The 114,203-nt window shown below is 68.6% G+C and carries 98 protein-coding genes, 3 tRNA genes and 3 pseudogenes (1 of these 104 running past the window's edge); 49 read left to right on the plus strand and 55 right to left on the minus strand.

The annotated features are described in order from the left end of the window. Positions 1-534: 534 nt before the first annotated feature. Together ASD21_RS06340 and ASD21_RS06345 are read right to left on the minus strand one after the other, a co-directional pair. Entirely contained in the window at positions 535-1,698 is a 1,164-nt protein-coding gene (locus tag ASD21_RS06340) for an acyl-CoA dehydrogenase family protein (protein ID WP_056438349.1), read from the minus strand. Between the two features lie 42 nt (positions 1,699-1,740). Continuing rightward, on the minus strand, positions 1,741-2,730 hold the full coding sequence (locus ASD21_RS06345) for an NAD(P)/FAD-dependent oxidoreductase (protein ID WP_056438352.1): 990 nt from the start codon (positions 2,728-2,730) through the stop codon (positions 1,741-1,743). Between the two features lie 180 nt (positions 2,731-2,910). Between ASD21_RS06345 and ASD21_RS06350 the strand changes: the two genes are divergently transcribed. From ASD21_RS06350 to ASD21_RS23835, 3 genes are all read left to right on the plus strand, one after another. Continuing rightward, positions 2,911-3,333 carry a helix-turn-helix domain-containing protein gene (locus ASD21_RS06350; RefSeq protein ID WP_056438354.1) on the plus strand — a complete coding sequence of 141 codons (423 nt, stop codon included), beginning with the start codon at positions 2,911-2,913 and terminating at the stop codon, positions 3,331-3,333. A 93-nt stretch (positions 3,334-3,426) separates the two neighbouring features. Continuing rightward, a complete protein-coding gene (locus tag ASD21_RS06355) occupies positions 3,427-3,612 on the plus strand; it encodes a hypothetical protein (RefSeq protein ID WP_056438357.1) in 186 nt (61 codons plus the stop codon). A gap of 137 nt (positions 3,613-3,749) precedes the next feature. Beyond that, positions 3,750-3,893 (plus strand): hypothetical protein, encoded by a 144-nt coding sequence (locus ASD21_RS23835; RefSeq protein ID WP_156398304.1) that lies wholly within the window; start codon positions 3,750-3,752, stop codon positions 3,891-3,893. A 73-nt stretch (positions 3,894-3,966) separates the two neighbouring features. Here ASD21_RS23835 and ASD21_RS06360 read toward each other — a convergent pair. The 12 genes from ASD21_RS06360 to hisD all read right to left on the minus strand — a co-directional run bounded on the left by ASD21_RS06360 (position 3,967) and on the right by hisD (position 11,753). Then, positions 3,967-4,043, minus strand: a tRNA-His gene (locus tag ASD21_RS06360). Between the two features lie 130 nt (positions 4,044-4,173). After that, positions 4,174-4,905, minus strand: coding sequence for an energy transducer TonB (locus ASD21_RS25015; RefSeq protein WP_056438360.1), 732 nt, complete (start codon positions 4,903-4,905; stop codon positions 4,174-4,176). Positions 4,906-4,914: 9 nt separating this feature from the next. Beyond that, positions 4,915-5,349, minus strand: coding sequence for a biopolymer transporter ExbD (locus tag ASD21_RS06370; protein WP_029907087.1), 435 nt, complete (start codon positions 5,347-5,349; stop codon positions 4,915-4,917). A 5-nt stretch (positions 5,350-5,354) separates the two neighbouring features. Further along, positions 5,355-6,254, minus strand: coding sequence for a MotA/TolQ/ExbB proton channel family protein (locus ASD21_RS06375; protein ID WP_056438362.1), 900 nt, complete (start codon positions 6,252-6,254; stop codon positions 5,355-5,357). Between the two features lie 939 nt (positions 6,255-7,193). Further along, a tRNA-Phe gene (locus tag ASD21_RS06380) sits at positions 7,194-7,269 on the minus strand. Positions 7,270-7,380: 111 nt separating this feature from the next. Further along, positions 7,381-7,551 (minus strand): DNA gyrase inhibitor YacG, encoded by a 171-nt coding sequence (locus tag ASD21_RS06385; protein WP_056438363.1) that lies wholly within the window; start codon positions 7,549-7,551, stop codon positions 7,381-7,383. Beyond that, positions 7,548-8,588, minus strand: coding sequence for a ribonuclease E/G (locus ASD21_RS06390; protein ID WP_056438367.1), 1,041 nt, complete (start codon positions 8,586-8,588; stop codon positions 7,548-7,550). Before ASD21_RS06390 ends, ASD21_RS06385 begins: the two co-directional genes overlap by 4 nt. Beyond that, positions 8,585-9,169, minus strand: coding sequence for a Maf family protein (locus ASD21_RS06395; protein WP_056438369.1), 585 nt, complete (start codon positions 9,167-9,169; stop codon positions 8,585-8,587). The genes ASD21_RS06390 and ASD21_RS06395 overlap by 4 nt, the downstream gene beginning before the upstream one ends. An 8-nt stretch (positions 9,170-9,177) precedes the next feature. Further along, on the minus strand, positions 9,178-9,396 hold the full coding sequence (gene infA / locus ASD21_RS06400) for a translation initiation factor IF-1 (RefSeq protein WP_004617696.1): 219 nt from the start codon (positions 9,394-9,396) through the stop codon (positions 9,178-9,180). A 96-nt stretch (positions 9,397-9,492) separates the two neighbouring features. Beyond that, positions 9,493-9,951, minus strand: a complete 459-nt coding sequence (locus ASD21_RS06405; protein WP_082554651.1) for an arsenate reductase/protein-tyrosine-phosphatase family protein — start codon at positions 9,949-9,951, stop codon at positions 9,493-9,495. 5 nt (positions 9,952-9,956) lie between these two features. Further along, positions 9,957-10,433 (minus strand): UPF0262 family protein, encoded by a 477-nt coding sequence (locus ASD21_RS06410; RefSeq protein ID WP_056438371.1) that lies wholly within the window; start codon positions 10,431-10,433, stop codon positions 9,957-9,959. Positions 10,434-10,451: 18 nt separating this feature from the next. Further along, positions 10,452-11,753 carry a histidinol dehydrogenase gene (gene hisD / locus ASD21_RS06415; protein WP_056438374.1) on the minus strand — a complete coding sequence of 434 codons (1,302 nt, stop codon included), beginning with the start codon at positions 11,751-11,753 and terminating at the stop codon, positions 10,452-10,454. 985 nt (positions 11,754-12,738) lie between these two features. On the opposite strand from hisD, the gene ASD21_RS06420 reads away from it, so the two are divergent. Further along, positions 12,739-13,245, plus strand: a complete 507-nt coding sequence (locus ASD21_RS06420) for a GNAT family N-acetyltransferase (protein ID WP_056438376.1) — start codon at positions 12,739-12,741, stop codon at positions 13,243-13,245. A 5-nt stretch (positions 13,246-13,250) separates the two neighbouring features. Here ASD21_RS06420 and ASD21_RS06425 read toward each other — a convergent pair whose 3' ends face one another. Beyond that, positions 13,251-13,778 (minus strand): VOC family protein, encoded by a 528-nt coding sequence (locus tag ASD21_RS06425; protein ID WP_056438378.1) that lies wholly within the window; start codon positions 13,776-13,778, stop codon positions 13,251-13,253. A gap of 318 nt (positions 13,779-14,096) precedes the next feature. On the opposite strand from ASD21_RS06425, the gene ASD21_RS06430 reads away from it, so the two are divergent. Next, the gene (locus ASD21_RS06430) at positions 14,097-15,209 is read left to right on the plus strand and encodes a hypothetical protein (RefSeq protein ID WP_156390608.1); all 1,113 of its coding nucleotides are present in this window, start codon (positions 14,097-14,099) and stop codon (positions 15,207-15,209) included. Positions 15,210-15,278: 69 nt separating this feature from the next. Here the strand turns inward: ASD21_RS06430 and ASD21_RS06435 are convergent, their stop codons facing one another. From ASD21_RS06435 to ASD21_RS23840, 10 genes are all read right to left on the minus strand, one after another. After that, a complete protein-coding gene (locus ASD21_RS06435; RefSeq protein ID WP_056438382.1) occupies positions 15,279-16,772 on the minus strand; it encodes an NCS1 family nucleobase:cation symporter-1 in 1,494 nt (497 codons plus the stop codon). A 196-nt stretch (positions 16,773-16,968) separates the two neighbouring features. Next, positions 16,969-17,163, minus strand: a complete 195-nt coding sequence (locus ASD21_RS06440; RefSeq protein WP_056438385.1) for a hypothetical protein — start codon at positions 17,161-17,163, stop codon at positions 16,969-16,971. A 196-nt stretch (positions 17,164-17,359) separates the two neighbouring features. Continuing rightward, the gene (locus tag ASD21_RS06445; protein WP_056438388.1) at positions 17,360-19,279 is read right to left on the minus strand and encodes a M1 family metallopeptidase; all 1,920 of its coding nucleotides are present in this window, start codon (positions 19,277-19,279) and stop codon (positions 17,360-17,362) included. 94 nt (positions 19,280-19,373) lie between these two features. Continuing rightward, a complete protein-coding gene (locus ASD21_RS06450; protein ID WP_056438390.1) occupies positions 19,374-20,498 on the minus strand; it encodes a hypothetical protein in 1,125 nt (374 codons plus the stop codon). A 113-nt stretch (positions 20,499-20,611) separates the two neighbouring features. Beyond that, complete coding sequence (locus ASD21_RS06455) at positions 20,612-20,923, minus strand: EthD family reductase (RefSeq protein ID WP_056438394.1); 312 nt, start codon at positions 20,921-20,923, stop codon at positions 20,612-20,614. A gap of 100 nt (positions 20,924-21,023) precedes the next feature. Next, positions 21,024-21,476: a MaoC family dehydratase gene (locus ASD21_RS06460; protein WP_056438397.1), complete on the minus strand. Its 453-nt coding sequence runs from the start codon at positions 21,474-21,476 to the stop codon at positions 21,024-21,026. 133 nt (positions 21,477-21,609) lie between these two features. After that, entirely contained in the window at positions 21,610-24,300 is a 2,691-nt protein-coding gene (locus ASD21_RS06465; RefSeq protein WP_056438401.1) for a peptidoglycan DD-metalloendopeptidase family protein, read from the minus strand. A gap of 347 nt (positions 24,301-24,647) precedes the next feature. Then, entirely contained in the window at positions 24,648-25,082 is a 435-nt protein-coding gene (locus tag ASD21_RS06470; RefSeq protein WP_056438403.1) for a DUF2948 family protein, read from the minus strand. Next, a complete protein-coding gene (murA, locus tag ASD21_RS06475; protein ID WP_056438406.1) occupies positions 25,075-26,373 on the minus strand; it encodes a UDP-N-acetylglucosamine 1-carboxyvinyltransferase in 1,299 nt (432 codons plus the stop codon). Before murA ends, ASD21_RS06470 begins: the two co-directional genes overlap by 8 nt. 121 nt (positions 26,374-26,494) lie before the next feature. Further along, positions 26,495-26,662, minus strand: coding sequence for a hypothetical protein (locus tag ASD21_RS23840; protein ID WP_156390609.1), 168 nt, complete (start codon positions 26,660-26,662; stop codon positions 26,495-26,497). A gap of 90 nt (positions 26,663-26,752) precedes the next feature. On the opposite strand from ASD21_RS23840, the gene ASD21_RS06480 reads away from it, so the two are divergent. After that, positions 26,753-26,827: transfer RNA gene (locus ASD21_RS06480), tRNA-Thr, on the plus strand. 94 nt (positions 26,828-26,921) lie between these two features. Here ASD21_RS06480 and ASD21_RS25020 read toward each other — a convergent pair. Beyond that, positions 26,922-27,044, minus strand: coding sequence for a hypothetical protein (locus ASD21_RS25020; RefSeq protein ID WP_268761071.1), 123 nt, complete (start codon positions 27,042-27,044; stop codon positions 26,922-26,924). A gap of 217 nt (positions 27,045-27,261) precedes the next feature. Between ASD21_RS25020 and ASD21_RS06485 the strand changes: the two genes are divergently transcribed. Genes ASD21_RS06485 through ASD21_RS06500 form a run of 4 tightly spaced genes read left to right on the plus strand, consistent with a single transcriptional unit; the run spans position 27,262 to position 31,784 of the window. Next, a complete protein-coding gene (locus tag ASD21_RS06485; protein ID WP_056438409.1) occupies positions 27,262-28,554 on the plus strand; it encodes a rhamnogalacturonan acetylesterase in 1,293 nt (430 codons plus the stop codon). Next, positions 28,544-29,521, plus strand: coding sequence for an alpha/beta hydrolase (locus ASD21_RS06490; RefSeq protein ID WP_056438413.1), 978 nt, complete (start codon positions 28,544-28,546; stop codon positions 29,519-29,521). The genes ASD21_RS06485 and ASD21_RS06490 overlap by 11 nt, the downstream gene beginning before the upstream one ends. Then, entirely contained in the window at positions 29,518-31,083 is a 1,566-nt protein-coding gene (locus ASD21_RS06495) for a rhamnogalacturonidase (RefSeq protein ID WP_156390610.1), read from the plus strand. The genes ASD21_RS06490 and ASD21_RS06495 overlap by 4 nt, the downstream gene beginning before the upstream one ends. Next, positions 31,080-31,784 (plus strand): DUF6250 domain-containing protein, encoded by a 705-nt coding sequence (locus tag ASD21_RS06500; protein WP_056438416.1) that lies wholly within the window; start codon positions 31,080-31,082, stop codon positions 31,782-31,784. The genes ASD21_RS06495 and ASD21_RS06500 overlap by 4 nt, the downstream gene beginning before the upstream one ends. Positions 31,785-31,925: 141 nt before the next feature. Here the strand turns inward: ASD21_RS06500 and ASD21_RS06505 are convergent, their stop codons facing one another. Beyond that, positions 31,926-35,063: a TonB-dependent receptor gene (locus ASD21_RS06505; RefSeq protein WP_056438418.1), complete on the minus strand. Its 3,138-nt coding sequence runs from the start codon at positions 35,061-35,063 to the stop codon at positions 31,926-31,928. A 287-nt stretch (positions 35,064-35,350) separates the two neighbouring features. Here ASD21_RS06505 and ASD21_RS06510 point away from each other — a divergent pair, with 287 nt between their 5' ends. Both ASD21_RS06510 and ASD21_RS06515 read left to right on the plus strand, forming a co-directional pair. Next, positions 35,351-37,318: a rhamnogalacturonan lyase gene (locus tag ASD21_RS06510; RefSeq protein WP_327019753.1), complete on the plus strand. Its 1,968-nt coding sequence runs from the start codon at positions 35,351-35,353 to the stop codon at positions 37,316-37,318. A gap of 8 nt (positions 37,319-37,326) precedes the next feature. Further along, positions 37,327-38,682: an oligogalacturonate lyase family protein gene (locus tag ASD21_RS06515; protein ID WP_056438424.1), complete on the plus strand. Its 1,356-nt coding sequence runs from the start codon at positions 37,327-37,329 to the stop codon at positions 38,680-38,682. A gap of 31 nt (positions 38,683-38,713) precedes the next feature. Here ASD21_RS06515 and ASD21_RS06520 read toward each other — a convergent pair whose 3' ends face one another. From ASD21_RS06520 to ASD21_RS06530, 3 genes are all read right to left on the minus strand, one after another. Beyond that, a complete protein-coding gene (locus ASD21_RS06520) occupies positions 38,714-39,640 on the minus strand; it encodes an alpha/beta hydrolase (protein ID WP_056438429.1) in 927 nt (308 codons plus the stop codon). Then, positions 39,637-40,056, minus strand: a complete 420-nt coding sequence (locus ASD21_RS06525; RefSeq protein ID WP_056438431.1) for an EF-hand domain-containing protein — start codon at positions 40,054-40,056, stop codon at positions 39,637-39,639. The genes ASD21_RS06520 and ASD21_RS06525 overlap by 4 nt, the downstream gene beginning before the upstream one ends. A gap of 72 nt (positions 40,057-40,128) precedes the next feature. Next, positions 40,129-40,536, minus strand: coding sequence for a hypothetical protein (locus ASD21_RS06530; RefSeq protein WP_056438435.1), 408 nt, complete (start codon positions 40,534-40,536; stop codon positions 40,129-40,131). Between the two features lie 156 nt (positions 40,537-40,692). Here ASD21_RS06530 and ASD21_RS06535 point away from each other — a divergent pair, with 156 nt between their 5' ends. Both ASD21_RS06535 and ASD21_RS06540 read left to right on the plus strand, forming a co-directional pair. Further along, entirely contained in the window at positions 40,693-41,412 is a 720-nt protein-coding gene (locus tag ASD21_RS06535; RefSeq protein ID WP_056438438.1) for a response regulator, read from the plus strand. 2 nt (positions 41,413-41,414) lie between these two features. Next, positions 41,415-42,761: an ATP-binding protein gene (locus tag ASD21_RS06540; protein WP_056438441.1), complete on the plus strand. Its 1,347-nt coding sequence runs from the start codon at positions 41,415-41,417 to the stop codon at positions 42,759-42,761. A gap of 153 nt (positions 42,762-42,914) precedes the next feature. Here the strand turns inward: ASD21_RS06540 and ASD21_RS06545 are convergent, their stop codons facing one another. Then, positions 42,915-45,962, minus strand: coding sequence for a DUF4982 domain-containing protein (locus tag ASD21_RS06545; protein ID WP_056438444.1), 3,048 nt, complete (start codon positions 45,960-45,962; stop codon positions 42,915-42,917). Positions 45,963-46,294: 332 nt separating this feature from the next. Between ASD21_RS06545 and ASD21_RS06550 the strand changes: the two genes are divergently transcribed. After that, entirely contained in the window at positions 46,295-46,471 is a 177-nt protein-coding gene (locus ASD21_RS06550) for a hypothetical protein (protein ID WP_056438445.1), read from the plus strand. A gap of 48 nt (positions 46,472-46,519) precedes the next feature. Continuing rightward, positions 46,520-46,759 (plus strand): annotated as a pseudogene (locus tag ASD21_RS06555) (type II toxin-antitoxin system RelE/ParE family toxin); the annotation flags it as partial. Positions 46,760-46,774: 15 nt separating this feature from the next. Here ASD21_RS06555 and ASD21_RS06560 read toward each other — a convergent pair. The 4 genes from ASD21_RS06560 to ASD21_RS06575 all read right to left on the minus strand — a co-directional run bounded on the left by ASD21_RS06560 (position 46,775) and on the right by ASD21_RS06575 (position 50,434). Then, on the minus strand, positions 46,775-47,611 hold the full coding sequence (locus ASD21_RS06560) for a rhamnogalacturonan acetylesterase (RefSeq protein WP_056438450.1): 837 nt from the start codon (positions 47,609-47,611) through the stop codon (positions 46,775-46,777). Next, positions 47,608-48,750 (minus strand): FMN-dependent L-lactate dehydrogenase LldD, encoded by a 1,143-nt coding sequence (gene lldD, locus ASD21_RS06565; RefSeq protein WP_056438453.1) that lies wholly within the window; start codon positions 48,748-48,750, stop codon positions 47,608-47,610. Before lldD ends, ASD21_RS06560 begins: the two co-directional genes overlap by 4 nt. A gap of 4 nt (positions 48,751-48,754) precedes the next feature. Beyond that, a complete protein-coding gene (locus ASD21_RS06570; protein ID WP_056438460.1) occupies positions 48,755-49,516 on the minus strand; it encodes an SDR family NAD(P)-dependent oxidoreductase in 762 nt (253 codons plus the stop codon). Positions 49,517-49,603: 87 nt separating this feature from the next. After that, a complete protein-coding gene (locus ASD21_RS06575) occupies positions 49,604-50,434 on the minus strand; it encodes an IclR family transcriptional regulator (protein WP_056438463.1) in 831 nt (276 codons plus the stop codon). A gap of 233 nt (positions 50,435-50,667) precedes the next feature. Here ASD21_RS06575 and rhmD point away from each other — a divergent pair, with 233 nt between their 5' ends. The 9 genes and pseudogenes from rhmD to ASD21_RS06615 all read left to right on the plus strand — a co-directional run bounded on the left by rhmD (position 50,668) and on the right by ASD21_RS06615 (position 61,620). Beyond that, entirely contained in the window at positions 50,668-51,846 is a 1,179-nt protein-coding gene (rhmD, locus tag ASD21_RS06580; RefSeq protein WP_056438467.1) for an L-rhamnonate dehydratase, read from the plus strand. A 21-nt stretch (positions 51,847-51,867) separates the two neighbouring features. After that, on the plus strand, positions 51,868-52,731 hold the full coding sequence (locus ASD21_RS06585; RefSeq protein WP_056438470.1) for a fumarylacetoacetate hydrolase family protein: 864 nt from the start codon (positions 51,868-51,870) through the stop codon (positions 52,729-52,731). Further along, positions 52,728-53,492, plus strand: coding sequence for an SDR family NAD(P)-dependent oxidoreductase (locus ASD21_RS06590; RefSeq protein ID WP_056438472.1), 765 nt, complete (start codon positions 52,728-52,730; stop codon positions 53,490-53,492). The genes ASD21_RS06585 and ASD21_RS06590 overlap by 4 nt, the downstream gene beginning before the upstream one ends. A gap of 29 nt (positions 53,493-53,521) precedes the next feature. Continuing rightward, positions 53,522-54,439 carry an amidohydrolase family protein gene (locus tag ASD21_RS06595; RefSeq protein ID WP_056438476.1) on the plus strand — a complete coding sequence of 306 codons (918 nt, stop codon included), beginning with the start codon at positions 53,522-53,524 and terminating at the stop codon, positions 54,437-54,439. 29 nt (positions 54,440-54,468) lie between these two features. Then, positions 54,469-54,801 (plus strand): L-rhamnose mutarotase, encoded by a 333-nt coding sequence (gene rhaM, locus ASD21_RS06600; protein ID WP_056438479.1) that lies wholly within the window; start codon positions 54,469-54,471, stop codon positions 54,799-54,801. Between the two features lie 31 nt (positions 54,802-54,832). Further along, positions 54,833-54,923, plus strand: a pseudogene (locus ASD21_RS25200) (hypothetical protein); the annotation flags it as partial. A 93-nt stretch (positions 54,924-55,016) separates the two neighbouring features. Next, the gene (locus ASD21_RS06605; protein ID WP_235524849.1) at positions 55,017-58,712 is read left to right on the plus strand and encodes a beta-galactosidase; all 3,696 of its coding nucleotides are present in this window, start codon (positions 55,017-55,019) and stop codon (positions 58,710-58,712) included. 47 nt (positions 58,713-58,759) lie between these two features. Then, positions 58,760-59,869, plus strand: a complete 1,110-nt coding sequence (gene bglB / locus ASD21_RS06610; RefSeq protein ID WP_056438482.1) for a beta-galactosidase BglB — start codon at positions 58,760-58,762, stop codon at positions 59,867-59,869. Positions 59,870-60,042: 173 nt separating this feature from the next. After that, complete coding sequence (locus ASD21_RS06615; RefSeq protein WP_056438485.1) at positions 60,043-61,620, plus strand: MFS transporter; 1,578 nt, start codon at positions 60,043-60,045, stop codon at positions 61,618-61,620. A 77-nt stretch (positions 61,621-61,697) separates the two neighbouring features. Here the strand turns inward: ASD21_RS06615 and ASD21_RS06620 are convergent, their stop codons facing one another. Then, positions 61,698-62,036 carry a hypothetical protein gene (locus ASD21_RS06620; protein ID WP_235524850.1) on the minus strand — a complete coding sequence of 113 codons (339 nt, stop codon included), beginning with the start codon at positions 62,034-62,036 and terminating at the stop codon, positions 61,698-61,700. Between the two features lie 134 nt (positions 62,037-62,170). Here ASD21_RS06620 and ASD21_RS06625 point away from each other — a divergent pair, with 134 nt between their 5' ends. Next, positions 62,171-64,198 carry an MGH1-like glycoside hydrolase domain-containing protein gene (locus ASD21_RS06625; protein WP_056438490.1) on the plus strand — a complete coding sequence of 676 codons (2,028 nt, stop codon included), beginning with the start codon at positions 62,171-62,173 and terminating at the stop codon, positions 64,196-64,198. A 169-nt stretch (positions 64,199-64,367) separates the two neighbouring features. Here the strand turns inward: ASD21_RS06625 and ASD21_RS06630 are convergent, their stop codons facing one another. Together ASD21_RS06630 and ASD21_RS06635 are read right to left on the minus strand one after the other, a co-directional pair. Beyond that, the gene (locus ASD21_RS06630; RefSeq protein ID WP_082554652.1) at positions 64,368-65,948 is read right to left on the minus strand and encodes an alpha-N-arabinofuranosidase; all 1,581 of its coding nucleotides are present in this window, start codon (positions 65,946-65,948) and stop codon (positions 64,368-64,370) included. A gap of 169 nt (positions 65,949-66,117) precedes the next feature. After that, positions 66,118-67,920 (minus strand): IlvD/Edd family dehydratase, encoded by a 1,803-nt coding sequence (locus ASD21_RS06635; protein ID WP_056438624.1) that lies wholly within the window; start codon positions 67,918-67,920, stop codon positions 66,118-66,120. A 383-nt stretch (positions 67,921-68,303) separates the two neighbouring features. Between ASD21_RS06635 and ASD21_RS06640 the strand changes: the two genes are divergently transcribed. Continuing rightward, positions 68,304-69,686 carry a glycoside hydrolase family 27 protein gene (locus ASD21_RS06640; protein WP_056438494.1) on the plus strand — a complete coding sequence of 461 codons (1,383 nt, stop codon included), beginning with the start codon at positions 68,304-68,306 and terminating at the stop codon, positions 69,684-69,686. 129 nt (positions 69,687-69,815) lie between these two features. Here the strand turns inward: ASD21_RS06640 and ASD21_RS06645 are convergent, their stop codons facing one another. Next, the gene (locus ASD21_RS06645) at positions 69,816-70,520 is read right to left on the minus strand and encodes a FadR/GntR family transcriptional regulator (protein ID WP_442856951.1); all 705 of its coding nucleotides are present in this window, start codon (positions 70,518-70,520) and stop codon (positions 69,816-69,818) included. A 379-nt stretch (positions 70,521-70,899) separates the two neighbouring features. On the opposite strand from ASD21_RS06645, the gene araD1 reads away from it, so the two are divergent. The 13 genes from araD1 (at position 70,900) to ASD21_RS06710 (ending at position 87,729) form a co-directional block, all read left to right on the plus strand. Beyond that, a complete protein-coding gene (gene araD1, locus ASD21_RS06650) occupies positions 70,900-71,907 on the plus strand; it encodes an AraD1 family protein (protein ID WP_056438497.1) in 1,008 nt (335 codons plus the stop codon). Further along, positions 71,904-72,845, plus strand: a complete 942-nt coding sequence (locus ASD21_RS06655; RefSeq protein WP_056438500.1) for a Gfo/Idh/MocA family protein — start codon at positions 71,904-71,906, stop codon at positions 72,843-72,845. The genes araD1 and ASD21_RS06655 overlap by 4 nt, the downstream gene beginning before the upstream one ends. 12 nt (positions 72,846-72,857) lie before the next feature. Continuing rightward, positions 72,858-74,384, plus strand: coding sequence for an aldehyde dehydrogenase (NADP(+)) (locus ASD21_RS06660; protein ID WP_056438504.1), 1,527 nt, complete (start codon positions 72,858-72,860; stop codon positions 74,382-74,384). 288 nt (positions 74,385-74,672) lie between these two features. After that, complete coding sequence (locus ASD21_RS06665) at positions 74,673-75,758, plus strand: ABC transporter ATP-binding protein (RefSeq protein WP_235524851.1); 1,086 nt, start codon at positions 74,673-74,675, stop codon at positions 75,756-75,758. Next, positions 75,755-76,636 carry a carbohydrate ABC transporter permease gene (locus tag ASD21_RS06670; RefSeq protein WP_056438511.1) on the plus strand — a complete coding sequence of 294 codons (882 nt, stop codon included), beginning with the start codon at positions 75,755-75,757 and terminating at the stop codon, positions 76,634-76,636. Before ASD21_RS06665 ends, ASD21_RS06670 begins: the two co-directional genes overlap by 4 nt. Next, positions 76,633-77,481 carry a carbohydrate ABC transporter permease gene (locus tag ASD21_RS06675; protein WP_056438514.1) on the plus strand — a complete coding sequence of 283 codons (849 nt, stop codon included), beginning with the start codon at positions 76,633-76,635 and terminating at the stop codon, positions 77,479-77,481. Before ASD21_RS06670 ends, ASD21_RS06675 begins: the two co-directional genes overlap by 4 nt. Next, a complete protein-coding gene (locus tag ASD21_RS06680; protein WP_056438517.1) occupies positions 77,478-78,803 on the plus strand; it encodes an extracellular solute-binding protein in 1,326 nt (441 codons plus the stop codon). Before ASD21_RS06675 ends, ASD21_RS06680 begins: the two co-directional genes overlap by 4 nt. A gap of 15 nt (positions 78,804-78,818) precedes the next feature. After that, on the plus strand, positions 78,819-80,330 hold the full coding sequence (arfA, locus tag ASD21_RS06685) for an arabinosylfuranosidase ArfA (RefSeq protein WP_056438520.1): 1,512 nt from the start codon (positions 78,819-78,821) through the stop codon (positions 80,328-80,330). 402 nt (positions 80,331-80,732) lie between these two features. After that, positions 80,733-83,456, plus strand: coding sequence for a TonB-dependent receptor (locus tag ASD21_RS06690; protein WP_056438523.1), 2,724 nt, complete (start codon positions 80,733-80,735; stop codon positions 83,454-83,456). A 59-nt stretch (positions 83,457-83,515) separates the two neighbouring features. Next, the gene (locus tag ASD21_RS06695; protein WP_056438525.1) at positions 83,516-84,538 is read left to right on the plus strand and encodes an arabinan endo-1,5-alpha-L-arabinosidase; all 1,023 of its coding nucleotides are present in this window, start codon (positions 83,516-83,518) and stop codon (positions 84,536-84,538) included. Positions 84,539-84,702: 164 nt separating this feature from the next. Then, complete coding sequence (locus tag ASD21_RS06700; RefSeq protein WP_056438534.1) at positions 84,703-85,857, plus strand: aldose epimerase family protein; 1,155 nt, start codon at positions 84,703-84,705, stop codon at positions 85,855-85,857. A 74-nt stretch (positions 85,858-85,931) separates the two neighbouring features. Then, positions 85,932-86,432, plus strand: a complete 501-nt coding sequence (locus ASD21_RS06705) for a GNAT family N-acetyltransferase (protein WP_056438537.1) — start codon at positions 85,932-85,934, stop codon at positions 86,430-86,432. Positions 86,433-86,490: 58 nt separating this feature from the next. Continuing rightward, positions 86,491-87,729 carry an acetyl-CoA C-acetyltransferase gene (locus ASD21_RS06710; RefSeq protein ID WP_056438540.1) on the plus strand — a complete coding sequence of 413 codons (1,239 nt, stop codon included), beginning with the start codon at positions 86,491-86,493 and terminating at the stop codon, positions 87,727-87,729. Between the two features lie 156 nt (positions 87,730-87,885). On the opposite strand, the gene ASD21_RS06715 is transcribed toward ASD21_RS06710, so the two are convergent. From ASD21_RS06715 to ASD21_RS06735, 5 genes are read right to left on the minus strand one after another with little or no spacing between them, the layout of a single operon-like run. Then, complete coding sequence (locus ASD21_RS06715) at positions 87,886-88,299, minus strand: DUF1801 domain-containing protein (RefSeq protein WP_056438543.1); 414 nt, start codon at positions 88,297-88,299, stop codon at positions 87,886-87,888. Positions 88,300-88,324: 25 nt separating this feature from the next. Next, positions 88,325-88,732 (minus strand): DUF1801 domain-containing protein, encoded by a 408-nt coding sequence (locus ASD21_RS06720; RefSeq protein WP_056438545.1) that lies wholly within the window; start codon positions 88,730-88,732, stop codon positions 88,325-88,327. Between the two features lie 12 nt (positions 88,733-88,744). After that, complete coding sequence (locus tag ASD21_RS06725) at positions 88,745-88,960, minus strand: hypothetical protein (protein WP_056438546.1); 216 nt, start codon at positions 88,958-88,960, stop codon at positions 88,745-88,747. A 47-nt stretch (positions 88,961-89,007) separates the two neighbouring features. Continuing rightward, positions 89,008-89,439 carry an SRPBCC family protein gene (locus tag ASD21_RS06730; protein ID WP_056438548.1) on the minus strand — a complete coding sequence of 144 codons (432 nt, stop codon included), beginning with the start codon at positions 89,437-89,439 and terminating at the stop codon, positions 89,008-89,010. After that, positions 89,436-89,759: an ArsR/SmtB family transcription factor gene (locus tag ASD21_RS06735; protein WP_056438550.1), complete on the minus strand. Its 324-nt coding sequence runs from the start codon at positions 89,757-89,759 to the stop codon at positions 89,436-89,438. The genes ASD21_RS06730 and ASD21_RS06735 overlap by 4 nt, the downstream gene beginning before the upstream one ends. 965 nt (positions 89,760-90,724) lie before the next feature. On the opposite strand from ASD21_RS06735, the gene ASD21_RS06740 reads away from it, so the two are divergent. Then, complete coding sequence (locus ASD21_RS06740; protein WP_056438553.1) at positions 90,725-92,989, plus strand: beta-glucosidase; 2,265 nt, start codon at positions 90,725-90,727, stop codon at positions 92,987-92,989. Positions 92,990-93,030: 41 nt separating this feature from the next. Here the strand turns inward: ASD21_RS06740 and ASD21_RS06745 are convergent, their stop codons facing one another. After that, positions 93,031-94,083 carry a LacI family DNA-binding transcriptional regulator gene (locus ASD21_RS06745; RefSeq protein WP_056438555.1) on the minus strand — a complete coding sequence of 351 codons (1,053 nt, stop codon included), beginning with the start codon at positions 94,081-94,083 and terminating at the stop codon, positions 93,031-93,033. Positions 94,084-94,232: 149 nt separating this feature from the next. Here ASD21_RS06745 and ASD21_RS06750 point away from each other — a divergent pair, with 149 nt between their 5' ends. Continuing rightward, positions 94,233-95,810 carry an aldehyde dehydrogenase (NADP(+)) gene (locus ASD21_RS06750; RefSeq protein ID WP_056438564.1) on the plus strand — a complete coding sequence of 526 codons (1,578 nt, stop codon included), beginning with the start codon at positions 94,233-94,235 and terminating at the stop codon, positions 95,808-95,810. A 151-nt stretch (positions 95,811-95,961) separates the two neighbouring features. Here the strand turns inward: ASD21_RS06750 and ASD21_RS06755 are convergent, their stop codons facing one another. The 5 genes from ASD21_RS06755 to ASD21_RS06775 form a co-directional block, all read right to left on the minus strand. Further along, positions 95,962-99,546, minus strand: a complete 3,585-nt coding sequence (locus ASD21_RS06755; protein ID WP_056438567.1) for a hydantoinase B/oxoprolinase family protein — start codon at positions 99,544-99,546, stop codon at positions 95,962-95,964. Between the two features lie 160 nt (positions 99,547-99,706). Continuing rightward, on the minus strand, positions 99,707-100,330 hold the full coding sequence (locus ASD21_RS06760; protein ID WP_056438569.1) for a hypothetical protein: 624 nt from the start codon (positions 100,328-100,330) through the stop codon (positions 99,707-99,709). A 58-nt stretch (positions 100,331-100,388) separates the two neighbouring features. Then, positions 100,389-100,958, minus strand: coding sequence for a TMEM165/GDT1 family protein (locus ASD21_RS06765; RefSeq protein WP_056438571.1), 570 nt, complete (start codon positions 100,956-100,958; stop codon positions 100,389-100,391). A gap of 270 nt (positions 100,959-101,228) precedes the next feature. After that, positions 101,229-101,966 carry a DUF2793 domain-containing protein gene (locus ASD21_RS06770; protein ID WP_056438574.1) on the minus strand — a complete coding sequence of 246 codons (738 nt, stop codon included), beginning with the start codon at positions 101,964-101,966 and terminating at the stop codon, positions 101,229-101,231. A gap of 90 nt (positions 101,967-102,056) precedes the next feature. Continuing rightward, a complete protein-coding gene (locus tag ASD21_RS06775) occupies positions 102,057-103,064 on the minus strand; it encodes an NAD(P)H-dependent flavin oxidoreductase (protein WP_056438576.1) in 1,008 nt (335 codons plus the stop codon). Between the two features lie 172 nt (positions 103,065-103,236). On the opposite strand from ASD21_RS06775, the gene ASD21_RS06780 reads away from it, so the two are divergent. The 4 genes from ASD21_RS06780 (at position 103,237) to ASD21_RS06795 (ending at position 108,625) form a co-directional block, all read left to right on the plus strand. Beyond that, positions 103,237-104,694, plus strand: coding sequence for a methylmalonyl-CoA mutase family protein (locus ASD21_RS06780; RefSeq protein ID WP_056438629.1), 1,458 nt, complete (start codon positions 103,237-103,239; stop codon positions 104,692-104,694). Further along, positions 104,691-106,844: a methylmalonyl-CoA mutase gene (scpA, locus tag ASD21_RS06785; protein ID WP_056438579.1), complete on the plus strand. Its 2,154-nt coding sequence runs from the start codon at positions 104,691-104,693 to the stop codon at positions 106,842-106,844. The genes ASD21_RS06780 and scpA overlap by 4 nt, the downstream gene beginning before the upstream one ends. 1,131 nt (positions 106,845-107,975) lie before the next feature. After that, the gene (locus ASD21_RS06790) at positions 107,976-108,431 is read left to right on the plus strand and encodes a hypothetical protein (protein WP_056438582.1); all 456 of its coding nucleotides are present in this window, start codon (positions 107,976-107,978) and stop codon (positions 108,429-108,431) included. Beyond that, complete coding sequence (locus ASD21_RS06795) at positions 108,428-108,625, plus strand: hypothetical protein (RefSeq protein WP_056438585.1); 198 nt, start codon at positions 108,428-108,430, stop codon at positions 108,623-108,625. Before ASD21_RS06790 ends, ASD21_RS06795 begins: the two co-directional genes overlap by 4 nt. 6 nt (positions 108,626-108,631) lie before the next feature. On the opposite strand, the gene ASD21_RS06800 is transcribed toward ASD21_RS06795, so the two are convergent. Further along, complete coding sequence (locus ASD21_RS06800) at positions 108,632-109,096, minus strand: DUF4112 domain-containing protein (protein WP_056438588.1); 465 nt, start codon at positions 109,094-109,096, stop codon at positions 108,632-108,634. Positions 109,097-109,185: 89 nt separating this feature from the next. Beyond that, entirely contained in the window at positions 109,186-109,647 is a 462-nt protein-coding gene (locus ASD21_RS06805; protein WP_056438591.1) for a DUF4112 domain-containing protein, read from the minus strand. A gap of 209 nt (positions 109,648-109,856) precedes the next feature. On the opposite strand from ASD21_RS06805, the gene ASD21_RS06810 reads away from it, so the two are divergent. From ASD21_RS06810 to meaB, 3 genes and pseudogenes are all read left to right on the plus strand, one after another. Beyond that, complete coding sequence (locus ASD21_RS06810; protein WP_056438632.1) at positions 109,857-110,174, plus strand: heavy metal-binding domain-containing protein; 318 nt, start codon at positions 109,857-109,859, stop codon at positions 110,172-110,174. A 32-nt stretch (positions 110,175-110,206) separates the two neighbouring features. Next, positions 110,207-110,286: pseudogene (locus ASD21_RS25205) on the plus strand (hypothetical protein); the annotation flags it as partial. 33 nt (positions 110,287-110,319) lie between these two features. Then, a complete protein-coding gene (meaB, locus tag ASD21_RS06815) occupies positions 110,320-111,303 on the plus strand; it encodes a methylmalonyl Co-A mutase-associated GTPase MeaB (protein WP_056438593.1) in 984 nt (327 codons plus the stop codon). A 132-nt stretch (positions 111,304-111,435) separates the two neighbouring features. Here meaB and phaH read toward each other — a convergent pair whose 3' ends face one another. The 3 genes from phaH to rlmJ all read right to left on the minus strand — a co-directional run. Then, a complete protein-coding gene (phaH, locus tag ASD21_RS06820; RefSeq protein WP_056438596.1) occupies positions 111,436-112,134 on the minus strand; it encodes a phasin PhaH in 699 nt (232 codons plus the stop codon). Between the two features lie 84 nt (positions 112,135-112,218). After that, a complete protein-coding gene (gene chrA, locus ASD21_RS06825) occupies positions 112,219-113,496 on the minus strand; it encodes a chromate efflux transporter (protein ID WP_056438599.1) in 1,278 nt (425 codons plus the stop codon). Next, positions 113,493-114,203 carry the 3' portion of a 23S rRNA (adenine(2030)-N(6))-methyltransferase RlmJ gene (gene rlmJ, locus ASD21_RS06830; RefSeq protein WP_056438603.1) on the minus strand. The gene runs 111 nt beyond the window's last position, so only the last 711 of its 822 coding nucleotides appear in the window; its start codon lies beyond the right edge, outside the window; the stop codon is at positions 113,493-113,495. Before rlmJ ends, chrA begins: the two co-directional genes overlap by 4 nt.

Genomic DNA, 114,203 nt, shown 5'->3' on the forward strand with positions numbered 1-114,203 from the left:
GCTCGCGGTCCGGGACCGGGTKTCGTTGACCTGGCCCGCCCGTCGGAGGCTTCAAGGCGGCGAGGCCCTAACAGGGCTCAGCGTCGCGGGCTTCCGGATAACGRTGGCGCGGAGCGTCTGGCTTCGTCGAAACGGTATTCTTTTTCAAACTCCGGACGGTGTCCGGCGCTCCGCGACCCTTTCCATCTCCTCAGCGAGTGATCGCGTGAGACCGAGAGGCCGTGCCCGCGAACACTTGCCCCCACCTGACCGCTGCGCGGTCTGTCCGCCCCCACAGGGGGCGGAGGGCGCACGCGCGGCGCCGGCGGCGGAACCTCTTCCCCCTCTGGGGGAAGACGACCGCGAAGCGGTCCGTAGGGGGCAAGTGGTCGCCGCACGAAGGTCCTCCCCCCGTGGGGGAGGTGTCGGCGAAGCCGACGGAGGGGGGAGTGATCGGCCGATGGCCAGACCTGCGATCGGCGATCCCAATCCTCCCCCCACCGATCGCTGCGCGATCGCCTCCCCCACGGGGGAGGACCTGGGAAAAGGAGCCCCTCAATAACTCTTCGGCAGACCCAGCACCCGTTCGGCGATGAAGTTCAGGATCATCTCGCGGCTGATCGGCGCGATGCGGGCGATCATCGCCTCGCGGAAATAGCGCTCGACGTCGTATTCCTTGGCGTAGCCCATGCCGCCGTGGGCCAGGACCGAGCTCTCGCAGGCGGTGAAGCCGGCCTCCGCGCCCAGGTACTTGGCGGCGTTGGCCTCGGCCCCGCAGTCCTGGCCGCGGTCGTAGAGGGCGGCGGCCTTGAAGGCCAGCAGGTTGGCGGCCTCCAGCTCGGCCCAGGACCTGGCCAGCGGATGGGCCACGCCCTGGTTCTGGCCGATGGGCCGGCCGAACACCACGCGCTCCTTGGCGTAGGTCGTCGCCTTGGCCAGGGCCGCTCGCCCCAGGCCGATGGCCTCGACCGCGAACAGCACCCGCTCCGGATTGAGGCCGTGCAGCAGGTAGGAGAAGCCCTTGCCCTCCTCGCCGACCAGGTCCTCGGCCGGCACGAACAGGTCCTCGATGAACAGCATGTTACACTCGACCGCCTTGCGCCCCATCTTGGGGATCGGCTTGGCCTCGATCTTCTCGCGGTCGGTGTAGAACAGGGACAGGCCCTGGGTCGGCTTGGCGCACTGGTCCTTGGGCGTGGTGCGGGCGATGATCAGGATCTTGTTGGCGCGCTGGGCGCCGGTCGTCCAGATCTTGCGGCCGTTCAGCACATAGCCGTCGTTGGTGCGCTCGGCCCGGGTTTCCAGGCTGGAGGTGTCCAGGCCCGAATTGGGCTCGGTCACCGCGAAGCACATCTTGTCCTCGCCCGAGATCAGCCGCGGCAGGTGCTTCTGGCGCTGGTCCTCGGTGCCGAACTTCACGATCGGCATGGGGCCGAAGATGTTCAGGTGGATGGCGCTGGCGCCCGAGAAGCCCGCGCCCGACTGGGCCACGGTCTGCATCATGATCGCCGCCTCGGTCAGGCCCAGGCCCGCACCGCCGACGCTCTCGGGCATGGCCACGCCCAGCCAGCCGCCCTCGGCGATGGCGGCCACGAAGGCCTCGGGGAAGATCCCGGTCTCGTCGGTGCGGCGCCAGTACTCGTCGTCGAAGTCGGCGCACAGCTTGGCGACGCCCTCGCGGATGGCTTCCTGCTCGTCGGTCAACCAGAATCCGCTCATTCGCCCCTGCCCTGCTCTCGTTGTGGTTCTTGTCGTCGCGCCTCAGGTCCTCGAGAAGCGCCGCGCGTCGAGCGACGCGGCGTCCGGGCCTGGGTTATCATCCTTCAGATACGACGCGGCCAGATCGGCCACAAGCGGGGCCAGCAGCCAGCCGTTGCGGCGGGCCCCCACGGCCAGCATCACGCCCGGCGTCGCGCTCCAGCCCACCAGCGGCAGGCCGTCGGGCGTGGCGGCCCGCACGCCCACCTCGGTGGTCAGCACGGCCCGCGCCAGTTCCGGGCGCAGGCGGATCGCCGCCGCGCGCAGGGCGTCGGTCGCCGAGGAGTCCACGGTCAGGTCGTCGCGGCCCGCCTCCATGGTCGCGCCGATCGCCGGGCTTTCGCCGGGACAGATATAGACCCCCTCGCCCCGGATCACCGGTCCGGTCGCGGGGCCGCGGTCGGCGCGCAGGATCTGCCCCTTGATCGGGCTGAGCGCCTTCAGTTCCGGGGCCAGGCCGCAAGCGTCGCTCGCGCCCGTGGCCAGCACGACGGCGGAGAAGGCCGGCAGGTCATCGGGGGTGAAGGCGCGCGGCTCGAAACGCCCGCCCAGGCCCTGGAACGCGGCGCGCAGGGCGGCCAGGGCCGGACGGGCCTCGATCCGCCAATCCTCGGCGTCGACCAGGGCCCCGTCCAGGCGCTGGAAGGGGGCGCCGAGGGCTTCGAACCGCGCCGCGATGGTCGCCAGCCAGCCGGCCTCGCCCTCGATCCTCAGGCCGTCCCGCAGAATTTCCAGGCCCAGTCCCTGGGCGAAGGCCGGCCAGAGGTCGCGGGCCCGCCGCAGCAGGGCCAGGTGCGGCGTCGAGACGGGGTCGAACACGGCCTCGGCCACCGGCGCCAGCATGCCGGCCGCGACGCTCGAGGCGTTGTCGCCGGCGGGACTGGGATCGAAAAGCGTGACGTCGAACCGGGCGCGCGCCAGGGTCAGCGCCACGGCCGATCCGATCGCGCCGGCGCCGGCCACCGCCACCCGCGCGCGCAGCTTGGTCTCCATGGGCGGCAAACACCCTTGCTCGCGCCAAACGTCAACCCCGGCGGGTCATTTTGCGGGCTCTACGGATGTGTCAGAGGCGTGACTAAGGCAACCGCATGGGTCTATCCTGTGTTAACCAAGCTGGACCACACGCTCCCCACAGAGGGAGCGCGGGCGGTCGCTGGGAGGAACACGACGCGGATGACCGACAAATCCCCTTCCGACATGGCTCACCCCGTCGATCTCTATGTCGGGGCGCGCCTTCGGATCCGCCGCAAGGTCCTGGGCCTGAGCCAGACCCAGTTGGCCGAAGCCCTGGGCATCACCTTCCAGCAGATCCAGAAATACGAACGCGGCGCCAACCGGATCAGCGCCTCGAAGCTGTACGAGGCCGCGCGCCTGCTGCAGTCGCCGGTGTCCTATTTCTTCGACGGCCTGGACGAGACCGCCCACGGCGAGGTCGACGACGGGTTCGCCCAGCGCATGACCCAGTTCGTGGCCACGCCGGAGGGGCTGGAGCTGGCCGGGCTGTTCCCGCGGCTGAACGACCGCCGGCTGCGTCGCCGGGTCGTCGATCTGGTCAAGGCGATGGTCGACGACGAGCCGGGGGCGGCCGCGCCCTAGGCCCGGCCTCGACGGATCGCCGGCCTCTCCCAGGCGTTTCCTCCAAGGCGCCGCAGGGGGCCGCCCGGCATTCGTCGCCGCCGATAGGCCTTCATGCTTCTGATCGTATCGCTGTTCCTGATCTTCGCCGTCATTGGCCCGCCGGCCGGCGAGGTCGTTCGCCGCCACCAGCGCGCCATCCAGCACCGCAAGCGGATCGACGCCTTTCTCCGCGCCGGCCCGGTGGCCGAATATCGCCTCGACGAGCGGCCCTGGAGCGATCGAGACGTCGGGGCGTGACCGACGCCCAAACCGCTCGCGCTTTCGGCTGCCACGCTCCAGCGGCGCTGTGCCGCACTTCCGCGAAACACCATTCGGGCGCAGCCTTTGGTCAGGTAGCCGACGCATCGTGTCGCGTCACAGCGGGGAGCCTGGGTGTGAAAGCGTCTTCGGGGGCGGCTAACGGCCGCATTCGATATTGGTGGCAGGCCCGGCCGATGGTCGGCCTGCTGGCGGGCTGGGTCGCCATCGCCCTGGTCGGCTGGCGCGTCTGGAGCGCGCTGACCGGACACCACGCCTAGACGCCCTGCCTAAAACGAAATCGCCGAAACGAAAAAGCCCCGGGCGAACCCAGGGCTTTTCGACGTCTTGCGATGGTACCGCCTCTCAGGCTTGAACTGAGGACCTCTGGTTCCACAAACCAGCGCTCTAACCAACTGAGCTAAGGCGGCCTATCGCGAGGGAGTGTCTTTAGTCGGACGCGCGGGCCGGATCAAGCGCCGAAACAGCCCTTTCCACACGAAAACGCCCCGGAGCGATGAAGCTCCGGGGCGCCCGTTTCTTGGCCTGTCGCCTCGGTCCCTAGCGGGGGACCGTGAAGACGATCGGGATCGTGATCTCGCCACCGTCCACCGGAGCGCCGTCAAGCGTCTTCGGCTTCATGCGGAACAGTCGCGACAGCTTCAAGGCCGCTTCGCCGAAGCCGTAGTCCGCCGGGTTTTCCGACTGGACCGAGCAACCTTCGAGCGAACCCTTGGCGGTCACGGTGCACTTCAGGGTCGCGCGACCGCCCACTTCCATCCGCTGAGCGCGGTCGGGGTAGTAACGAGCCATGTCCTCGCCGCTGGGCTTGCGGGCCCAGTCCGGACGCGTGATCACCGAAGCCCGAGCCGGCGGGTTCGCAGCCGGCGGCACGGCGGAGATCACCGGCGGAGCCGTTTGCTCGACCCGCTCCTTGACGGGCGGGATCGGCAGCGGCGGCGGCGGAGTCACGTCCGGCGGCGGCGCGATCGGCGGCCTCGGCTGCACCACCGCGGGAGGCGGGGGCGGAGCGTTGGTCGGCGGCGGCGGCGGCGGCGGAGGCGGCGGCGGCGGCGGGGGCGGCGGAGGCAGCTCCACGTCCACGGCGTCGTCGTGATACTCCTTCATCACGGCTTCGAACTTCTGCTTCGCCAGATACGCGAACAAAGCAGCGTGGAAGCCGACGACGACGACGGTCGCGATACCGAAGGCGCCGAGGCCCTTCTTGCGTCGCGGACCTTCCGAAGTGAGCGGGTCGTAGTGGCGATGCTCAGGCGCTTGTTGTTCAGCCATGCATCACCCCTAGCTGTTCTGATCCTTGCCGATGAGCGCCACGCTATAGAAGCCGTTATCCTGGAGGGTGTTCATAACCTCCATGAAAGCTCCGTAGCGCGTCTTTTCGTCGGCGCGGATATAGATGCGCTCCTTGGTGGGATCGCGACGGCCAATGTTCTTAACGAGGTCCGCACCCATCTCGTCAACCGTAGTGCGGTCATCGCCAATGAAGACCTGTCCCGAAGCCTTGATCGAGATGTAGACGGGCTTTGGCGGGGTCGTCGACGGTTTGGCGACCGCCGGCGGCAGGTTCACTTCGACCGACACGGAGGCGAGCGGAGCCGCCACCATGAAGATGATCAGGAGGACCAGCATGACGTCCACGAAGGGCGTAACGTTGATCTCGCTGTTTTGGTCGATATTAAACCTGTCGCCCCCACCGCCTGAGAGTTTGGCGGCCATCGGTCTTACGCCCCTTTGTCGAGCTGGCGCGAAATGGCGTTCATCAGTTCAGCAACGAAACCTTCAGAGCGCGTGCCGTAGCCGGAAATGCGGGTCTGGAAGTAGTTGTAGAAGATAACGGCCGGGATAGCGGCGAACAGACCGATACCAGTGGCGAGCAGCGCTTCGGCGATGCCGGGGGCGACGACGGCCAGGTTGGTCGTGTTGGTGTTCGCGATGCCGATGAACGAGGTCATGATCCCGTAGACGGTGCCGAACAGACCGATGAACGGACCGGCCGAACCGACCGAGGCCAGGAACACCATGCCGCCCGACAGGCGCTTGGCCAGCGAGGCCTGCACCGCGCTGATGGCGTAGGTGGCGCGCGACAGGGTCGAGTCACGGTGCTCGCCGCCGACGGCCAGGCCAGCTTGGCGCGACAGTTCGACTTCTTGAGCGGCCGCGGCGGCCATGTCGGCCATCGGGTTGCCTTCGAATTCTTCCGACGAACCGATGCGGGCGATGTCGGCGATCGAGCGAGCGCCGCGGAAGGCTTCCAGGAACTTGTCCGATTGCTTGTTCAGGGCGCCGAACTCGAACAGCTTGGTGATCAGCAGGACCCACGAGAAGATCGAGGCGAGGATCAGACCGATCATCACGACCTTAACCACGGCCTGGGCCGACAGGAACATGCCGATCGGGGTCAGGGAGTGGGATTTCATCTTTTCGGTCGCGGCGACGCCAGCGTCCAGAGGCTCTTCGGCAGGCGCGGCGGCGGGGGCCGGAGCGGCGGCGGCCGGAGCGGCGGCCTCGGTGGTGGCCGGCGCAGGCGCCGCAGCGTCCTGAGCGAAGGCCGGGGCGCTCACCATCAGCGCCATGGCGCCGACGAGAGCGATGAGGGGGGTTTTCCGTTTAATGTCGAGCATCTGTCGCCAGTTCCTGATTGGTCTAGCACGTTTGGACCGAGGGTCGTCGCGCGAGAGCGTCTCCACCCTAACTTGAATAGCCTGCACGATGGCCGATCGCTCGGACGCCTTGCAGACCCGCTTCGCTGCGCTCGACCCGTTACGCCCCCCAAGCCGGGCTCATGCCCATCAAGAAGGATCGTTTCGAAGCGCGTGTGACCGCCGCCCCCGAGGAGGCTTCGATCTTACCGCAATGTTAGAATTGCGGCAGGGGTCCTTTGGCAACCCCTTTTCGTACCGTCAAGGGGTGCGAAGAGGCATAAATTCACCGTCCCTTTGACGCACCCACCACCTTTGCCGCACCGCACAAATGGGAAATCAGGATTTGAGGGCGGTTTTTCCCTGCCAAAGGGAATATCGATGTTGCGGCGCAGCATGGCCACAAAACATCGGTTTCGCAGGCGAGATCTGAACGCGTATCGCGCCGTAGTTCAATCTGGCCGGGAAACACGGCCGCCGGAGGTCTGACCTCCACCGTCCTCAACTCAAGCTCCACAACGGAGCCGGCGTCCGGTTTTCGCCGCCGATCGGCTTTCAGGCGCCCAAAAACGGACGCTGGCCCCGCCTCGCCGGCGAAAGCAGGGTCCATCGCCGCTCAGATGGAGGGCGCGGCGCTCGCAAGGGCGGTTCGGTCATCCCAGCGCGCTCAAGTCTCTCCCGGCGCCCTCGCTCGGCGGGAACCGGCGCCGGGAACCGGGCCCGTCCGCGACAGAGCGAAGACCGGCGGTCGATTCCGCCTTCGCCTGGTCGACCGCCTCTAAAATTTTACGTCTGCCCTGAGGCGGACGGCGGTGATCAAGTTCGCGGCGCCGTCAGGACGACGGCCTCGCACCGCGCGAAGGCCTCGACCACACGGTCCCACCGCAAGACGATAGAAACAAGGGCGGGTCTGAAAGGAAGTGGTGCCTGGGGGCGGATTCGAACCACCGACACGCGGATTTTCAATCCGCTGCTCTACCAACTGAGCTACCCAGGCCCTGGGCCTAAGAAGCGGTCGAAACCGCTCTGGCGCCCGCCCGACGGCGGGGAGCCGCGTCTATAGGGGAGGCTAAAAACGAAGTCCAGCCCCTCTTGAGGCGATCTCGAACTAATCCCGGTCGAAGTCTGTGGACGGTGGGTTTTCCTCGTCCTCGTCGGCCCCGGGCACCACGTACCGGTCCGACAGCCAGCGGTTCAGGTCGACGTCGGCGCAGCGCTTGGAGCAGAACGGCTTGAAGGCCGGATCCGTCGGTTTCTTGCAGATGGGGCAGCCGCTCATGACGACGAGACCTCCAGACGATCATTGGGCCAGTCGGCGACGACGGCCAGGGTGAAGCGACGGCCGATTCTGTCCGCCAGGGCGTTTTCCAGAGCGGCGAAGGCCTCGGCCACGGCGGCACCGCAGCGCCCCGCCAGTTTGCCGCCGGGATCCGCCCTGCCCTCGCGCTCGAAAGCCCGGACCAGCCGCAAGGCGCCGGCGCGGGCCGACAGTCCGCCCGTCTCGTCGAGCAACCGGTCGAGAATCGGCTTGGTCCGGCGCGGCACGATCATCTCGAGCGCCCCGAACTTGCTGATCGGACCGAGGCCCACCCCGGGATTGTCGACGGCGAAGGCGTTGCGGGCCGCCGTGGTCAGGGCCGGACCGTCGTGGCCGCGGCCGACCAGGTCGAAGACCACCAGCCCCGCCAGGCCCTTGAGACGCAGGATGCGGGCGGCCGTCGTGAAGGCGGCCAGGTTGGCGGCGCGGGCCGCCTTCTTGGAATCCCCCTCGCGGCCTCCAAGATCGACGTCGACGGCCACCAGGGCCCGGGTCGCCTCGATGCTGACGTCGCCGCCGCCCGGCAGGGCGAAGACGGTGGCCAGGGCTTCCGCCTCGGCGGCCTCAACGGCCTCCAACGCGGCCAGGCCTTGGGTCGGCGAGCCGGACTTCACCCAGAGGCGCAGCAGTTCGTCGATGGTCGGGGCGTGGGCCAGCACGCGAGGCTCGCCCTCGGCTGGTCCGACGTAGCGGGCCACGGCCGACTTGTCGCGGCGCGAGGGGCTGCGGATCTCGACCTCGACGACCTGGCCCTCGACCAGCTTGGGCATGTCGGGCTTCAGGGCCAGCAGCAGGTCGGCGCCGCCCGGCAGGGCGACGAAGGCGGAGTTGAAGGCCCGCTCGATCTTCCTGACCCGCGCCACGCCGCGCACGCCCTCGGCGTCCAGCGGATCGTCCCCGTCCCATTGGGCGACCAGGCGCTCGGGCCGACCGTCCAGGGTGACGACCCCGACGGTCTCGCCGATGCCCTTGTAGAGGTAGGCGCGCCGCTCGCTCATTTTCGATAGCCCAGGCCGGTCAGCAGGTTCAGCGTCTCGTACAGCGGCAGGCCGACGACCGAGGTGTAGGAGCCGTGCAGGTCGATGATGAAGCCGCCGGCCACGCCTTGCACGCCGTAGCCGCCCGCCTTGCCGTTCCATTCGCCGCCGGCCAGGTAGTCGGCCTGCTCCTGGTCGGACAGGTGCTTGAACTGCACGCGGGTCTCGACCAGCCGCGAGGCCTCGCGCCCGTCGGGAGCGATGGCGGCCACGCCGGTCAGGACCTTGTGATTGCGGCCCGACAGCAGCTTGAGGCAGTCGGCCGCCTGCTCGGGCGTCTCGGCCTTGGGCAGGATGCGGCGGCCGACCGCCACGACGGTGTCGGCCGCCAGGACGATGGCGCCGGGCGAACGCGACGCGACCGCCCTCGCCTTCTCGACCGCCAGGCGCAAGGCATGGCGCCGCGGGGTTTCGTCCCGCAGCGGCGTTTCATCGATGTCGGCGGGATCGACCCGATCCGGGGCGACGCCGACCTGCGCCAGCAGGTCCAGGCGCCGGGGGCTCGCACTGGCCAGGACCAGCGGCGTCCGCTGGACGACCATCGCCAGCCCTACTTGAAGCGGTAGGTGATGCGGCCCTTGGTCAGGTCGTAGGGCGTCATTTCCACGAGCACCTTGTCGCCGGCCAGCACGCGAATGCGGTTCTTGCGCATCTTGCCGGCGGTGTGGGCGATGATCTCGTGATCGTTCTCCAGCTTCACGCGGAAGGTCGCGTTGGGCAGCAATTCGCTGACCGTACCGGGAAACTCGAGCAGTTCTTCCTTAGCCATCAGGCCTCTCAAAACGGGTGACGCCATGCCGGTGAAGCCCCGCGACGATTGAGTCGGGGAGCGGATCGCGGCTGCGAGGCGGGGTGTATAGCGCATTCACCCCCCGAACGTCGATGGCGCGCCGAAACGTTGTCGAATCGCCGTGGCCAGAGCGTCACGCACCTCGCGATAGGCCGTAAGCATGGCCTCGCGAGAACCGTCCGCGAGGGTGGGGTCGTGGGTTGGCCAGTATTCGATGTCGGTGGCCCGGTCCCGCGCCAGCTCGACGGCCCTGTGCTGGGCCTCCGGGGTCAGGGAGATGACGACGTCGAAACTGTCGTCCTCGAGCTGGGCGAAGCTCTTGGGTTTGTGGCCGCTGACGTCCAGGCCCATCTCGTCCATGACCACGGCCACGAACGGATCGATCCCCTCCTCGGCCGGGTCGGGCTTGAGGCCGCACGAATCGACGAACGCCCGCGTGCCGTAGAAGTGCTTGAACAGCGCCTCGGCCATCGGCGAGCGCACGCGGTTGTAGTTGCAGGCGAACAGCACCGCGTCCGGAAGATCCGCCGCCACGTTCCCTAGCCCCGCCAGTGCAGCGCGCAGATCAGGGTGAACAGCCGGCGGGCCGTGTCGAGGTCGGTCTTGACCTTGCCCTCCAGCCGCTCGCGCAGCAGGGACGAGCCCTCGTTGTGCAGGCCGCGCCGGCCCATGTCCAAGGCCTCGATCTGCTGGGGCGAGGAATTGCGGATCGCCGAATAGTAGCTGTCGCAGATCATGAAGTAGTCCTTGATCACCCCCTTGAAGGGCGACAGGGACAGCAGGTGCCGGCGCTCATAGCCCGGCCCGGCGATGTCGAAGGCCAGGCGGTTCTCGACCAGCGACAGCTTCAGGTCATAGGGCCCGCCCGCCGCCTCGGCCGGCTCGAAATAGTTGCCGTCCAGCAGGTCGAAGATCGCCACCTGCCGCTCCTGCTCCTGATCCCGCGAGGCCGCCGCGAGGCTGTCCTCGTCGATGACGATGGATTTCAGGAACTGGCTGGCCTTGGCGTCGGACATCGTCGGCAGACTTGCCCCTTACGGCTTGGTTGGCAACCTGCCCAAGGGAAGGCGGATGGACGCCGACAGGGCGTGGGCCGGCAGGCCCTCGGCTTGGGCCAGGGCCACGGTGTGCGGCCCCAGGATCCCGAACGCGGCCGCGTCGCACTTCACGATCGAGGTGCGCTTGAGGAAGTCGTAGATCGACAGGCCCGACTGGAAGCGCGCCGCGCGGCTGGTCGGCAGCACGTGATTGGAGCCGGCCACGTAGTCGCCGATCGCTTCGGGCGTCAGGCGGCCTAGGAAGATCGCCCCGGCGTGGCGCACGCGGTCGGCCAGACGCTCGGGCTCGTCGATCGCGAACTCGACGTGCTCGGGGGCCAGCAGGTCGACCAGGCGCGGGCTGTCGTCCAGCGGGCACAGGATGATCGCGCCGTGGTCGCGCCACGAGGCGGCGGCGTCGACGCCGGTGGCCAGGGTCTTCAGCAACGCGTCGACGGCGTCGGACACCGCCTGGGCGAACGCCTCGTCGTCGGTGATCAGGATCGACTGGGCGGCCGGGTCGTGCTCGGCCTGGCTCAGCAGGTCGGCGGCGATCCAGTCGGGATTGTTGTTCCTGTCGGCGACCACGACGATCTCGGACGGTCCGGCCAGGGCGTCGATGCCGACCACGCCATAGAGGCGGCGCTTGGCGGCGGTGACATAGGCGTTGCCCGGGCCGACGATCTTGTCGACCGGCTGGATCGGACCGGCGCCATAGGCCAGGGCGGCGACGGCCTGGGCCCCGCCGATCCGCCAGATCTCGGTGACACCGGCCTCCTTGGCCGCGGCCAGCACCGCCGGCTCCAGCTTGCCGGGCGGGGTGACCATGGCGATGCGGTCGACGCCGGCCACCTGGGCGGGCACGGCGTTCATCAGCACGGTCGAGGGATAGGCCGCGCGGCCGCCGGGCACATAGACGCCCACGGCCTCCAGCGGCGTCCAGCGCCAGCCCAGCTGCACGCCGGCCTCGTCGGTCCACGACTGGTCGACCGGACGCTGGCGGGTGTGGAAGGCGCGGATGCGGGCGGCGGCGAAGGCGATGGCCTCGCGGACCTCGGCCGAGCACTCGGCCGCGCCGGTGGCGATCTGGTCGGCGGTGACGCGGATGGTGTCCTCGGTCAGCTCCACGCCGTCGAACCGGCTGGTGAAGCTGAGCACGGCCTTTAAGCCGTCGGCCTGGACGGCGTCCAGCACGTTGCGCGCGGCCGCGTCGACGTTCTCGGGCGCGCCCCGGCGCTCGTCGAGGAAGGCCTTGAAGGCGGCGGGGAAAGCGGGATCGGCGGAATTGAAGCGACGCATGGGGCCTAGATGCGGGTTTTTTGACAAGACACAAGAGGTTTGGTGCGGCGAACGCTTGCCCCCTACGGGTCGCTTCGCGACCGTCTTCCCCCGGAGGGGGAAGAGGAAGGCGCGCGTCCTCCGCCCCCTGTGGGGGCGGACAGGCGGCCAAGCCGCCAGGTGGGGGCAAGTGTTCGCGGGCACGACTTCACAGGCACGGCTCTTCGACCTCGGGCTTTCGCGACGAGTGGCTGGGGAGGCGCGGAGCGGTCCGGGCCCAGCCCGGATGACCGTGGGTGTTGTGTGTGCGTTTCGGCTAGACCTGACCGCTCCGCCGAACCGTTTTTACCGAGGGACGGCGATTGAGGGCTTGTTTCATCCCGATCGACGTTCCCCCTCGGGCGGGCAGGATCAGGTCGCCCGGAAGGGGCCGTCGGCGACTCCGACAGATCCTGGAACAGGCCGGTTTGACTCCCGGCCCCGTCGACCCCGGCTGTCCCGCGTTCGCCCGCCCCGGGCCTTGGATCCTTCTGAGACCCGCCGCCCAAGCCGACCCGCCCGCCAGGCCAGCCAGGCCCCGCTCGGTTCGATCCCCATCGCCTGCTTGGGCCGGTACCAAGAGCCCTCCCCCGCGATGGGGACGGGTTTATTGTGCAGGAGGTTTGAGCGCTGGCGCGTTCGTGACGCTGATTATTTTGCAGGGCGTTGGAAGGGTTCAGGTTTCTCGCGGGGCCGGCGGGGATGGACGCCGCTCGATCCCCGCCGGGGACATACTCTCACGCCAAGACCTCGACCAATCGATCCGCCGAACGCGGGGTGAGTGCGTGTCCCCAACGCCATCCACGACGCGTCCAGGCCGTTCCCGTTCCAAGAGCGGCAAGCTCAGCGGACGAAGTTGGGGACACGCACTCACGGCGCCCCCTCTGCAACCCGGCCACCGCCGGGGTGTGAGAGCATGTCCCCGGCGGCCCCTCCCTCTCCCCTATGGAAGAGGGTACGAAACGCCATGACCAACGACCCCATCTCCGTCACCCCGGCCGACCTGGCCGCCTCGCCCGACCTGGCCCAGGCCCTGCTGGCGCTGAACAACGCCCACGCCGTGGAGCTGTCGTGGCTGGAGCCGTCCCGGCTGGCGCATCTGGCGGCGCAGGCGTTCCTGGCCGAGCGGATCGGCCAGGCCGACGCCCTGCTCCTGGCCTTCGACCAGGACGCCGACTACGACAGTCCCAACTTCCTGTGGTTTCGCGAACGCTTCCCGCGCTTCGTCTATGTCGACCGCATCGTGGTCGCCGCCCAGGCGCGCGGTCGCGGCCATGCTCGCCGCCTTTATCAGACGCTGTTCGAGCGGGCCCGCGCGGCGAGGCACGAGCGGATCGTCTGCGAAGTCAATTCCAACCCGCCCAATCCGGCCTCGGACGCCTTCCACGCCGACCTCGGCTTCACCGTGGTCGGAACCGGCGAAATCCACGGCGGGGATAAGACGGTGACCTATCTGGCGCGGGCCCTGGACTAGTCGCCTCAGCCCTTCGCCGCGGCTTCCAGCGGCGCGATGTCCAGCTTGACCATCTTCAGCATCTGCTCGGTCACGCGCTTGACCTTGGCCGGGTCGAGATCGTCCATCAGTTCGCGCAGGCGGGTCGGCGCGATCTGCCAGGACAGGCCCCAGCGGTCCTTGAGCCAGCCGCACTCCTCGGTCCTGCCGCCGTCCTTCAGCGCGTCCCACAGGCGGTCGAGCTCGGCCTGGGTGTCGCATTCGACCATGATCGAGAAGCTGTGGTTGAACGGGTCCAGCGGACCGGCCTCGATGGCCATGTAGTTCTGGCCGCCCAGCACGAAGGCGGCGATCTTGACGCTGCCGGCCGGGCCGGACGGGTTGTCGGCCATCACCGCCGAGACGCTTTCGATCCGGGAGTCGGGAACCAGGCCGGTATAGAAGCCGATCGCCGCCTCCATGTCCTTTTCGAACCAGAGATGTTGGGTGACCTTCGTCGCTTCGTCCTTTCGTGTGACCCAGCCCACCCCAAGGACGGACGAGGCGCGCGCCATCCGACGTCCCGGCGCTCTTTTCCTCACCCGCATCGCGGGGGAGGAGAAGGGAGCCCGCAGCGGCGAGGCCGCGCCTTGAAACCTTGATGGCGAGCCTGCTCTGGCGTCTGACCGAGTCAAGGACGACGCGCCGCGTCGCCGCGATGCGGCCGCCGGAGGCGGTCCCTGACTCGGTCAGACGCCAGAGCTCCGATCCACCAAGGCTTTAAGGCGTGGCCCCATCCGGAGCGGATGGGGGCTTGCGCCAAGCGGACGTTTCAGATGTCCAAGATGGGTGGAACGCGGACATGCTTGTCTTAGGTGATGCCCACGGATTAGGTGATCTCCAAGCTCTACCTTAACTTGAAGGTCGTCATGTTCGCTACGTTCCGCTCGGCTCTTCGTATCTTCGCTGCGATGGGAACGATCTTCGTCACATACGTTATCGACATTGGACGCGCCACGGCCAGACCGGCCGAAGAAGCTTATTGTAGCGCTCCAAAGTTTCAATCACTCGCCGCTGCTCCGGGCACTGGCCGTTTCGGCTGGATCGTCGATTGCCTGCCTACGCAAGGCCCGGTCGAAACGCGGTTGGTGCTGTCCGCGCCTGATAGTGGCGAGCGAATGGTGACGATCGGTCTCCATTTGGACGCGCGAATGCTCGGCTTTGATCCCTCCGGCCAAGTCTATTGGGCCCGCACGCAGGCTAAGGACACGCTTCAAGCGGCAAGCCGTCGGCTAACGATCTGGAGCTATAGGGACGGCGGTCAAATCCGCGAAGCGGCAGCATTGGATCTGCCTTTTGAGGCGGAGATCGGCGAAAGGATCGACGTCCCCGATGGTTGGCTGATCCGTCTTCATTCGGCGTCTGGGAGGATGCCAGAACGGGGTCTTTTCCTGTTCTACCGTCGAGGCGAAATCAAAGTCGCTGATACAGCGTTTATTGGGAAGCTGCTGTGGCGAGCGGGCCCAAACGCATTCCTCTATCGTGATCGAGAGGACACCTTGAGAGCGATCGATCTCGACGGTCACGACGCCCCTGAGGCGGCTACGACCTATGCGCCGGCCCTACAAATGTTGGAGCCTTGGGACCACTATGCTGGCGACTTTAACGGACAAGTTGCGCTCCGCATCCAAGACAACTCCGACACCCACGTCTACACCGCCTCACTGATCACCGCTCCCGCCACACCAGGAGCGACGGCCAATGCTCAATCGTTGGCGACGTGGCGTGATGACTGGCTTAGGACCGTCACCATGTCGGCTGATGGCAGAAAGGCGGCCTTCGCCTTTTCGGACCGAATAGAGGTGCTCACATCCGCAGACGGGTGGAGAAACGCCCGTGTCTTGCCATACGACGACGCGTTCCAATCGGATATCGCCTTCGACGCCAGCGGTACGACGCTGATTGCTATCACTCAGGCCGTTCGCCGCTGGTCGATCGCTCCATAGCCAACAGGTCAGGCCCGGCAAGCGGACGTTGGTTGCGTCCGCTCTGGGGCGAAAGCAGACCTCAGCCTCTCACCCGACAGCCGACGCTTTCGCCCCGCCGCCGGCCCGCATCGCCGCCACATAGACCCCCGCCGCGATCCCCGCCCCGACGAACCACGCATAGTCGTACAGCCTCGTCCACGGCGCCCCGATCCCCGCCGCCGCCTGCAGGCCCGCCGCCTTCAGGAAGCCGGGCAGGTTCGGCGCGACGCCAATCGCGAAGGCCGCCACGGCGGCCAGGTTCCAGCCCTTGAAGTAGGTGTAGCGCCCCGCGCGATCGTACAGCGCCTCGACGTCCAGCCGGGCGCGGCGCAGCAGCCAGTAGTCGGCGATCAGGATCCCGGCCACCGGCCCCAGCAGGGCGCCGTAGCCGGTCAGCCAGACGAAGATGTAGCCCTGGGTGCTCTCCAGCAGCTTCCAAGGCATGATCATCACGCCGATGGCGGCGGTGATGTAGCCGCCCGTCCGATAGCTGATCCGCTTGGGCCACAGGGCCGAGAAGTCGTAGGCCGGCCCGACCAGGTTGGCGGCGATGTTGCAGGACACGGTGTCGAGGCTGATGATCAGCAGGCCCACTAGCACGCCGATCCCGCCGATGTTTCCCGCCAGCGCCACCGGGTCCCAGACCGGCTTGCCGTAGATCAGCACCGTGGCCGAGGTGACGATCACGCTCATCGTCGCCAGCAGGGCCATCGGCCCGGGCAGGCCCACGACCTGGCCAACGATCTGGTCCTTCTGGCTGCGGGCGAAGCGGGTGAAGTCGGGGATGTTCAAGGCCAGGGTCGCCCAGTAGCCGGTCATGGCGGTGACGGCCGGGCCGAAGTCCTTCCAGAACCGGCCGGCCTTGGCGCCGCCGGCGTCGTAGGCGCTGGGCTCGTGCAGGATGGGGCCCAGGCCGCCGGCCTTGCTCAGCGCCCACCAGACCAGCAGGCCGCAGACCACGATCTTGACCGGCGCGGTCCAGGTCTCGAGCTTGCGCACGGTCTCCAGGCCCTTGGTGACGAACAGCAGCTGGATGGCCCAGAAGGCCGCGAACGACAGCAGCTGGCCGACGCCTATGCCCAGTCCGGGGACCATCGGCCCGACCAGGCTCTTGCCGACCATCACCCCCAGCAGGGTCAGCAGCGCCCCGCCGCCGATCCAGGTCTGGATGCCGTACCAGCCGCAGGCGACGATCGCCCGGGCCAGGGCCGGGGCCCGCGCGCCGCGCCAGCCGAACGAGGCCCGGGCCAGCACCGCGTACGGCACGCCCCATTTCGCGCCGGCGTGGCCGATCAGCAGCATCGGGATCAGCACGATCACATTGCCCAGCAGCACGGCCCAAACCGCCTGCCCCGCCGACATCCCCTGCTCGATCAGGCCGGCGGCCAGCATGTAGGCCGGCACGGCGATGACCATGCCCAGCCACAGCGCCGCGTAGTGCCGCGCCCGCCAGGTGCGCTGGGCGGCCGTGGTCGGGGCCAGGTCGGGATTCCAGAGGGTGTTGCCGGCTTGCCCCGTCTTTTTATCCAGCTGCTGATCCATGTCGCCCCCGCGATCGTGTCGTGGGCGGAGCATGGGTCAGCGAACAGTGTGCGTCACGGGGAAAGTTCCCACCCGTCATCCCGGACAAGCGCGCAGCGCGCCGATCCGGGACCGGCGCGTGAGCTCGGCGCTCCAGGTCGGTCCCGGGTCTTCGCTTCGCTACGCCCGGGATGACAGTTTTGGAGAGGAGAAGCGATCAGCCCATCCCGGCATAGGCCAGGGTCGCGAGGCCCGCCCCGAACACCAGGACCATAGCCACGATGCCGACCCGGTCCCACTGGATGCAGGGGCCCGCGTGCCGAAGCTCGACGGCCTCGGGCTTGTTGATGTCGCACTTGTTGAAGAACACGGAACGCGCACGCACACGGGTCGCGAACACGGCGTCAGCCATGGCGATCTCTCCCTAACGAGGCCCGCTCCTCTGACGGGAGCGCAAGGTCACGGTTAACACGAAAACTCGCGCAACGAGCGATTTTCCTCGCGCTTTCGAACGAAAATCGAGCCATTTCGCGCGTTTTCGTCGGCAAAAACGACGTTCAAGGACGAAAACGCGCGATTTTTCCAGAAACCGCTATTTCACCAAGCGGCTATTTCACGATCCCGTCGACCGTCTGCCGAGTGACGGCGTGATAGAGCGGCCGGGTCTTGGCGTAAATCCGCTTGGCGATCGGCTGGCCCCAGTCGCCCTGGGCCATCAGGTCCTTGAACAGCGGCGCGACGAACTTGCGGCGGCCCTGGTCGGTCAGGAAGGCCTCCAGCGACGGCACGGCGGGCTCGTAGCGGTTGGCCACGGCTAGCTCCAGCCAGACGAAGCGGATCTCGCTGTTGCCCTGGGCCGACAGGCCGAAGGCTTTATCGAGTGTCGCGAGACGCTCCGCTGACAGCGCTCGCGGCAGGCTGGAGACGAAGCGCGTGCGCTCGGGGGTGCTCCAGGCGGTCCACTTGGCGGCCGGGGCCGGGCCGCCCTTGGCGTAGGCGGCGGCCAGGGCGTCCACCGCCGGGAAGGCGGCCGAATGGACGTGCACGGCGTTGTCCGGCAGGCCGACCTCATAGACCCACTTGTCGATGCCGATCTCGGCCTCCAGCTTCGGGTCGCCCTTGATCAGGTTGGCGCGCAGGTCGGCGACGAAGCCGGCCGTGGTCTGCGACTGGAAGGCGTGACGGGCGAAGTAGTCCTTCAGATAGGCGTCCCAGCGTTCGCGGCCGACGGCCTTTTCGATGGTGCGCAGGAAGGTCGCGCCCTTCTGGTAGGCGATGTCGGTCATGCCGTCGTCGGGATCGCGGCCGGTCAGGTCCAGGTGCAGGCGGGTGTCGGCGCCGGTCAGGCCGCCGGCGTCCTTGATCGCGGCCTGCAGGTCGCTCCAGCCCAGGTCGGCCAGCATGTCGGCGCGCGGCTTGCCGTACAGCTTCTCCATGATCCGGTTTTCGAAATAGTCGGTGAAGCCCTCGTTCAGCCAGAAGTCCGACCAGGTGGCGTTGTTGACCAGATTGCCCGACCACGAGTGGGCCAACTCGTGGGCCACCAGGCTGACCAGCGAGCGGTCGCCGGCGATGATGGTGGGCGTGGCGAAGGTCAGGCGCGGGTTCTCCATGCCGCCGAACGGGAACGACGGCGGCAGCACCAGCAGGTCGTAGCGGCCCCAGGCATAGGGGCCGTAGAGGCTCTCGGCCGCCTCGACCATCTTCTCGACGTCGACCAGCTCGTAGGCGGTCTTCTTCATCACCGAGGGCTCGGTGTAGACGCCGGTCCGCTGACCCAGCGGGGTGAAGGCGATGTCGCCGATGGCGATGGCGATCAGGTACGAGGCGACCGGCTTGTCCATCTTGAAGCGGTAGGCGCGACCGCCACCGGCGACGGGCTCGCCGTCCGGGGTCAGCATCTCGGCGCTCATCACCGCCTTCAGGCCCTCGGGCGCGACGATGCGGGCGGTCCAGGTCTGGCGGATGCCGGGGCTGTCCTGGGTGGGGATCCAGGTGCGGTTGAGGATCGCCTCGCCCTGGCTGAACAGGTAAGGCTTGGCCTTGCCCGCCGTCTGGGCCGGGGTCAGCCACTGCAGGGCCGCGCCGCCGGGGGCGCTGTCGTAGCTGATGACGATGCGCTTGGCGCCGTTGAGGGTCACCGTCAGCGGCGCGCCGAGGTTCGGATCAGCCTTGCCCAAGGTCCACGGCAGGGCCGCGCCCTTGTCGTCGGTGATCGCCTTGATCACCAGGCCCTTGCTGTCGAGCACCACTTCCTTGGCGTCCGGCGCGGCGGCGATGTCGAGGGCGGCCGTGCCGGTCATCTTCTGGCCGGCGAAGTCGGCGGTCAGGTCCAGATCCACGTGGGTGACCCGCGCCACCCGCGGCTGGGCGTAGGAGTGGATGTCGTGGGCTTCCGGCGTCGTCAGGATCGCGGGGATGGGCGGCGTGGTCCCCCGTGCTTGAGTTTGGGCCAGGACGGGCGCGGCGACGCCGCAGAGCAGGAGCGCCAACAGGGCGGCGCGGGTGGTGGTCTTGATCGAGGTCATGGGGAGCCGAGTCCATCTACGGCGAAGTGGTCCTCACCGTCTTAGCTCAGCTCTGTGCCCGGTCTAGGGCCAATCGCCGGGGTTGGGGAACCGCTCAGATGTAGTCCATCAAGCTGGTCCCGCCCGTGTTGACGCCGCCGTCGGGATTGAACAGCGAGGCCAGCTTGTCCGAGAGGTTCTGCATCTCGACCATCTTGTCGTAGAGGGCCGGGGTCCAGCCGGCGGCCTGGCGTTCCTCGTCGCTCATGGCCGCGTACTGGGTGATCAGGCTCTTGCCAAAGGCCGAGCTGTCCGAGCCCTTGGCGCCGGCGTAGGTGCTGGAGACGCTGTCGCGGTTGCGGGTGCGCACCTCTTCGGCGGCCTGGGCGATCTCATGCTCGGAGAACTGGTCGCCATTGTTCAGGGCGACGGCGGCCAGCGAACGGCCGTCGAACTTGGAGAAGTCGATCGTCCCGCTGTTCTCGTCGGTGGCCATCCCCTCCCCGGTCGCCGAGGCGTACTGCTTGTCCAGCACGGTGCGGACGTCCGAGGCGACCTTGCCGATGTCGCGGGTGCGGGGATTGGCGACCACCCCGCCGACGTCCTTCAGATAGGCCGCGACCGGATCGCCGTCGATGCCGGTGGGCTGCACGCCGGGCTTGGCGGTGGCCTGCTTGAGGCCCTCGGTCAGGGCCGCCTTGTCCTTGGCCCACTGCCCGGCCGCCTTCTCCTCGGGCCCGGCGGCGTCGAGATTGGTCAGGGCGGCCTTGTAGAGCCCAGCATAGTCGCCGGTCACCCGCATGGCCGAGGCCGCGGCCGACATGGACGTGTCGCGGTTGGCCTTGATCCGCAGGCTGGCGACCACCTGCTCCTCGATCGAGAACTTGCCGCCCTTGTTGCTGGCGATGGCGAAAAGGGTGCGGCGGTCCAGGCCCGAAACGTCGATCGTCGCCTTGCCGTCTTTCAGGGCGCTGGGCGCCTTGGCGTCGGCCAAGAGCTTGTTCAGCGCCGAGCGGGCGTCGGCGACCATCGCGTCGGTGGTGCGGTTGTCGGTCTGAGCGGCCAGGGCGGCCTTGGCCTCCGGCGACAGGGTGACCGTGTCGCCGGGATTGCTGGTCTTGGCCGCCGCTCCGGCCGAGCCGGCGCTGTCGGTCGCGTTCCCCGCGGCGGCGGCCGTCGAGGCCGCGCTGGCGGCGAGATAGGGATTTGTCGCGTAGCCGTTGGTAACGCTGCTGACCATGACGCCCTCGACAAGTCGTCGCGAGATTACGAATCGCGACGAGCCTGAAACACGGGGTCAATTGGCGGGATCATGGTTAAGGCGCAATTAACCATGTTCGCCGAAAGCGCGCCCTAGCCCGGCGCGCTGACCTGGGTCACGGGCTGGATGTCGGTGAACTTGGCGACGTCGCCCAGCACCTCGGGGGCGCGAGGACCGCCCAGGCTGGCGGCCAGCGCCTCGGGGCCCTCGAAGGTCAGGTTGACCATGACCACGAACGGCGCCGCGCCGCCGTCGGGTCCCGGCAGGCCCTTGAGCACCTGCACGCCCGTCAGGCCGGTCGACGTGAAGGCGTCCTTCACCAGCGGAATATGGACGGCGTCGTAATAGGCCTGGTCGAACCTGGCGCCGGGCGTCGCGGGATAGAGCACGCTGAAAATGACCATGGTCGCCTCCCTCAAGTGGCGGCCTCGCCGGTCGCGCGCCGTCCAGGGGTCAGTTAAGCACGCAGGCGCCGCGCCGCCACGATTGCCGCGACGGCGCCCGTCAGGCCTTCGCGGGCCGACGACGGCGCGGAACGCGGACGACGGCCTCGCCGTCCATGATCAGGTCGTCGCCGACGAAGCCTTCGCAGCGCAGGGTGACCCGCGCGCTCACCTCGTCGATGGCCGAAACGGTGACCCGAGCGGCCACGACGTCGCCGATGCGCACCGGCTTGTGGAACGCCAGGGTCTGGCTCAGATAGATCGCGCCCGCGCCCGGCAGGATGGTGCCGACCACCGCCGATCCGAACGACGCCGACAGCAGGCCGTGCGCGATCCGCCCGCGATAGGCGGTCTTGGACGCGAAGGCCTCGTCCATGTGCACCGGATTGAAGTCGTCCGAGGCCTCGGCGAAACGCTGGATGCGTTCCTCGGTGATGGGGACGCGCTTTTCGGCGGTCATCCCGACCACGAGCTCTTCCAGGATATAGCCGCCTGACGGATGAGGTTCGATCATACCGGGCCGATAGCCACGATCCCGCGCCGTGGCCAGCAAAATACGCGTGAACCCGTCCGATCCGGGCTTCGCGGCGGCGCGTCGCCCTGGTCTGGAGCGCGGAAATCTCGGCTTCGCTCGGAGGGGCGGCCGGTCAAGGTCTCGGCTGCTTCGACACCCAGGTTTCGCCGTCGTAGGACACCCACCATCCGACGCCGGCCGCGGCCCCGGGCTTGGGCACGAAGTACTGCACATGGACATGGTTGCCCACGTGGGGTCCGTAGACCGGCGAGATGTCGACCGCGTGTCCCACCATGGTGCCCCGGGTGACGTACGTGCCGGCCTTGATGCTCGCCGGCCCCGCTCCGGCGCGCCCCAGAGGCGCGACATAGGATATCTCCACCGCGCGCCCCTGCGGGTTCGTGATCTGGATGAAGCATCGATAGATGTTGGCTGGATCGTAGCGGGCGACCGTGACGATCCCGTCCATGGGCGCGAGGATGGGGTCGCCCGGCGCCGCCAGGTAATCCCGTCCCAGGTGAACCCGGCGCGAGCCGTCGTCATTGCGCCGCGGCGAGAGAAAATGTCCCTGGCCGTGCGAGTCGCTACGCTCCTCGCCGCTCACCGTCGGGGTTCCCATGTAGATCAGAGGCGACCAGACCGTGCCGGTCAGGTCCGCCGGCGTCCGCCCCACGCGCAACTCCCGCACGTCCGCGAAGAAGGGCGACAGGGAGTCGTCTCCGTGTTCGACGTCTTGCAGCTCCGTCGCGTGAGCCCAGTCCAGGCGGGCCGCCCAGTCGGGATCCTCGCGCAAGGGCAGCGCCGAGGGCGTGCCCAAGCCGTCGGTCAGCACCGGGCCATCCGTCCCGACCTGCACGCCGGCCGACACCGAACAGTTGCGGCCCTCCTCGGTCCCCGTCAGGCGGCACATGAAATGCTCGAAGCCGTGTCCCCCACGATCGACCTGGTCCACGACGGTGTCGACCCAGCGCTTCAGTTCGGGGGCGACGTTTTCGTACCAGGGTCTGCGCACCCGCTTCACGACCGTCCAGGTGAAGCGCCCGTTGGCGTCGACGGTGGTGTTGTACCAGCGGCCACGCCGCGGGTCGTAGTATCGGGCCCGGCCTCGAATGCCTTCCTCGCCTTTGGGGTCGAAATCGCCGACCAGCCGCGCGCCGCTGGGCCAGTCGTATTCCCCTTGGCCCGTGAAGCGGTAGCGCAGGCGGTCGTAGTCGGGAAAGACCGGCCCCGAGATCGTCTCTCCGTCGGAGAGCTCTACGGTTTGACGCCCCTTGTAGAGCCCCACCCTTTGGCCTTCCGCGCCAAGGGTGATGACCAGATCGCTCCAGGCGCCGCTCAGCTCCTCGCCGCTGACCTTGCCGCGGAAGAACTGGCGCGCCGGGGGCGGGGCCAGGACGCTGGCGAGGTAGTCGAGGTCATAGAAGGTGAAGTCGCCGTCGGCGAGGCGGCCGGATCGGTACTGGACCGTCGAGATCTCCGTGCCGAAGTCGCCATAGCGGTGAACCTCGCCGTCCAGCAGGCCGTCCTTCATCGCGCCGGCCAGCACGAGCTTTCCGATCGCGTTGTAGAGCGTGAACTGTCCATTCGGCACGCCGCGGACGAAGGAGGTTTCCAGCCGCGCCTCGCCTTCGGGCGCCTGCCGCAGAACCTCACAGTCGGCGGGCAGCAGGAACAAGGTCCCTTGGCCTTCCGGGTAGCCGTCCGTCAGCCGGCCTCGAAACGCCGAATAGCGCATCTGGGAGCCCGCGGGGCCCCAGGAGAACGGACGCCAGCTGGCCGGGCAGACCAGATCGTCGCCCGGCGCGCCCGTCTGGTTCGCCGCGGGCCCAATAATGCGCAGCGCCCTCGGCGTGTCATCGGCCTCGAACCGCACCAGGCTGGGACCGCCCAGATCCACCGCGCGGCGGTGCTCTCGCAAAAAGGCGCCCAGATGAGCCTGCGGCCAAAGCGCGGCTCCCGGCGCGACGCCCCGGCAATCGAGCGGGTAGAGGTTCATGCACACCAGGTTGGCGGCCGCTCGCCAATGCGTCTGGAACTCGCCCCGCACATATCCAGGATCCACGACCTTGGGAGCCTCGGGCATGCGCTTTCGCATGCCCGCCAGCTTGATCGCATAGTCGTCGGCGTCGACGCTCAGAAAGGTCGCGTCGCCGGGGTCGGTCAAAAGACGTCCGGCGAGCGCGTGCGGGAGCGGACCGAAATAGCCCGTGAGATGAGCGCGCAGGGCCGCCTGGGCCGCGGCCGAAGGCGCGCGATAGCAGCCGCGGGTCCATCTGGGCTCGGATAGACCGTTGGCTTCGGAAAACACCCGCGCGGGCGTCGGACTGTCGTCGTCGCTCTCGTCGTCCCGGTCCCGCGTCCGCTCGGCGTAGCATTCGTCGGCGAACGGTTCGCCGCGATAGAGCAGGAATGACGGCGTGAAATCGTCCTGGCCGGCGACGCTGTACAACCCGAAGGCGCCGTCGATGACGACCTTGTCTCCGGCCAACCGGAAGAAGGTCAGGACCGCGTGGCCCTCCAGCGCCTGGCCTTCGGTCGACACCTGAATGAAGTAGCGCTGCGGACTGGCCAGATAGGAATGGTCATTCACCAGCGTGGTCGCCGGCCATCCCAAATAGACCCCGGCAAGGGTCTTGGGATCGTAGCCGAGACGTTCCACGCGCCCGCCCGCGTCCTGGAAGGCGCTGTCGAGATAGAAGGCGCCGGGCGTCGAACCCTGCGAAGCGGCCAGTTGCGGTTCACCGTAGTTGAAGGTGATGTCCGGTCGCCATTCCGACGCCGCGACGGCTGAGGTCGCCACCGCCGCCCAAGCGGCGACGGCCATCGCAATATTCCTGAGCATCAGCCCCCCGACACACGCCGCTCAAATCGTTCAGGCTGGCGACGCGTCCGCCCACCCAGTCAAGCTTGGGGCCGATGCTCTCGCGAAATTCCGCGAATGTCTACTCGCGGCCAAACTGGACTTGACCCACGTCGCGGATCCAATCGTGATCCGGGGGACCATCGCGCGCCGCCGTAGACGAATGTTGGCGAAGATTTCGCGCCTCAGCATCAGGCCGGGGCGAGAAGGGACGTCGACGCAGAGCGAAGGAAGCACGGGGGCGGGCGAGCTTCACATCCGCCAACCTTTGCCTGACTTGAGGCCTTGGATCGCCGCTCGGCGTCCTCCGTCTAGTCCGCGTGCCCGGGCCGGCGCGAGGTCGACCAGGCTTGCGACAGGTCGGCCAGGATCACGTCCAGGCAGTCGACGCTGACCTTCAGGTCGCCGCCGCCCGCGAAGGTCAGCAGCACGGCGCCGCCCGGGGCCTCGCCCGGCTCGAAGGCCACCGACAGCAGCTCCACCACCGCGCCCTTGGCGTCGCGGCGCAGCTTGCGGGCCTGGACGCCGGTGACGTCGCCCAGCTGCAGGGCCGAGCGGATGCGCTCACCCTTCTTCTTGCCCGCGGCTTCCCAGCGGAAGCGGTTGCAGGCCAGGGTCAGGGTGCGCGCCGAGGCGTCCCAGCGAATGTCGCCGATCTTGGCCACGGCGTCCTGCAGGGCGGCCGAGATCACCGCCAGGTCCTCGGCGTCCTGGGCCAGCAGCTTCAGCGGCGCGAGCTCAGCCATGGTCGAGGTCGCTTTCGGCTTCGCCCTTGATCCGGCGCACCTGGGCTCCGCAAGCGCCCAGCTTTTCCTCCAGCCGCTCGAAGCCGCGGTCCAGGTGGTAGATGCGGCTGACCGTGGTCTCGCCGCGCGCCACCAGGCCGGCGATCACCAGGCTGACCGAGGCGCGCAGGTCGGTGGCCATGACCTCGGCGCCTTCCAGCTGGGCGACGCCGCGCACCACGGCCTCGCCGCCCGACACCGAGATGTCGGCGCCCAGGCGCATCAGCTCGGGGGCGTGCATGAAGCGGTTCTCGAAGATGGTCTCGCGGATGTGGCTCTCGCCCTTGGCCGTGGTCATCAGGGCCATGAACTGGGCCTGCAGGTCGGTGGCGAAGCCCGGATAGGGCTGCGTCTCGACATTGACGGCCTCCAGGCGGTGGCCGTTGCGCTTGATGATCACCCCGTCCTCGGTGCGGATCACGCCGGCGCCGGCTTCCTCCAGCTTGACCAGCAGGCTGTCGATCAGTTCGGGTCGGGCGCGGGTCAGCTGGACCTCGCCGCCGGCCATGGCGGCGGCCACGGCGTAGGTGCCCATCTCGATCCGATCGGGGATCACCGAGTGGGTCGCGCCGTGCAGCTTGGCCACGCCGGTGATGGTGATGGTCGGGGTCCCCGCCCCTTCCACCTTGGCGCCCATGGCGTTCAGGCAGATTTGCAGGTCCAGCAGCTCGGGCTCGCAGGCGGCGTTCTTGATCACCGTGACGCCGTCGGCCAGCACGGCCGCCAGCATGGCGTGCTCGGTGGCGCCCACCGAGACGAACGGGAACGCGATCTCGGCGCCCTTCAGGCCGCGCGGGGCCTGGGCGTAAACGTAGCCTTCGTGCAGATCGATCTTGGCGCCCAGGGCCTCCAGGGCCTGCAGGTGCAGGTCCACGGGGCGCGCGCCGATGGTGCAGCCGCCGGGCAGGCTGACCTTGGCCTGGCCGGTGCGGGCGATCAGCGGGCCCAGCACGTTGAACGAGGCGCGCATCTGGCGGACCAGGTCATAGGGCGCGAAGCCGCTGGTGATCTCGGCCGCGTGCAGGATGGTTTCCGAACCGTCCGGCCCTTCGCACTCGTCGACGTTCGCGCCGAGGCGGGTCAGCAGCTTGCCGAGGAACTTGGTGTCGGCCAGGCGCGGCATGTTGGTCAGACGCAGCGGCTGGTCGGTCAGCAGGCTGGCCGCCATCAGCTTGATGGCCGAGTTCTTGGCGCCGCTCACCGGGATGATCCCGTTCAGCTGCGCGCCGCCGGTGATGGCGATACGATCCAATGAAAGTCCCTCGTCGCGCGGCCTTCGGGGGGATGTCGCCGCGCGGTCACATGTGAAAGGGCGGTTCTACTGGTTGCAATAGCCCGCGCAAGGGCCTGCACCGATTCCTCAAGGTTCCTCCCTAGTCGGAGGGCGTCTCGTCGTCCGAACGGGACGGTTCCGGTTTGGCCGCCCCCTTGTCCGATCCAGCGGGCGCGGCCTTCCGGCGGCGAAGATTGGTGCGCAGCGCCTGGGCCAGCCGCGCTTCGCGCTCGGCTTTTTCGTTATGGAGCTTGGGGTTCTGGCTCATCCTTCCACAGGTGAAAGCGCTGCGACGATCGGTCAAGACGATTTTGTCTTTGCCAACCGCGTTTGGTTCGCTATACGCCCCCTCCTCTTCGCCGCGGTAGCTCAGTGGTAGAGCGCATCCTTGGTAAGGCTGAGGTCCAGGGTTCGAGTCCCTGTCGTGGCACCATCGGGGCCCAAACCTTTCGGTTTGGGCCCCGACCATTTCCCGGACATCGATATCGGTTTTGCTCCGGCGCGCGCGGAGCCGGCGAACCCGCGTTTCAGGCCCGCGGCTTCGACAGATAGCCGAAACTGATCCCGACCGAGTCCAGCCGTGAATGGGCGAAGGTCGGCTCCTGCTCGACGAGGAAATCGCGCACCCCGGCCGCGTGGGGGGCGGACAACGGCCGCGGCCAGTCGATCTTGCCGGCCCCACCTTGCCGACGCCGTCGCCACGCCCCGGGCCTGAAGCCCGCCACGCTCACCCTGCCCATCGTCAAGCCTTGAGTTTCATTTTGCGGGACTTAATCTCGAAATGTGAAATTCGTTGCCCTGACGCGGCACGGCCGATATTTCTGGGATCAACGCAGCGCGACGCGGATCGCAGAGGGAGGCGCCTTGATGTTGCCTAGACGCGCCGTTCTGGCCGCCCTCGCCGTCGCGCCGGCTTCGGGTTGGGCGACCAGCTGGGCGGCGGAGCCGGTGAAACCGATGCAGACCTGGGCCTTCGACTTCGGCGACGACAAGGCGGCTCCGGGACATGTCCGCGTGGCGCGCGACGCTGTCTACGACCCGGCCGTCGGCCACGGTTTCGAGCCCTCCCCGGCCTCCTCTGTTGTCGGCGGCCCGTTCCTGTTCTCGATCGCCGTGCCCGAGGGCGACTATCGGGTGACGCTGGAGCTGGGCGGCAAGGCGGCGTCCGACACCACGGTCAAGGCCGAGTCCCGCCGGCTGATGGCCGAACGGATCGTCGCCAAGGCCGGCAAGACCGCGACCGTCGAATGCGTCGTCAATGTCCGCACCGCCGCCCTGGCCGCCCCGCCGCCCAACGCCCCCGGCGGCGTGCGGGTGCTGCTCAATCCGCGCGAGGAAGGCTCGTACGACTGGGACGACAAACTGACCCTGGAGTTCTGCGGACCGGCGCCCGCCGTGCGCCGCCTGCGGGTCGAGCCCGTGACCGTGCCGGTGGTGTATCTGGCCGGCGATTCCACCGTGACCGACCAGCGCTTCGAACCCGGCGCCAGCTGGGGCCAGATGCTGCCCCGGTTCTTCAAGCCCGACGTGTCGGTGGCCAACCACGCGGAGTCCGGCGAGACCCTGAAGTCGTTCCTGTTCGAGCACCGGCTGGACAAGCTGCTCAGCCGCATCAAGCCGGGCGACTGGCTGCTGATCCAGTTCGGGCACAACGACCAGAAGGCCAACTGGCCCCAGACCTACGCCGAGGCCGCCACCACCTATCGCGACTATCTGAAGGCCTATATCGGCGAGGCGCGGCGACGCGGGGCCAAACCGGTGCTGGTGACCTCGATGCACCGGCGCAAGTTCGACGCGGCCGGCAGGATCGTGAACACCCACGGCGACTATCCCGAGGCCGTGCGCGCCGTGGGCCGCGAAACCGGCGCGCCGGTGATCGACCTGCTGACGATGAGCGCGGCCTTCTACGAGGCCCTGGGTCCCGCCGACGCCTGGAAGGCGTTCGGCGATGGCGGCAAGGACGCCACGCATCACAACAACTACGGCGCCTATGTGCTGGCCGAGTGCGTGGTGACCGGCATCCGCGCGGAGGTCCCGGACCTGGCGGCGCATCTGCTCGACGGCCTGCCGCCGTTTGATCCGGCCAGGCCTCCCTCGCCCGATACGTTCGTCCTGGCCCCCAGCGTCGCCCACAGCACCGAGGCTCCCCGTGGCAACTGATCCCGCTCTCGACCGCCGCGCCCTACTGGGCCTGGGCGCCCTGGCCCTGGCCGCGCCGGGCCTGGCCCGCGCCCAGACGTCCGCGCCCTCGACCATCGAGGTCATGGACCTCTGGCCCGGCAAGCCGCCCGGCGGCGAGAAGGTCACGGTCGCCGAGCAGGTGATCCTGCGCAAGCCCGGCGGCGATCCCAACGACACCGCCTTCCTGAACGTCACCAAGCCCTGGCTGATGATGCGCCGGCCGGCCAAGCCGAACGGCGCGGCGATCCTGATGATCCCCGGCGGCGGCTATATCCGCGTGGCGGTCAGCAAGGCCGGCGGCTCGATCGACGCCTGGATCGCCGATCAGGGCGTGACCGCCTTCGTCATGGACTACCGCCTGCCGGCCGACGGCTGGGCGGCGGGTCCGGACGTGCCGCTGCAGGACGCCCAGCGCGCCATCCGCCTGATCCGCGCCAATGCGGGCAAGTGGGGCCTGGATCCCGAGCGGATCGCCGTGACCGGCTTCTCGGCCGGCGGCCACGTCGCCGCGCGGCTGGCGACGCGGTTCGCGACACAGACCTACGCCCCGATCGACGCGGCCGACCAGTTGTCGGCCCGGCCGATGGCGGCGGGCCTGTTCTATCCCGTGGTCACCATGACCGCGCCCCACGCCCACGGCAGCTCGCTGAAGTCCCTGCTGGGGACCAGTCCCACCGAGGCCCAGCGCCTGGCGGTGTCGGCCGAGCACGACATCCCCACCGACGCCCCGCCGACCTTCATCGCCGCCGCGGCCGACGACAAGGTCGTGCCGATGGAGAACAGCCTGATGATGTTCCAGGCCCTGAGAGCCCAGAAGATCGCCAGCGAACTGCACGTCTTCGAGTCCGGCGGTCACGGCTTCGGGCTGAACGGCCCCGGCGGCGGCGCCATGCCTTGGCCGGCCCTGCTGAGCGCCTTCTTCAAGCGGCACGGCCTCTACGCATGACCCGCGCGTCGTTCGACGTCCGAGAGTTCGGGGCGCGGGGCGACGGCGCGACGCTCAATACCGATGCGATCAACGGGGCGATCGCGTTCGCCCACGCGGCCGGCGGCGGCCAGGTCGTGCTGTCGGCGGGACGCTGGCTGTCGTTCTCGATCCGGCTGCTGAGCGGCGTCACCCTGCGATTGGAAGACGACTGCGTGCTGGAGGCCGCCGACCCCGCGCGTCCCAGAAGCGCCCCTTGGGGCGCCTACGACCCGGCCGAGCCCAACCCGTTCGACCTGTACCAGGACTTCGGCCACAGCCATTGGCGCAACAGCCTGATCTGGGGCGAGGACGTCGAGGACGTGGCGATCGTCGGCCCCGGCATGATCGACGGCGTCGGCATGACCCGCGAAGGCCCCGGCTCGCGCTGGACCCGCCAGGCCGGCGAGTTCCCGGTCAGCATGGCCAATCTGTCGGCCGAGGAAATGGCGATCCTGGTTCCTGACCTGGAGGCCATGGCCGGCCAGGGCAACAAGGCCGTCGCCCTGAAGAACGCTCGCCGCGTGCGCCTGGACGGCTTCACGATCTGGCGCGGCGGCCACTTCGCGGTGCTGGCCACCGGCTGCGACGACCTGACGATCAGCAACCTGCGGATCGACACCAACCGCGACGGCCTGGACATCGATTGCTGCCGCGACGTGACCATCGCCGACTGCCGGGTCAACACGCCCAACGACGACGCCATCGTCTTGAAAAGCTCGCTGGCCCTGGGCGAGGCCCGCGCCACCGAACGCGTCGAGATCACGCGCTGCCATGTCAGCGGCTTCGACCTGGGCACGATGCTGGACGGGACCCGGGGCCGCACCCAGCGGCTGGCTCCGGACCAGGACCGCGTCACCGGCCGGATCAAGCTGGGCACCGAGTCCAACGGCGGTTTTCGCCACATCACCATCAGCGACTGCGTCTTCACCCGATCGCGGGGCCTGGCCCTGGAGACCGTCGACGGCGGCGTGATCGAGGACGTCTCGATCACCAATGTCGTCATGCGCGAGGTCACCACCGCGCCGCTGTTCCTGCGCCTGGGCGACCGGGGGCGCGGCCCCGAGGGCGCGACGCGCGGGGCCATCCGGCGGGTCAGCGTCCGCGGCCTGACCGCCTGGGACATCCTACCGGACTACGCCGCCACGATCGCCGGCCTGGAGGGCGACCCGATCGAGGACGTCGAGCTGACCGACGTCTGCCTGGTCTATGCGGGCGGCGGCGACGCGGCCTGGGCCGACCGGCGTCCCGACGACATGGCCCAGGCCTATCCGGAGCCCAGCATGTTCGGCCCCACCCCGGCCTACGGCCTGTGGGCCCGGCACGTCGAAGGCCTGAAGCTGGACAATGTGCGCATCGAGACCCTGAAGCCCGATCCTCGTCCGCCCATCCTGCTGCAGGCCGTGCGCGGCGGTTGCTTCAAGCGCCTGGACCTGGCCTGGGCGCAGGGGGCGGGGCCGATCGTCGGCGAGACCGTGTCCGGCCTGGCCGCCGATCCGCCCCGACGCGTCGGCCCGGCGACAACGGATGGAGACGAACGATGAAGCGCCGCGCGGTCCTCGGCGGACTGGCCTGGCTGGCCGCCGCCCCCGCCCTCGCCGCCCCGGACGCTCCCCCCCGGCGCGGCCGCCGCCTCCACGCCGACGACTTCCGCCGCGGTCTGGACCAGTGGACGCTCGAAGCCGAAAAGCCGGCCAAGGTCGGCGTCCGGGGCGGCGTGCTCGACATCGACACGCCCGCCGGCCTGACCCTGTGGTTCCGCCCCGAACTGATCGGTCCGGTATTGATCCAGTACCAGGCCCAGGCGGTCTCGGCGGGCGGCCCCCATGATCGGGTCAGCGACCTGAACGCCTTCTGGATGGCCCGCGACGCCGGCGGAGGCAGCCCACTGGCCACGCCGCGCACGGGGGCCTTCGCCGACTACGACACCCTGAAGACCTACTATGTGGGCCAGGGCGGCAACGCCAACACCTCGACCCGTTTCCGTCGCTATGTAGGCCGTCCCGGCGAGCGGCCGCTGCTGCCCCGGCACGACCACGCGGCCGCCGACGAGAGGCTGGTCCCCAATCGCTGGCAGACGGTGCGGCTGGTGGCCGACGGCGGGCTGATCCAGTACTGGAACGACGAGCGCAAGCTGTTCGAACTGAACGACGCCGAGCCCTACACCCGCGGCTGGTTCGGCCTGCGGACAACGCTGAGCCACCTGCGGGTGCGACGGTTCCGCATCTACGCCCTGGCGCGGTAGGTCAGCGCCTTCTCACCTCAGGAAAAAGGGCCGCGCCATGCCGGCGTGGCCCTGAAAGTCATCCCTAGATCGTGCAGTCGAAGAGCGTGGCGACGGACGCCCCGGGCTCGACACCGGGACGTCCGCCGCCTGGCGCCGGTCCTAGAACTTCGCCGTCACGCCGACGAAGAAGCGGCGTCCGAAGTAGCCCAGTTCCGTCAGGCGGATGTCGCCGGCGGTCGAGCGTTCCTCTTCCTTGGTCAGGTTCTTGCCTTCGACGAAGAAGGACAGGCCCTGGATGTTCCAGAGGTCCGGCTTCCACGTGATCTTTCCGTCCAGATAGCCGGTCGCGTCGCGATAGACGGGTTGGCCCGAGTTGTCGGCGGCCGAGATCAGGTACTTGGAGCGGTAGTTGTAGGCCACGCGCGCGTTGAATGGCCCCTTGTCGTACCACAGGGTCACGTTGGCGCTGTCGGGCGACAGGCCCGGGAACGGCAGAGGCGAGCCGTCGAGGATCGAGTACAGACCCACCTCGGTGGCCTTCTGGTAGGTGTAGTTGCCATCGACGCCGAAGCCCGACAGCCAGCCCGGCAAGAAGGTGAAGGCGGTCTTGGCGGTGACTTCCACGCCCTTGATCTTGGCGCCGTCGCCGTTGATGTAGGTGTTGAAGTTGTACATCACGCCGTCGCCGTAGACGTCGCGCTTGCCCAGCAGGGTGCGGGACGAGACGTAGAACGACTTGATGTCCTTGTAGAACAGACCGACCGAAACCTGGGTGTCCTGGTTCGGGTAGTATTCGAAGCTCAGGTCATACTGGTTGGCGCGATAGGGCTTCAGCTCGGGATTGCCGGCCGTGCAGCTGGGTTCGTCGAACTCGCCGTTGGCGTCGGGCGCGGCGTCGGTGGTGCAGGTCACGGTCGGGAGCAGGAAGTCGAGGCGCGGACGGGCCATCAGCTGGGCGAAGCCGAAGCGCGTGGACAGCTTGTTCGGAACAAACCACAGGCCGGCGTTGAAGCTGGGCAGCCAGACCGTGTAGTCCTTCTTGTAGCTGCGCAGGCTGTTGGACAGCGTGTAGGTCGTCGCCGTGCCGCCGTTGGTGGCCGCATAGGCTTGCTGGCGGGTCGAGACGCCTTCCGCGCTCACCTTCGTCTGGACGCGCCGCCAGCCGAAGTTGCCGTCCAGGTCGAACGACCCGATCGGGATGGCGTAATCGAACTTGATATACTGGGCGTTCGTCTCTTCCTGGATCCGGTAGGGGATCTGATCGTGCGCCTTGCCGTCGTTGCCGACGGTGTGGATCATGTTGTCCAGGTTGAAGTGCGACGTGTTCAGATTCTGCGAGATCACATCGTAGTTCGGGTACATCCAGCTGGTCGGCATCGAGCCGCCGCCGAAGTAGAAGTTGGCCGGCAGGGGCGACATGCCCGAGGCGAAGACCTGGTTAGAGAAGGCTCGCGACCAGACTTCCGACGAACCCCAGTAGCCGGTGGTGTAGGTCGTGCCCAGCACCGGGCTTGTCTGATCGGGAGCGCCCGCGGCGTTGTTGATCGTCGCCGTCGAGTTCACCGCGTTGCTGTAGATCACGGTGTCGTCCGTGGTCGAGTACGGGTTGGCGCCGCCATCCAGGATGAAGCCGCCATAGCCGTAGCCTTCGGTCTTATAGTCGGTGGCGCGACCGCCGAACTCCAGCCTGTGGATCACCGGCAGGTGCGTGTCGTAGTCGAAGTCGAGCTTGTACTGCTGCTCCTTCTGGTTCACGAGCGACGGGCGGTACTGGATCTGCCACTGGCGGATCGCCGAGGCGTCCGACGGGCTGTAGCCGCTGGCGAACTTGAACGACGGCTCGCCGTTGCCGTCGAGGCTCACGACCATGCCGGGCGTGTCGAAGCTGACGCTGACGTTGTTGGTCTGCGAGGTCGTGTCAGTGTTGGCGTTGGAGCCCATGAACTCGACCTGCAGGCGGTCGCCCCGGTACTTGCCGCCAAAGCTGACGTATTCGCTGCTGCTGTCGTAGGCGAAGTCGCGGGCGCTGATGCCGAAGCCCAGGTTGCCGCCGGCGCTGGCGGTAACCAGGCAGTTGCCCAGGGTGTAGCCGGTGACGTTGTGGTTGGCGTCGACCTTGACCGAGCTGGCGGTGGTGTTGGTCGCCGAGCATGACGTGCCGACCAGGTTGCGCAGACGGCTGACCGAGGTGAAGTCAGTGCCGTAGTTGATGTCGTTGAGCGTCTGCTTGCGCTCGTCGTAGTTATAGCTGACCCAGGCGTCGAGGCGGTCGTTGAACCGGTACTGGGCGGTGAACTCCGACGAGATCCGCTTGTCGTTGCGATACCAAACGCCATAGCGAGCCGTGCGCGGCGCATAGTCGTACCATTGCGACTGGCAGGCGGTGCGCAGGTTGGACGACGAGATCTGGGTCGAGTCGGGGGTCACCAGTGCGCTACAGGCCGACTGGCTGGTGACATTGCGAGCCAGGTCGTTGATCTGGCTGTTGTAGGCGGTATTGTAGTACGGGACGGTCTTGTCGGCCGAGCTGTCGAAGTCGGCGAAGCGACCCCACGAGGTGTTGCGGACGAAGTCGCCGCGCGTGTCCACTTCGTCGTAGGTGACGTTGGCCATCAGGCCCAGGCGGTCGTCCAGGAATTTGCCCGCGGCGATGACGTTCAGGCGCGGCGCCCAGTCCTTCATCGTGTCCAGCTTCTGGGCCGAGGCGGTCATCGAGATGGTGGGCTTGGCGAAGTCCAGCGGCTTGCGGGTGGTCACCGAGACCGTGCCGCCGACGCCGCCTTCGGTCATGTCGGCGGTGAAGCCCTTGAACACGTCGATCGACTGGACCAGTTCGGCGGCCAGTTCGCGGAAGTCGTTGGATCGGCCGCCGCCGCCGTAGACTTGCAGGTTGCCCGCGGTCGACAGCACGCTCATGCCGTTGATCTCGACGCGGTTCAGGTCGGGTTCGACGCCGCGGATCGAGACAGCGTTGCCTTCGCCGAAATCGCGGGCCAGTTGGACGCCAGTCACTCGACCCAGCGCTTCGCCGATGTTCTTGTCGGGGAACTGGCCGATGTCTTCGGCGACGATCGAATCGGAGATCGTGCCGTTCCGCTTCTTGCGGTTCATGGCCGACTGCAGACTGGCGCGGGTGCCGACGACGACCACTTCCTCGATGGTGGTCTTGTCCTCGACCGCCGAGCCGGAAGCGGTGCTCTGGGCGTGGGCGCCGCCGGCGCAGGCTAGGCCGGCGGCCAGGGCCAACAAGGACACTGTAGCAACGGCCGCGCGACGACCGCGAGTGGATGCAAGCATGGGTTCCCTCCCTCTACATGACCTAGAGCCTCCCGAAGGCCCCGGGCGCCTTGCCGGCCCTGCGGCGGCCCTTGAACGGGCGGCTCGCAGCGCACGACGGCGCATTTCTCATACAATAGGAATAGTTCCACATACTGAGATGTCAACGCAATTTGTGGGAAGACAGAACTTTGTTTCCGTGGTGTAAGGTTGTTGCAACGCTCGCGAGGCGGCCCTGACGCCGACCCCGAGGCCGCGAAGAACGGCCATCGCGAGCTCAAAACGGGGAAACACAAGGGATTCGACGCATGAGTAAGCGTGGTGAGAACCGGGTCGCGACGGCCGCCCTGTTGTGCGCGACGGCGCTGTCGTCCGTGGGCGGATCAGCCCTCTGCGCGCCAAAACCCCGTCAAATGGAAGCCCTCGACCGCGGCCTGGTCGCCGTGCCCGCCGTCGACGGCGGCGTACTGGTCAGCTGGCGGCTGCTGGGCGACGATCCGGCCAAGACCGCCTTCAATCTCTATCGTGACGGGACAAAGCTGAACGCCGCGCCCCTGGCCGGCCCCACGGACTTCGTCGACAAGACCGGCGATCCGACCGCGGCCTACACGGTCCGCGCCGTGATCGGCGGCAAGGAGGCCCCCGCCGGCAAGCCCGCCAAGGTCTGGGCCGACGGCTATCTGAGCCTGCCGCTCCAGCCGCCCGCCGACGGCGTCACGCCCAGCGGCGAGGCCTATTCCTACACCGCCAACGACGCCAGCGTCGGCGACCTGGACGGCGACGGCCGCTACGAGATCGTCCTCAAGTGGGACCCGACCAATTCCAAGGACAACGCCTTCGGCGGCTATACAGGCGACGTCTACATCGACGCCTATACGCTGGACGGCCGACGCCTGTGGCGCATCGACCTGGGCCGCAACATCCGGGCCGGCGCGCACTACACCCAGTTCCAGGTCTATGACCTGGACGGCGACGGCAGGGCCGAGCTGGCCATGCGCACGGGCGACGGCACGGTCGACGGGACCGGCAAGGTGCTGGGCGACGCCAACGCCGACTGGCGCGAGACGGGCGGCGAGCGGCCCCAGGCCGACCGGACCGGCGCCACGGTCCTGCCCGACGGAACGAAGGTGGCCAGGGTGCAGGGCCGCATCCTCAAGGGTCCCGAATACTTGACCGTGTTCGAGGGCCTGACCGGCAAGGCCCTGGCCAGCGCGCCCTACAGCCCGCCGCGGGACCCGCGCACCGACGCGCCGACGATCGAGCAGATGACCCAGATCTGGGGCGACGGCTACGCCAATCGGTCCGACCGCTTCCTGGCCGGCACGGCCTATCTGGACGGCGAGCGGCCCAGCCTGATCTTCGCCCGCGGCTACTATGGCCGCACCACTTTGGCGGCCTGGGATTTCCGAGGCGGCAAGCTGACCCAGCGCTGGCTGTTCGACAGCAGCGTCCCCGGCAACGAGACATTCGGCGGCCAGGGCAACCACCAGCTCAGTGTCGCCGACGTCGACGGCGATGGTCGCGACGAGATCGTCTACGGCTCGATGATCGTGGACGACACCGGCAAGGGTCTGTGGAGCGCCCAGCTGTTCCACGGCGACGCCATGCACGTGTCCGATCTGGATCCCACGCATCCGGGCCTCGAGAAGTTCGGCGTGCACGAGAGCCCCGGCAAGAACGGCGGGATCGGCGCGGCCATGCTCGACGCCCGCACCGGCAAGGTGCTGTGGAGCACGCCGACCGACAGGGACACCGGCCGGGGTCTGGCCGCCGACATCGACCCCCGCTTCCCCGGCGCCGAGGCCTGGGGGACCAACAGCGACCTGCTCTACACCGCCCAAGGCAAGCCGATCGAAGGGGTCAAGCATCCGCGCCAGACCAACTTCGCGATCTGGTGGGACGGCGACGACCTGCGCGAGCTGCTGGACAAGAACCAGATCAGCAAGTGGGACTGGAAGACCGGCGAGACCAAGCCCCTGCTGACGGCCGAGGGCATGACCTCCAACAACGGCACCAAGTCGACCCCGGTCCTGTCGGCCGACATCCTGGGCGACTGGCGCGAGGAGGTGATCTGGCGGGCCGAGGACAACCGCTCGCTGCGGATCTACGCCACGCCCTACGTCACGCAGAGACGATTAGTGAGCCTGATGCACGATCCGCAGTATCGGGTGTCGATCGCCTGGCAGAACACCGCCTACAACCAGCCGCCGCACACCAGCTTCTACCTGGGCGAAGGCATGAAGGCTCCGCCCCGCCCCGACATCCGGACCAAGTGAGGCCGTCGATGAAAGCTCCCCTCCTCTCCGCCCTGGCCCCCTCCTTGATGGCGCTGGCCCTGATGGTGATGGCGCCGTCCGTCCGCGCCCAGGACGCGGTGACCCAGCCGAAGCCCGGCGCGGTCGAGCCGCCGCGCGAATGGATCGACAAGGACACCGGCCACCGCGTGATCCGCCTGTCGGACAAGCCGGGCAGCGGCAGCCTCTATTTCAACTTCAACGGCTACACGCCCGACGGAACGACCCTGGTCATCAGCACGCCGGACGGCGTCTCGGGCGTGGACCTGAAGACCCACGCCCTGCGGCCGCTGGTCGACGGCAAGGTCCGGCTGCTGTTCGTCGGCCGTAAGACCGGCCAGGTCTACTACCAGCGCATGGCCGAGGACGGCTCGGGCGTGGTCGAGGCGGTCGATCCGAAAACCAGGACGGTCCGCCCGATCGCCAAGCTGCCCCGCGGCGTGGGCATACAGACGATCAACGCCGACGAGACCCTGCTGGCCGGCGTGGCCAACCGCACCGACGTGGCGATCCCGCCCAACCTGGCCGACGCCCTGCCCCGCAATCCCGACGACGTGAAGGGCGCGGACGGTCGCGAGCTCTCCTATGCCGAGGGCCGCGAGGTGCAGTTGAACGCCCGCCTGGACAGCCGCATCCCGATGGAGATCTTCACGATCAACACGGCCACCGGCGAGCGCAAGGTGGTGCACCAGGCGACCGACTGGCTGAACCACCTGCAGTTCTCGCCCACCGACCCGCACCTGCTGATGTTCTGCCACGAGGGTCCCTGGCACAAGGTCGACCGCCTGTGGCTGACGCGCACCGACAAGCCCGCCAATGGGCCCGGCGCCGCGCCGGTCAAGATCCACACCCGGACCCTGAACATGGAGATCGCCGGGCATGAGTGGTTCAGCGCCGACGGCAAGACCGTCTGGTACGACCTGCAGACCCCGCGCGGCGAGGACTTCTGGGTGGCCGGCTACGAGATCGCCACCGGCAAGCGCACCTGGCTGCACCTGGAGCGCAACGCCTGGTCGGTGCACTTCAACACCTCGCCGGACGGCAAGCTGTTCGCCGGCGACGGTGGCGACAGCGAGATGGTCGCCCACGCGCCGGACGGCAAGTGGCTGTACCTGATGCGCCCGCGCACCATCCCGGACGTCGCCGGCATCCATGCCCCCGGCTCCGAGGCGCTGATCCAGCCGGGCGTGCTGGACACCGAGCGGCTGGTGAACATGCAGGGCCACGATTACCGGCTGGAGCCGAACATCAACTTCACGCCGGACGGCAAGTGGATCGTGTTCCGCTCCAACATGCACGGGGCCAACCACGTGTATGCGGTGGAGGTGGCGAAGGCGAAGCAATAGGCCCTCCCCCTGTGGGGGGAGGAACTGGCGACTACCGCCCCTTCAGCCGCCCCGCGACGAAGGCGTCCACGGCGTCGGTATAGGCGCCCGGCAGGCCCAGGGCGCGGTTGATGTCGGCGTGGGTCAGGGCCTGGGGCAGGACGGGCATGTCGCGTCCGGCCGCCCGGGCCTTGGCCTGGAACCGCCGCGCGTCGTCGCATGGATCATCCGGCCGCTCGGTCGAGCAGACCAGCATCATCGGCACGGCCCTGGGAGTCCACTGGTCCATCGGCGAGGCCTTGGCCCAGTACCCGGGATCGGCGCCGAACGCCCGGTCGTAGAAGCCGAGGTGACGGCCGGCCATGGTCGACGAGACCTGCATGGCCGCCGAGTCCAGCACCACCGTCCCCGCCCACGGCCGACCGACCATGTCGGGACGGGACGACACCAGCGCCGCCAGGTGCGCGCCGGCCGAGTGCCCCATCAGGATGACCTTCCGCGGATCGCCGCCCCAGTTCTCGGCCTGGCCTTGCGCCCACCGCACCGCCTTGGCGACGTCTTCGGCCTGCTCGTAGGCCATGGCGTCGGGCAACATCCGATAGTTCACGCTGACCACGATCCAGCCCTGGGTCAGCCAGTGCTTGAGCTTGTTTTCGACCGAGCCGGTATTGGCCTTGTCGCCGATCATCCAGGCCCCTCCGTGCACCATGATCAGGATCGGCGCGTCGCGGGCGCCCGGCGGGATGTAGACGTCCAGCCGCTGGGGCCCGTCGGTTCCGTAGGCCTCGGTCTGCCTGCGCGCGCCGGGCAGGACGGCCTGCAGGTCGATCGGACGCTCTTCCTCGGCCTTCTTCTCCCGCAGGCGCTGGCGCAGCGGCCCTCGCGCGCCCGGTCCCAGCTGGGCGGCCTCGACCGCGCTGGCCCCGCTCAGAGCCGCGACCGCCAGGACGATCAGCAGAGCGCTTCGGCGTGACGTCATTTCAGGCTCTCGAGCTGGTCGCGGACGGCGGCGACCTCGTCGCGCGACAGGCGGCCGTCCTGATCGCGGTCGGCGCGATCGAACAATGGGGCCGGTCCATCGACAAACTCGGCGCGAGTCACCCGCCCGTCGCCGTCGCGGTCGGCGTGGGTGATCACGGTCTTCAGGGCCTGGGCCTTGGGACGGTTGGACCTTGCCAGGCGGGGGAACTCCGACAGCGTCACCACGCCGTCGTCGTTGCGGTCGAGGCGTTGGAACTGGGCCGCGCGCGAGGCCCTGAACTCGTCGCGGGTGACGTAGCCGTCGTGGTCGGCGTCGGCCTTGTCGAGCGCCGCGCCGGGTGTGCGTGAGGCGGCGTCGGCGCTGGAAGCGGCCATGGCGGCCAGGCAGACGATGGAAAGGGTCAGGATCTTCATTTTCGGACTCCGGAAAGCAGCCCGCCGCGCCGTTTGGGGGAGCTTGGCGCGGCGGGCCTGGACGCGCTTCGATCAGGGGCGGGTCACCGTCCCGCTGACGGAACGCGTCGAGCCGTCGTAGCCGGTGCGCGAATGGTCGTAGCTGACCGTGCCGTCGCCGTTGTTGACGACATTGGTGTTGCGGCTGGCCGAGGCGCCGTTGTTGAAGGTGCGGCTGGCCCCGCCGTGATAGGCGCCGTCGCCCCAGCTGGCCTCGCGGTTGCTGGCGACGCCGCGTCCGGCGTTGGTCTGGGTCCCGCGCGACACCGAGATCGCGCCGGGCTGGCGGCTAACATCGCGGTTGTGGACATAGCCGTGGCCGCGCGCGCCTTGGACGCTGACGAAACGGCCGTGCTGGCCGGCCTGGGCGGGCGCGGCGATCATGGCGGCCAGCACCGCCAGGGACGAGAGGCCGGCGGCCAGGATGGAAGTCTTACGCATGATGGCTCCATGGGAATGGGGTCGGTGTCCCTCGACGTCGCCATCCGACCATCGCCGGGCAATCCCCGGTTTGCGCGCGTCCGACAAACTGTGTCGAAGTGTAAACGAGCCCGGTCACGTCTTTCGCGGAGCCTGGGCTTCAGGCATTTCCTTGCCATGGCCGACAACACGCTGATCGCGGTGGTGGAAGACGACGCCGAAATCCGGGACCTGACCCTGGGGCTGCTGCGCCGCGAGGGCTATGAGGTCGTGGGCTGCGCCGACGCCGAGGCCTTCGACCGTCTGGCCGCCCGCCGCCGGGTGGACCTGGTGCTGCTGGACATCATGATGCCGGGCGAGGACGGGTTGTCTGTCTGCCGCCGCCTGCGGGCGGCCGGCGACGTCGCCATCCTGATGGTCACCGCCAAGGGCGACGACATCGACCGGGTGATCGGCCTGGAGATCGGCGCCGACGACTACCTGCCCAAGCCCTACAATCCGCGCGAGCTGCTGGCCCGGGTCAAGGCGATCCTGCGCCGCACCCGCGAGATCCATCGCGTGGCCAGCCCGCCGCCGGGCGAGGTGCTGGGCTTCGCCGGCTGGCGGCTGGACACGGCCAGCCGCGACCTGACCGATCCGGACGGAAAGCCCGTCGTCCTGACCGGCGGCGAGCACGACCTGCTGATGGCCTTCCTGCGTCATCCCCAGCGGGTGCTCAGCCGCGACCAGCTGCTGGACTGGACCCGGGGCCGCAGCGCCGAGCCGTTCGACCGCGCCGTCGACGTGCTGCTCAGCCGCCTGCGCCGCAAGCTGGGCGAGGCGTCCGACGGGGCGGCCCTGATCAAGACCGTGCGCGGCGGCGGCTATCTGTTCAGCGCCCCGGCGGAACGGCTCTAGCGATGATGCTGTCCGACAACCTCTCCACGCGCATGACGGCCATCCTGCTGGCCGGCCTGGCGGTGATGCTGGTGATCGGCGCGGCCCTGCTGGTCTGGCCGCAGGGCCAGGGCGAAGGCGGCGTGCGCTTCTATCAGCTGCCCCGTCCGTCCGAAGCCCTGGCCATCGTCGAGGCGGTCGAAGCCGTTCCGCCGGCGACCCGGCCCAAGGTGGTGAAGGCGCTGGACACCGGCGTCATCCGCACCACGCTGGAGACCGACTTCCCGCCCCCGCAGCTGCGCGCTCGGGCCGCCGACGACGGCGACGCCGGCTACGAGGCCTATCGCCAGGCGCTGGGCGGCCGCGACCTGCGGATCGACATCCGGCGCGGCGGCCGATTGCGCGAGGGCGCCCTGCCCGGCCGCCACGCCCTGCGGCTGTCGGTGCGCCTGGCCGACGGCGAGGTGCTGGTGCTGCGCCGCCGCGCCCCGGAGACCGCCCGCCGGTTCTTCGGCCGCGTGTCCCTGGCGGGCGCGGCCCTGCTGGTCGTCACCTTGCTGATGCTGGTCCTTGCGGTGCGCCAGACCACCCGGCCGGTCAGCCAGCTGGCCCACGAGGTCGCGCGGTTCGGCGACGACCTCGACGCCAAGGCCCTGCCCCTGCGGGGTCCGCGCGAGCTGCGCGAACTGTCCGTGGCCTTCAACACGATGCAGGGGCGGATCCGGGGGCTCATGGACGAGCGCACGCGGATGCTGGCGGCCATCGCCCACGACCTGCGCACCTATCTGACCCGCCTGACCCTGCGGGCCGAGTTCATCGCCGACGAGGCCCAGCGCGCCAAGGCCGGGAGCGACCTGGCCGAGATGTCCCAGTTGCTGGACGACACCCTGCTGTTCGCCCGCCAGGACGCGGGACGCGGCGACGGGGCGCGGTCGGTCGATGTTCGCCGCGAACTGGAGACCCTGGTCGCCTTGCGCCGGGAGATGGGTCAGCCGGTCGCGTTGGCGCCGGAGGCGGCCGGCGCGGCCTGGGCCTCGCCGCTGGCCCTGCGGCGCATGGTCGACAACCTGCTCGACAACGCCGCGCGCTATGGCGGCGCGGCGAAGGTCGACGCCCGCCCCCTGGGCCGCCGCGTCGAGATCATGGTGCTGGACGACGGACCGGGCCTGCCGGCCGAGGTGCTTGAGACCATCACCGCCCCGTTCGAACGCGGCGAGGCCTCGCGCAACCGCCGCACCGGCGGGGCGGGCCTGGGCCTGTCGATCGTCCAGGCCCTGGCCAAGGGCCAGGGCGGCCGCCTGATCCTGGCCAACCGCCCCGAAGGCGGGCTGGCGGCGACGATCGAGCTGCCTTCGGGGCCGCTGTCCTAGGGCTTATCGACATTCAGCGTTGGTCCGGATGCGAAAACCTCGTCCTTCGACAAGCTCAGGATGAGGTTTTCTACCGCTCAGGCCTACACAATGGTCCTCATCCTGAGCTTGTCGAAGGACGAGGACCACGCACGGCGTTGAGTGTCGATCAGCCTAGGGCTTGCGATACAGCTCCGCCTCGATGATCCCCAGGCCGCCGCCCGCCGCCACCTTCTCAGCGCCGGTGTCCAGCCCCGCCCGCGCGCCGGTAATCTCGACGATCTTGCCGAAGGCGTCGCGGTCGACGGTGGGACCGGTCAGGGCGATGCGCAGCCTGGTCCCCTTCACCGGCTTTAGCGGCAGGGTGACGTAGCCCAGGCTCTTGGCCGGCACGCCCTCGTAGACCGTGACGCCGTCCAGAGTGACGCGCAGCGGATACGACCGCAGGCGCCAGCCGATCAGTTTCAGCACCACCGCGTCGACCACCTGGGGCTTGTCGAGCCGGTACTCAATCCAGGCGTTGGCCAGCCGGCCGTCGCTGGCCCAGTGGGTCATCTCGTCGTCGTCCATGGCCAGGCCGACGGTGGCCGGATTCGAGCCGGCCGCCGTGGCGACGGGCTTCACCGTCACGCGGCGGATCTTGAACGACGGCGTCGAGGGGGTCGGGCCGCGCGCCAGGCTGACCGGCGGCGGGGCGTCGACGGCCGGCGGCGGCGCGACGTCCAGCGTCACGGTCGCGGGCTCCAACCCCTCGGCCCTCGCGGTCACCGTGACCTTGCCTGCCTCCAGCGTCGATCGCAGGGCCACCCGGTTGATCCCGGCCTCCACCGGCAGGTCCCGCGACAGGATGTAGTTGTCGTCGCCCCGCGAGGCGCCGGCATAGGAGGTCACGCCGTCGACCGCCGCCGGAGCCTTGGTGACGACGTTGCCTGTCGGCGAGGCCGGCGCCTGGGTCGGCCTGGCGCCGCCCTTGGAGTCGCCTTGGGCGATGCCGCCGCGCCATTCGGCCGGACCGGAGACGTCGAACTTCACCAGGTCCAGCGCCGTGGGGACGCGCCGGCCCTGGGCGTCCACCGCCTCGACGTCGACCAGGGCGATGTCGGCCGCGTCGGCCCGCCAGCCGGTCGGGCCGATATGAGGCGTCAGGCGCAGGGCCGCGGCCGGGCCGGTGGTCACGACCTCGTCCGACGACACCGTCCTGCCGCCGGCGTCGCGGCCGACCGCGCGCAGGGTTCCCGGCGCCCAGGCCACGGCCTTGAAGGTGAACAGGAAGCCATCCGACTTCACGCCCCGGCCCAGCGACTTGCCGTCCAGCACCAGCTCGACGCTGTCGGCGCTGGAGACCACCAGCACGTCCTTGGTCACGCCCGGCGCGTAGTTCCAGTGGCCGACGATGTGGCTGCGCGGATGCTCGACGTCGACCCAGCCGTCCCACATCACCTGGTGGGCCCAGAAACCCTCCTTGGGCAGGCGCATGGCGTCGACCTCGCCGCTGCGGCGATAGTTGTTGTCGCCGCGGAAGTGGGTGTTGCTGTCGGAGAAGATGATGTTGACCCCGCCCGAGCTGACGCGGTCGCCGCCGCCGGGCCGTTCGCGCCAGTAGTCGAACCAACGGCGTACGTCCTCGGCCGCGTGGCTGTCCTGGTTGCGGTTGTAGTCGGGGCTGTCGATGTGGAACGGCGGGGTGAAGTCGTCCTGGAACTTCCGCGCCGCCTCATCGCGGGAATATTCCATGGCCCAGACCGGCTTGGTGGCGCTCTTGTTGATGTACAGCATCTCGCCGCCGTACTCGGCGACCTTGCTGGACAGCATCTCGCGCGAGCCGATGGCGCGGCCGCCGTGCGGGTCGAACCGGTCGCGGACGGCCTTGAGTTCCGCCATGTGCTCGTCGCTGATGTTCTCGTTGCCGCCCTCGTAGAACAGGATCGAGGGGCTGTTGCGGAAGCGGACGATGGCGTCGCGCATCACCTCGACCCGCTGCTCCCAGCGACGGCCCGTGAGGTCGCTCTCCGCGTCGCCGGCCGGCATGGCCTGGGGCAGGCCCACCCGGTCGGCCGACTCGACGTCCTGGGCGGCGGGCGTGATGTGCATCCAGCGCACCAGGTTGCCGCCGCTCTGGACCATCAGGCCGTTGGAAAAGTCGCTGATCCACGGCGGGATGTCGGTCCCGAGCGCCGGCCATTCGTTGCTGGTGCGCTGGGCGTAGCCATGCACCTGCATGACCCGGTCGTTGAGGAAGATCATCCCGTTGCGGAATTCGGTCTTGCGGAAGCCCGTGCGGGTGACGACCGCGTCAACGCTGGCGCCGTTCTCCACCAGCTCGGTCGTCACCGCGTAGAGGAAGCCGTAGCCCCAGCTCCAGAAACGCAAGCCCGTCAGCGGCGCCTGGGTCGACACGGTGCGGGTCTCGCCGGGGGCCAGGGTGACCGTCGGGCCGTCGAACGCCCCGGCCGGCTTGCCGTCGACGTCGCGCAGACTCACCCGGTACCGGAAGGTGCGCGGGCGGTCGGACTCGTTGCGGACCTGGGACTCGGCGTGCACCGTCGCCGCGCCGCGCCTGATGTCGAACCGGTCGGCCCAGACATAGACGCCCGTCGTGCCCAGGCTGGAATAGAGCGGCAGGGTCTGGTGCAGGCCGTCGGTCAGGTGCAGCCGCACCGCCCGGTGGATCCCGCCGTAGTTCACATTGAAATTGTCGTTGTTCCACTGGAAGCCGCTGCCGCTGGCGCGCTCCTTGTACTTCCAGTCGCTGTCGACCCGGACGGCCACGACGTTGACGAACGGCGCGGGCTTGAGGGCCTGGGTGGCGTCGACGCCGAAGGCCGTGACGCCGTTCTCGTGGCCGCCGACCCGCACGCCGTTCACATAGACCTCGCCGGCCTGGCGCACGCCCTCGAATTCGATGAAGGCCTTACCGCCGACCGCCGGCCCGGCGTTGGTCGGCAGGACCAGGCGCTTGCGATACCAGACGATCGCGCCCTTCAGGTCATGGATGTCGACCTTGAAGGCCTCGTCCTCGTTCCAGGCGCGCGGCAGGGTGACGGACTTCCAGGCGGCGTCGTCGAACTCCGGCGCCTGCGCCCCGACGATCTCGCCGACCGCCATGCGCCAGCCGTCGTTGAAGGACCGGTCGATCCGCGGCGCGGCGGTCGCGATCCCGGCCAGGCCCAGGCAGAAGACGGCGCACAGCCAGCTCAGGATCGATCCCGAAACGCGTCGCATCGTGCCGCCCTCCAAATTGGCCAGGCCACTTCGGGCCTTTCGCCACCTGTGGCTTGACATCCGGCGCCCTGTCAAGCATTCTCATTATATCGGATGATGTTCCATATTATGGAATCTTGGCCGTCGGGATTTGAACCTCGGTTCCTTCCCTCCCCACACACGCACTCGCCCGTTTCCCCCCATCCGGGCCAGCGGAGCACCTTTCCAGGTGCTCCGCTTTTCTTTTGCCTGAAGGATGGGGAGCGCCTTCCAGAGGCTCCGCCTTTCTTTTTGCGCGTCGACGCAAGACGGACGAGACTGCCTTTCGTGCCTCTCCATGGTATGTTGAGCCTATGAAGCCCGAACCAGCCATCTTCGACGACATCGACGAAGCAAGCGACGCTGCGGCCATCGCAGAGGGCTTGGCCGATATCGAGGCTGGACGCGTCATCAGCCACGAGGCCATGAAGCGATGGCTTCTTTCGTGGGGGACGCCGGCCAAACTTCCGTCGCCCAAGATTGGCGACTAGTCGCGGACGATGGCGCGGCCGCCGGTGCTCTGATCGGAAAGATCACGGCGAGATCTCGCCGGAATACACGCCTATATCGGCCAGTTCGCGCCTCTGGCGGCGCAACGCTTCACGATGCGTCTGATCACGGCCGTTGAGAGCCTGGCCGAGCATCCCCACCGCGGTCGGCATGTTGGCCAGGACATCCGGGAGATGGTCGCGATCCGTCCCTATCTCGTCGTCTACAAGATCACGACAGGAGGCGTGATGATCCTTCACATCAAGCACGGCGCGCAGCAGCCGGATTAAGCGCTTCTGGTGCGTCTACCGGCCCAGGCAGCGTGGTCCGCCGAGGATCGGCTGGTCGCCGGTCGAGGCCGGGCGGACATAGGCCGAGACCGGCAGCTTCAGGAACGCCAGGCGAGCGGCCACCAGGGCCGCCGCCAGACGCGCGCCGCCCTCGTTGATGTGGGTCGTGTCGCTGATCCCGTTGGGATAGCGGGCGACGCCGTCCCGCGGCGTGTAGATCAGGTAGAAGCCGCGCGACCCCGCCTCGCCCCGCGCCTGCTGGGCGCCCATCATGTCGGCGTCCAGGTCGATCAGCGGCGTGTTCGTGGCCTTGGCCACGTCCCGCACCGCCACCGCATAGGCGCCGTGGGTCTCCTGGACCTGGTCGTCCAGGAACACGTGCTTGGCGATCGGGGTCATCAGCACCGGCTGACCGCCGGCCGCCCGCACGTCGGCGACGAAGCGGGTCAGGTTGTCGGTATAGGCGCCCTGGGGATCGGTGAAGCGGACGATCTTCACCCGGTCGGCGTCGTTGTGGCCGAACGCGATCATCACGGTGTCGCCCGGCTTGATCTTCTCCAGCAGCCCGGCCCACAGCCCCTCTTCGATGAAGGTCTTGGTCGAGCGGCCGCCGCGCGCCAGGTTCACCACCTCGACGCGGGGATCCAGCGAGCACTTCAGCACCATGCCCCAGCCCATCTGCGGATAGGCCGAGGCGCCGTAGTTGGCGGCGGTGGAGTCGCTGGCGATCAGGATGCGGGCGACAGGCGCGGCCATCGGCGGCGGCGGCGGCACGGCGGTGAGGTCCGGCGACGGCGCGCCCGGCGCCGCCTGAGCCAGGGCCAAGGCCGCGACCAGAGAGGCCAGGCTCATCGCTCGACCTTGGCCAGGATGGAGCGGTCGATCTCCGCCAGGGTGTTGACGCCGGTCAGGGCCATGGCCACGCGCATCTCCTTCTCGATCAGGTCCAGCAGCTGGCTCACGCCCGGCCCGCCGCGCGCCGCCAGGGCGTAGACCCAGGCCCGGCCCAGCAGCACGCCCTTGGCGCCCAGGGCCAGCATCCGCACCACGTCCAGGCCCGAGCGCACGCCGCCGTCGGCCAGCACGGTCAGCCGGTCGCCCACGGCGTCGGCGATGTCGGGCAGCGCGCGGGCCGAGGACAGCACGCCGTCCAGCTGCCGCCCGCCGTGGTTGGACACCACGATGCCGTCGGCGCCGATGTCGGCCGCGGCCTTGGCGTCCTCGGGATCCAGCACGCCCTTGATGATCAGCGGGCCCTTCCAGAGGTCGCGGATCCACTCCAGATCCTTCCACTGGATCGAGGGATCGAAATTGGCCCCCAGCCAGCCCATGAAGTCCTCGAGGCCCGAATTCGCGCCCAACACCGGGGCGACATTGCCCAGGGTGTGGGGCCGGCCCATCACGCCGACGTCCCAGGCCCAACTGGGCTTGAACACCGCCTGCATCAGACGCCGCGCCGCCGCGTTGGGACCGCTCATGCCCGAGTGGGCGTCGCGATAGCGGGCGCCGGGCACGGGCATGTCGACGGTGAACACCAGGGCCGTGGCGCCGGCGTCGGCCGCCTTGGCCAGCAGGTCGCGCATGAAGGCCCGGTCGCGCAGCACGTAGAGCTGGAACCAGATCGGCGTCGGACTGGCCTTGGACACCTCGGCCAGGTCGCAGACCGAGACGGTCGACAGGCAGAACGGCACGCCCTTGGCGGCGGCGGCCTTGGCCGCCTGGCACTCGCCGCGCCGCGCGTACATGCCCGTCAACCCCACCGGGGCCAGGGCGACCGGCAAGGCCTGGTAGTGGCCGAACAGGGTGGTCGAGGTGTCGACCTGGGAGACGTCCTTCAGCACCCGCTGGCGCAGGGAAAGGTCGGCTAGGTCCGAGACGTTGCGGGCCAGGGTCCGCTCGGCATAGGCGCCGCCGTCGATATAGTCGAACAGGAAGCGCGGCAGCTTGCGCCGCGCCGCCTCGCGAAAGTCCGTGGTCGACGAGACGATCACCGGATCACTGCAGGTTCACGAACGCGCCGCCGTCGACCAGCAGGGCCGCGCCGGTCACGTACTTGGCCAGGTCCGAGGCCAGGAAGACGATCGGCCCGGCCAGGTCGTCGGGCTCGCCCAGGCGGCCCAGCGGGATGCGGCCGGCCATGTATTCGCGCTTGGCGACGTCGGCCAGGTCTTCCTTGTTGATCGCCGTCTCGATGGTGCCCGGCAGCACCGAGTTGCAGCGGATGCCGTACTTCCCGAGCGCGATGGCGGTCGATTGCATGAGGCTGTGCACGCCGGCCTTGGTCGGGGTGTAGTGGGTCTGCATGCCGCCGCCGACCAGGGCGCTGATCGAGCTGACGGCGATGATCGCCCCGCCGTCGCCCTGCTTGACCATCTGGTTGGCCGCCGCCTGCACCATGTAATAGGCGCCGTGGAGATTGACCCGCATGGTCCGCTCCATCACCTCGGGCGGCATGTCCAGGAACGCGTGGAACGGGCAGATGCCGGCGTTGTTGACGAAGACGTCGACCCGGCCGAACGCCTTGACGGCCGCGTCCACGAAGGCCTTGGCGGTGGCGACCTCGGCCACGTCGCCCTTCACGGCGATGGCGCGGCGGCCCAGGGCCTCGATCTCGCGCACGGCGTCGGCGGCGCCGGCGTCGTCGGCGTGATAGTTGATCGCCACGTCCGCGCCGTGCCGGGCGCAGCCGATGGCGGCCGCCTTGCCGATCCCCTGCGAGGCGCCGGTCACCAGCACCACCTTGTCCTTCAGAAGCATCGTTCCTCCACTCTGCACCAGGGACCGCTTTCATCAGTTGGAGCGTGACGGGCGCCGAAACCGGCATCCACTTTCGGCTGTCACGCTCTACCGTTTGGCGGCCGCTCTCTTCTCGTTCCAACCCAGTTCGACGCCGATGGCGTTGGCGCACTGGCGCACGGTCTCGGTCAGGTCGGCCATGCGCGCGTCGTCCATGTACTGGGCCGCGCCCGAGACGCTGATGGCCGCGACGATCGCGCCGCTGGGTCCGCGGATCGGGGCCGCGACGCAGCGGATGCGGTCCTCGTTCTCTTCAAGGTCGTAGGCCACGCCGCGCTTGGCGTAGTCGCGCATCCAGGCGATCCACTGCTCCTCGTCGGGACCGTGCTCCGAGCGCGGGCCTTCCTTGCGATAGAGCTCGCGCCAGCGCGTCTCGGTCTCGTCCAGCACCAGGGCCTTGCCCAGGCCCGTCGAGCGGATCGGCTGGCGGTCGCCGACGCGCGAGCTGATGTTGATCCGGCGACGGCCGGTCAGCTTGTCCAGGTAGTGGGCGCGGTCGTCTTCCATGACGCCCAGGTGGACGGTGTCCTCCAACTCTTCCCACAGGCGCTCGAGGTGCGGGCGGGCCAGGCGCGGCAGGTCCATCTGCTGGCCGGCCAGATAGCCCAGCTCCAGCAGCTTGGAGCCCAGGCTGTAGCCTTCGCGCGGGGTCTGGGCCAGCAGGCGGCGCTCGACCAGGGCCGTGGCCAGGCGGTGAGTCGTGCTGCGGGTCAGGCCCAGGCGCTGGGCCAGGGCGGGCAGGCCGATGGTGCCGGAATCGGCGACCACGTCGAGCAGATCCAGGCCCCGGAACAGCGTCTGGCTGCCGCTGGGCGCCTTCACGCTGGCACTCTCATCCTTGGCCACTACCGAGGCTCCCCTTGACGCGTCACGTTTCATTTTGTAGCACTCTCTCTCATAATATGGTACCTAGCGCAAGCGGCGAAGGCGACGTTCCGGTCACTGAAAGCCAGGGCGCGCCACCGTGTCATAGGACGTCTCGGGGAGGTAGGCGCGACCGCTCAAGGTTTCGCCAAGCATGTCGAAGGCCTTTGCCTCACGATACGCCCTTCTCTTCCTTTAAGTAGATCGCTTCCTTCTTGGGAAGTGTCGGGCTGGAGCTGGTTTTTCCCATGCCGTTTCCCCTCATCCGGCAAGTTCGGGCCTATGTCGTGCGTGGCGGCGGGGCCGATTATCACGATCAGGGCGAGGGGCACTGGATCGACGACCACATCGCCACCCCGATGTCCCGCTACCCTGAATACCGCCAAAGCCGCCAGAGCTTCGGCATCAACGTGCTGGGCACGCTGGTCGTCGAAATCGAGGCCGCCGACGGCACGGTCGGCTTCGCGGTGACCACCGGCGGCGAGCCCGCCGCCTATATCGTCGAAAAGCACCTGGCCCGCTTCCTGGAGGGCCGCGATCCCACCGAGATCGAGAAGATCTGGGATCAGATGTACTTCTCCACCCAGTACTACGGCCGCAAGGGCCTGGTGGTGAACGCCCTGTCGGGCGTCGACCTGGCGCTGTGGGACCTGCTGGGCAAGCTGCGCGGCGAGCCGGTCTATCACCTGCTGGGCGGCAAGGTCCGCGACGAGCTGACGTTCTACGCCACAGGCGCGCGGCCCGACCTGGCCCAGAAGATGGGCTTCATCGGCGGCAAGATGCCCCTGCACCACGGCCCGGCCGAGGGCGAGGAAGGCCTGCGCAAGAACCTGGAAGAACTGGCCACGATGCGCGAGCGCACGGGCGAGGATTTCTGGCTGATGTTCGACTGCTGGATGGCGCTGGACCTGAACTACGCCACGAAACTGGCCCACAAGGCCCACGAATATGGCCTCAAATGGATCGAGGAGGCGCTGAGCCCCGACGACTACTGGGGCTATCGCGACCTGAAGAAGAACGCCCCCAAGGGCATGCTGGTCACCACCGGCGAGCACGAGGCCACCCGCTGGGGCTTCCGCATGCTGCTGGAGATGGAGTGCTGCGACATCATCCAGCCCGACGTCGGCTGGTGCGGCGGCATGACCGAGCTGGTGAAGATCTCCAACCTGGCCGACAGCCGCGGCGTGATGTGCATCCCGCACGGCTCGAGCGTCTACAGCTACCACTTCGTCACCACGCGCCATAACAGCCCGTTCGCCGAATTCCTGATGATGGCCCCCAAGGCCGACGAGGTGGTGCCGATGTTCCACCCGCAGCTGATCGGCGAGCCCGTGCCGGTGAACGGCAAGCTGAAACTCTCCGACGCCCCCGGCTTCGGCGTCGAACTCAATCGCGAGGTCGGTCTGCACCGGCCTTACGCCCGCTGATCTTCTCGAAAGCCTAGACCCATGAAACTGCTCCGTTACGGTCCCCGCGGCGCCGAAAAGCCCGGCCTCCTCGACGCCGAGGGCCAGATCCGCGACCTGTCGGGCCACGTCGCCGACATCACCGGCGCGGAACTGTCGCCCGCCAGCCTGAAGAAACTGGCCGCCATCGACCCGAAGTCGCTGCCCCTGGTCGACGGCTCGCCCCGCTACGGCGTGCCCGTCAAGGGCGTCAGCAAGTTCATCGCCGTGGGCCTGAACTTCGCCGACCACGCCGCCGAGTCGAACCTGCCGATCCCCGCCGAGCCGGTGCTGTTCACCAAGGCCGTCAGCTGCCTGACCGGCCCGAACGATCCGGTGATGATCCCGCGCGGTTCGGAAAAGACCGACTGGGAAGTCGAGCTGGGCGTCGTGATCGGTTCGCGCGCCTCCTACGTCACCGAGGCCGAGGCCCTGGACCACGTCGCCGGCTACGTGCTGATCAACGACGTCTCCGAGCGCGCCTTCCAGATCGAGCGCGGCGGCACCTGGGACAAGGGCAAGGGCTGCGACACCTTCGGTCCGGTCGGCCCGTGGATGGTCACGTCCGACGAAGTGGGCGACCCGCAGAACCTGGGCATGTGGCTGGACGTCAACGGCCAGCGCAAGCAGGACGGCTCGTCCAAGACCATGATCTTCCCGATCAGCAAGCTGGTCTCGTATATCAGCGAGTTCATGACGCTGGAGCCGGGCGACCTGATCACCACCGGCACGCCGCCCGGCGTCGGCATGGGCCAGAAGCCCGCGCCCGTCTATCTGAAGGCCGGCGACGAAATCCGCCTAGGCATCGAGAAGCTGGGCGAGCAGCGCCAGATCGTCGTCGCCTGGTCCAAGGATGGCGTCGCGTGAGCACCGTCTACGCCAATCCCTATCTTGGCCGCTTTTCCGGCCGCACCGCCGTCATCACCGGCGGGGCTTCGGGCCTGGGCAAGGCCGTGGCCGAGCGCATCGTCGCCGAGGGCGGCCAGGTCTCGCTGTGGGATCTCGACGCCGACGGTCTGAAAGCGACCGCCGCCGAGGTGGGCGCCAAGCATACGGTCGCCCTGGACGTCTCCGACCAGGCGGCCGTCGCCGCCGCCGCCGAGGCCGCCAACCAGGCCTTGGGCCGCATCGACATCCTGGTCGCCTCGGCCGGCATCACCGGCGCCACCGCCCCGGTCCACGAGTACCCGCTCGACAGCTGGCGGCGGGTGATCGACATCAATCTCAACGGCCTGTTCTACTGCTGCCGCGAGGTGGCGCCGTTCATGATCGCCAATGGCTACGGCCGGATCGTCAACGTCGCCTCGGTGGCCGGCAAGGAAGGCAATCCGAACGCCAGCGCCTACTCGGCGTCGAAGGCCGGCGTGATCGGCCTGACCAAGTCGCTGGGCAAGGAACTGGCCACCAAGGGCGTGATCGCCAACGCCCTGACCCCCGCCACGTTCGAGAGCCCGATCCTGGAGCAGCTGCCCCAGAGCCAGGTCGACTACATGCGCGGCAAGATCCCGATGGGCCGCCTGGGCGAGATCCACGAGAGCGCGGCCATGGTCTGCTTCATGGCCAGCGAGGAGTGCTCGTTCACGACCGCCTCGACCTTCGACACCTCCGGCGGTCGCACGACCTTCTGAGGCCGAACCTTAGGGAGAAACGGGGAGCGATGACCTATCTCGGCCCGATCATCGACCCGCACATGCACCTGTGGGACCTGGAGCGGCACTACTACAGCTGGCTCCAGGACACCCCGCTGCCGAACAACCCGGCCGGCGACATGTCGTCGATCGCCTACCGCTCCTATGGGCTCGATGACTACCTGGCCGACACCGCCGGCTGGAACGTCGTCCAGACCGTCCACGTCGAGTGCGGCCTGCCGCCCAAGGACCAGCTGTCGGAGACAGATTGGCTGCAGGGCCTGGCCGACACGCGTGGCGTGATCGGCGGGATCGTGGCGGGAGCCAACCTGAACGATCCGGCCGTCGAGGCGCTGCTCGAAGCCCACGCGGCGCGGGCGACCGTCCGCGGCGTGCGCCAGATCGTCAATTGGCACAGAGATCCGGCCAAGACCTATGGCCCGGCCGACCTGCTGCTGGATCCGCAGTGGCGCAAGGGCTACGCCCTGCTGGCCAAGTACGGCCTGTCGTTCGACCTGCAGCTCTATCCCTCGCAGATGGCCGCGGCCGCGGCGCTGGCCGCCGCGAACCCGGAGGTTTCGGTGATCGTCAACCACGCCGGCATGCCGACCGACCGCGACGAGCCGGGCTTGCAGGCCTGGCGCGACGGCCTGGCGCTGCTGGCCCAACGGCCAAATGTCAGCTGCAAGATCTCGGGCCTGGCGATGATCGACCGGGCGTGGACGATCGACAGCCTGCGGCCCTTCGTGCTGCGGGTCATCGAAACCTTCGGCCCCAGCCGCTGCATGTTCGCCAGCAACTTCCCGGTCGAGAAGGTGCACGGATCGTTCGGCGGCTTCTACGAGGCCTACGACACGATCACGGCGGACTTCGGCGAGGCCGAGCGGTCCCTGCTGTTCGAAGGAACAGCCGCCCGCGTCTACCGCCTGCCGCCGCCGAACGCCTGAACCACAAAGACAAGAAACGGGAGGACACGATGAGCAACCACCAGGACCGGCCCCTCGCCTTCCGCATGCAGTTGAAACCCGGCGTCGCCGCCGAATACGAGCGCCGTCACGACGACCTGTGGCCCGACCTGGCCGCCGCCCTGCGCAAGGCAGGGATCCACGACTATTCGATCTTCCTCGACGAGGAGACGATGAGCCTGTTCGCCGTGCTGCGCCTGCGCCCCGTCAACACCAAGGACGCCCTGCCGCTGGAGCCGGTGATGAAGCGCTGGTGGGACTACATGGCCGACCTGATGGAGGTCCACCCGGACAACAAGCCGGTCGAATGGCCGCTGAAGCCCGTCTTCTACTTCGAGGGCTAGGGATGTCGCGCCAGCCCTTCCGCGCCATCGCGAAAATCTCGTCCTTCGACAAGCTCAGGATGAGGTTTTCGACCGCAACCCCTGCAAATGGGTCTCATCCCGAGCCTGTCGAAGGACGCGGGCCACGCACGGCGCTCGCCGATCGATGCGCCCTTGGCTTAGCCGCCACGCTGCTGGCGACCACCGCCCCCATTCAGTCGTTTGGGGCCGAGCCCGTGCGCTACACGATGACGGCGTTCACCAACGCCAGCCAGTCGAACATGAGCGTCTACGACTCGGCGGACGGGACGCGCTTCACGCTGAAGAAGCCGCTGGCCTACACCCCGCCCAAGGGTTTGATCCGCGACCCCAGCGTGATGCGGCATACGGACGGTTGGTATTACGTCGCCTACACCACCGGCTGGTCGGGCGACACCATCGGCCTGGCCCGCAGCCAGAACCTGACCGACTGGACCTTCCTGCGCGATGTGACGGTGGAAGTCCCCGGCGCGACCAACAGCTGGGCGCCGGAATGGTTCGCGGATCGGGACGGCTCGGTGAATCTGATCCTGTCGGTGTCGACCACCGGCATCGCCGGCCAGTTCCAGCCCTATCGCATCACCGCGACTGACGCCTCGCTGGCGACCTGGAGCGCGCCCAAGCCGCTGGCGGGCCTGGGGCCCAACTTCATCGACACCTTCGTGGTGCGCGAGGGCGGGCTCTACAACGCCTTCGCCAAGAACGAGACCAGCAAGTTCGTCGAGCTCTACACCGCCCCGTCGCTGGACGGGCCGTGGCAGCCAAAGGGCGTGGGCGACTGGGCCGGCTGGGGCAGGTTCCTGGAAGGCCCCGCCCTGAGCCGCGCGCCCGACGGCGCCTGGCGGATCTATTTCGACGCCTACCAGGACAAGCGCTACTGGTTCAGCGACAGCAAGGACGGCTTCCGGACCTGGACGCCGAAGACCGAGCTGCCGGAGCTGTCCGGCACGGTGCGCCACTTCACGGTGCTGAAGGAAGGCGGCGAACCGGCCGTCGCCGCCAGGCCCGCCCCAGTCCATCAGATCACCTGGGACAAATACTCGCTGAAGGTCGACGGCGAGCGCGTCTTCTCGTGGGGCGGCGAGTTCCACCCCTTCCGCGTGCCCAGCCCCGACCTGTGGCGCGACATCCTCCAGAAGATGAAGGCCAGCGGCTACAACACCGTCGCCATCTATTTCGACTGGGGCTACCACTCGCCGAAACAGGGGGTCTACGACTTCAACGGCGTGCGCGACATGGACCGCGTGCTGACCATGGCCAAGGAGGAAGGCCTCTACGTCATCACCCGCGCCGGGCCCTATGTGAACGCCGAGCTGACGCGCGGCGGCTTCCCCGGCTGGATGGTCAACCAGCAGGCCCGGGCCCGCACCGACGCGCCGGAATACCTGACCGCCGCCGACGAGTGGCTGACCCAGATCAACGCCGTCATCGCCCGCCACCAGTTGACCACCGGCCAAGGCACGGTGATCGCCCACCAGATCGAGAACGAGCTGGACGTCGTCGGCGCCCCGCAGCAGCGCTACATGCAGTGGCTGGACGACAAGGCCAAGGCCGACGGGATCACGGTCCCGATCTTCCATAACGACAAGGGCCGCAACGGCTATTGGGTCCCCAAGGGCTCCAACGTGCCGGGCACGGTGGAGGGGCCCAACGACCTATACGCCTTCGACGGCTATCCCGGCGGCAGCTGCAAGGTCGACTCCACCCCCTCCAGTCCCGGCGTCGCGCCCGACTGGGGACTGTACGGACCGGGCGGGGCCAAGGGCGGCGCCTCGGCCAGTCCGAACACCCCCGGCTTCGCGGCCGAGTTCGGCGGCGGCTGGTTCGACTACTGGGGCAGCAACGGCGACTACGACTGCACCGCCATCCATCGCGGCGTCGGCTACCAGCGGGTGTTCTACGCGACCAACATCGCCAACGGCATCACCCTGCAAAGCTTCTACATGACCTATGGCGGGACCTCGTGGGGCTGGCTTCCGGCCCCGGTGGTGTTCACCTCCTACGACTACGGCTCGGCGATCGACGAGGCCCGGGGCCTGCGCGACAAGGCCCGGGTGATGAAGCAGATGGGCGAGTTCGTCGCCGCCGTCCCGGACATCCGCCGCATGGACAAGGGCGAGGCGGTGGCTCCGTCCAACGACAAGGTCCGTGTCTATCACAACGTCAATCCGGAGACGGGCAGCCACCTCTATGTGGTGGTCCACAATCCCAGCAGCGCCACCGGCGACGAGGCCTTCACCTTCAAGGTGAAGACCCGTGACGGCGAGTACGTGGTCCCCTCGCGGATCAAGGGCCAGGACAGCAAGATGCTGATGGCCGGCTACGATCTGGGCGGCCAGCGGCTGGTCTATTCGACGTCCGAGATCCAGACGCACCTGAAGTGGAACGACGGCGACCTGGCCCTGCTCTACGGCCGCGTCGGCGAGGCGGGCGAGACGGTGCTGCGTTATGCGTCCTCCCCAAAGGTCGAGGTGCTGGAAGGCGAGGTCGCCCAGGCGTTCGACGCCGCCAAGGGCGATCTGAAACTCACCTACACCCACAAGGGTCTGACCCGCGTGCGGATCACCGGCGGCGGACGCCCGTCCCTCACCGTGCTGCTCGCCGACGCCGAGACCGGCCAGACCTTCTGGCGCCGCGACACCTTGTTGGTGCGTGGCCCGGGCCTGGTCCGGAGCGACACGATCAAGGGCGGCGTGCTCAGCCTGACCGGCGACACCGAGACCGACAGCCCGCTGGAGGTCTTCGCGCCCAGGGCGGTGACCGCGATCCGCTGGAACGGCGCCAAGGTCGCGGCCAGGACCACCGCCTCGGGGAGCCTGCTGGCCGACAAGTCCCTGGCGGGACCGGCGGCCGTGACCGTGCCCGACCTCGCCACACTCGACTGGAAGACCGCGCCCGGCGCGCCCGAGGCCGATCCCAAGTTCGACGACGCCGCGTGGCTGAAGACCGAGGGCCGCCGCAGCGGCTCGACCGTGCGCGGCCCCACGGGCCAACCGGCCCTGGACATGAGCGCCTACGGCTTCCACCAGGGCGACGTCTGGTATCGCGGCCGCTACCAGGGCAAGCCCGACATCGACACCCTGACCCTGCACTACGGCGGCGGCGGCGCGGGCATGCTGCAGGTCTGGCTGGACGGCCGGTTCCTGGGCCAGCACGAGCTGGACGGCGGCCTGCCCCGCCCGATCACCACGGGCGTGGCCACCTTCAAGCTGCCCGCGGACCTGCGCGGGTCCGGCGAGCACCTGATCTCGGTGATGGTCCGCAACAACGGCCACAACTGGGACCTGGACGCCGACGACTTCCACAAGGAGGCCCGCGGCCTGGTCTCGGCCTCGCTGTCCAGCCCCACCAGCTACAGCTTCGCCGTGCCGATCGCCTGGAAGATCCAGGGCAATCTGGGCGGCGAGGACATCCAGGACCCGGTGCGCGGCAACGCCAACAACGGCGGCCAGTATGGCGAGCGGATGGGCTGGCACCTGCCGGGCTTCCCCGACGCCGCGTGGGCCAAGACCGACATGGCCGCGACCAAGCCCTACGCCGGCACGACCTGGTACCGCACGAGCTTCGACCTGAACCTGCCCAAGGACCAGGACACCACCCTGGGCCTGACGATCGGCGATCCGACCACGCCGCGCTCGCCGGGCCGCTATCGGGTGCTGATCTTCGTCAACGGCTGGAACATGGGCCAGTTCATCGCCAATGTCGGCCCGCAGCGGACCTTCGTCCTGCCGACCGGGATCATCGATCCGCACGGCAAGAACACCCTCGCCCTCGCGGTGACCAGTGACGGCGCCCCCGGCGACGCCCTGGAGACCGTCAAGCTCGTCAACCTGCGCACCGTGCGCGGCGGCCTCCCCGTCGCCCGCGTTCCCGCGCCCGATTTCAAACCCTAGACCGGACGCTCCCCCGTCCGCGCGAAGACCTCCAAGGAGACCACCCCGTGCCCAATCTCGCCCACGGCCTCGAGGCCAAGGACATCAAGGCCAAGATCGCCCTGCTGATCAGCAACCTGGTCGACATCCAGGACGAGACCGGCGAGTTCCTGCTGCGCCTGGACGACGGCCGGGTGATCGACACCAAGGGCTGGAACGACTGGGAATGGACCCACGGCGTGGGCCTATACGGCCTGTGGAAGCAGTACGAGATGACCGCCGATCCGCGGGCCTTCGAGATCATGACCCAGTGGTTCGCCGACCGCTTCGAGGCCGGCACCCCGACCAAGAACATCAACACCGTCTCGCCGTTCCTGACCCTGGCCTACCTGTACGAGGCCACCGGGGACCACACCTACCTGCCCTATCTGGAAACCTGGGCCGACTACGTGATGTACGAGGGCCCGCGCACCGAGGAAGGCGGCTTCCAGCATATCGTCTTCAACAGCGAGAACCCGCAGCAGCTGTGGGACGACACGCTGATGATGAGCGTCCTGCCGCTGGCCAAGATCGGCCTCTTGCTAGGCCGCGACGACTTCGTCGAGGAGGCCAAGCGCCAGTTCATGGTGCACGTGAAATACCTGGCCGACCGCAAGACCGGCATGTGGTTCCACGGTTGGACCTTCGAGGGCCGGCATAACTTCGCCGACGCCCTGTGGGCGCGCGGCAACTGCTGGGTGACGATCGCCATCCCCGAGTTCATCGAGCTGTTGGACCTGCCGCCCGGCGACGCCCTGCGCGACTTCCTGATCGACACGCTGGAAGCCCAGATCAAGGCCCTGGCTCGATACCAGGACCAGGACACCGGCCTCTGGCATACCCTGGTCGACGACAAGACCTCGTACCTGGAGGCCTCGGCCACGGCCGGCTTCGCTTACGGCGTGTTGAAAGCCGTGCGCAAGCGCTACGTCGGCAAGGAATACCAAGAACTGGGGATCAAGGCGCTGAAGGGCGTGCTGGCCAATATCAACGAGGCGGGCGAGCTGGGGCAGGTGTCGTTCGGCACCCCGGTGTTCGACACCCTGCAAGGCTACAAGGACATCCCCCTGACCTCGATGCCGTACGGCCAGTCCCTGGCCATCCTGGCCCTGGGCGAGTTCCAGCGGGCGTTCATCTAAAACTCGGCGCGCGGTCCTCGTCCTTCGACAAGCTCAGGATGAGGACCATTGCCGGCGCCGGGAAGTAGAAAAACCTCATCCTGAGCTTGTCGAAGGACGAGGTTTTCGTCCCAGCGGCCGGACGTAACACCAAGACGGGGCTTCAGACCCTGTCCCAAAGGGAAGAGACGACGATGGCGACGCCGGACATCCGCAAACCCTCCTGGGTCACCTACTGGAGCTGGGGTTCCGGCGACATGCTGGGAGCCGGGGCTCAGGCGGTCATAACCGGCTGGCTGGCCTACTTCTTCATCACCTTCTGCGGTCTGTCGGCGGTCGAGACGGGCCTGATCCTGGGCCTGCCGCGACTGCTGGAAGCGATCACCTGCCCGCTGATCGGCTACATCTCGGACAACCTGCGCCACACATGGGTCGGGCGGCGCATCGGCCGACGCAAGATCTTCCTGATCGTCACCATCCCGCTGCTGCCCGCCTTCGCCCTGATCTTCGTCACGGGCCAGACCTTCACCTACTACCTTCTCACCTTCGTCTTCTTCGAGTTCCTCTACACGATGTTCCTGATCCCGTGGGAAACCCTCGCGGCAGAAATGACTAAAGATTACAAAGAGAAGGCCAAGTTCGCCGGCGTGCGGATGCTGATCGCCCAGAGCTCGGCGATCCTGGCCTCCTACCTGCCGACCCTGATCATCAACCACTTCGGCGGCAAGGATTCGTCCGGCACCTTCCTGATCATGGCGGCGATCTTCGGCGGCCTGTTCAGCCTAGTCGTGCTGCTAGTGGTGCTGTTCACCTGGGAGCGGCCCTATACCGAGGCCGAAAAGCTGATCCAGCCCGAGCCCATGGACTGGGCCAAGGCCGCGCTGATCCCGGTCAACATGTTCCGCGACCTGTTCTCGACCCTGCGCATCAAGGCCTTCCGCCAGCACCTGTCGCTGTATCTGGGCGGCTATATCTCGCAGGACATCTTCAACACCGCCTTCCCCCTGTTCGTGGCGACGGTGATGATGGGGGCCACCCTGGTGATCTCGCAGTTGATGACCACAATGTACGTCGCCCAGCTGATCTCGGTGATGATCGCCATCAACGTGGTCATCCGCACCGGGCCCACCGTCGCGTACCGCATGGCCATCAGCTTCGTCGGCGCGGCCCTGCTGCTGTTCCTGGCCTTCTACCTGATCCGGCCGGCGGGCTTCGCCGAGGGCCCGACGGCCCTGGGCGGCAACCTGTTCGGCGGCGGCGCCTCGCCGACCGTGCTGTTCTGGCTGTTCGTGCCGATCATCCTGGCGGGCCTGGGCCGCGGCACGCTGAACTTCGTGCCCTGGAGCGTCTACAATTACCTGCCCGACGTCGACGAGGCCGTGACCGGCCAGCGCCGCGAGGGCATCTTCGCCGGGGTGATGACCTTCGTGCGCAAGATCGCCCAGTCGGGGGCCATCGTCGTCACCACCTCGCTGATCGGCCTGGGCGGCTATATCTCCGCCGACAAGGCCCATCCCGGCGTGGCCGTGGTCCAGTCGCCCGAGGCGGTGCGCGCCGTCGTGCTGGTGATGGTCGGCGGGCCGATCCTGGTCATGCTGTGGGGCCTCTGGATGTCGTGGTCCTTCCGCCTGAACGCCCGCACGCATGAGGTCCTGATCCACGAGGTCGAACGCCTGCGCGCCGGGGCCACCGAGGCCGAGAGCGACGAGTCCAAGGCGATCGTCGAGAACCTGACCGGTTGGCGCTACGAGCGGCTGTGGGGGCGCGGGTAGGCTCTAGAGCGTTCTACTTTCAGCGCCGCGCTTGGTCCTCGTCCTTCGACAAGGTTTTCGCCTCCCGAATTTGATCCCTACCCCTGACCGGGGACCGGCAGCCTCTCCATGATCTCCACCGAGTCCCCCGGGAAGATCGCGAAGTGCGGGTGGTTCTCGAACATCGCCGCCGCCGCCTCGTGGGACTCGGCCCGGACGATCACATAGCCGGCGACGCGGTTGCGAATGTCGCTGACGCCGTCCGCCCCTGTCTTCTTGGTCTTGCCCAAGGGACCGCCGCCGTCGACCACCGCCGCGGCGTGATCGGCCATCCACTGACCCCACGCGGCCATGCCCTTGGTCTTGGTTTCGTCGCTGAGCGACGAGGGGTCCATCGGCGTGTCGGATCCCATGTACAGAGCCAGAAACGTCTTCATCGCCATCTCCCTTGTTGGCGTGCCCCCTACAGGACGGGCGGGAGCCTAACGCTTTCCTCGCCGGACTCGCATGAAAGATTGGCGACGCCCGCCAAGCCGAATAATACTCAGACAAAATTACCGGGGAGGATCGGATGGCGTCGACGAGACTGGGCTTGAAGCTGGCCATGGCGCTGTGGGCGACGACGGCCCTGGTCGCGCCGCCCGCCCTGGCGGCCTCGCCGAAGCTGGACGCCCACGCGATCGCCACGGCCCGGTTTGGAAACGACGCCCCCTGGTACGAGGGCAATATCCCGCTGTTCGAATCCTCGGACCAGAAGCTGGAGCAGATCTACTACTACCGCTGGAGCGTGTTCCGCGCCCACCAGCGCGACCTGGGTCCGCGCGGCTATATCACCACCGAGTTCCTGGACGACGTCGGCTGGCAGCGCGAGCCCTATGCCAGCCTCAACGACGCCACTGGCTTCCACATCCAGGAGGGGCGCTGGCTGCGCGACCGGCGCTATGCCGGCGACTATGTCGACTTCATGTACGAGGGCGGCGGCAACGACCGCCACTTCGCCGAGGCCATCGCCGACGCGACCTGGGCCCGCTTCCTGGTCGACGGCGACCAGGACGCCGCCACCCGCCACCTCGGCGCGATGAAGCACATCTACGCCCTGTGGGACGACCACTACGACTTCGACAAGAAGCTGTACTGGATCGAGCCGCTGCTGGACGCCACCGAATATACGATCAGCTCGATCGACGCCTCGGGCGGCAAGGACGGCTTCAGAGGCGGCGACGCCTTCCGTCCCTCGATCAACAGCTACATGTACGCCAACGCCCGGGCGATCAGCGGGCTGGCGGCCCTGACCGGCGACACGGCGACCGCCGCCGACTACGCCGCCCGCGCCGACGTGCTGAAGGTGGAGGTGCAGAAGAGCCTGTGGAGCCAGGACTTCGCCCACTTCATCGACCGCTACAAGGTCAACAACGCGCACGTGAAATACTGGGACCCGATCCGCGGCCGCGAGCTGGTCGGCTACCTGCCCTGGACCTTCGGCCTGCCCGACGACACCCCGGCCTACGCCCAGGCCTGGAAGCACGCGGTCGATCCGAACCAGTTGGCCGGGCCGGCCGGCCTGCGCACCGTCGAGCCGTCGTACGAGCACTACATGCGCCAGTACCGCTACGAGGGGACCGCGCCGGAGTGCCAGTGGAACGGGCCGGTCTGGCCGTTCCAGACCACCCAGGTGCTGACGGGCCTGGCCAACCTGCTGAGCGACTACCATCAGGACGTGGTCACCCGCGCCGACTACGCCCGCCTGCTGGCCCAGTACACCCAGCTGCATTTCAAGGACGGCAAGCCGGACCTCGAGGAGGACTACGATCCGGCCACCGGCAAAGCCATCGTCGGCCTGGCCCGCAGCCACCACTACAATCACTCCGGCTATGTCGACCTGGTCATCAGCGGCCTGGTCGGCCTGCGGCCCCGCGCCGACGACGTGCTGGAGGTCAATCCGCTGGCCCCCAGCGACCCGACCGATCCGAACTTCCTGCAGTATTTCAGTCTGCGGGACGCGCCCTATCACGGCCATCTGGTCGGGATCTCGTGGGACGCCGACGGCTCGCGCTACGGCCGCCAAGGCCTGGTGGTGACGGTGGACGGCCAGGAGGTCGCCGCCTCGCCGACCTTGAAAAGGCTGACCGCGCCGCTGGCGCGCAAGGCGCCGACGCCGATCGCCCGGCCGATCGACCTGGCGGTCAATCTGGTGCGCTCGGACTATCCGCGCGGCTCGGCCTCGGCCGGCGACGATCCCAAGACCGTTCACCAGGCCCTGGACGGGCGGGTGTGGTTCTTCCCGGAGATGGCCAACGGCTGGTCGCCGGGTGCGGACGCGAAGCAGCCGTGGTTCGCGATCGACTTCGGCAAGCCGGTGTCGGTGCGCTCGGCCGAGCTCAGCTTCTTCGCCGACGACAAGACCTTCTCCGGACCGTCGCGCTACCGGCTTGAGGCCTGGCGCGACGGCAAGTGGGTGGACCTGGCCAAGGCCCCCGCTCCGTTGGCCAACGGCGTCGACCGCACGGCCTGGGCGCCGATGACGACCACCAAGCTGCGGGCGGTGTTCGATCTCGCGCCGGGCAAGGACATGCGGCTGGTCGAGATGAAGGTGTTCTAGCTTCTCGAAATATCCGCTCATCCCGGCGAATGCCGGGACCCAGATCCTATAGCGGAGAGGTTGACGGGATGAGCTCAGAGCATTCTGGAACCCGTCCCAGCTTTTCCATCTGGGTCCCGGCATTCGCCGGGATGAGCGGAGCAAAAAGGGGGCGCGAGCCCCCTGAGCTCTAGTTCAGATCCAGCACCACCACCGACTTGCTCGGCAGGATCGCGGTCAGGGTGTCGCCCTTGATCGAAGCCGCCGTGAAGGCCGCCGGCTTGACGGCGTTCGGGGCTTCGAACGTGTTGTGGGCGCTCATGGTCGGCCCGGTCAGCACCCGGCCCTTGGCGGTCTTGCCGGTCATGCCCGAGAGCTTGACCGTCACGGTCGCCGACTTGTTCGGATCCAGGTTCACCAGGGCCAGGTGGACCACGCCGGCGGTGTCCTTGCCCGCCGAGGCGCTGACCGCCGGCACACTGGACTTGCCCACCGTATAGGCCGGGCTGTTCAGCTCGACCGGCAGGGAGGTCGCCCCCTGGAAAGGCTTGTACAAGTCGTAGACCCAGTAGGTCGGGGTCAGGACCATCTTGTCCTTGTCGGTCAGGATCATCGCCTGCAGCACGTTGACCATCTGGGCGATGGCCGTCAGCCGCACCCGGTCGGCGTGCTTGTGGAAGATGTTCAGGGTGGCGCCGGCCGCCACCGCGTCGCGCATGGTGTTCTGCTGGTACAGGAAGCCGGGATTGGTGCCCGGCTCGACGTCGTGCCAGATCCCCCATTCGTCAACGGCCAGGCCGACCCGCTTCTTGGGGTCGTACTTGTCCATGATGGCGGTGTGCTTGCTGATCAGGTCTTCCATGCGCAGGGCCTGGAACATGGTGTCGGCCCAGACCTGTTCGTCGAACTGGGTGGCCGAACCCTTGTTCTCCCACTTGCCGCTGGGGATCGTGTAGTAGTGGACGCTGATCTGATCCATGTTCTTGGCCGCGCCGGCCATCAAGGTTTCGGTCCAGCTGTAGTCGTCGCTGTTGGCGCCGCCGGCGATCTTCTCGGTCTTGGTCCCCTTCGGCACCCGGATGAACTCGGCGAAGTTGCGGTAGAGATCGGTGTAGTGGGCCGCCGTCATCTGGCCGCCGCAGCCCCAGTTCTCGTTGCCGACCCCGAAATAGTCGAGCTTCCAGGGCTTATCGCGGCCGTTGGCGCGACGCATGTTGGCGATCGTCGAGCTGGTCGGCGAGACCATGTACTCGACCCACTCGGCCATTTCCTGGGGCGAGCCGGTGCCGACGTTGCCGGCGACGTAGGTCTTGGCCCCGATCAGCTCGGCGAACTCCATGAACTCGTTGGTGCCGAAGCTGTTGGGCTCCTCGACGCCGCCCCAGACGACATTGACCTTGGTCGGGCGCTTGTCGCGCGGGCCCACGCCCTCGCGCCAGTGATAGTCGTCGGCGAAACAGCCGCCCGGCCAGCGGACCAGCGGCACCTTGATGGCTTTCAGGGCCGCGACCACGTCGTTGCGGTAGCCCCTGGTGTTGGGGATCTTGCTGTCCTCGCCGACCCAGACGCCCTCGTAGATGCCGCGCCCCAGGTGTTCGGCGAACTGGCCGTAGACCTCGGGCTGGATGACCGGACCCGGCTGGTCGGCGCGCAGGGCGCCCGTGACGGCGGTCTGGGCGACGGCGGCTCCCGCGCCCGCCAGGGCGGCGGAGGCCAGAACGCACGAGGCGAGTCCGGCGACGAGCGCGTGCTTCAGCGTGGTCAGCTTCACGTGTTTTCTCCCTAGGCCCGCCGTTTGTCGGCGCTGGTGCTGGTTCGAAGGTCGGGGCGGCGCCCCGGACTAATGGTTATCCCGGGGCAGGCCCTTGGTCTGGGCGATGCGCTGGTACTTGACCGCCGGCTCCAGCACCGCCCCGGTGTCCATCTGGCCGATGATGGCNCTAATGGTTATCCCGGGGCAGGCCCTTGGTCTGGGCGATGCGCTGGTACTTGACCGCCGGCTCCAGCACCGCCCCGGTGTCCATCTGGCCGATGATGGCCCGCTGGATCTCCTGCCAGGGCGTCTGGCTTTGCGGATAGGCGTAGCCGCCGGCCGCCTCCAGCGCCTTGCGCCGTTCGACGATCTCCTCGGGGGTGACCAGCACGTCGACCCGCGACTTGCGCAGGTCGACCCGCACGCGGTCGCCGCTCTTGAGCAGGGCCAGGCCGCCGCCGGCCGCCGCCTCGGGCGAGGCGTTGAGGATCGAGGGCGAGCCGGAGGTGCCCGACTGGCGCCCGTCGCCCAGGCACGGCAGCTGGTGGATCCCGCGCTTGATCAGGTAGTCGGGGGCCCGCATGTTGACCACCTCGGCCGCGCCCGGATAGCCGATCGGCCCGGCCCCGCGCATGAACAGCACGCTGCGCTCGGTKATGCCCACCGACGGATCGTCGATSCGGCGGTGGTAGTCCTCGGGRCCGTCGAACACCACSGCCTCGCCCTCGAAGGCGTCGGGGTCGTCGGGGTCGGACAGGTAGCGGTCGCGGAATTCGGCGGTGATCACGCTGGTCTTCATGATCGCCGAGTTGAACAGGTTGCCGCGCATGACCACGAAGCCGGCGCGCTGGACCAGCGGCTTGTCGAAGGGGCGGATCACCGCCTCGTCCTCGATCGYCGCGCCGCGGCAGGCCTGGCCGATCGTCTGGCCCGACACGGTCAGGGCGTCCTCGCGGATCAGCCCCTGGCCCATCAGCTGGTTGACCACGGCCGGCACGCCGCCGGCCCGGTAGTAGTCCTCGCCCAGATAGTCCCCGGCCGGCTGCAGGTTGACCAGCAGCGGCACCTGCTCGCCATAGGTCTGCCAGTCGTCGACSGASAGCTCCACGCCCATGTGGCGGGCCAGGCCGTTCAGGTGGATGGGGGCGTTGGTCGAGCCGCCGATCGCCGAATTGACGACGACGGCGTTGAGGAAGGCGTCGCGGGTCAGGATGTCGGACGGCTTGATGTCCTGCAGGGTCAGCTCGACGATCCGCAGGCCGGTCTCGTAGGCGTTCTGTTGCCGGTCGCGATACGGGGCTGGAATGGCCGCCGAGCCGGTCAGCGACATGCCCAGCGCCTCGGTCAGCGAGTTCATGGTCGTGGCCGTGCCCATGGTGTTGCARTAGCCGGTCGAGGGGGCCGAGCTGGCCACCAGCTTGATGAAGCCGGCCCGGTCGATCTCGCCGGCCGCCAGCATCTCGCGGGCCTTCCAGACGATGGTGCCCGAGCCCGTGCGCTCGCCCTTGTGCCAGCCGTTCAGCATCGGGCCGACCGACAGGGCGATGGCCGGGATGTTGACGGTSGCGGCGGCCATCAGGCAGGCCGGGGTGGTCTTGTCGCAGCCGATGGTCAGCACCACCCCGTCGATCGGATAGCCGTACAGGATCTCCACCAGGCCCAGRTACGACAGGTTGCGGTCCAGCCCCGCGGTCGGGCGCTTGCCGGTYTCCTGGATCGGATGGACCGGGAACTCCAGGGCGATGCCGCCGGCCGTGCGGATGCCTTCGCGCACCCGCTCGGCCAGGACCAGGTGGTGGCGGTTGCACGGCGACAGGTCGCTGCCGGTCTGGGCGATGCCRATGATCGGCTTGCCCGACTGCAGTTCGTCCAACGACAGGCCGAAGTTCAGATATCGCTCCAGATAGAGCGCCGTCATGTCCGCGTTGTCCGGATTGTCGAACCAGGCGCGCGAACGAAGGGCGCGGGGCGGAACGGCGGCAGAGCTCATGATCGTCNCCAGATAGAGCGCCGTCATGTCCGCGTTGTCCGGATTGTCGAACCAGGCGCGCGAACGAAGGGCGCGGGGCGGAACGGCGGCAGAGCTCATGATCGTCCTTGATAGGCGGCCCCTGATGGACAAGGGGGGCCTTGGGTCGGCGGCGGCAGGAGGGCCCAGCGGGAGATGATGAGCATTGTCCGCCATCTAGGCGGAGCGATCGACATCCCGTTGGCTTCGCCCCTGTTTATTTGTCTGACTATACCGCTCAAGAGGCGGCGTCAATGTGAGAGCCGCATCGCTCGACAAGCCCGGCAAGCCGTGTTTTCCAATTGAACGCAAAAGAAAATCATTCGCCTTTAGTTGTCGGACGATAGGTCGCGCGGGAGGCGCTGATGGACTCGAAAAAGCCGCTCGGAACGGCGGAATTCCGCGCCCTTCGCCGGGGCGTTCTGGCCGCATGCGTCGCCGCGCCGTGGATTCCGGGCGCCGCCATGACCGCCGACGGGACGACCGATTCCCTCGCCTTTCGCCGCCTGGCGCCGACCCCGCCGATGGGCTGGAACAGCTGGGACAGCTTCGCCACCACCCTGACCGAGGACCAGGCGATCGACAACGCCAAGGTCATGGCCAAGGTGCTGCTGCCGCACGGCTACGACGTCTTCACGGTCGACATCCAGTGGTACGAGCCGGGCGCGACCGGCTTCGACTATCGCAAGGACGCTCATCTCGAGCTTGACCCCTGGGGCCGCCTGCTGCCGGCGATCAATCGCTTCCCGTCCTCGGCGGACGGCGCGGGGTTCAAGCCGCTGGGCGATCGGCTGCACGCCCTGGGCCTGAAGTTCGGCATCCACCTGATGCGCGGCGTGCCCCGCCAGGCGGCCGACCGCAACCTGCCGGTGCTGGGGACGAACGTCCGCTGCGGCGACATCGCCGACCGGGGCAGCCTCTGCCCCTGGAACCCCGACATGTACGGCGTCGACATGAAGCGGCCCGGCGCCCAGGCCTATTACGACAGCGTGTTCAAGCTGCTGGCCGCCTGGGGCGTCGACTACGTCAAGGTCGACGACATGAGCCGGCCCTATCACGACCACGCGCCCGAGATCGAAGCGGTGCGCAAGGCCATCGACGCCTGCGGCCGGCCGATGGTGCTGAGCCTGTCGCCCGGCGAGACGCCGCTGGACGCCGCCGACCACGTGCGGCGCAACGCCAATCTCTGGCGGATCAGCGACGACTTCTGGGACCAGTGGCCGCTGCTGCTGGAGCAGTTCGGACGGCTGGAGCGCTGGAACCCCCACCGCATCCCTGGCTGCTGGCCCGACGCCGACATGCTGCCGCTCGGAGTTCTTGACCTGGGCAAGCGCACGACGCGGTTCACGCCCGACGAGCAGCGCACCATGATGACCCTGTGGGTGATCGCCCGCTCGCCGCTGATCATGGGCGGGGACCTGCGGAAGCTGGATCCGGCGACGACCGCCCTGCTGACCAATGACGAGGTGCTGGCGGTGAACCAGCACAGCACGGGGAACAAGCCGGTGATCAATGCCGGCGGAAGCGTCGTCTGGGCGGCCGAGGTTCCGGGCTCGAAGGCGCGCTATGTGGCGCTGTTCAACACCGCCGACCAGGAGATGGTGGTGGGCGCGGACCTTGGGAAGCTGGGACTGACGGGCCGCGCGGCGGTGCGGGACTTGTGGGCGCGCAAGGCCGACGGGACGGCCGAGAGGCGACTGGAAAGGACGCTGCCTGCGCACGGCGCGGGACTCTATCGGCTGGGATGATGCTTAGCTGCTGAACCGTCGTGCGTCGTTCGAGGCCCGCTAGCACGGGCGCCTCAGGATGAGGGACATCTTGCTGATTTCCTCATCCTGAGTGCGAGGCGCAGCCGAGCCTCGAAGGACGCACCGCGTTCAGTCCCTCGGGTCGATCGCCGCGCGGGTGTCTTCCAGCGCCAAGCCCACCAGCCGTTCCATCGCCTGCCGCGCCTGATCCGGCCTTCCGGCGGCGATGGCGTCGAACACCTTCCAGTGGTCGGGCATGGGGTCGCGCGGCAGCTCGCGCTTGCGCTGCTTGAAGATCGTGGTCCAGCGCACGGCCGCGCCGATGCTGCTGCTGAGCGTGAACAGCGGCGCGTTGGCGGTGGCCTCCAGCACGGTGTCGTGGAAGTCGCGGTCGGCGGCCTGGCCGGCCTCGGTGGCCAGGGTCTGGCTCTCCATCTGGATCAGCGCCTTGCGCATGCGCTCCAGCTGGCCGTCGTCGCGGCGTTCGGCGGCCAGGGCCGCGGCGGCCGGCTCGACGATCATCCGCAGTTCGTACAGGCCCTTGAGGAACTCCTCGCTGGGCTCGGATTCGAAGAACCAGGCCAGGACCTCGGGGTCCAGCAGGCTCCAGCGATTGCGCTCGGTGACCCGGGTGCCGGTCTTCGGCCGGCTCTCGACCAGCCCCTTGGCGGCCAGGATCCGGATGGCCTCGCGATAGGCGCTGCGCGAGACCTGCAGTTGCTCGCTGGAATCGATCTCGTTGTTGAGGATGTCGCCCGGCTGGTACTGGCCCGAGACGATGGCCACGCCCAGGTTGCGGGCGATCGATCCGTGAATCCGGCTGGTGGCCGCCAGGCTGTCCCGCGCGAAATCGCCGTCCCCGGCCTTGTCCTTCTTCTTCCGCACGCGCGCTTCGCCTCCCTGTCCAGTCGTGGACGAAAGCTCCGTCCGTCCGCCGATCTCGACGCCGCGCGACACTAGCGAGACAGTTTGTGCGCCGACAAGGGATTTCGCAGCGCCGGCGCCGAAGACGAAACGTCGATTTGCGCGCTGAAAAGTATGATGATTGCCAAACGCCGACGCCGCGCGGGTTTGCGCCGGTTCTCGTGTTTCCACAGCGCCCGGCCGCGCCCGGACACCCGCTCGCGGCCCGTCGATCCGGGTTTGACACCGCACCGCAGTTCGCTATTTGTCTGACTAAATAGCCAAAATCCGCTGGGAGGTAGGGACGGCCATGGTGCTGCGCTTCGTGCAACTGAAGGAACAGGGCGGGACGCGACTCCTCGCGGCGGTCAACGACGCGGGCCTGGCCCGCAGGGTCGAGGTGGCCGACACCCTGCTGGCCCTGGCCCAGGCGGCGCTGGCGGCCGGGGCCACCCTGGCCGAGGCCGCCCAGGCCCACCCGCTCGCCGCCGAGATCGACATCCCCGCCGCCCTGGCGCAGGGCCGGGTGCTGGCCCCGATCGACCATCCCGATCCCGCCCACCTGATCCTGACCGGCACCGGCCTGACGCACCTGGGCTCGGCCGAGGGTCGCGACAAGATGCACAAGGCCGCGCAGGCGGGCGAGCAGCTCACCGACTCCATGCGGATGTTCCTGATGGGCGTCGAGGGCGGCAGGCCCGCCGCCGGCGCGGTCGGGGCCCAGCCGGAATGGTTCTACAAGGGCGACGGCTCGCACGTGGTCGGTCACGGCGCGCCCCTGACCTCGCCCGCCTTCGCCCAGGACGGCGGCGAGGAGCCCGAGATCGCCGGCGTCTACATCATCGGTCCGGACGGATCGCCCTACCGCCTGGGCTTCTGCCTGGCCAACGAGTTCTCGGACCACGTCATCGAGCGCGGCAACTATCTGTGGCTGGCCCACTCCAAGCTGCGTCAGGCGGCCCTGGGCCCCGAGCTGCTGACCGGCGAGCTGCCGGCCGACGTGCGCGGCGCCAGCAAGATCCTGCGAGGCGGCCAGGTGGTCTGGGAAAAGCCCTTCCTGTCGGGCGAGGCCAACATGTCCCACACCATCGCCAACCTCGAGCACCACCACTTCAAGTACGACCTGTTCCGCAAGCCGGGCGACATCCACGTGCACTTCTTCGGCACGGCCACCCTGTCGTTCTCGGAAGGCTTCCAGACCCAGGTCGGCGACGTGTTCGAGATCGGCGCCGCGCCGTTCCTCTACCCCGTCAGCAATCCCTTGGCCCAGGCGCCAAAGGGAATTGGGGACAAGCCGGTGACGGTGCGCAGCCTATGAGCAAGATCCGCCTGGCTCTCGTCGGCCTGGGCAAGATCGCCCGCGACCAACACTTGCCCGCCATCGCCGCCGACGACCGCTTCGAGCTGGTCGCCATCGTCAGCCGCAACGCCGACCTCGACGGCGTCGCCCACTTCACGACCCTGGCCGAACTCCTGGCCAGCGACGTGGCGGTCGACGCGGTGTCTCTGTGCACCCCGCCCCAGCCGCGCCACGCCCTGGCCCACCTGGCCCTGGCGGCCGGCAAGCACGTGATGCTGGAAAAGCCGCCCGGCGCGACGCTGAGCGAGGTCGAGGACCTGCGGCTGACCGCCGCCGAGCGCGGCCTGACCCTGCAGACCACCTGGCACTCGCGCTACGCCCAGGGCGTGGCGCCGGCGCGCGAATGGCTGGCCGACAAGGCCGTCAAGTCCGTGCGCATCGACTGGCGCGAGGATGTCCGCGTCTGGCATCCGGGCCAGACCTGGATCTGGGAGGCCGGCGGCCTGGGCGTCTTCGACCCGGGCATCAACGCCCTGTCGATCGCCACGGCCATCCTGCCCCGGCCGTTCTTCCTGACCGGCGCGGCGCTGCACGTGCCCGAGAACCGCCAGTCGCCGATCCAGGCCGAGCTGGATTTCGTCGACGCCGCCGGCGCGCCGATCCGCGCCGAGTTCGATTTCCTGCAGACCGGTCCGCAAAGCTGGGACATCGCTGTCGAGACCGAGGACGAAGATACCGGTAACAACGTGTTGAAGCTGTCGCACGGCGGCGCCAAGTTGTGGATCAACGACGTGCTGCTTCGCGAGGGGCCGGACGCCGAATATGCCGGCCTCTACGACGCCTTCGCGCGCCTGGCGGCCGACAGAACCAGCGATGTCGACGTCAGCCCGCTGCGTCACGTCGCCGACGCCTTCCTGCTGGGCCGACGGATCGTCGCTCCGGCGTTCATCGAATAGAGAAAGACCGCCATGGCCGAAGCCGCGCTACGGGCCCTAAACCCCGCCACCAACGAACACTTCGGCCCCAGCTTCCCGGAACCCAGCGCCGAGCAGATCGAAGCGACTTGCGCCGCCGCGGCCGCCGCCTTCGACACCTATCGCGAGACCGATCTGGAAACCCGCGCCGCCTTCCTCGAGGCGATCGCCGCCGAGATCGAGGCCCTGGGCGACGAGCTGATCCAGACCGCCATGGCCGAGACCGGCCTGCCCCAGGCCCGCATCACCGGCGAGCGCGGCCGCACCTGCGGTCAGCTTCGGCTGTTCGCCCAGGTCGTGCGGCGCGGGGACTGGATCGGCGCGCGGATCGATCCGGCCATGCCCGAGCGCACGCCCCTGCCCCGCGCCGACCTGCGCCAGCGCTTCATCCCGCTGGGCCCGGTGGCGGTGTTCGGAGCCAGCAACTTCCCCCTGGCCTTCTCGACGGCGGGCGGCGACACCGCCTCGGCCCTGGCGGCCGGCTGCCCAGTGATCGTCAAGGGTCACTCGGCCCACCCCAACACCGGCGCCATGGTCGGCGGCGCGATCACCAAGGCGGTCAAGGCCGCGGGCCTGCCCGCCGGGGTCTTCGCCATGCTGATCGGCCAACAGCGCACGCTGGGCGCCGGCCTGGTCGCCGATCCGCGCATCAAGGCCGTGGGCTTCACCGGCTCGCGGGCCGGCGGCACCGCCTTCATGCGGATCGCCGCCAGTCGGCCCGAGCCGATCCCGGTCTTCGCCGAGATGAGCAGCGTCAATCCGGTGCTGCTGCTGCCCGCCGCCCTGGCCGCCCGGGCCGAGGCGCTGGGCGCGGCCTTTGTCGGTTCGCTGACGATGGGCGCGGGCCAGTTCTGCACCAACCCCGGCCTGGTCTTCGCCCTGGCCGGACCCGACCTCGAGCGCTTCGAGGCCGCCGCCGTCGCCGCCCTGAGCGCCGCCCAGCCGCACGTCATGCTGACCCCGGGCATCTTCGGCGCCTACGAACAGGGCGTGGATCGTCTGGCCGGCCGCGCGGGCGTCGAACTGCTGGCGCGCGGCTGCGTCGGCGACGGCGTCAACCAGGCGGTCGGCGCGCTGTTCGCGGTCGACGCCGACACCTTCCTTCGCGACCCCGAACTGAGCCACGAGGTGTTCGGCTCGTCGTCGCTGATCGTGCGCTTCTCGGACGTCGTCCAGGTGGCCGCCGTGCTGGAGGGGCTGGAGGGCCAGCTCACCGCCACCCTGCACATGGACCCGGCCGACGCCGAGGCCGCGCGCGCCCTGATGCCGATCCTGGAGCGCAAGGCCGGCCGCATCCTGGCCAACGGCTGGCCGACCGGGGTCGAGGTCTCGCACGCCATGGTCCACGGCGGCCCGTTCCCGGCCACCTCCGACCCGCGCGGCACCTCGGTGGGCACGCGGGCGATCGAGCGTTTCCTGCGGCCGGTCTGCTACCAGGACATCCCCGACGCCCTGCTACCGCCCGCGCTGAAGGCGGACAATCCGCTGGGCGTGCGGCGAGCCGTGGACGGCGTGCTTTAGGCTTCCTCACCGCCCAGGCCTATAGTCCGACAATTACCAACGCCCTGCCGTGCATACCGCGCGGCAGGGCGTTTTGATTCCTCCAGCATCCCACTTTTCGCCTTGCGCCTCGGTGAAATCATCGTTATCCCGCTTTTGTCTGAGTAAATAACTCAGACAATAACCAGCCCCAATCAAAGGCGGGCGGAAACAAGAGCGCTCTGGCGCCGTGATTGGGAGGAGACGACGGCTTCACGCCACCCTTCCGTCACGCGCAGCGAGCCGATTGGGGAGTGGACCGTGGCGCGTGTGCGGCTTAACCATCTGAGCAAGAACTTCGGTTCCGTCGCCGTGCTCGACGACATTTGCCTCGACATCGCGTCCGGCGAGTTCATCGCCTTCCTCGGACCCTCGGGCTGCGGCAAGTCCACCCTGCTGCGGATGATCGCCGGGCTGGAGACCGTCGAGACGGGCGAGATCCATATCGGCGAGCGCCGGGTCGACGCCCTGGCGCCGGGCGACCGGGGCGTGGCGATGGTGTTCCAGCACTACGCCCTCTACCCGCACATGACGATCTTCGAGAACATGGCGTTCGGCCTGCGCAACGCGAAGGTCCCGAAAGCCGAGATCGAGGCGCGCGTGGCCGAGGCGGCCCGCATCCTGGAGATCGAGCGCTTCCTGCAGTCCAAGCCGGGCCAGCTGTCGGGCGGCCAGCGCCAGCGCGTCGCCATCGGCCGGGCCATCGTCAAGAAGCCGGACCTGTTCCTGTTCGACGAGCCGCTGTCCAACCTCGACGCCGCCCTGCGCATGCGCACCCGGCTGGAGCTGGCCCAGCTGCGCCGCCGGGTCCAGGCGACGATGATCCTGGTCACTCACGACCAGGTCGAGGCCATGACCCTGGCCGACCGCATCGTGGTGATGAGCGACCGCAAGATCCAGCAGGTCGGCACGCCGATGGAGATCTACGCCCGCCCCGCCAACCGCTTCGTGGCCACCTTCGTCGGCTCGCCGCCGATGAGCTTCCTGGACGTGACGCTGAGCGAGGGTCCTGGCGGCCTGGCGCGAGCGGCCTTGCCGGGCGGCGCGAGCGTCGACACCGAGGTCCCCCTCGCCGCCCTGCCCGTCAGCGCCGCCTGGCGCCTGGGCCTTCGCGCCGAGGCCGTCAAGGTCGTCGCGCCGGGCGGCGGCCTGGTCGACGCCAAGGTCGAGTTCGTCGAGCGCCTGGGCGACCGCACCCTGGTCTATCTGCGCCTGGCCGACGGCGCGGCGATCATCGCCGAGGATGTCGGGACCAGCCGCGCGGCCATGGGCGACACGGTCGGCCTGGCCCTGGACGGCGCCGTGCACCTGTTCGACGCCGACGACCGCGCCCACTACGCTCCGGCTGCCGCATGACCGCCGCCTCGCCCCGCAAGAGCAGCTGGGTCAACGGCCTGTTCGTCACACCGTACCTGGTCGTCTACCTGGCCCTGCTGCTCTACCCGCTGCTGGCCGGGGTGTGGCTGAGCCTGCACAAGGCCGACCTGTTCGGCGGCGAGGCGTTCGTCGGGCTCGAGAACTTCGGCCGGCTGCTGCGCGACACCGTCTTCCTGCAGGCGGTGCGCAACACCTTCTGGTTCGTGTTGCTGACCGTGCCGCCGCTGGCGATCATCGCCCTGGCCCTGGCCATCGCCCTGAACCGCCCGACCCGCGCGGCGGCCTTCTTCCGGGGCGTGTTCTTCAGCTCGTCGGTGCTGTCGGTGACCATCGTCACCCTGATCTGGCGGCTGGTGCTGATCCCCGACGGCGGACTGATCGCCAACATCCTGCACGCGGCCGGCAGGCCGCCGATCCCGCTGCTCAGCCATCCCGACCTGGTGCTGCCGGCCATCGCCCTGACCACGGTCTGGTGGTGCCTGGGCCTTCCGATGATGCTGTACCTGGCCGCCCTGCAGCAGGTTCCCGCCGAGCTCTACGAAGCCGCCGCCCTCGACAAGGCCGGCCCCTGGAAGGCCCTGACCCGCATCACCCTCCCCTCGATCCGGCGGACCGTGGTGCTGGTGGTGATCATCCAGTGCGTGCTGCAGTTCCAGCTGTTCGGCCAGGCCCAGCTCTTGACCCAGGGCGGCCCGAACGGCGCCTCGCGGCCGATCGTGCTGTTCATCTACGAGGTCGGGTTCCGGCGCTGGGACATCGGCTACGCGGCCGCCGCGTCCGAGATCCTGTTCGGCCTGATCCTGGTCGCCACGGTGCTGCAGTACGTGACGACGCGTGAGAAGGAGGCGGTCCGATGAGCGCGCTGGACCGCGCCGCCGGGCGCAATCCCTGGATCAATCGCCTGGGCTGGGCCGCCCTGACCCTGGCGGCCGTGGTCATGGTCATGCCCTTGCTGTGGACCGTGGGCCTGTCGCTGAAGTCGAACGGCGAGCTGCTGCGCGACACCGCCTCGGTGTTTCGCGGGCCCTACACCCTGGAGAACTACGGCTCGATCCTGGCCCGGGCCGCGGTGTTCCGCTGGCTGTGCAACAGCCTGCTGGTCTCGCTGTGCACCACCGCCGGCGTGCTGACCCTGTCGTCCCTGGCCGGCTACGGCTTCGCGCGGCTGGAGTTCCCGGGCCGCAAGTGGCTGTTCGCCCTGGTGCTGTTCGGCCTGGCCGTGCCCGAGCAGTCGGTGATCATCACCCGCCACCAGCTGTTTTCCGCCCTGCACCTGCACAACACCTATCCCGGCCTGATCCTGCCCGGCCTGGCCGCGCCGTTCGGGGTGTTCCTGATGACCCAGTACTTCAAGGCCATACCGGTCGAGCTGGACGAGGCCGCGATGCTGGACGGCGCCAGCCGCCGGCAGGTGTTCTGGAAGGTGCTGCTGCCCCTGACCCTGCCCGCCCAGGCGACCCTGGGGATCTTCACCTTCCTGTCGTCGTGGAACGACTACTGGTGGCCGCTGATCTCGGCGACCCGCAGCGAGATGTTCACCCTGACGGTCGGCGTGGCCAGTTCGCAGATCAACTTCGCCCAAACCAGCGGGCTGGGCTTCCTGATGGCCCAGGCGGTGTTCGCCAGCGCGCCGATCCTGGTCGTGTATGTGTTCTTCCAGAAGTACATCGTGCGGGCGGTGTCGGGAGCGGCGGTGCGATGAACGCCCTTGCCCGTTTCCCTTTGGCCCGCCTCGCCCTCGCGGCCGTCGCGACCCTGTCGCTGTTCGGCTGCGCGAAACACGACGACGTCACCCAGATCACCGTCCAGCGGATCTTCGGCGAATGCCGCTCGGCCGGAGCCGGAGCGCGTAATCCCGACGGCGAATGCGAGATCATCACCGGCCTGCTGGACCAGTTCCAACGCGAGAACCCGGACATCCGGCTGAAGGTCAACATCGCCGCCTGGCCCGGCTACGACCAGCTGTCGGCCCAGTTCGCGGCGGGCGATCCGCCCGACCTGGTGACCATGCACATGTCGGCGATCTCGGACTACCAGTCGCGCGGCCTGATCGAGCCGATGGGGCAGGGCCTGGAAAACGTCGGCGTCGATCCCGCCGCCTTCACCCGCGCCGCCCGCGAGGGGGTGACCAAGAACGGCCAGGTCTGGGGCCTGCCCTTCGACAACTGGGCGCCGCTCTGGCACATCAACATGGGCCAGTTCCGCCGGGCGGGCCTGGTCAAGGACGGCCAGCCGATCCTGCCGACCAGCGCCGACGAACTGCTGACCCAGGCCCGCCAGTTCAAGGCCGCCACCGGCAAGCCCTATCTGGTCCAGGCCATGGCCAACGAGACGGCCAGCTACACCCGCAACCTCTACACCTACCTGATGACCCAGGACGCGGTGTTCTTCACCGATCCCAAGCACATCAAGCTGACGACGCCGGAGGCCCACCGGATCGTCGCCCTGTTCAAGACCCTGCACGACGAGAACCTGTCGACCCGCGACCAGGACTATCCGGCCGCCACCAGCGGCTTCATGAACGGCGACGGCGGGGTCTATCTGGTCGGCACCTGGATGATCGGCACGTTCGAGGCGGAATCGCACACGCCCGGCCGGCCGCTCGCCGACGGCTACGCGGTCGTCCCCTATCCCCGGATCTTCGGAACCAAGGACGCCGCCTATGTCGACGGCCACGCCTGGGTCGTGCCGCACCGCGCGCGAACGCCGGCCCAGCGCGCCGCGGTCTATCGGCTGGTCAGGTTCCTGGCCGACCACGACTACGACTGGTCGCGCACCGGCCACCTGCCGTCGATGCAGGCGGTGATCGACAGCCCGCGCTTCAAGGCCCTGCCCCACCGCCAGGCCATCGCCCCGCTGGCCACCATCGGCCAGACCCTGCCGCCGCGGGTGCAGCGCCAGTTCGCGATCCAGGACATCATCGGCGACGAGATGGCCAGCGCCATCACCGGCCGCAAACCGATCGACACCGCCCTCGCCGACGCCGAGCGTCGGGTCAACGACCTGCTGTTCCACCTTCTCTAGACCCGCGAGCTTTCCATGCTGACCGCCAAGATCATCGCCGACGCCGACTTCGTGGTGGCCCCGCTGGACCGCCGGATCTTCGGCACCTTCGTCGAGCACATGGGCCGCTGCGTCTATGGCGGCATCTACGAGCCCGGCCACCCCACCGCCACGCCCGAAGGTTTCCGCCAGGACGTGCTGGACCTGACCCGCGAGCTGGGCGTCACCATCGTCCGCTATCCGGGCGGCAACTTCCTGTCGGGCTACAACTGGGAGGACGGCGTCGGTCCCAAGGAGGACCGCCCGGTCCGCCTGGACCTGGCCTGGCACTCGACCGAGACCAACCAGTTCGGGACCAATGAGTTCATCACCTGGTGCCGCAAGGCGGACCTCGAGCCGATGTTCGCGGTCAATGTCGGCACACGCGGCGCGGACGAGGCCCGCCACTTCCTAGAGTACTGCAACCACCCGGGCGGCACCTACTATTCGGACCTGCGTCGCGCGCACGGCTACGAGCAGCCGCACGGGATCAAGTTCTGGTGCATCGGCAACGAGATGGACGGCCCCTGGCAGATCTGCGCCAAGACCTCGGCCGAATACGGCCGCATCGCCCAGGAGACCGGCAAGGTGATGAAGTGGGTCGATCCCACCATCGAGCTGACCGCCTGCGGCTCGTCGCAACGCGCCATGCCCACCTACGCCAAGTGGGAATACGAGGTGCTGGACCAGTGCTTCGACCAGGTCGACTACATCTCGCTGCACCACTATTGCCGCAACGACGCCGACGACATCCATGAGTTCCTGGCCACCGTCGACGACCTGGACCACTTCATCCGCGAGGTCGCGTCGATCGCCGACGCCGTGGCGGCCAAGCGGCGTTCGAAGAAGCGGATCATGCTGTCGCTGGACGAGTGGAACGTCTGGTACAAGGCCAGCGGCCCGGACGACCTGAAGAAGCCCGGCTGGCCCGAAGCGCCGCCGCTGATCGAGGAAGTCTACAATCACGAGGACGCCCTGGTGGTGGGCGGCTGCCTGATCGTGATGATGAACAACGCCGACCGGGTGAAGGCCGGGTGCCTGGCCCAGCTGGTCAACGTGATCGGCCCGATCATGACCGAGACCGGCGGTCCGGCCTGGCGCCAGACCATCTTCCATCCGTTCGCCGACTGCACGCGCCACGGCCGCGGCGAGGTGCTGAAGCTGAAGGTCGAGACCGGCACGTTTCCGACCAAGGCCCACGGCGAGGTTCCCAACCTGCTGGCCACGATCGTGCGCGATCCGCAGACCGGCGCGACGACCCTGTTCGCGCTGAATCGCAGCGTCACCGACGAGCTGGCGCTGTCGGTCGATCTGCGCGGCGTCGCCGAGAACCTGGTGATCCAGACCTCGACGCAGTTGCACGATGCGGACCTGAAGAAGACCAACACCAAGACCGCGCCCGACGCCGTCTCGCCCGTCGCCAACCCGACCGCCAGGCTGGAGAGCGGCCGCCTGACCGCGACGCTGAAGCGCCAGTCCTGGAATGTCGTCAGCCTCGCGCGCGGCTGATCATCGACGATGACGACAAAGGGGACGGCGACGCGTGATCGTCGCCGTCCCCGTCGTCCACCCCAAAGGGTGGTCATACGAATCTCTCATATTTGTCTGACCAAGATTCGAGCCCGACAGGCGTTGGACCCGCGTCGGCGGACGAGCCTATCCCGCGTTGCGCGCCGGTAGGCGGCAAGCCCCATAATTCACTGAATTTATTCAATCTATTACGACGGACATCACCTCACTCGCCGCGCCCGCCGAGGCGCGCCGCGCCGCAGGCGCGGACGAACGCCGTTCACATTTCCATGGCCACATTAGTAATACCCTTGCGAATGGATTATTTGTCAGACAAGATAACTCACCATCGAGAAGCTTCCCGCGCAGACGGGGAGACGGTGAGACTTGGGAGGGAAATCCATGACCAACGGCGTCAACATGCCGATCCGATCCGCCGCGCGCGCCGCGCGCCGGGCCCTGCTGATTTCGGCCGCCTCGGCCATGACCTTGCTGGCCGCCGCGCCGGCTCTGGCCCAGACCGCCGCGACCAAGGACGACGAGACGGTCGCCGAGATCGTCGTCACCGGCCAGCGCCAGGCCGCCCAGAGCGCCCAGCAGATCAAGAAGAACAACGACCTGGTGGTCGACTCCATCGTCGCCGAGGACGTGGGCAAGCTGCCCGACAACAACGTCGCCGACGCCCTGGCGCGGGTCACCGGCATCCAGGTCCGCCGCGACTCCGGCGAGGCCAATTCGGTGCTGATCCGCGGCCTGCCCAATCTGGTGACCTTGCTGAACGGCCGCGAGGTGTTCACCACCACCGGCCGCTACATCGCCCTGGCCGACGTGCCGGCCAACATGCTGCAACGGGTCGACGTCTATAAAAGCGCCGCGGCCGATCAGATCGAAGGCGGCATCGCCGGCGCGATCGACATCCGCACCCGCCGGCCGTTCGACTTCTCCGGCGCCCAGTTCAACGCCTTCGGCCACGCCGCCTATTCGGACAAGGCCAAGGAATGGAACCCGGACTTCGGGGCCACCGCCTCGAACCGCTGGGACACCAATGTCGGCGAGTTCGGCGCGCTAGTCGGCGTGTCGTTCGTCGATCGCGACTTCCACGAAGAGCGCGCGTTCAACGTGCGCTCCGACGATCACACCGGTTCGTTCAGCCCGGCCCACCCGCTGCCGCCCGGCATCACCTCGATCAACGGCCCGTTCGTGATGGGTTACATCCCGATCGCCGGCGAACGTAAGCGCAGGGCGGCCAACTTCTCCCTGCAATGGCGGCCGGACGACACCAGCGAGCTCTACTTCGAGGGCTTCGGCACCGACTACAAGAACGTGTTCGAACTGGACTTCCTGGTCGGCCTGCCCTGGCTGGGCGACGGCAACCTGTCGGCCACCGTGTTCCCGGGCACCAACCAGCTGAAGACGCTGACCAACCACAACGTCTTCACGATCATGTCGACCCAGGCCAACGACCAGCACTCCAACACCAACCAGTTCTCGGCCGGCGGCTACAAGGAGTGGGGCTCGTTCAAGGCATCGACCGATCTGTCGGTCACCAACTCGTTCTTCAAGTACGAGAACCCGATCCTCGACAGCTCGACGATCGTGCCCCTCGTGCAGGTCGACACCAGCCACGACGGCACCGCCCAGCTGAACTATCTGAGCAGCGGCTACGACATCAAGAACCCGGCCGCCTACAATATCGAGAACTGGTTCGACAACTACGGCAAGCAGACCGGGAACTCGGTCGATTGGCGCGCCGACGTCGTCTACACCGCGCCGTCGGACGAGTTCATCCGCGAGATCAGCGCGGGCGTCCGCTATGCCGACCGCAGCGCCGAGTCCAACCAGTCCTACGGCGGCGCGGCCTATCCCTTCACCCACACGCCGGTCAGCAGCCTGGCGGGCCTGAACGGCCTGTCCGAGCCCATGGCCGACGGCGGACCCGACTACATCACCACCCAGTGGTACACGCCCAGCGCCTCGTACCTGCTGAACAACACCGACAAGGTGCGGGCGCAGACGGCGTTGCTCTATGACCGCAACGCCACCAGCGCCGCCGTCTTCGCCCTGCGCAACGATCCGGTCACCGGCAAGCGCCGGATCGACCCGGGCATGTTCTTCTCCGACGTCGAGAAGACCTATGCCGGCTACGTCCAGTCCAAGATCGGCGGCGACATGGGCAGCGTGCCCTGGAGCGGCGTGGTGGGCCTGCGCCTGGTCCGCACCGAACAAACCCTGGGCGGCAACAATGTCGACACCGCCACCTCGGTGCTGGTCTACACGCCGACCGAGAAGAAGAACTCGTCGGTCGACCTGCTGCCCAGCGCGAACCTGAGGTTCAACCTGCGGCCGGACCTGGTGGCGCGCCTGTCGCTGGGCCGCACCGTCACCCGCCCCGACTTCGCCCAGCTCAATCCGGGCGTCTCGCTGTCGACCGTGGCGTCCAACACCACGTTCCTGTCGGGCTCCGGGGGCAATCCGAACCTCAAGCCGGTGACCTCCGACAGCCTCGACGCGTCGCTGGAATGGTACTTCTCGGCCGACGGCTTTCTGACGGCGGCCTACTTCCACCGCAACATCGACGGCTATGTGGAAACCACCTCGGCCAACGAGGTGATCAACGGCACCACCTACATCATGACCCGCCCCAGCAACTCCGGTAAGGACAAGCTGGACGGGCTCGAACTGGGCTACCAGCAGTTCTACGATTTCCTGCCGGGCGTGTTCAGCGGCCTGGGCCTGCAGGCCAACGTCACCCTGATGGACGGGTCGATGAAGAACGGCGTCACCGGCGTGAAGACCGACTTCCGAGGCCTGTCGAAGTGGTCCTACAACGTCGCGGTGCTCTACGAGAAAGGTCCGCTGTCCGGTCGCCTGGCCTACAACTGGCGCCAACACTTCCTGGACACGCCGAACTTCGAGAACAGCGGCTTCGACCTGATCGCCGACGACACCGCCCAGATGGACGGCAGTCTGTCCTACAAGGTCGGCGACAAGCTGACCCTGACCCTGGAAGGCGTCAATCTGCTCGACACCGAGTTCAAGGACTACTTCACCGACAAGCACCTGTATCCGCGCGACACCCGTCGCTACGACCGTCAGGTCCTGATCGGCTTCCGCTGGAAGATGTAAGACCCGCGCGCTCGACTCCTCTGGAGTCGGGCGCGTTCGCCTTCGCGTCGGAGTTCGTGATGCTGACCCGCAGACATGCCCTGGCCGGGGCCCTGAGCGCGGCCGTTCCGACGGCCGCTCAAGCCGCCACGCCCAGCCTCAACGATCGGATGACCGGCGACCTGTCGCCCGTTCACGACCCCTGCATCATCAAGCAGGGCGCGACCTATCACCTGTTCTGCACCAGCCAGGCCAACCAGAAGCCCGGCTTGATCCACTGGCGCACCTCGCCGGACCTGGTCGCCTGGACCCTGGTCGGCGCCGTCATGCCCGTCCTGCCCGACTGGGCTGGGAAGGAAGTGCCCGGCACGCGCGGCGCCTGGGCCCCGGACATCAGCCTGATCGACGGCCGCTACCACCTCTATTACGCGCTCTCGACCTTCGGGAAGAACCGCTCGGTCATCGCCCTGCAGACCACAGCGACCCTGGACCGGTCCGACCCGGCCTTCGGCTGGCGCGACGAGGGCGTGGTGCTGGCGTCCAAGCCCGGCGACGATTTCAACGCCATCGACCCCAACATCGTCGCCACCCCGGACGGCCGCGTGTGGATGAGCTTCGGCAGCTTCTGGTCGGGCCTGAAACTGGTCGAGATCGACCCGGGGACTGGCAAGCCCCCCCTCAACAAGAATGGGCCCGGCGCCCCGCTGACGGCCATCGCCGCCCGGCCCCATCCCGACGCCATCGAGGCGCCGTATATCATCGAGCGGGATGGTTGGTTCTACCTGTTCGCCTCGTTCGACTTCTGCTGCCGAGGCGCCGACAGCACCTACTACACGGTGGTGGGCCGCGCGAAGGCGGTGACCGGGCCCTATGTCGACCGCAACGGCAAGGCGATGCTGATGAAGGACGGCGGCCTGATCGTGCTGCACGCCGACCTGGATCCCACCAAGCGCTTCAGGGGTCCCGGCCACGTGGCCGTGCTGCGCGACGCGGGCCGCGACTACATCGTCTACCACGCCTACGACGCCAAGAAGGGCGGCGTCCCGACCCTGCGCATCCAGCCCCTGGCCTGGAGCGCCGACGGGTGGCCCGTGGCCGTCTGAACCCCTTTCCCTGCCTGAGGTCGACCCCGCCTGCGCCGTTCCGGATCGCTCCGGAACGGCGACTTTCTTTCCGCCTAAGCTCGATTGCACCGGCTCAATTTGTCGGACTATATGGACGCCAAGCCGCCCCTAGAGCCGCTTCGACCGTTGGAACGAGGAACCTCATGAAGACTTCAGGCCGCAAACTGACCGGCGCCCTTCTGGCCGCCACCGCCATCGCCCTTCCGGCGGGAGCCTTCGCGGCCGACTACGCCCGGGCCCCGTTCGGCAAGACGCCCGACGGCGTCGAGGTCGAGGCCATAACCCTGACCAATGGCAAGGGCGTCAGCGCCACGGTGATCACCTACGGCGCCACCCTGCAGTCGCTGATCGCGCCCGGCCGCGACGGGACCAAGGCCGACATCGCCCTGGGCTTCAAGGACGCCGAGTCCTACGTCAAGAACGCCAGCTATTTCGGGGCCTCGGTCGGCCGCTTCGCCAACCGCATCGGCAAGGGCCGCTTCGTCCTGGACGGCAAGACCTACCAGCTGGCGCTGAACAACAACGGCGTCGCCGCCCTGCACGGCGGGGTCAAGGGCTTCGACAAGCGGGTCTGGAAAGTCGCCGACGTCAAGCGCGGCCCGGTCGCCTCGGTCACCTTCACCCATGTCAGCCCCGACGGCGAGGAAGGCTATCCCGGCACGCTCACCGCCACGGCGACCTACGCCCTGGACGAGGCCAACAACCTGACGATCACCTACGGCGCGACGACCGACAAGCCGACCATCGTCAACCTGACCAACCACGCCCTGTTCAACGTGGCCGGCGAGGGCTCGCCCGAGGGCGCGATGGGCAACGTCCTGACCCTGGCCTCCGACGGCTACACCCCGGTCGACGCCGAGCTGATCCCGACCGGCGAGATCACCCCGGTGGCCGGCACGCCGTTCGACTTCCGCAAGCCCACCGTGGTGGGCGAGCGCATCCGCGACGCCAGCGACCCGCAGATCGTCGTCGGCCGCGGCTATGACCACAACATGGTGCTGACCGGCAAGGCGGGCGGCGCCCCGCGCCTGGCCGCGCGGCTGGCCGACCCCAAGAGCGGCCGCGTGCTGGAAATCCTCAGCGACCAGCCGGGCATCCAGTTCTACACCGGCAACTTCATCGACGGCACGATGGTGGGCAAAAGCGGCAAGATCTATCGCCAGGGCGACGGCATCGCCCTGGAGCCGCAGCACTTCCCCGACGCCCCCAACAAGCCGGCCTTCGCGCCGGCGCGGCTGGATCCGGGCCAGAAGTACAGCAACACCATGGTGTTCAGGCTGACGACGGACGGGAAGTAGAAACCGTCTCCAACCGACAGAGCATGACCTTGGAGGGCATTGCGGGCGGCCGTGGGATTCTGTTCCCTCACGGGATGCCCGCCGCCTTCTCCATCCGCGCCGTCCGCACCCCCGACGACCTGGCGGCGGTCGTGGCGCTGTTCGAGGACTATGTCGCCTCCCTGACCGTCGACCTGGGCTACCAGGACTTCAGCGGCGAACTGGCCGGCCTGCCCGGCAAGTACGCCCCGCCGAAGGGCGAGCTGCTGCTGGCCCGGGACGCGGCGGGCCGGCCGCTGGGCTGCGTGGGACTGCGCCCCATCGCCCCCGACGGCTGCTGCGAGATGAAGCGCCTCTTCCTGCTGCCGGCCGCTCGGGGTCTGGGCCTGGGCAAGGCGATGGCCGAGGCGGTGATCCGGACGGCTCGAGACCTCGGTTATGACGAACTGCGGCTCGACACCCTGCCCAGCATGACCACCGCCATGAAGCTGTACGACGCCATGGGCTTCGAGCGCATCGGCCCCTACTACGCGCCGACCCCGGACGGCACGGTGTTCATGCGGCTGAAGCTCCAGCCGAAAAAGACGCTGGACTGACCCAAGGGCGCCGGCGCTCAGATCGGTTCAAACAACCGTTCTTGGGAGGAACGCCGCCATGCCCGAAGCCTTGATCATCGACGCCTGCCGCACGCCCCGTGGCATCGGCAAGGTCGGCAAGGGCGCCCTGGCCGACTTCCACCCCCAGCACCTGGCCGCCACGGTGCTGAAGGCCCTGGCCGAGCGCAACAACCTCAACACCGCCGAAGTCGACGACATCATCTGGGGCACCAGCACCCAGCGCGGCAAGCAGGGCGGCGACCTGGGCCGGATGGCGGCCTTGGACGCCGGCTATGACACCAAGGCCAGCGGCATGACCCTGGACCGGTTCTGCGGCTCGGGCATCACCACGGTGAACCTGGCCGCGGCCTCGATCATGTCGGGCATGGAGGACCTGGTCATCGCCGGCGGGACCGAGATGATGTCCTACACGGCCGCCACCGCCGACCGCACCTCGCCCGGCCTGCTGGACAGCGGCAACCTGCGCCTGCGCGCCAGGCATCCGCAGAGCCACCAGGGCGTCTGCGCCGACGCCATCGCCACCCTGGAAGGCATTTCGCGCCAGGCGCTGGACGAACTGGCCCTGGTCAGCCAGCGGCGCGCCGACCAGGCGATCCGCGAAGGCCGCTTCGACCGCGCCCTGGTCCCGGTCTATCGCGACGACGGCTCGATCGCGCTGGACCGCGAGGAGTTCCCCCGCCCCGAGACCACCCTGGAAGGCCTGGCGGGCCTGAAGGCTTCGTTCGGCGCCATCGCCGGCGTACCGATCGACGAGGCGGGCACCACGCTGGGCGGGCTGATCAACCAGGTCTATCCGGACCTGAAGATCGAGCACGTGCACCACGCCGGCAACTCGTCGGGCGTGGTCGACGGCGCGGCGGCGGTGCTGCTGGCCTCTCCGGCCTACGCCGCCAGGCACGGCCTCAAGCCCCGCGCCCGCGTCGTGGCCATGGCCAACATGGGCGACAGCCCGACCCTGATGCTCAACGCCCCCGTCCCCGCCGCCCGCAAGGTGCTGGCCAAGGCCGGGCTGACCGTCGACGACATCGACCTGTGGGAGATCAACGAAGCCTTCGCCGTGGTGGCCGAGAAGTTCATCCGCGACCTGGGCCTCGACCGCGACAAGGTCAATGTCAACGGCGGCGCCATGGCCCTGGGCCATCCGATCGGCGCCACCGGCTCGATCCTGATCGGCACGATCCTGGACGAGCTGGAGCGCCGCGACCTCAAGCGCGGCCTGGTGACCATGTGCGCGGCCGGCGGCATGGCCCCGGCGGTGATCGTCGAGCGGGTGTAACTCTAGAAACTCCGCTCATCCCGGCGAATGCCGGGACCCAGATGGAATGGCTCCGGAGCTGACGCCATGAGCGCTGAGCCCCTCCAGTCATCCACTCCGCTAAGGGATCTGGGTCCCGGCTTTCGCCGGGATGAGCGGATTGGAAAGGCAGCGGCTCTAAGCGCGCTTCTTCGCCGCCTTCGGCTTCGAGGCGTTCAGCGCCGCGGCGGCGCGGAACAGCGCCTTGAACGCCGCCTCGTCGATCGCCTCGCCCTGGCGGAAATCGATGGCCCGCCGGGTGGCGCCTTCGAGGCTGGAGTTGAACAGGCCCTGAGGATCCTCGACCGACGCGCCCTTGGCGAAGGTGGTCTTCACGGCGGCCTTGTAGGTTTCGCCGGTGCAGACGATCCCGTCGTGCGACCACACCGGGATGCCCCATTTCCACTCCTCGACCACGTCGGGGTCGGCCTCGTGGATCAGCTTGCGGATCTTGGCCAGCGTCTCGCCGCGCCAGTCTTCCAGCGCCTCGATCGCCTTGTCGATCAGCTCGGAAGGAGGTCCCTCCAGCGGGCCGCCCATCTTCTTCTTCATGGTCGTCTCACCTCGTACTGGCGGCTCACATGCGCTCGCCGGGCAATTGGCTGGCCTGTTTCACCCAATCGATGAACTGGGCCTCGTCGAACGGTTCGTCCTCGTGGATGTGGAAATAGCGCACATCCTTCTGCTTGGAGCCGACCGGCGGCGGGGGATCGAGCGCCGCGCCGCGGAAGAAGGCCACCTTGATGTATTTGGCGAAGGCATGGAGGCTGAGGAACCAGGTCGTTTCCTCGACGCCATAGAACGGCGAGTTCCACTTCACCGCCTTGCGCACGCCGGGAACGGCGCCCTCGACCAGCGCGTCGAGCTTGCGCCCGACCTCGCTCTGCCAGCCCAGCATGGCCGCGATATAGGCCTGGACCGGCGCGTCGCCGTCGCCCTTGGCGATCTGGGGGTTGCCGCCCGACAGCCGTTTCGGCTCGGCCATGACCCTCGCTCCCTATGCGCTCGCGCGCCGCCTGCTCCGCCCTTTGGCGACATAGGGCAGCACGAACATGTACAGCCCAGTGACCAGAAGCAAGATCAGCGGGACCAGCGCGAACAGGCCGACCCACGCCGGGGGCTGCCCCTTGGTCATGACGATCATGTAGCCGATGACGCCCGCCGTGAAGGCGATGGACAGCCACCGATGGATTTGCCGGATCAGGGCGTTCATGGGGGAATCTCCTCTGAGAATGAGCCGGGGCGAAGGGCGCGGCGGCCCTAGTCCAGGCGCTCCAGCAGTTGATCCAGGTTGCCGAGGAACGACTTCCAACCGGCATGGGCGCCGCCGTAGGCCTGCTTCTGATCCGGGTTGAAGCCGGCCTGCTCGACGCGCAGATGCGTGCCCGTGCTGGTCGGGGTCAGGGTAAAGGTCACCACGCTCTGCAGGTTGTAGGCGGCGTCCTCGTGCGCGTAGTTCCAGGTGTAGGACAGGGTCTTGTTCGGCTCGACGGCCAAGACCTGGCAGTCCAGCACCCCGCCCCATTCGCCGCGCAGGTTGAAGCTGTGGCCCACCTGTGGCTTGAAGTCGTTCTTCATCAGCCACTCCTCCATCAGGTGCGGCTGGGTCAGCGCCCGCCAGAGCTTTTCGGGGGGATGAGCGATCTCCCGTTCGATGACGACGGAACGCGTTTGCGTCGCGGTGCTGGTCATTGGTCCATCCTGTTGAGCAGGTCCTCGAGATTGTCGAACCGGGTCTCCCAGAACCCGGCCATGCGGCTTGTCCAGTCGACCAACGGGGCCAGGGCGTTCAGCTGGGCGCTGTAGTGCGTCTGTCGGCCTTCGTGGCGATCGCTCACCAGCCCGGCCGACTTCAGCACGCCCAGGTGCTTGGAGACGGCCGGCTGCGAGACTCCCGCCAGGGCCGTCAGGGCCCCGACCGTCTGCTCGCCGTCGCGGCACAGCCGCTCGAAGATCCCCCGTCGGGTGGGATCGGCGAGCGTCCTGAAGAGCACGTCGTGAGCGTCGGTCATGGGAACTGATAACCCGTTGGCTATGGGTTACTCATAACTGGCGAGTTATGGGTTCGTCAAGAGGGGTGCTGCGGACATCTTGAAAGGCCCAGCGCCTCACCTCCAGAGCCGTCATCCTCGGACTTGTTCCGAGGACCCCTGCCTCCGCCGCGAAGGCCGTGGGGTGGCGCGCCAGCGCGCCATTGCGCCGACACCTCAGCTGAACAAGGGATCCTCGGAACAAGTCCGAGGACGACGGGAATTTGGGGGACGTGGCCGCGTCGGTCCTTGGAACATCCGGGACGGAATGGCGCGAAATCAATACCTTGAACTTTCTCGACCAATCTTGTCCTCGGCGCTCGGGCCGCCCCCATACTTGTCCCTGCCCTGTCGTAGGGGAGGACGTCCGGCCGGCGACCTCGACGTGCGGCGGGGGCGGTCGAGCGGGAAGCGTTCGTCGGTGGTCTTGAGTGACGCTTCGGGCGTCCCGGGCAGGTTCCCTGAAACATCGGGACGAAGCCCGGGCGGCGAAGGATCGGCGAACGCGCCAGGCGCGGGCTGAAATCGCCCGCGCGGTCCGGACGGGGTTGCCATCCCTCCGCCCGCCCCCCCTTAGAGCAAAGAATGGGGCCTCCATCGGAGCGGGTTAAAAATCCGCGATCCGAAGGCTCTCGAGCACAGGCCGCGCGGAGCGCCCGTGACGTGTCGAAACGGTACTCTCCCTCTACCTCTTCCGGGCGCGCCCCGGACGTTCCGCCGCCTCCCCAGCCCGCCGGTTTTCCTGGCGGGGACATGAACGCGTGCGCGCGCCCGCTTGCTTCCCGTGAACAGTCAAAGTATGACAACGTTATCAATTTTCCACAGAGTTACACATTTAGTTGAAGCGCGCGTCCAATTTGCCGTGAATAGATAAATTCAAACGCCTTCTGGCAAAATTGATCAAAGAACGTTGCGCACATAGCCAAGACGTCACTGGGAGGAAAAGAATGAAGCGACAGCAGATGCGCGGCCTGGTGATGGCCCTGATGCTGACCACGGCGCTGCCGACGGTCACCGCCCACGCCCAGGTCGCGACTTCGAGCGCATCGAAACCTTGGATGAACACCAAGCTGAGCGCCGATCAGCGCGCCGACCTGATCGTTGCGCGGATGACGCCGGACGAGAAATTGACCCTGGTGTTCGGCTATTTCGGCTCGAACCAGCAGAAACCCAAGTTCACGCCGCACGCCGAGGCCCGCATGGGTTCGGCAGGCTACATCCCCGGAATCCCCCGCCTGGGCGTGCCCCCGCAGTGGGAAACCGACGCCGGCGTCGGCGTCGCCACCCAGCGTGAGTCGAGCGATCCCTATCTGGAGCGCACCTCCCTGCCCTCGGGCATCGCCACCGCCGCGACCTGGAACCCGGACCTGGCCTTCAAGGGCGGCGCGATGATCGGCTCGGAGGCCCGCGCCTCGGGCTTCAACGTCCAGCTGGCCGGCGGTGCCAACCTGGCCCGCGACCCGCGCAACGGCCGCAACTTCGAATATGGCGGCGAGGATCCGCTGCTGGCCGGCGTGATGGTCGGGGCCCAGATCAGGGGCATCCAGTCCAACAACATCATCTCGACCATCAAGCACTGGGCGCTGAACGGCCAGGAGACGAACCGCATGACGGTCAGCTCCAACATCGGCGACGCCGCCGCGCGCCAGTCCGACCTCCTGGCGTTCGAGTTCGCCATCGAGAAGGCCAGCCCCGGCGCGGTGATGTGCGCCTACAATCGCATCAACAGCATCTACGCCTGCGAGAGCGACTACCTGCTGAATGAGGTGCTCAAGAAAGACTGGGGCTATACGGGCTATGTGATGTCGGACTGGGGCGGCACGCACTCGACCGCCAAGGCGGCCAATGCGGGCCTGGACCAGGAGTCGGCCTACACCTTCGACAAGCAGCCCTTCTTCGGCGCGCCGCTGAAGGCCGCCCTGGCCGACGGTTCGGTGTCGCAGGCGCGCCTCGACGACATGGCCCGGCGCATCACGCGCTCGATGTTCGCCCACGGCCTGTTCGACCACCCGGTGGTCAAGGGCCCGATCGACTTCGCCGCCCACGCCAAGGTCACCCAGGCCGACGCGGAAGAAGCCATCGTCCTGCTGAAGAACGACGGCGGCCTTCTCCCGATCGCCAAAAGCGCCAGGAAGATCGTCGTCATCGGCTCGCATTCCGACGTCGGCGTGCTGTCGGGCGGCGGCTCCTCGCAGGTCTTCCCGGTCGGCGGCATGGCGGTGAAGGGCCTGGGCCCCAAGGGCTTCCCCGGCCCGATCGTCTATCACCCCTCCTCGCCGCTGAAGGCGCTGCAGGCCAGGAACCCCGCCGCGCGGTTCGCCTATGACGACGGCTCCGATCCGGCCGCCGCCGCCAAGGCCGCCGCCGGCGCCGATCTGGTGATCGTCTTCGCCCATCAGTGGGCCGCCGAATCCCAGGACTATTCGCTGACCCTGGCCGACGATCAGGACGCCTTGATCGACGCCGTCGCCGCCGCCAATTCCAAGACCGCGGTGGTCCTGGAAACCGGCGGCCCGGTTCTGATGCCGTGGCTGCCCAAGGTCGGCGCCGTGGTCGAGGCCTGGTACGCCGGGACCAACGGCGGCGAGGCGATCGCCCGGGTGCTGACCGGCGAGGTCAACCCGTCCGGCCGCCTGCCGATCACCTTCCCGCGGAGCGCCGACCAACTGCCGCGCCCGGTGATCGATGGGGACCACTCCAAGCCCGAGCTGATGGTCGACGCCAACTACGACATCGAGGGCGCGGCGGTCGGCTACAAGTGGTTCGACAAGAAGGGCCACCAGCCGCTGTTCGCCTTCGGCCACGGCCTGTCCTACTCGACCTTCGGCTACAGCGACCTGAAGACCTCGGCGGCCGGCGACACGCTGACCGTCAGCTTCAAGGTGACCAATACGGGCAAGACCGCCGGCAAGGACGTGCCCCAGGTCTATGTCGGGCCCAAGGGCGCCCCCTTGGATGGAAGAAGTGGCTGGGAGGCGCCGCGTCGCCTGGGCGGCTTCAAGAAGGTCGAGCTCGCCCCCGGCGCCAGCACCACCGTCGCCGTCACCGTCGACCCGCGCCTGCTGGCGACCTTCGACTCCAAGGCCAAGGCCTGGACCATCGCCGCCGGCGCCTATGAGGTGTCGCTGGGCGCCTCGTCCCGCGACCTGCGCGCCAAGGCCGAGGTGACCCTGGCGGCCAAGACGCTGCCGGTGACGTACGACGGCAAGTAATTGCGGCCGGGGACAGGCGCATGCGCCTGTCCCCGATCCCGCTATTTCGGCGCCGGCCCCGTCGAGGCTCGCACCATCAGCTCGAACGGCACCAGGGTGTTGCCGGCGATCTGCTTCTCGCCCGCCGCGCTGGCGCAAATCAGCATGTCGGCGGCCTTCTCGGCCATCTTGGCCACCGGCTGGCGCACCGCCGTCAGGGACGGCGTGCTCAGCCGCACCCCGATCGTGTCGTCATAGCTGAGGATCGACAGATCGCCCGGCACGGCCAGGCCGCGCGCCTGGGCGACGCTGACCACGCCCAGCGCCATCTGGTCGTTGGAGGCCATGATCGCGGTCGGCGGCTCGAGCAGGTCCAGCAACGCCTCGGCTCCCGCCACCCCGGCCTCGAACGTGAAGTCGCCCTTGTAGATCCGTGCGTCCGGCACGGGCAGCCCCGCCGCCGCCATGGTCGCCTGGAAGGTCTCGACCCGCAGGATCGAGGACGAGAACCTGTAATCGCCGGCGATCATGCCGATGCGCTTGTGGCCCAGGCCCAGCAGGTGCTTGGTCGCCTGTCGGGCGGCGGCGCGGTCGTCCATGTAGACCCGCGGCCCCTGCCCGCGCACCGGAGTGTTCAGGCGGACGAACGGGATGCTTCGCTTTTTCAGGGCGCCCAGCACCGCCGGGTTCTCGCAGTTGGGCGGCGTCAGGATCACGCCGTCGGGCTGCAGCGACGACAGCACCGCCGTGATCTGCCGTTCCAACTGGTCCGACTCGCGGTCGACCAGCTCGAACATCAGGTGGTAGCCCGACTGCTCGCAGCGCAGCATGGCGCCGTACAGCATCTGGTCGATCCACTCATTGCCGCGCTCGCTGCGCCAGTTGTCCAGAGTCAGGCGGCGGTCGTTGAAGGCGACCAGCAGGTAGGAACGAGAGCCGGCCATGGTCCGCGCGGCCTTACTGGGGCTGTAGCCAAGCTTCTCGACCGCCGCGAGCACCCGCGCCTTCAGGTCCGGCGTGACATTGGGCTCGTCGTTGAGCACCCGCGACACCGTCTTGACCGACACGCGCGCCTTTTCGGCGACATGGATGATCGTAGCCGGCCGCTTCGCCATTCAGAATCCTGTTTCCCCCCGGTTCGAACGACCGTAACCGGCGTGAAACATTCTGTCTGCCCCCAACGCCTTGACGACAATGGGAGCGGTATCATTTAAGACCCGAACCGAATTCGAACCACCCCTTCCGAACCACGAGGAACGCGCCTTTGTCCATTACCGGTGAACTTCTGATCGACGGCGGCGCCCGCCCCGGAGCCGGCGGCTCGATCCTCGCGGTCGATCCCAGCACGGGCGGCGCGCTGGACGTCACCTTCGGCGGCGCGACGAAAGCAGACCTCGACGATGCCTGCGCCCTGGCGGCGGCGGCTTTCGGCCCCTACCGCGCCACCTTGCCCGAACAGCGCGCCGTGTTCCTGGAAACCATCGCCGCCAAGATCGAGGCGATCGGCGACGCCCTGATCGTCCGCGCCATGGCCGAGACCGGCCTGCCCCGCGCCCGCCTGGAAGGCGAACGCGGCCGCACCATGGGCCAGCTGAAGATGTTCGCCGGCGTGCTGCGCGATGGCGGCTGGCTGGAAGCCCGCATCGACCCGGCCCAGCCGGACCGCGCGCCCCTGCCGCGTCCGGACCTTCGCCTGCGCAACGTGCCGCTGGGCCCGGTGGCCGTGTTCGGCGCCAGCAACTTCCCGCTGGCGTTCTCGGTGGCCGGCGGCGACACCGCCTCGGCCCTCGCGGCCGGCTGCCCGGTGGTGGTCAAGGCCCACCCCGCCCACCCCGGCACCTCGGAACTGGTCGGTCGCGCCGTCCAGGACGCCGTCAAGACGTGTGGCCTGCCGTCGGGCGTCTTCGCCCTGCTGCACGACGCCGGCATCGAGATCTCGCAAGGCCTGGTCGCCGACAACCGCATCAAGGCCGCCGGCTTCACCGGTTCGCGCCGCGCGGGTCTGGCCCTGCTGGCCATCGCTCAGGGCCGTCCCGAGCCGATCCCGTTCTACGCCGAGATGAGCAGCATCAACCCGGTCCTGCTCCTGCCCAACGCCCTGAAGGCGCGCGGCGCGGCCATCGCGCCGGACTTCGTCGCCGCCCTGACCCAGGGCGCGGGCCAGTTCTGCACCAATCCCGGCCTGATCCTGGGCATCGACGGTCCCGAGCTGGACGCCTTCCTGGCGGCCACCGCCGAGGTCATCGCCAAGGCCCCGGCCGGTCAGATGCTGACCCCCGGCATCTGCAAGGCCTACACCGGCGGCGTGAAGGCGCTGGCCGAGACCTCGGGCGTCACCGAAGTGGCCCACGGCCTGGACGGCGGCCACGGCCAAGGCCGTGCGACGCTGTTCTCGGTCGACGCCGCGACCTTCCTGACGACCCCGCATCTGCAGGACGAAGTGTTCGGCGCCGCCTCGCTGGTGGTCCGCGCCAAGGACCTGGCCCAGCTGATCCAGGTTCTGGCCGCCCTGGAAGGCCAACTGACCATCGCCGTGCACATGGACGAGGCCGACACCGACCTGGCCCGCGCCCTGCTGCCGACCCTGGAGCTGAAGGCCGGCCGCGTGCTGGTCAACGGCTTCGGCACCGGTGTCGAGGTCGGCCACGCCATGGTCCACGGCGGTCCGTTCCCGTCGACCTCGGACAGCCGCTCGACCTCGGTCGGCTCGCTGGCCATCTTCCGCTTCCTGCGCCCGGTCTCGTACCAGAACCTGCCGGCGGCCCTGCTGCCGGCGGAACTGCAGGACGGCAACCCGCTGGGCATCGCGCGCCGGGTGGATGGCAAGATCGTGCTGGCTTAACTCGCTTTCCAAGGCCCTCCCCCTGTGGGGGAGGTGTCGGCGAAGCCGACGGTGGGGGGAGTGATCGGCCGTCGGCCGCACCCCGGATCGACGATCTCAAAAACGCCGCCCACCGGCCTTCGGCCGCCTCCCCCACAGGGGGAGGACCTAGCTAGGCGGCCCCGTAGCCCCCGCCGCCCGGCGTCTCGATCACGATCGCATCCCCCGCCGCGACCTCGACCGCGTCGGTCGCGCCCAGCGCCAACACCGAGCCGTCCGCCCGCTCGACCCGCGCCTTGCCGAGCGCGCCAGCCCCACCGCCGGTCAGCCCGAACGGCGCCACGCGCCGGCGGTTGGACAGCAGGGTCGCCGTCATCGGCTCGCGGAAGCCGATCTTCCGCACGACGCCGTCGCCGCCATGATGCGTCCCCGTCCCGCCCGAGCCGCGCCGGATCGAGAACGCCTCGACCAGCACCGGATAGCGGCTCTCCAGCACCTCCGGATCGGTCAGGCGGCTGTTGGTCATGTGGGTTTGGACCGCGTCGGCGCCGTCGAAATCGGGCCCCGCCCCCGCGCCGCCGCAGATGGTCTCGTAGTACTGCCGCCGCTCGTCGCCGAAGGTGAAGTTATTCATCGTCCCCTGGGCCGCGGCCATCACGCCCAGCGCGCCGTAGAGGGCGTCGACCACCACCTGGCTGGTCTCGACATTGCCGGCCACCACCGCCGCCGGATAACGCGGCCGCAGCATCGAGCCCTCGGGGATCACCAGCTCGACCGGCCGCAGACAGCCGTCGTTCATCGGAATCTCGTCGTCGACCAGGGTGCGGAACACGTACAGCGCCGCCGCCCGGCAGATCGAGGCCGGAGCGTTGAAATTGGTCGGGACCTGGTCGCTGGTGCCGGTGAAGTCGACCCGCGCCGTGCGGGCCGCGCGATCGACGGTGATCGCCACCTTCACCACCGAGCCGTCGTCCAGTTCATAGGCGAAGTCGCCGTCCGACAGGGTCGCCAGCACCCGCCGCACGGCCTCCTCGGCGTTGTCCTGCACGTGGGCCATATAGGCCTCGACCACCTCCTGCCCGAACTCGGCGACCAGTCCGGTCAGGCTCTCGGCTCCACGTGCGCAAGCCGCCACCTGGGCCTTGAGGTCGCCGATGTTCTGGTCGGGATTGCGGGCTGGCCATTCGCCCGAGGCAAGCAGGGTTCGGACCTCGGCTTCCAGGAACCGCCCGCCCTCGACCAGCAGGAAGTTCTCGATCAGCACCCCCTCCTCCTCGACCGTGCGGCTGTTGGGCGGCATCGAACCTGGGGTAATGCCCCCGATGTCCCCCTGGTGGCCGCGCGCGGCGACGTAGAAGGCCAGCACGCCGGCCGCGTCGAACACCGGCATGACCACCGTCACGTCCGGCAGGTGGGTGCCGCCGTTGTAGGGGGCGTTGAGCATGTAGACGTCGCCGGGCTTCAGACCCCGGCCGTCGTGCAGCCGTCCGTCGCGGATCGCCCGCACGCTGTCGCCCATCGAGCCCAGGTGCACCGGCATGTGCGGGGCGTTGGCGATCAGGTTCCCGTCGCGGTCGAACAGGGCGCAGGAGAAGTCCAGCCGCTCCTTGATATTGACCGAATAGGCGGTGTTCTGCAGGGCGAAGCCCATCTCCTCGGCCACGGCCATGAACAGGTTGTTGAACACCTCCAGCATCACCGGATCGGCCTTGGTCCCGGCCGCCTGACGCGGGGCCAGGGCCGCGACGCGGTCGATGATCAGGTTCAGATGGCGGTCGACCGTGGCGCGCCAACCAGGCTCGATCACCGTGGTGCCGGTGTCCTCGCGCACGATGGCCGGCCCGGCCACCTCGCCGCCGATCGGCAGGGCGGCGCGGTCGAAGACCGGCGTGGCGTGCTCGGCGCCGGCCATGCGCACGGTCAGGGTCGCCAGGGGTTCGGGCTTGGAGTCCGCGCCGAAGCCCAGGTCCGGCGCCTCACCCGCGTAGGCATGGCCGATGGCCTCCACGGCCAGGGCCTCGACGACCAAGGCGGTGCTCGGCGAGACGAAGCCGAACCGCCGTTGGTGCAGGGTTTCGAACCCCTCGCGCACGGCTTCGACGTCGCCGAGCGGCACGCGCAGCGGCGTGTCGGTTCCGGCGTACTTGACCAGCAGGCTGGCGATCGTCTCGACACGGATCAACGGCACATTCTGGCCGCGCAAAGCCGCTTCCGCCTCGCCGGTCAGGACCTCCGCGCGGGCGGCCAGGTCGGCGGCGGCGTCGTTGAGCGGCTGCTCGACTGTCGCCTCGCGCAGCGTCCGCAAATCAGCCAGACCCATGCCGTAGGCGCTGAGCACCCCGGCGAACGGGTGGATCATCACCTCGGTCATGCCCAGAGCGTCGGCCACCAGGCAGGCGTGCTGGCCGCCCGCCCCGCCGAAACAGGCCAGGACGTACTTGGTGACGTCATAGCCGCGCTGGATCGAGATCTGCCGCACGGCCTTGGCCATGTTCTCCACGGCGATGGTCACGAAGCCCTCGGCGATCTCGACCGGCGTCATCGCCTTGCCGGTGGCCGCCAGGATCTCGGCGGCCAGGGTCTCGAACTTGGCCACGACCACGTCGCGATCCAGCGGTTGGTCGGCGTTGGGTCCGAACACCGCCGGGAAAAAGTCCGGCGACAGTTTGCCCAGCATGACGTTGCAGTCGGTCACCGTCAGCGGCCCGCCGCGCCGGTAACAGGCCGGACCGGGATTGGCGCCGGCCGAAGCCGGGCCGACGCGGAACCGTGCTCCGTCGAACGAACAGATCGAGCCGCCGCCGGCCGCCACGGTGTGGATGTTCATCATCGGGGCGCGCATTCGCACGCCCGCCACCACTGTCTCGTAGGCCCGCTCGTACTCGCCGGCGAAATGGCAGACGTCGGTCGAGGTGCCGCCCATGTCGAAGCCGATCACCCGCTCGAAGCCGGCCTGGACCGCCGTCCTGGCCATGCCGACCACCCCGCCGGCCGGGCCGGACAGGATCGCGTCCTTGCCCCTGAAGGCGTGGGCGTCGGTCAGACCGCCGTTCGACTGCATGAACAGCAGCCGCGTCTCCCTGCCCAAGGCGTCGGCCACCTTGTCGACATAGCGTCGCAGGATCGGCGACAGGTAGGCGTCGACCACCGTGGTGTCGCCACGTCCGACCAGCTTCATCAGCGGGCTGACCTCGTGGCTGACCGACACCTGGGCGAAGCCGACCTCGCGGGCGATAGCCGCCACCCGCGCCTCGTGGTCGGTGAAGCGGAAGCCGTGCAGCAGCACGATGGCCACGGCGCGGAAGCCGGCGTCGAAGGCGGCTTGCAGACCGGCGCGGGCGGCCCCCTCGTTCAGCGAACGCAGCACCGCGCCCTCGACGCTGATCCGCTCGTCGATCTCGACCACGCGCGTGTAGAGGGCCTCGGGCTTGACGATATGGCGGTCGAACAGCTTAGGCCGCGCCTGGTAGCCGATCCGCAGGGCGTCGGCGTGGCCCTGGGTGATCACCAGGACGGTGGGTTCGCCCTGGCGTTCGAGCAGGGCGTTGGTGGCGACGGTGGTGCCCATCTTGACCGCGTCGATGGCGCTCTGGCCGTCGAGCAGGGTCCGTACGCCGGCCACGGCGGCGTCTTCGTATTGCTCGGGATTCTCGGAGAGCAGCTTGTGGGTCAGCAGGGTCCCGTCGGGACGCCGCGCGACGATGTCGGTGAAGGTGCCGCCGCGATCGATCCAGAACTCCCAGCCGCGCTCGGTCATCAAGGTTCCCTTCGTGCAGGACCCTTGTGGCGCTGAGGCCCGTCCGCATCAAGAGCGGGCGGGCCTCGTCGGGTCAAAGCACGTGGAACAGGTACAGCAACAGGATGATCGGCAGTGGGATGCCCAGCAGCCAGAGGAAAATGCCCTTCATCGGAACCTCCTAGACGCTGGTGACCACGACGCGGGCGCGCCGGAACCAGACGGGGTGGCGGGCGCCGAGGCGGCCGCCGGCGACGGCGCCGATCGCGCCCAGGACCATGGTCGCCACGCCCCACCAAGCCAGGCTGGCGGTGGCGTCGCCGGCCTGCTCGGCCGCGGCCTTGGCGTCGGCGTCGCTGATCCGATCGTCCGGACCCGAGACTTCGTCGGCGGCCGTGGCGTAGGCCTCGACCGCCGCGTCGCCGCCGTGCAGGATGCCGCCGACGCTGCTGCCCAGGCCCGCGAAGGCCAGGACGAAGGCGACGCCCCAGACCGCCAGGCCCTGGAACAGGCCCCGGTGATGATCGGGATATTTGGCGGCGCGGGCGGCGATGTAGGCGCCGACCTGCAGAGCCACGGCGTTGGAGAACGCCACCCACAGGCCGCCGCCGATCGTCAGGGCCTTGGCGTCGCCGCTGTCCATGGTCCAAGGGTTGGCGGCGGTCGCGCCGATGGCCAGGCCCAGCATGTTGAGCAAGGCTCCCAACGCGATGGCCACCGCCACGCCCGCGATCACCGCGCCCCATGAGATCAGCGGGTGCGCGTAGACGTCTTCATGAAATTCCGATGGCGATAGGTCGCTCATCTTCCGTCCTCCCACAGTTCAGATGCGGGAGAACGGAGAGAGCGGGATTTCGGTTGCGTCAGGTGCGGAAGGCCTCGAGACCGGTCCAGACCCCAAGACCCAGGAAGATCAGCGCCGCGCCCAGGCGGACGTATTTCAGCGGCACGATCCTGGTCGCCGCCTCGCCCAGGTACACGGCCGGGATGTTGGCCGCCATCATGCCCAGGGTGGTGCCGGCCGCGACCCAGAGCACGTCGTGGAACCGCGCGCCCAAAGCCACCGTGGCGATCTGGGTCTTGTCGCCCATCTCGACCAGGAAGAAGGCGATGGTGGTGGTCAGGAACACGCCGTAGCGGCCCTTGCCGCCGGGCATGTCATCGTCGGCCTTGTCGGGGATCAGGGCCCAGGCGGCCATGGCGATGAACGAAATGGCGATCGCCCACTTGAACCAGACGCCGCCGAAGAAGCCCGAGGCCAGCGAGCCGGCCAGGGCCGCCAGGGCGTGGTTGGCCAGGGTGGCGACCAAGATGCCCAGGATGATCGGCACGGGCTTCTTGAAGCGGGTGGCCAGGATGATGGCCAGCAGCTGGGTCTTGTCGCCGATCTCGGCGATGGCCACCACGAGGGCCGAAACGAGCAGGGATTCCATGATCTAAAAACACCGTCCGGGCCGAGCGCGCGCCAATAGCGTCGGAGACCCCGCCCAGCCCGGAACGGAAACCGACGCCATTGGTCTCGCCGCGGAAGCTGGTGGCTTCCTTCACCCGCGCCATGCCCCTTCCACTCAAGAAAGAAAGGCAAGTGTGTTGACGACGGGCCCCGCTGACAGGCGCGGGCGGCTACTCCCCAAAGGTGGCGGCTGAGTAGCGGCATGCGCGGGTGGGGTCAACCGCCATGCCGCCACTGCGACGAAAAGGGATCAGACGGCCGCCGGCGGGTCGAACCTCATGACCTGGATCGACACGCGCACCTTGCCGCCGGTGAAGCTCCCGCCGGCCGCGGTGATCACCACCGGCGTGTCAGCGTAGTAGGCCGTCGGGCCGATCACCCCGACATTGCTGGCGTTCTTGGCCACGCCCAGCGACGCGCCGAACTTGCCCGTGTCGCCGGCCACGCCGCAGCTGTACGAGGTCGCCCCGGTGATCGCCACGCTGGTGCGGGTCGAGACGCCCAGCACGATGGCGCGACTGGGGATCGCCACGCTGGTGGCGACCGACGCGCCCGACAAGGTCACCTCCTGTTCGAGGATCTCGAACCGGGTGGCGGCGAAGAACGGCGAGCGGGCGGCCGTCAGGTTCTTGAAGGTGGAGGACAGCGGGGTCCAGTTCTCGCCGTCGTGGATCAGGGCCAGGCCCTCGTCGATGATCCAGGCCAGCCAGCCGGCCGAGGGCGCCAGGGTCTCCCAGACCCCGTCGACATGGCGGGCCAGCAGGCCGGCGGCCTTGTCTAACCACGCGGCGCCGGTCGCGCCGGCGGGCAGGATATGCATCGCCCCGTCGACGGGCGAGGCCGGCTGGGCGGCGACCGTGCGGCTATGGACAGCCAGCTGGACGAGGCCGTCCAGCTTGCCGAGGGCCTCGTTGACGGTGATGTGCTTCTGGGCCTGGCCGGCGGCGACGAAGGGCAGCGACAGGCGAGGCGTGACGTCGTTGGACATGGGAGCTCCTGGAGGGTTTCAACGCCTCCAGTTTCGCCCCGCCGGGAGTCCCGGAGGACCGACAGCCGTCGATCCCCTGCCCGTCCCCGTCTACTGGGCCGCGAAAGCCAGGCGGTGCCCCGAAGTCAGCGCGGTCTTGGCCGCCAGTTCCGCCTTGGCGTCCTCGTACTGCTCCGCGAACTTGGCCACCAGTTCGCCGGCCGACAGCACCGCGTCGATGGCGCCGACGCCCTGGCCCGAACCCCAGATGTCGCGCCAGGCCTTGGCCTCCTGGTTGCCGCCCGAGCCGAAGTTCATGGCCGAAGGATCGCTGACCGGCAGGTTCTCGGGATCCAGGCCCGCCCGGACGATCGACTGGCGCAGATAGTTGCCGTGCACGCCGGTGAACAGGTTCGAATAGACGATGTCGTTGGCCGAGGCCTCGACGATGGTGTCCTTGTAGCCCTGGGGCGCGTTGGCTTCCTTCGTGGCGATGAAGGCCGAGCCGACATAGGCCAGGTCCGCGCCCATGGCCTGGGCGGCCAGGATCGAGCGGCCGCAGGCGATCGAGCCCGACAGCGCCACCGGCCCGTCGAACCAGGCGCGGATCTCCTGGACCAGAGCGAACGGGGACAGGGTGCCGGCGTGGCCGCCGGCGCCGGCCGCGACCGGGATCAGGCCGTCGGCGCCCTTCTCGATGGCCTTGTGGGCGTGCTTGTCGTTGATCACGTCGTGCAGGGTGATCCCGCCGTAGCTGTGGATCGCGCCGTTCAGATCCTCGCGAGCGCCCAGCGAGGTGATCACCACCGGGACCTTGTGCTTGACGCACATGGCGATGTCTTCCTCGAGCCGGTTGTTGCTCCGGTGGACGATCTGGTTGACCGCGAACGGCGCCGAGGGGGCGTCGGGATTGGCCTTGTCGTAAGCCGCCAGCTCCTCGGTGATCCGCGCCAGCCACTCGTCCAGCTGCGAGATCGGCCGCGCGTTCAGGGCCGGGAACGACCCGACGACGCCGGCCTTGCACTGGGCGATCACCAGGTCGGGGTTGCTGATGATGAACAGCGGAGACGCGATGACGGGCAGGCGCAGGCGGTCGCGCAGGATCGGCGGCAAGGCCATGGGGGACGTCTCCTTTGTGGCGGCCGCTCCGGGCCGCTCATGTAAACGGCGTTAGCTTAAACGGTCGTTCGCACCGCGCGCAAGCGCTTGACCTACCCTAGGGCACAGGCGCATCTGCTGACCAAAACAAGAAAATGCTGCAGTGCAGGAGAGAGACGCCGTGACTCAGGCGATCACGCCGTTGGCGGAAGATTTCGGTCCCCCGGACCAGGCCAAGGCCCAGGCCAGGTGGATGGCCCTGGTCGAGAAGACCCTGAAGGGCCAGGCGTTCGACGACGCGCTCGTCACCAAGACTCCCGATGGAATCGCCATCCGGCCGCTCTACACGGCGGAAGACGGCGTGGCCGTGGCGCGCGATCTGCGGGCCCGCGACGCCGACCGTCCCTGGGACCTGCGCATGCGCGCCGCCCACCCCGATCCCCGCCAGGCCGCCGCCGAGATCATGAAGGACCTGGAGGGCGGCGCGGCTTCGGCGCTGCTGGCCCTCGACCCCACCGGCGTCAACGGCGTCGCCGTCGGTTCGCTGCAGGATCTGGCCCAGGCGCTGAACGGCGTGCTGCTGGACCTGGCCCCCATCGCCCTGGACGCCGGCTTCCTGGGCCCCAAGGCCGCCGACTGGCTGGGCGGCCTGGCCAAGGCCGCGCCCAATGCGCCCCTGGCCTTCCACATGGATCCGCTGACCGCCTTCGCCCAGGCCGGCGTCAGCCCCGGTCCGATCGAGGGCCACCTGATCTCGGCGGCGACCGTCGGCGCGCGGTTGTCCCAGACCTACGCCAAGGCCAGCCTGATGCTGGCCACCGGCCGCGCTGCGCACGAGGCCGGCGGCTCCAACACCGAGGAGCTGGCGGTGATGGCCGCCAGCGCCCTGGCCTACGCCAAGGCCCTGGTCCGCGCGGGCCTGTCGATGGAAGAGGCCTTCTCGCGCATCACCCTGGGCGTCAGCCTCGACGCGGAATACTTCACCGGCATCGCCAAACTCAGGGCGGCCCGGGCCCTGTGGGCGCGGATCACCCAGGCTTGCGGCGTCGCGGTTCCCGCCGTCATCGAGGCCCGCTCCTCGCACCGGATGCTGACCCGGGCCGACGCCTGGACCAACCTGCTGCGCCTGACCTCCGCGGGCTTCGCCGGCGCGGTCGGCGGGGCCGACGCCGTCGTGCTGGGCGCCTTCACCGACGCGATCGGCCTGCCCACGGCCTTCGCGCGCCGCCAGGCCCGCAACACCCAGCTGGTGCTGATGGAGGAGAGTCACCTGGGCCGCGTCGCCGACCCGGCCGGCGGCGCCTGGTACCTGGACAGCCTGACCGACCAGCTGGCCCGCGCCGCCTGGGGCGGCTTCCAGGCCATCGAAGCGGCCGGCGGAATCGTCAAGGCGCTGGAGAGCGGCCTGATCAGCGACATCGTCGGCGCCACCCGCGCCGCGCAGGAAGCCGCCTTCGCCGACAAGAGCCGCAAGATCCTGGGCGTCACCGCCTTCCCCAACGCCGACGACAAGCCGGTGGAGGTCGCCACGCCCAAGGCCGCCGACTTCGCCGCCGATCCGCCCAGCGTGCGTGTGCCCGGACCGGATTCCCGCTGCCCGCCCCTGACGCCCATCCGGTTCTCGGCCGCCTTCGAGGGAGCGCAAGCATGAGCCAGTTCCCCGATTTCAAGGACGTCGCCTTCGCGGCGGGGACGACGACCGCCGCCCCCGACGGCGCGGTCTGGACGACGCCCGAGGGCGTCGACGTGCCCCCGGCCTTCACGGCCGACGACACCGCCGGCCTGGACTTCACCGACGGCTATCCCGGCGTCGCGCCGTATCTGCGCGGCCCCTATCCGACCATGTACGTGACCAACCCGTGGACGGTGCGGCAGTACGCGGGCTTCTCGACCGCGGAGGACAGCAACGCCTTCTATCGGCGCAACCTGGCCGCCGGCCAGATGGGCCTGTCCGTGGCCTTCGACCTGGCCACCCACCGCGGCTACGACAGCGACCACGAGCGGGTGAAGGGCGATGTCGGCATGGCCGGCGTGGCCATCGACTCGATCCTCGACATGCGCACGCTGTTCTCGGGCATCCCGCTCGACAAGATGAGCGTGTCGATGACCATGAACGGCGCGGTGCTGCCGATCCTGGCGCTCTACATCGTCGCCGCCGAGGAGCAGGGCGTCAGCCCCGACAAGCTGTCCGGGACCATCCAGAACGACATCCTCAAGGAGTTCATGGTCCGCAATACGTACATCTATCCGCCCGGCCCCTCGATGCGGATCATCTCGGACATCTTCGCCTACACCTCGGCCAACATGCCGAAGTTCAACTCGATCTCGATCAGCGGCTACCACATGCAGGAGGCCGGGGCCTCGGCCGACCTGGAGCTGGCCTACACCCTGGCCGACGGCGTGGAGTACGCCCGGGCCGGCGTGGCGGCGGGCATGAGCATCGACACCTTCGCCCCGCGTCTGTCGTTCTTCTGGGCGATCGGCATGAACTACTTCATGGAAGTCGCGAAAATGCGCGCGGCCCGCCTGCTGTGGGCGCGGTTGATGAAGCGCGAGTTCGATCCCAAGGACGACCGCTCGCTGTCCCTGCGCACCCACAGCCAGACCTCGGGCTGGTCGCTGGCGGCGCAGGACGTGTTCAACAACGTCGCCCGCACCTGCGTCGAGGCGATGGCGGCCGTGAACGGCCAGACCCAGAGCCTGCACACCAACAGCCTGGACGAGGCCCTGGCCCTGCCCACCGACTTCTCGGCCCGGATCAGCCGCAACACCCAGCTGTTCCTGCAGATGGAGAGCGGCACGACCCGCGTCGCCGACCCCTGGGGCGGCAGCTACTACGTCGAGAAGCTGACCCACGATCTGGCGGTCCGGGCCCTGGCCCACATCGAGGAGGTCGAGGCCCTGGGCGGCATGGCCAAGGCCATCGAGCAGGGCCTGCCCAAGCTGCGGATCGAGGAAGCCGCCGCCAAGACCCAGGCCCGCATCGACAGCGGCAAGCAGAGCGTGGTCGGCGTCAACCGCTACAAGCCCGAGATCGCCGACGACATCCCGATGCTGAAGGTCGACAACAGCTCCGTGCGCAATCAGCAACTCGAGAAGCTGGCCCGCCTGAAGGCCGAGCGCGATCCGGCCAGGACCGCCGCGGCGCTGAAGGCGCTGGAGGACGGCGCGCGGGGGACCGGCAACCTGCTGGCCCTGGCCGTCGACGCGGCCCGCGCCCACGCCACGGTCGGCGAGATCAGCCTGGCCATGGAGAACGTCTTCGGCCGCCACCGCGCCACCATCCAGTCGATCCAGGGGGTCTACATGAAGGAAGCCGGCAGCGACCCGGCCGCCGCCCGGGCCAAGGCCATGGTCGAGGCCTTCGAGCAGGCCGACGGCCGCCGCCCCCGCATCCTGGTCGCCAAGATGGGCCAGGACGGCCACGACCGCGGCCAGAAGGTGATCGCCACCGCCTTCGCCGACCTCGGCTTCGACGTCGACATCGGCCCGCTGTTCCAGACCCCGGCCGAGGCCGCCAAGCAGGCGGTCGAGAACGACGTCCACATCGTCGGGGCCTCGTCCCTGGCGGCGGGGCACTTGACCCTGGCCCCGGAACTGAAGGCCGAACTGGCCCGGCAGGGTCGCCCCGACATCATGATGGTGGTCGGCGGCGTGATCCCGCCCCAGGACTTCCAGGCCCTGCGCGACGCCGGCGCCGCGGCGATCTTCCCGCCGGGCACGGTGATCGCCGAGGCGGTGATCGAGCTGCTGGACAAGCTGAACAAGCAGCTGGGCTATACCCAGGGCGAGGCGGCGTAGCAGCGCAAGCCCACGGGTTAGGTCCTCCCCCTGTGGGGGAGGCGATCGCGCAGCGATCGGTGGGGGGAGTCATCGGATCGTCGATCCGGGTTCTGACCTTCTGCCGATCACTCCCCCCACCGTCGCCCTTTGGGCGACACCTCCCCCACAGGGGGAGGACCTTGGAGGCGCGGCTTCGCCGCCTCACGCGGTTCACCGCTGAGCTGGATGGGGAGGGTGCGAAGCGCCCGGGCCTCGCCCGGATGATTTGCAGTTTTGAATACCGTTTCGACGAAGTCAGGCGCTTCGCGTGGAACCGTTATCCGGAAGCCTTCGGATCGCGGATTTTTAACCCGCTCCGATGGAGGCCCCCGACGGGCGGAGAGTTGGCGCTCCTTCGTCCTGTGTTGCAAGGAACCTGCCCAGGACCGTCGCGAAGGCGCCACTCAAGGCCACCGACAAGCGCTTCCCGCTCGACCACCCCCGAAAGCCGCATCGGTCGCCGTACGTGCGCCCTCCCCGTGCCTTCAGGTGGGAGCATTATGCGGGTGGTTTGGAGGGTGAGGATCAAATCGGGTCGAGAAAGTTTAGCGCGTTGATTTTGCAGGACTTTGATCGCTATGCACCGAGCATAGATCCCTTTTTTCACCGTCATCCTCGGACTTGTTCCGAGGACCCCGCGTTCAGTCGAGCTGTCGGTTCAATGGCGGGCCGGCCCGCCACCCCACGGCTTTCGCGGCGGAGGCAGGGGTCCTCGGAACAAGTCCGAGGATGACGGACGTGGGGGGTGTTGAAAGCCCGCCCGCAGCGGCGAGGCCGCGCCTTGAAACCTTGATGGCGAGCCTGCTCTGTCGTCTGGCCGGGTCAATGACCGGCCTCCGGCCGGCCGCCCCGCGGCGGCCCTTCGGGCCGTCATTGACACGGCCAGACGACAGAGCTCCGATCCACCAAGGCTTTAAGGCCGACTAGGGTCGATTTGAACCCATCATCTCCCTGCCGAAAGCGGACATGGCATGATTTAGGGTCGACCCCAATCGCCCCCTCCAAACCCTGCACCGCCTCTTGATCACATCTCCCAAGAGACCCCGCCAAGGGACACACGGCAACGGCGCTGGATGAGGCCTCCCGACCTCAACCACCAAGGCCCCGCCCATGCTCCCGCCGCCCGCCCGCGAGACGACCACCTTCTCCCGCATCGTCGCCGCGATCGTCTTCGCCTTCGCCTTTCCCGCCCTGGTCCTGTCGCAGGCGATGATCTGGACCGACGACGCCACCGCCTTCGCCCAGCGCGCCGCCACCGCCGCCTCGGCGGCGATCACCGCCCTGCCGTTCGGCGCGGTGCTGGGGTGGCCCTACGTGTTCTGCGCCGCCTGCGCCTGGGCCTGCCTGCATCAGTTCGGGCGGCATCACCGAAGCCTGGCCGCCATAATCGGCGCCGCGACGGGCGTCGCGGTCGCCATCAAGCTGATCGGCCTGCAAGCGGCCGACGTCGTGCTGCTGTGGCCGCTGAGCGCCGTGCTGGGCCTGCTCACCGGCCTTGGCGTCTGGCAGATCGCCTATGGCCGCCGCCAGCGTTCGTCCGCGCCGCGCAAGGCCTCGCTGGCATGACGGCGCTTCCCCGGGTCGGCCTGGCCGCCGCCTGCGTCGCCGGCCTGCTCGCGACGACGTGGTGGGTCAGCCGGGAGCTCGAGGCCGACGCCTGCCTCGACGGAGGACACGTCTTCGACTGGCGTCACGGTCGATGCGATTTCGTGGCCCAGCGGCTTCAGGGCCCTGCCCGGTGGTACGATCGCCTGTTCTGAGCGCGCCTACCGCCGCCCCTGCTTCACCTTCCGCTTCTTGCGGGTCTTGGCGTCGATCTCGTCGGGCAGGCCGTGCCTGGACTCGATGTCCTTCTGCAGGGCCTTGGCGGCCATCAGGTGGCCGGGGAACAGGGTGTCGACGGCCCAGCCCAGCACCGGCACGGTGTCGGACAGGTTGTCGGCGGCCAGATAGGCGGCCATCCGCGCCAGGGTCGCTCCGGAGGCCCCGGCCTGCATGGCGTGGTACAGCAGCACCCCGCCGGCCCCCAGGCCATAGGCCAGGCCCACGCCCGGCACCCAGGCCAGCACGCCGTCCAGACCGATGCCGAACGGCCCTATGCCGATCAGCCGGTCGGAGAGCCGCTTGATGGTCTCGGCGTGGCGCCAGGCCTGGTGCGCCTTGTGGCGATGGCTGGAATGCCCTTCGTCGACGACGTAGCCCTCGACGGTCTGCGCGGTGCGTTCGGTCATGCCAGGGTCAACGCGCCTCCGCCCCAATGGTTGTCTTCAGCCTTACGTCGGTTGTTTCGACAACCGGCCGCCGTTCTTCGGGACAACGCCTAGCCCAGAAAGACGACCCGCCGCTTTTCCTTGCCGGCCCGGATGCGCTCCAGCAGGTCGCGGTACTCGGCGGTGCCTTGCACCTCCTTGCGCGTGCCCTCGAAATAGATCGTGTCGTCCATGTGGTTGGTCAGCATGTCGGCCGACCACTTGTGGCCGGTGAACAGCATGTCGGCCACCTTGCCCACGCCCGGCACGGCGCCGGCCACGGTGTCGACCAAGATGATGGCCATGATCTGCACGACGATCATCGGCGCCGAGCGGGCGCGGACGGCGTCCCAGACGATCAGCCCGCCGGCCCCCAGGCTGTAGAGCTCGCCCGCCCCGGGAATCCAGGTCAACAGGCCGTCCAGACCGATGCCCAGCGGACCCACGCCGACCACGTTGTCCGACAGCTTCTTCACCCGCGCGACGTTGTTGCGGATGTTGTGCAAGTCGAGATGCGATTTGGCGAAGATCACCCGGCGGCCCCCAGAAACGGTACGGCTTCAATCTGCCTTAACCATGGGCGCGCAGGAAGTGGCTACGGCGCAGTTTCGCGTGTTACGCGAAAGCGGTCCGCAAATCGCTCGCGCCTTGAGGGAGCCCCTCGCGAAGACGGCCGTTTGTGCTTAAGTTAATGGCCGGCGCCGACATGGCGAAGGCTGGCGCGGCTGACGAGGACCTGTCGATGCTGATCTCGACCACCCCCTTCATCGAAGGACGGCCGGTCCAGGACTACAAGGGCGCGATCTACGCCCAGTCGATCCTTGGCGCGAACGTGGTCCTCGACCTGATGGCCGCCATCCGCGACTTCATCGGCGGCCACTCCAAATCCTACGAACGGGTTCTGGCCCGGGCCCGCGAGGACGCGATGAAGAACCTGGTCAAGGAAGCCGAGAAGCTGGGCGCCAACGCGATCGTGGCGGTCGATCTCGACTACAACACCGTGGGCCCGCACGGCTCGATGATGATGGTTTCGGTTTCCGGGACCGCGGTCGTCCTCTAGAGCCGAAATCCTCGTCCCCCAAACGTCTTTGGCGACAAGCTCAGGATGAGGATTTCTACTGAAGGGCCTTGCCAACAGCCCTCATCCTGAGCTTGTCGAAGGACGAGGGCGGCCCCACGGTCGTCACCCCTGTTTCGGCAACGCCTTGAATTCACCGATCGACATCGCCGACCTCGAAACCCGCCTGGTCGCCGGCGACCGCGCCGCCCTGGCCCGCGCCATCACCCTGGTCGAGAGCCGTCGCCGCGATCACCGGAAGGCCGCCCGCGCCCTGCTGGAGCGGCTGATGCCGCGCACCGGCGGCGCTCAACGGATCGGGATCACCGGCGTGCCGGGGGCCGGCAAGTCGACCACCATCGAAGCCTTCGGCACGATGCTGACCGCCGCCGGCCATCGCGTGGCGGTGCTGGCGGTCGATCCGTCCTCGGGCCGCCACGGCGGCTCGATCCTCGGCGACAAGACCCGCATGGAGCGGCTCAGCGTCGATCCCAACGCCTATATCCGCCCCTCGCCGTCGGGCGGGGTGCTGGGCGGGGTGGCCCGCAAGACCCGCGAGGCCATGCTGCTGTGCGAGGCGGCCGGCTTCGACGTGATCATCGTCGAGACCGTGGGGGTGGGCCAGTCCGAGACCGTGGTGTCGGACATGGTCGACATCTTCCTGGCCCTGCTGATCCCGGGCGGCGGCGACGAGCTGCAGGGCATCAAGAAGGGGTTGATCGAGCTGGCCGACCTGCTGGTGATCAACAAGGCCGACGCCGATCCGGCCAAGGCCGAGCGCTCGGCCCGCGACTACCGCAACGCCCTGCACATCCTGACCCCCGCCTCGCCCGACTGGACGCCGCCGGTGCTGACCGCCTCGGGCCTGACCGGAGCCGGTCTCGACGGGCTGTGGACCCAGATCCGGCGTCACCGCGAGATCATGACCGCCAACGGCGCCCGCGCGGCGCGCCGCGCCGACCAGGACAGCCGCTGGATGTGGGCCATGGTTCAGGACCGGCTGGCCGAGGCCTTCCGCGAAGCGCCGGCCGTGGCGGCTATCGCGACGGAGGTCGAACGCGCGGTGCGGGCCGGAGAGCTGCCGGCTTCAGCGGCGGCCGACCGGCTGCTGGCGGCCTTCGGGCTTGAGTGACGCAGTGCGTCCTTCGAGGCCCGCTGCGCGGGCTCCTCAGGATGAGGAATTCAGAGCCAGCTCACTTCCCTCATCCTGAGGTGCGTAGCGAAGCGAAGCCTCGAAGGACGCACGGCCTCGCCGCCGGGTGATCTACGCGCCCGCCAGCCGCTTGGCCTGGGCGACCCAGGCGTCCCGCTCGGCGCGCCCCTTGAGGTTCAGCTTGGCGTCGAAGTCCGCCAGGTCTTGCGGTCCCCAGGCGGCGATCTCGGAAAAGCGGGTGACGCCCAGGTCGGCCAGCGAGGCGGCCAGCTTGGGGCCGATGCCGACCAGCTGGGTCAGGTCGTCGCCGACGGACTTGACCTGTTCGACGGCGGCTTCGACCACGGGTTCGGCCGCCGCCTTGACGGTTTCGGCTGTCTCGGTCGCCACGGTTTCGGCGGTGTCGAGCGTCTCGCGCACGGCCTCGGCGACGGTTTCGGTCACCGCGGTCGCGGCCGCCGTGACGGGCTCGGGCGTCTCCAGCTCGATCGGCGCCAGGATCAGGGCCTCGGTGACAGGATCGATCACCGCCTCGATGGCAGGTTCTGGGGCGGGTTCGGAGACGGGTTCCGGGGCGAGTTCGGCGGGCGCGACGGGCTCCGACGTGGGCGAGGTCTTGGCCAGGGCCGGCGCTATCAGCGCCTCGACATTGATCGCCTCGCGCCAGCGCGCCGACCACCACCACCAGGTCGCCCCGGCCATGGCCGCGCCGCCGAACATCAGCCACAGCGGCGAAGCCGCGCCGGCCATCAGGTTCGGGCCCTTTTCGACATCGATCTTGGGCATTTCGGGAAGGAACGACAGGGTCATGGTGGCCGAGCTCCAACAACCGTTTGTTGCAGTGCAGCATAACACGGTTTTAGACTTCGCGAGTCGCAAAATCGTGCGTTGGGCTCAAATCAGTCCGGTCGCGCCCAGCGCCAGGCCGGCGGCGACCATGACGCCCACCACCGCCAGGACCGGCGCGCGCAGGGCGAACACCAGGCCGCACGCCAGGGCGGTCAAGCAGGCCGCCGGCAGGTTGGCGCTGGCGAGGTCCGGCAGCTCGGCCCGCAGCGGTCCGCAGGCGTGGACCGCCCCGGCCCGGAACAGCAGGTGGATGGTGAACCACACGGCCAGATTGGCGATCACCCCGACGGCGGCGGCCGCCACCAGGGCCAGGGCGCGGGCCGGGCGGGGGCGCGACCGCAGACGCTCGAAGAACGGTCCGCCGGCGAAGATCCACAGGAACGACGGCGCGAAGGTGGTCCAGGCGGCCATCAGCCCTCCCGCCAGGGCGGCGGCCCAAGCCCACTCCGGCGGCGCGCTCTGATAGGCGCCGACGAAGCCGACGAAGACCAGAACCAGCACCAGCGGTCCCGGGGTGGTCTCGGCCAGGCCCAGCCCGTCCAGCATCTGGCCCGGCGCCAGCCAGCCCAACGTGCTCGCCGCCTGGCCGACATAGGCCAGGGCCGCATAGGCGCCGCCGAAGCTGACCACCGCCAGGACGCTGAACACCCCGCCCATCCTGGCCAGGGTCGATCCCGGCGAGACGGCCAGGGCCAGCAGCACCGGCGCCAGCCAGACGGCGAGGCAGACCAGGGCCGTGCGCCAGGGGGTCCGCGCGCTCGCCTCGGGCGGTTGAGCGGCGACCACGCCGCCGCCCAGCGCCCAGCCGACCGCGCCGGCCGCCAGGATGATCAGCGGAAACGGCAACACGGTGAAGGTCAGGGCGGCGAAGGCCAAGCCGGCGGCCCACCAGCCGGCCACGCCCTTGATCGCCCGACCGCCCATGCGGAGCAGGGCCTGAAGCACCAGGGCGACCACCGCCGCCTTCAAGCCCAGCAGGGCCGGCCCGGCCCAGGTCGCCTGGCCGTGGGCGACATACAGCGCCGACAGTCCCAGCATCACCGCCAGGCCCGGCAGCACGAACAGCAGCCCCGCCGCGATCCCGCCGCGCACGCCGTGCAGCCGCCAGCCCAGCCAGGTGGCCAGCTGCTGAGCCTCCGGACCCGGCAGCAGCATGCAGAAGCTCAGGGCGTGGGCGAAGCGCTCCTCGTCGATCCAGGCGCGCCGTTCGACCACCTCGCGATGCAGAAGGGCGATCTGGCCGGCCGGACCGCCAAAGCCCAGGCATCCGACCTTGAGCCAGACCCAGAACGCCTCTCGGAAGCTGGGCCGGCCCGCGGTCACGCGCGCCAGATCCGCGCCTTGGCTCCGGCCTTGCCGAGATTGTCGGCCAGCCAGGTGGTGATTTCGGCGATCGCGCCTTCGGCGGACTTGGGCGCCCCCACCATGACCATCGCGCAGCCGTTCATCTTCATCGGGTCCGTCAGCGGCCTCAGGCGCAGCTCCGCAGCTAGCGCATTGTTCGTGACGGTTTCCATCGCCCGCATGAAGGCGTCGAAGGTTTCCAGGTCCTTCAGCGGCATCCAGGCGGCGATGACGGCGCCTTTGTCCCTGGCCAGCACCGCCTTGGTCGTGGCGACGATCTGGGCGTAGTCGTCGCTGCGCTCGAACGGCGGGTCGATCAGCACGAACGTCCGCCCCCCTTTCCCCGCCCGCGCGGTCGCCGCGGCGTAGCCGTCGTCCTTGATCGCCTGGGCGAAGGCGTAGGGCGCCAGCGTCCGGCGCAGGCTGTCGAAGTCGTCGGGCCGCAGTTCGCAGGCGGTGTAGCGGTCGGTCTTGCGCAGATGCCCGGCGATCAGCAGCGGCGAACCCGGATACAGCGCGCCCGCGCCGCCGCCGTTCAAGGCCCTCACCGCCGTGACCAGGGGCGCGAACACCGCTGGAACGTCGGTCATTTCCAGCAGCCGCCCGATCCCCGCCGCCGCCTCGCCCGAGCGCTGGGCCATGTCGCCGCCCAGGTCGTAGGCCCCGGCGCCGGCATGGGTGTCGAT

The organism is Caulobacter sp. Root1455, assembly GCF_001426905.1.
Lineage (GTDB): Bacteria > Pseudomonadota > Alphaproteobacteria > Caulobacterales > Caulobacteraceae > Caulobacter.

Coding starts and splice junctions, on each gene's coding strand:
- ASD21_RS06340 (WP_056438349.1), bottom strand. CDS start 1,698: ATGAGCGGATTCTGGTTGACCGACGAGCAGGAAGCCATCCGCGAGGGC.
- ASD21_RS06345 (WP_056438352.1), bottom strand. CDS start 2,730: ATGGAGACCAAGCTGCGCGCGCGGGTGGCGGTGGCCGGCGCCGGCGCG.
- ASD21_RS06350 (WP_056438354.1), top strand. CDS start 2,911: ATGACCGACAAATCCCCTTCCGACATGGCTCACCCCGTCGATCTCTAT.
- ASD21_RS06355 (WP_056438357.1), top strand. CDS start 3,427: ATGCTTCTGATCGTATCGCTGTTCCTGATCTTCGCCGTCATTGGCCCG.
- ASD21_RS25015 (WP_056438360.1), bottom strand. CDS start 4,905: ATGGCTGAACAACAAGCGCCTGAGCATCGCCACTACGACCCGCTCACT.
- ASD21_RS06370 (WP_029907087.1), bottom strand. CDS start 5,349: ATGGCCGCCAAACTCTCAGGCGGTGGGGGCGACAGGTTTAATATCGAC.
- ASD21_RS06375 (WP_056438362.1), bottom strand. CDS start 6,254: ATGCTCGACATTAAACGGAAAACCCCCCTCATCGCTCTCGTCGGCGCC.
- ASD21_RS06385 (WP_056438363.1), bottom strand. CDS start 7,551: ATGAGCGGCTGCCCCATCTGCAAGAAACCGACGGATCCGGCCTTCAAG.
- ASD21_RS06390 (WP_056438367.1), bottom strand. CDS start 8,588: ATGAGCGAGCGGCGCGCCTACCTCTACAAGGGCATCGGCGAGACCGTC.
- ASD21_RS06395 (WP_056438369.1), bottom strand. CDS start 9,169: ATGGTCGTCCAGCGGACGCCGCTGGTCCTGGCCAGTGCGAGCCCCCGG.
- infA (WP_004617696.1), bottom strand. CDS start 9,396: ATGGCTAAGGAAGAACTGCTCGAGTTTCCCGGTACGGTCAGCGAATTG.
- ASD21_RS06410 (WP_056438371.1), bottom strand. CDS start 10,433: ATGTCCGACGCCAAGGCCAGCCAGTTCCTGAAATCCATCGTCATCGAC.
- hisD (WP_056438374.1), bottom strand. CDS start 11,753: ATGCGTCGCTTCAATTCCGCCGATCCCGCTTTCCCCGCCGCCTTCAAG.
- ASD21_RS06420 (WP_056438376.1), top strand. CDS start 12,739: ATGACCAACGACCCCATCTCCGTCACCCCGGCCGACCTGGCCGCCTCG.
- ASD21_RS06425 (WP_056438378.1), bottom strand. CDS start 13,778: ATGGCGCGCGCCTCGTCCGTCCTTGGGGTGGGCTGGGTCACACGAAAG.
- ASD21_RS06435 (WP_056438382.1), bottom strand. CDS start 16,772: ATGGATCAGCAGCTGGATAAAAAGACGGGGCAAGCCGGCAACACCCTC.
- ASD21_RS06440 (WP_056438385.1), bottom strand. CDS start 17,163: ATGGCTGACGCCGTGTTCGCGACCCGTGTGCGTGCGCGTTCCGTGTTC.
- ASD21_RS06445 (WP_056438388.1), bottom strand. CDS start 19,279: ATGACCTCGATCAAGACCACCACCCGCGCCGCCCTGTTGGCGCTCCTG.
- ASD21_RS06450 (WP_056438390.1), bottom strand. CDS start 20,498: ATGGTCAGCAGCGTTACCAACGGCTACGCGACAAATCCCTATCTCGCC.
- ASD21_RS06455 (WP_056438394.1), bottom strand. CDS start 20,923: ATGGTCATTTTCAGCGTGCTCTATCCCGCGACGCCCGGCGCCAGGTTC.
- ASD21_RS06460 (WP_056438397.1), bottom strand. CDS start 21,476: ATGATCGAACCTCATCCGTCAGGCGGCTATATCCTGGAAGAGCTCGTG.
- ASD21_RS06465 (WP_056438401.1), bottom strand. CDS start 24,300: ATGGCCGTCGCCGCTTGGGCGGCGGTGGCGACCTCAGCCGTCGCGGCG.
- ASD21_RS06470 (WP_056438403.1), bottom strand. CDS start 25,082: ATGGCTGAGCTCGCGCCGCTGAAGCTGCTGGCCCAGGACGCCGAGGAC.
- ASD21_RS23840 (WP_156390609.1), bottom strand. CDS start 26,662: ATGAGCCAGAACCCCAAGCTCCATAACGAAAAAGCCGAGCGCGAAGCG.
- ASD21_RS06485 (WP_056438409.1), top strand. CDS start 27,262: ATGTTGCCTAGACGCGCCGTTCTGGCCGCCCTCGCCGTCGCGCCGGCT.
- ASD21_RS06495 (WP_156390610.1), top strand. CDS start 29,518: ATGACCCGCGCGTCGTTCGACGTCCGAGAGTTCGGGGCGCGGGGCGAC.
- ASD21_RS06500 (WP_056438416.1), top strand. CDS start 31,080: ATGAAGCGCCGCGCGGTCCTCGGCGGACTGGCCTGGCTGGCCGCCGCC.
- ASD21_RS06505 (WP_056438418.1), bottom strand. CDS start 35,063: ATGCTTGCATCCACTCGCGGTCGTCGCGCGGCCGTTGCTACAGTGTCC.
- ASD21_RS06510 (WP_327019753.1), top strand. CDS start 35,351: ATGAGTAAGCGTGGTGAGAACCGGGTCGCGACGGCCGCCCTGTTGTGC.
- ASD21_RS06515 (WP_056438424.1), top strand. CDS start 37,327: ATGAAAGCTCCCCTCCTCTCCGCCCTGGCCCCCTCCTTGATGGCGCTG.
- ASD21_RS06520 (WP_056438429.1), bottom strand. CDS start 39,640: ATGACGTCACGCCGAAGCGCTCTGCTGATCGTCCTGGCGGTCGCGGCT.
- ASD21_RS06525 (WP_056438431.1), bottom strand. CDS start 40,056: ATGAAGATCCTGACCCTTTCCATCGTCTGCCTGGCCGCCATGGCCGCT.
- ASD21_RS06530 (WP_056438435.1), bottom strand. CDS start 40,536: ATGCGTAAGACTTCCATCCTGGCCGCCGGCCTCTCGTCCCTGGCGGTG.
- ASD21_RS06535 (WP_056438438.1), top strand. CDS start 40,693: ATGGCCGACAACACGCTGATCGCGGTGGTGGAAGACGACGCCGAAATC.
- ASD21_RS06540 (WP_056438441.1), top strand. CDS start 41,415: ATGATGCTGTCCGACAACCTCTCCACGCGCATGACGGCCATCCTGCTG.
- ASD21_RS06545 (WP_056438444.1), bottom strand. CDS start 45,962: ATGCGACGCGTTTCGGGATCGATCCTGAGCTGGCTGTGCGCCGTCTTC.
- ASD21_RS06550 (WP_056438445.1), top strand. CDS start 46,295: ATGAAGCCCGAACCAGCCATCTTCGACGACATCGACGAAGCAAGCGAC.
- ASD21_RS06560 (WP_056438450.1), bottom strand. CDS start 47,611: ATGAGCCTGGCCTCTCTGGTCGCGGCCTTGGCCCTGGCTCAGGCGGCG.
- ASD21_RS06570 (WP_056438460.1), bottom strand. CDS start 49,516: ATGCTTCTGAAGGACAAGGTGGTGCTGGTGACCGGCGCCTCGCAGGGG.
- ASD21_RS06575 (WP_056438463.1), bottom strand. CDS start 50,434: ATGAAACGTGACGCGTCAAGGGGAGCCTCGGTAGTGGCCAAGGATGAG.
- rhmD (WP_056438467.1), top strand. CDS start 50,668: ATGCCGTTTCCCCTCATCCGGCAAGTTCGGGCCTATGTCGTGCGTGGC.
- ASD21_RS06585 (WP_056438470.1), top strand. CDS start 51,868: ATGAAACTGCTCCGTTACGGTCCCCGCGGCGCCGAAAAGCCCGGCCTC.
- ASD21_RS06595 (WP_056438476.1), top strand. CDS start 53,522: ATGACCTATCTCGGCCCGATCATCGACCCGCACATGCACCTGTGGGAC.
- rhaM (WP_056438479.1), top strand. CDS start 54,469: ATGAGCAACCACCAGGACCGGCCCCTCGCCTTCCGCATGCAGTTGAAA.
- ASD21_RS06615 (WP_056438485.1), top strand. CDS start 60,043: ATGGCGACGCCGGACATCCGCAAACCCTCCTGGGTCACCTACTGGAGC.
- ASD21_RS06620 (WP_235524850.1), bottom strand. CDS start 62,036: ATGAAGACGTTTCTGGCTCTGTACATGGGATCCGACACGCCGATGGAC.
- ASD21_RS06625 (WP_056438490.1), top strand. CDS start 62,171: ATGGCGTCGACGAGACTGGGCTTGAAGCTGGCCATGGCGCTGTGGGCG.
- ASD21_RS06640 (WP_056438494.1), top strand. CDS start 68,304: ATGGACTCGAAAAAGCCGCTCGGAACGGCGGAATTCCGCGCCCTTCGC.
- araD1 (WP_056438497.1), top strand. CDS start 70,900: ATGGTGCTGCGCTTCGTGCAACTGAAGGAACAGGGCGGGACGCGACTC.
- ASD21_RS06655 (WP_056438500.1), top strand. CDS start 71,904: ATGAGCAAGATCCGCCTGGCTCTCGTCGGCCTGGGCAAGATCGCCCGC.
- ASD21_RS06660 (WP_056438504.1), top strand. CDS start 72,858: ATGGCCGAAGCCGCGCTACGGGCCCTAAACCCCGCCACCAACGAACAC.
- ASD21_RS06670 (WP_056438511.1), top strand. CDS start 75,755: ATGACCGCCGCCTCGCCCCGCAAGAGCAGCTGGGTCAACGGCCTGTTC.
- ASD21_RS06675 (WP_056438514.1), top strand. CDS start 76,633: ATGAGCGCGCTGGACCGCGCCGCCGGGCGCAATCCCTGGATCAATCGC.
- ASD21_RS06680 (WP_056438517.1), top strand. CDS start 77,478: ATGAACGCCCTTGCCCGTTTCCCTTTGGCCCGCCTCGCCCTCGCGGCC.
- arfA (WP_056438520.1), top strand. CDS start 78,819: ATGCTGACCGCCAAGATCATCGCCGACGCCGACTTCGTGGTGGCCCCG.
- ASD21_RS06690 (WP_056438523.1), top strand. CDS start 80,733: ATGACCAACGGCGTCAACATGCCGATCCGATCCGCCGCGCGCGCCGCG.
- ASD21_RS06695 (WP_056438525.1), top strand. CDS start 83,516: ATGCTGACCCGCAGACATGCCCTGGCCGGGGCCCTGAGCGCGGCCGTT.
- ASD21_RS06700 (WP_056438534.1), top strand. CDS start 84,703: ATGAAGACTTCAGGCCGCAAACTGACCGGCGCCCTTCTGGCCGCCACC.
- ASD21_RS06705 (WP_056438537.1), top strand. CDS start 85,932: ATGCCCGCCGCCTTCTCCATCCGCGCCGTCCGCACCCCCGACGACCTG.
- ASD21_RS06710 (WP_056438540.1), top strand. CDS start 86,491: ATGCCCGAAGCCTTGATCATCGACGCCTGCCGCACGCCCCGTGGCATC.
- ASD21_RS06715 (WP_056438543.1), bottom strand. CDS start 88,299: ATGAAGAAGAAGATGGGCGGCCCGCTGGAGGGACCTCCTTCCGAGCTG.
- ASD21_RS06720 (WP_056438545.1), bottom strand. CDS start 88,732: ATGGCCGAGCCGAAACGGCTGTCGGGCGGCAACCCCCAGATCGCCAAG.
- ASD21_RS06725 (WP_056438546.1), bottom strand. CDS start 88,960: ATGAACGCCCTGATCCGGCAAATCCATCGGTGGCTGTCCATCGCCTTC.
- ASD21_RS06730 (WP_056438548.1), bottom strand. CDS start 89,439: ATGACCAGCACCGCGACGCAAACGCGTTCCGTCGTCATCGAACGGGAG.
- ASD21_RS06735 (WP_056438550.1), bottom strand. CDS start 89,759: ATGACCGACGCTCACGACGTGCTCTTCAGGACGCTCGCCGATCCCACC.
- ASD21_RS06740 (WP_056438553.1), top strand. CDS start 90,725: ATGAAGCGACAGCAGATGCGCGGCCTGGTGATGGCCCTGATGCTGACC.
- ASD21_RS06745 (WP_056438555.1), bottom strand. CDS start 94,083: ATGGCGAAGCGGCCGGCTACGATCATCCATGTCGCCGAAAAGGCGCGC.
- ASD21_RS06755 (WP_056438567.1), bottom strand. CDS start 99,546: ATGACCGAGCGCGGCTGGGAGTTCTGGATCGATCGCGGCGGCACCTTC.
- ASD21_RS06760 (WP_056438569.1), bottom strand. CDS start 100,330: ATGAGCGACCTATCGCCATCGGAATTTCATGAAGACGTCTACGCGCAC.
- ASD21_RS06765 (WP_056438571.1), bottom strand. CDS start 100,958: ATGGAATCCCTGCTCGTTTCGGCCCTCGTGGTGGCCATCGCCGAGATC.
- ASD21_RS06770 (WP_056438574.1), bottom strand. CDS start 101,966: ATGTCCAACGACGTCACGCCTCGCCTGTCGCTGCCCTTCGTCGCCGCC.
- ASD21_RS06775 (WP_056438576.1), bottom strand. CDS start 103,064: ATGGCCTTGCCGCCGATCCTGCGCGACCGCCTGCGCCTGCCCGTCATC.
- scpA (WP_056438579.1), top strand. CDS start 104,691: ATGAGCCAGTTCCCCGATTTCAAGGACGTCGCCTTCGCGGCGGGGACG.
- ASD21_RS06790 (WP_056438582.1), top strand. CDS start 107,976: ATGCTCCCGCCGCCCGCCCGCGAGACGACCACCTTCTCCCGCATCGTC.
- ASD21_RS06795 (WP_056438585.1), top strand. CDS start 108,428: ATGACGGCGCTTCCCCGGGTCGGCCTGGCCGCCGCCTGCGTCGCCGGC.
- ASD21_RS06800 (WP_056438588.1), bottom strand. CDS start 109,096: ATGACCGAACGCACCGCGCAGACCGTCGAGGGCTACGTCGTCGACGAA.
- ASD21_RS06810 (WP_056438632.1), top strand. CDS start 109,857: ATGCTGATCTCGACCACCCCCTTCATCGAAGGACGGCCGGTCCAGGAC.
- phaH (WP_056438596.1), bottom strand. CDS start 112,134: ATGACCCTGTCGTTCCTTCCCGAAATGCCCAAGATCGATGTCGAAAAG.